Here is a 95,075-nt window from a genome sequence, read left to right as displayed (position 1 = left end):
TCCCTCTCCACCCCCTCGGGCAAAGAGACAATCCGCCGGAAATCCTCCGCCGTATCAGGAGCGTCATCATGCGGACGACGGGCACGCGAAGTGCGCATCGATACAGAAGTCATGTGCTTGGCCTACTTCCCCTCGGTGTACTGCATCTGCGGACACCGCGGGAGACAAGACACAACCGGGACGGACCGAACAAACGGTCACGCGCAAAGACCGGGCTCTCGAACGAGCCCCGCTCCCGCGGATGTGCCTTCTTGCCGAAGCACTGACCTCCGCGTGCCCCCCACCCCCGACAGCAAACGTCAACACCCGCCCCGCAGACGTGGCCTCGCACACCGTCCGGCCGCACCCCGCACACGACAAGACCGGGCGGAGGAGTCCCTGAGGGCGTTGCGGCGTACGGCGGTTCGGACGAGGGCGTCGGGAAAGAAGTCACCGGCCGGACGGGGTCCGGTGACGGTGCCGCCGCGTGCCGGGTCCGGTGCCGGACAGCACGTGTCCGACGCAGTCGATTACCCCGGGCAATCCTGATCCGGCCCGCCCGGAAAGCATCCGCCGCGAGTGGGAGCACTTCGGAGCAGAAGTCGCGGCGTCTCGGTCAGTGCTTTTGCAGCTTCCTGCCGAGTCTGTTCTTTCCGGACAATGGCTCAACGATCCGGAAATCACGAACAGGTATTTCCGGGAGCCGTTCCGATGCGGGCGTCCCTGTTCTCGGCGACGCGACGGAAGGGGTTCAACGAGGGTGAACTGGCCCAGCCCGTACGGGAGTTGACGTGACGTTCATCACGTGCCGAGCCATCGACACCCCCCACGCCCATGTGGTTGAAGCCGAGCCAAACGGGCATTCCACGGACCGGTGTGCCCGCATTGATTCACTGAAGTGCGATACGTTCCCGCGTTCGTATTGCGGATACGCCGCCGCCTGGTCCCGCCGGGGGGTAGCCATTCCTCACCGCACTGCATCAGATTGTCACTGCGGAAGCATTAGCGTCTCCCCGCGCCATTTCGCATGTGCGACAACCTCTGGCCGGACACAGGAGGGCGCCGACCATGAACCGCAGGACGCTCACGCCGCTCGCCCTTGTCGGGCTGCTCGCCTCCACCCTCGTCGCCTGCAGCGGCGCGGTGGACGGAAGAGGCGACCAGAGAAAGCCCATCGTGGTCGGTACGACGGCGAAAGTCGCGGTGACCGAGGACACCCCCGCGCCCTTCGACCCGGCAGCCTCCTACGACATCGGCTCCTGGAACATCATGCGCAACACGTTCCAGACGCTGTTGCGGCCGCCCCGCTCGGGCACCGAACCGGTGACGGACGCGGCCGAGAAGTGCCGGTTCGCCGGCGGGCGCAACGACCAGTACAGCTGCACCCTGCGGGACGGGCTGACCTTCTCCAACGGCAACAAGCTGACCGCCGAGGACGTCGAATTCTCCATCGAGCGCCTGCTCCGCCTCAACGTCCAGGGCGGCCCGGCCTCACTGCTCGGCAACGTCGCCAAGGTCGAGTCCGAAGGCGCCGACAAGGTCGTCTTCCACCTGAAGAAGCCCGACGCCACCTTCCCGTACAAGCTGGCCACCCCGGCGGCCTCGATCGTCGACAGCCGGACCTATCCGGCCGACCGCCTCGCCAAGGGCTTCAAGCGGACCGGTTCGGGGCCGTACGTGCTCGACGACTTCGACTCCAAGGGGCGCAAGGTGCTCCTCACCAGGAACTCGGACTACCGGGGCGGCTCCGAGGCGAAGAACGACAAGATCGAACTGCGCTTCTTCCGCTCCTCCGAAGCGCTTCAGAAGGCCCTCGAATCCGGCCGCATCGACATGATGAACCGCGGCATCACCTCCCGGTTCGTCCAGCAGCTGGAGGCGGACCGGGACAAGGGCATCAGGCTCGTCGAGCAGCCGGGACAGGGAGTGCGCTACCTCGTCTTCGACACGGAGGACAAGACGGTGGGCCGGCGTGCGGTGCGGCAGGCGTTCGCCCAGGTCATCGACCGCAAGCAACTGGTCGGCGACGTCTACTCACGCACCGCCGAGCCGCTGTACTCCATCGTCCCCGGCGGCCTGCTGGGACACACGAACTCCTTCTTCAACGAGTACGGCGAACCGGACGTCGAGGCCGCAAAGCGCACCCTGCGCGAGGCCGATGTGAAGACCCCGGTGAAGCTCTCCCTCCACTACCCGCGTACGAGCCGGGGCAGCTCCGCGGCCAGCGAGTTCGCCGTGCTCGGGAAGCAGCTCAACGAGAGCGGGGTCTTCGACGCGACCCTCGAGAGCGAGCCCCCGGACTCCTACAGCTCCGCCGCCCTGGAAGGGAAGTACCAGGTCTACGGCTTCGGCTGGCTCCCGGACTTCCCGGACGCGGACAACTTCATCGCGCCCTTCCTCGAGAAGGACAACGTGCTCAACTCCCCGTACTCCAACAAGGAGATCCGTGAGGAGCTGATCCCGCAGACCCGGCGTGAGCCCGACCGCGCGGACGCCACGAGGAAGTTCACCCGCGCCCAGAACATCGTCGCCCGCGACGTGCCGGTGCTGCCGCTGTGGCAGGGCAAGCAGTACGTCGCGGCCCACGACGACATCACAGGCGTGGAGTGGGCGCTCAACTCCTCTTCCCTGCTTCAGCTCTGGGAGCTCGACCGCGGGGTGGACGGCTGACGCGGGCCGCGGGCCGGCAGGTGACCGGCCGGCGGCGGGCGAGGCCGGTCGCCGCTGCGGCCGCCGGCCCGCTCAGCGCAGTTCCTGGATGCGGATCATGTTGCCGGCCGGATCACGGAAGGCGCAGTCGCGGACGCCGTAGGGCTGCTCGGCCGGTTCCTGGACGACCTCGGCGTCGCCGGCCTGCACCTGCGCGAAAGTGCCGTCGAGGTCGGAGGTGGCCAGCAGGATCCATCCGTAGGTGCCCTTGGCCATCATCTCCGCGATGGTGCGGCGCTCGTCGTCGGTGATGCCCGGGTCTGCGGCCGGAGGCGCCAGGAGGATGGATGTGCCGGGCTGGCCGGCGGGGCCGACCGTAATCCAGCGCATCTTGCCCTTGCCGACGTCGTTGCGGACCTCGAAGCCGAGGGTGTCGCGGAAGAAGGCCAGGGAGGCTTCCGGGTCGTCGTGCGGGAGAACGCTCGTGTGAATGGTGATGTCCATGCAGTCACGCTAGCCACGGCGCGGTGACCGCGCTTCTCGATTCCTGACCGGTTCGGCCTGCCTCTTCCGGCGCACACCCGGGGTCGCCCTCCCTCTCTTTTCACGGCCCCCGGGCTGTGCCGTCCTTCTGTCTCCACAGCCCGCTGCGGCCCGCCGGGGGCGCCGCCGCGGACGGTCGTGCTCGTCATGCTCCGTCCGTGTGACGACTGGGACGCCCGCCAACTGACGTACGGAAGCAAGAGGTTGACACCGAGACCGCCGCCCACCACCCTTTCACTACTTGATTAGTGAAAGGGTGGTGGAGGTGAGTGCTCACTTTCCGGATCGACCGGCGCAGCGGCGTCGCCACGTACCTCCAGATCGTCCAGCAGACCAGGCAGGCGCTGCGGCTCGGACTGCTGGAACCGGGCGACCGGCTGCCCACCGCCCGCGAGGTCGTTGAGGCGACCGCCGTCAACCCGAACACGGTGCTCAAGGCGTACCGCGAGCTGGAACGCGAGGGGCTCGTCGAGGCGCGCCGCGGCCTGGGCACGTTCGTACGGAAATCGCTGGACGGCGCGTCCGCCGGCTCCCCGTTCGGCACGGAGCTGGCCGACTGGCTGAAACGCGCACATGAGGCGGGACTTGACCGCGAGGTCGTCACGGCGCTGTTCAATTCCGCACTTGACCAGGAGTTTCCCGAGGGGGATCGATGACTGAGGCCGAAGACGCCGAGGAGAACGGGAGCAGGGAGGCCCGGACGCCCGCCCGACACGCCGTCGCCGTCGGGGGCCTCGGGGACGCCGGTAACGGCCCGAGCGGCGGGAGCGGCCCGAGCACCGGGAGCGCCCCGAGCACCGGAACCGGCGAGGAGAGCACCGGGAGCGGCGAGGAGGGCAACGCCGCACTCGAAGCGCTCGGCCTCGGCATGGGTTACGCGCGCAGCCGTCAACACGTGCTGCGTGACTGCACCTTCCGGCTGCCCGCGGGCCGCATCTGCGGACTCGTCGGGCCCAACGGCGCCGGCAAGTCCACCCTTCTCGCCATAGCGGCCGGGCTGATGCGGCCGACCGAGGGGACCGTACGGCTGCTGGGGACGACCCCGGCGGCGGCCCGTGAACGCATCGCGTACGTCGCCCAGCACAAGCCGCTCTACCCGCAGTTGACCGTCGAGGCGACGCTTCGGCTCGGCGCCGAACTCAACCCCCGCCGCTGGGACCAGGACGCCGCCGAGCGCATCGCATACGGAGGAGACGGGATCGCACCCCGTTCGAAGGTCCGGACGCTCTCGGGCGGCCTGCGCACCCGCGTCTCGCTCGCCCTCGCCTTCGGCAAGAGCCCCGAACTGCTGCTGCTGGACGAGCCGATGGCCGACATCGACCCGCTCGCACGGCACGAACTGACCGGGGCCCTGATGGCCGACGCGGCCGGGCGCGGCACCACCATCGTGATGTCCTCGCACGTCGTCGCGGACCTGGAGGGCGCCTGCGACTACCTGCTGCTGCTCGGCTCCGGCCGGATACGGCTGGCCGGCGATCAGGACGGCCTGATGGACGCCCACCGTGTTCTCACCGGACTGCGCGAGGACTTCGGCCCGCACCAGGTCGTCGAGGAGTACGACGCGGGGCGCGGCCGCACGGCGCTGGTCCGCACGGCCGGCGGACTCGACGCCCCGGCCGGTACGGGTCACGCGGACGACGAGCAGACCCTCGGGCCGGACGAGGGGGACGCAGAGCCGGACGAGGGTGCCGAGGGGTCAGAAGGGCCTGAGGAGTCAGAGGGGTCAAAGGAGTCAGGGGCATCCCGGGGGGCCGAATGGGCCGTGGAGGAGCCCACGTTGGAGGAGTTGCTTCTCGGCTATCTCCGCAACCCGGACGTGCCGGACCTGCTGCTCGCCGATGCGGTACCGGCCGGCGCCGTACCCGCCGACGGCCCGCCCTCCGGACCTGTGCCCACCGGCACGGTGTCCGCCGGCGCCGTGTCCGCAGCCCGTCAGGAGGCCGACGCATGAGCACGCCGAACGTCACCTCGACCGAAGCCTCACCGGAACCGGTCGCCCGCCTCCGGCCGCGCGGCACGGTCTGGACGGTGCTGCGCGTGCACCGCGTCGCGCTGTGGGTGTGGATCACGTTCGTGGTCCTCGTCGTCGCCGGTGCCGTCTGGCTCCACTTCGAGGGCTTGGACATCCGCGAAGCGAAGAGGCTGTGCACGGAGCTGAAAGCCGAGGCCTTCTGCACCGAGGGGTCAGCCGTCGTCCCGGGCTGGGACCACCGGAGTCTGATGGACCTGACGGCCTTCCTCATCGCGGGCGTGCCGTTCGCCGTCGCCGCCTACGCCGGCGGTGTGTACATCGGAGGCGACTTCGAGGCGGGCACGGTCGACCTCCTGTGGACCCAGTCGGTCAGCCCCCTTCGCTGGCTCGCCGTCAAGCTCGGCCTCGCGGCGCTGCTGATCGCGGCCGGCACGGCAGCGATGGCGCTCGCCTTCCGCCTCGCGTGGCTCTCGGGCGAGGAGAACCTCCTCGACCCCTGGTACGCGTCCGGCATGTTCAACGCCATGGGGCCGGCCGTTCTCGCCTACGCACTCCTCGCCCTGGCCCTCGGCACGCTCGTCGCGCTGCTGACGGGGAGAGCGATGCCGGCTCTCGGCGCGGCGTTCGGCCTCACCCTCCTCGTGCGGCTGCTCGGCGACATCTTCCGCTCCGAGCTGTGGCCGAAGGACCGCTGGGACTGGCGGGGCCGGATGCCCGACGACGCCCAGGAGTTCCGGTACGAGGTCCCGGACGCGCGGTCGACGGGCGCCGACCAAGCCACACGCGAGATCATGCAGATCCATCCCGCTTCGCACTTCTGGCCCATCCAGCTCGTCGAGACCCTTCTCCTCCTCGGCATGGCCGGGCTCGCGGTGGCCGTCACCTTCTGGGCACTGCGGGGCCGCCTGCCGTGAACGACCGGCCGCCCGCGGGCCGTCGGCAGCGCGGGGGCGGGCGGCGGTACGCGGGCCGGCGGCAGTGCAGCGCGGGCGGCAGTAGGCAAGCCCTCGGCAGTGCGGTACCGGCGGCGGTACGCGCGCCCCCGGCAGCGCGGCACGGGCGGCAGCGCGGTATCGACGGCGGTACGCGCGCCCCCGGCAACTGCCCGCGCACCCACCGAGGTCGGCCCGTTCGGCCGCCGCGCGCTCGGCGCGCAGGAGCGGGTGTCGTTTCTCAGGGCGCGCCGTGGAGGCGGCGGTGCAAGTCGTGGACGGCCTCGGCGAGTTCGGGAACCGGGCCTTCCACCACGACTGCGGGGGCGACCTCCTGGATGGGGAGCGTCCGCACGGGAGGCGCTGGAACCCCCAATTCCGCGAGCCAGCCCGACAGTTGCTCGGAGGAGCTCACGTAGACGATGCGGCCCAGACCCACCCAGCCGTGCGCGGCGGCGCACATCGGGCAGTGCTCGCCCGACGTGTAGACGGTCGCCGTCGCCCGCTCGGCAGGGGTCATGTTCGCCGCGGCCCAGCGTGCCAGCTCGAACTCCGGGTGGCGGGTGCGGTCGCCGAGGGCCACGCGGTTGCGGTCCTCGGCCAGGGGCGTGCCGTCCGCGGCGGCGAGCACGGAGCCGAACGGCTCGTCGCCCGCCTCCAGGGCCTCGGTCGCCAGTTCAACGCAGCGGCGCAGGTGCCGCATTTCGACATCGTCCATCGTCATGCCCCCAGGGTGCGGTCGTCAGCGGATGCTAAGTCCTCGCTCCTCCGGGCGCACCCGGATCGGGGCCTGCGCGAGAACCGGCCGCTTTGGCTCCCGCAGGAGTCCGCCGAACCCAACTGGGGCATGTACACGCCAACATCAGAGCTCTGTCCCCCACCAGGAGGCCGATGTGTCTGTCCGTAATGTCACCAGAGCAGCCCTCGCCGGGTCGCTGACGGTCGTCGCCCTGCTCGGCGGCCAGGCAGCCGCCGCACCGGCGGAATCACCCCGGAGCGCCGCCGAACCGAAGGTCCTCACCTACGACTCCAGCGGATCGGCCGAGTTCGCCGAGGCGGTCGACAGCGGCGTGAAGGTGTGGAACGACAGCGTCACGGCCGTCCGCCTCGAGAAGGCGGCGGACGGCGCGCAGGCCAACGTGCGCATCGTCGCCGACGACGGCTGGCCCCGCGCCGTCACCACCAGCCTCGGCAACGGCACCGTCTACATGGGCCGCGAGGCGGTGCAGCAGGGCTACCACACCACCCGCATCGCCTCGCACGAACTGGGCCACATCCTCGGCCTGCCCGACATGAAGCCCGGCCCGTGCTCCAGCCTGATGTCCGGGTCCAGCGCCGGGGTCTCCTGCACCAACGCCGACCCCGACGCGTCGGAGAAGGCCGAGGTCGAGGAGAACTTCACCCAGGGCGCCGCCGGTTCGGCCGCCCCTCAGCGCACGCTGGTCTTCCAGGACTGAGATCCGCAGGAGCATCCGGACGCGCACCGGCTGCCCGGGGCCGCGGTGGCCCGCACCCGACTCGCGGATCACCGCGGCCTCCCACCGCGGTCCTCGCACGGCTGTGCGTCCCGGCGAAGCCCGAACAGCCGCAGGCTCTCGAGGTTCATGAGCGGCGGAGCCGGCCTGCGCCTTCGTCTGCGAGGGGGCGTTGTCCGACCCGACGGAGAGCGCACCCGGTCCCGGAATACCAGATCAGCGGGGTCTGTCGGTTCCGCCCCGCGAGCGGTTATCCCTGAACCGGCGCCCGTGGACCTGGGCGTTCCCTGCCGGAAGGAGACCTGTCGTGGACAGCTGGTACGTGGACGACCGCTGCACCAACTGCGATGCAGCCCGTCAGTTCGCGCCCGGACTCATCGGTGAAAGAGGAGGAAGGTCCCAGATCCTGCGCCCGCCGCGCGACGAAGAAGACATGCGGCGCCTGCACGCCGCCGTCTTCGCCTGCCCCACGCGTTCGATCCGTCCGGTCTCCGGCAGGCCCGACGAAACGCTCGACCCGTTCCCGATGGCACTCGACGACAGGGTGTTCGTCTGCGGGCACAACTCACGCCGGACGGCGGGAGCCAACTCGTACCTGCTCGTGCGGGCGTCCGGCACGCTGATGATGATCGACACCCCGCGCTGGAGCCGTGAACTGGCCGAACGCTACGAGGAGTCGGGCCGCGTCACCGATGTGCTGCTGACCCACCGCGACCACGCCGCGCACGGCCGCCGCTACGCCGACCACTTCGGCGCCCGGCTGTGGATCCACGAGGGAGACCTCGACGCGGCGCCGGACGCGGACCGGGTGATCCGCGGACTCGGGCCCACGGAGATCGGCGAGGGGGTCACCGCCCTGCCGGTGCCCGGCCATACGGAGGGCAGCGTGCTTTACCTCGCGGACGACCGGTACGGCTTCAGCGGCGACAGTGTCTACTGGTCGCGCTCCACCGGCGATCTGGAGGTGGCGGAGAGCGTGACCTGGTACTCCATCGAGGAGTTGGCCGCCTCACTGGCCAGAGCGGCCGCGCAGGTGCGCTTCGAGTGGATCCTCCCGGGCCACGGCGACCGGCGGCTGCTCCCCGCCGGTGAGATGTCCGCCAGACTGCGGGCCCTCGCGGAACGGACCGGTCAACTGCGCCCCCGCCCGGTCGACTTCACCGCCGTGAGGTGGTGAACGAGCCGCAGGCGGTCCCGGTGCCGGTGCCGGTGCCGGTGCCGCGCCGGTCGGACGAATGGCCGCGCCGGTCGAACGCGGGGCCGGGGCGCCTGGACGAGCGAAGACACCTGTGCCCGTCCCGGCGAGCGGCGCGGGCCCGGCGTCCCGCCCGGCACCCTCACCGGGCGGGACACGCTCCGGCACGTGCAGGGGGCGGGAAGCCACCCGTCCGAACCATCACTGCCGCCGGCGACCCCGGCGGGCGTGCGACGGCGCCGGACGTCGAGCGGGACGCAAAAGGCCAGGCCAGAGGCCACTTGGAGGCCGAGACGAGCCCGCGCGCGCCGCCGTCCGCCGTGCTGTACTGGCCGGGTGAAGCGCAAGCACGCATCGGCGTCGTCCTCGCGCGGCGGGCGTTCCGGCAAGGCGGCTTCCCAGGCCGTCCGGGTCCGTGCGGCCGAGGAGCAGCGCCGCCGGGTCGGGCTCATGATCGAGCTCACCGCTCGGGCGGGCGCGTACCGGAAGGGCCTCTTGGCGGCGGTCCGCCGCCTCAGCCCGGAGGAAGCGTCGATCCTCGCCGATCTGGAGCGCAAGGGACTGCAGGTGCCGCAGCTGCACGACGTGCTGTGCGGCGGCCATGTGCTGGTCGACGATCCGCGGCTCTACGAGGACTGGCGGTCCGCCAGAGGCAGCCGGCCGCGGCTGTCCAGCCACCACCGCGACATCGACAAGGCACGCTATCCCGACATCGGGATGCACGGCCAGGTCGTACGGGAGAAGCTGCACGGCCGGACGGCGCAGGGCACCTGGGTGCAGCTGGAGAAGACCCCGGCCGCCTTCGGCAAGGGCAGGCTGCCCGGCCTGAACGACGTGCGGCATCTCGTGGACTACGTCGTCTACCGGGTCACCCGCAGCAACGTCGGGCCCTGGGGCCTGTCACGGATGACGGAGCGGTACCCGATGTACCTGTCGCCGGTCCTGGCGGTTCCCACGTCCCTGACTCCTCCGGTCGCACGGTCACTGACCCGGGCGCTGCGCCGGATCGAGACGGACGACGATGTGACCGCCGTGTCCCAGGACCTGGCGTCCCGCTTTCCCCCTCCCGACCGGGAGGACCTGGCCGCGGAGCTGGGCCGGTCGCTGTCCGGCAGGGCCGGCCGGGGCCTCTTCGGCAGTTCCGAGGTGTGGGTCACCGAGACGCCCTCGCCCAGCGCAGCCGAGGTCGTGCGGGAGCAGCCCCGGCCGCCCAGGACGGCACGCGCCTGGCTGGAGGGGGCCGCCTCGCCGGACGGACGAGAAGGGCCGGACGAATCGCACAGGCCCGGGGAACCGCAGAGCCCCGGGGAACCGCAGAGCCCCGGGGAACCGCAGAGCCCCGGGGAACCGCAGAGGCCCGAGGGACCGGAAAGAGGGGCAGCATGAGCGACGCGGAGCGCGACGGGCCTGCACCGGAACCTGGGCCGGGCCGTGAGCCGAGGCCGGAAGCGGAAGCGGAGATCGGCGACGCGTCCGTCCCGGAGGGCCTGGTCCCGGCCGTGCTGCATCTCGTGGACACGGGGCCGGTGCTGCTCGGTGCGTACACGGTCGCCGAGCTCACAGCCGTGGACGCGATCGTGGACTTCCTGGAGGCGCGGCCGTCGGACGAGGTGCTCGCCGAGGCCGTCCGCTCGCTGGCGGCGCGCCAGCTGCTGCTTGCGGGCTCCGACGGCGAGCAGGTGCAGGTCCGGGGCGACCTGGGCATCATCGTGGCCTTCCAGCGTCGGGCACGTTCGGTGCTCGACGCCCGTACGACCGGTACGGGTCCGGGGGAGCCGTGGCGGATCCTGGTGCTTCCCCAGCCCGAGGACATCTGCCTGATGGTCCGCATCGACGCGCTCGGCGTCCACCAGATCGGCCTGCACAAGCTCGACGAGGCGCTCCGCGTCCTCATCGACTGGTTGCCGCGGGGGCACCTGGCGGACCCCGACGAGGCGATCGACACCGATGCCGTGCTCGCCGCGTCGGAACGTTCCGCGCTGGTGACCGTCACCCACTTCACCGCACAGGGATCGGCGGAGGTCGCGACCGGCAGTACCGATCTGATCCTCGCGCGCGACGACGGGCGGCTGCACGTCCTCGCGCGGGATCCGCGCGACCTGAAGCAGCTGGTGCCGGACCGGGTGGACGGCCGGGACGGCGTCCGCGACAGGCTCGTCGGGCTGCTGACGTGACGGGCCGCGGCTGAACGACTGACGTAACGGGCCGCGAGAGGCTCGCCCGGCCTGCTGACACCGCCGCGGCGGTCGGGAGACCTCGCTCCGCCCGACGCGGTGCCGCAGCGGCAGGAGTCCGGTCGCGTACCCGCCCCGGCTCCTCCCGGCAGCGTCCTCCCTCCCCGGGGACAGCCACCCGGCGGCAGCGCGAGGCCCCGGCCTGGGCCCGGCGGGGCAGGCGCCGACCGGCGCTTTGGACCTGCCGGGCCATGGCCGGGGGTGGTGCCGAGGGGCACTGTGGGCGTGGAGAGCACTTCACCGGAACCACCTCAGCGGGAGGGCCGGCATGGCTTCCACCTCCACGCTCCACCGCAAGGAGTGGCGGTCCGCACTCGACGCATTCGACGCCGAGCATCAGGGAGAACGCGTCAGCATCGAGGTGCTGGACCCGTCGATCGGCCACCAGTACGAGGCCGAGCGGCTGCCGTTCTCCTCGCTCTCGTACGACCCGAAGGACGACGTGGTGATCGTCGCCGTCGGCGGTGAGCCGCCGCGCTACCCGGTTGTGATGCGGCACATGGTGGCGCACCCGAAGCAGGTCCAGGTCACCGGCGAAGACGTACCGGAACCTGCCGTCCGGCTCGTCGCCCCGGACGGGAGCGTCACCTTGATCACCTTCTACCCGCCGTAAGCGGGAGCGGACTGAACCCGGGCCGGCTGAACCTGACTGAACCCGGACTCACTGAGCGCGGGCCGGACCGGCGGCCTCCCTGGCCGCGGGACGTCCCCGGCCCGGCTGACGCATGCCGGCAGCACGGGGAGTCCTGGTCCGGCACGGCCACGGCGGAGACGCGGTGCAGTGCATCCGCGGTGCGGATCCGCACGGCGGGGAAGCACCCGGCATCCGGTGAGAAGCGCCCGGTCCGACCGCGGGGTCCGACCGCCCTGTCCGACCGGCACCGGACGGCCTGTGTGAGCGCCGTCCGACGCCTTGTCCGACCGCGATCAGGAGTACAGCGTGTGACCGGGCAGCTGCCCGAACGCGTCCCGGTACGTGTCGGAGAACTTCGAGGGGTTCGGGAAGCCCCAGCGGGCGGCGACGGAGCCGACCGACGCACCCATGGCGGGGTCGGTGAACTGCAGGTCGCGATGTGCGCGTTCGAGGCGGATGCGACGCAGGTAACCCATCGGGCTCGTCCCGTACTGAAGGAGGAACCCTTGGTGCAGCGAGCGCGGGGAGACGGACACCGCCGCGGCGACGTCGGTCAGGGTGAGGGGCCGCTCGGCGTTCATCTCCATGAAGGCGGCCGCTCGGCGCAGCAGCGCCGGCGCCATCTGACCGGGACCGGGCTGGTAGTCGGACGTCATCGTGCTGTTCGGGAACGCCTTGACTGCCGCCGTACCGAGCAGCTTGAGAGCCCGCGAGTAGACCAGTGGCTCGGCCAGCGGACTGTCGGAGGACTCCAGCTGACTGGCGACGAATCCGACCGTGGAACGCCAGAACCTGTCCATCGCCGGTGAGACGGGTGTCGTTCCGACGAAGTCGAATCCGCCCTCGGCCCCGTACTCGGCTGCCGCCTCCTCGGCTGCCTGGAACGGAACCGAGATGACTTCCTTGCTGAGGCGGTCCCAGCTGATCGTCAGGGGAACCCCGGGGGGCCAGACCGCGGTGTCCCCGGTACGCAGCCTCGTCTCGATGTCGCCGGAGGTCACGGTGACCGTGCCGTCCCTGACGACGACGAACATCAAGTAGTCCAGAGGGGCGCATTCGATGCTCATGGCCGAGTGCGTGAGATGGTCCAGGCTCATCTCCCCGGCGGTCGTACGACGCCCGTCGAATATGAACTCGTCAGTCGAGCCGTACCTCGGCCGGAAGGCGCCGTACATCTCGGCGCTCATGACTTCCGCGGCTCCCGGGTCCGTCGTACGGAACTCGGACCGCTCGACCGGCAGCCTCTCGACTTCCATTGACATGGTCGCCTCCAGCTCAGCGGCTGTACCTGCAGAAGCTCCCTCTTTCGACCGTACTCCCCACCGTTCCGGCGGCGGGCATCGAAGACCCCGGTTCCCCCGCCGCCCGTCAGGAAGCTCGCGGACCCGGCTCCGCGGGCGCCCGTGTCCGCCGCACCGAACAGCAGTGAGCGGTGCCGACAGCGGTCAGCGGGCTGTACGTACTCGGATGACTCCGGCACCGCAGCACCGCAGCACCGCAGCGAGGTGCCGGAGCTGTCGTCGCGGGCCCGCGGAGATCCGAGCGACAGGTCCCAGGTGTGCTGCTCGGCCACGGAAGGGGCGTCCCGTACGGCGGAAGAGGCGCGCCCGGTACGCGTCGCCGCGCGGTACGGCGCGGGCGGCGCGCGAGCATGTCGGGACCTTGAACTCCTCCCGCGCCGAGGCGAACTGATGTCCCAGCACGACAGGCCCCTTCCGCCGTACGCCGCCGCGGTGCTCACGTGGGTCCGGCGGCACCCGCCGGACGAGCGTGCACTGTTCGGGGGCACGTACGGGCTCGTACTGGCCAGCGCGCTCGTCGCAGCGCTGGAGAGTCCGGAGGAGAAGCCGGATCCGGCGGCGGACCTGCTGTGGGTGCTGCTCGCCGCTGTGGCGACGGCGGCCGCCCACGGCTACGCGCACGCGGTCGCCCACCGCGCCGCCGACAGCCGCAACGCAACGACCAGCGCCGTGCGGAGGGTACTCGCGGAGTGGCCGCTGGTCGCCGCCGCGCTGCCCACGGCCGTGCTGCTCTGCTTCGCGGTCGCCGGTTGGCTGCGGGAGGCCGACGCCGTGGAGGCGGCGCTGTGGTTCAACACCGTCGCGCTGTTCGCCTGGGGCAGCTGGGCCGCGCGTCTCGCGGGACGCGGATGGCCCGGGTCGTTCCGTTCGGGCGGCGTGGACCTCGCGATCGGGCTGGTCGTCATCTTCGCCAACTCCTGGATCCACTAGCGCCTGTCCGGCGGACAGGTCCTGAGGGATCCGGCGGACAGCCCCTGAGGAATCGACTCACCTGAGGAAATTGACTTCAACGGAGGTTCAAGTTGAAGACTCGCGCCATGGAGACCACAACCGGAACAGCAGCGGGCGCGACCACCGTCCTGATGCACAACACCATGAAGATCACAGAGGGACATCTGGAGGGCTTCAGGGAGGCGGTCCGGCGTGCCGTCGACTTCGCAGAGGAGCACGGCCCGCAGCTCATGGTCGAGGTGTTCGTCGACGAGTCCGAACTGCGCGCCCACAGCTTCCAGTTGTATGCGGACTCCGAGGCGGTCCGCACCCACTGGAGACTGTCCGACCCCTACATCGCCGGGGTGATGGAGCACTGCGCCGTCGAGCGGCTCGACGTCTACGGCGCCCCGGACGAGGAGGTACGGGCCGCGCTGGCACCGGGGCCGGCCGTCCCGTTCCCGGTGAGCATCACTCCGTTCATCACGGGGTTCCACCGCCTGGCGTCGGACGGCGCGGACCGCGGCGCCCGCTGAGCGGCACCCGCTGACCCGCGTCGGACCCGCCTCCCGCGGGGACCGGACTCCCCCGGCGGACCGGCCTCCCGCGGGGGAGTAGTGATTACTCATGCGTACGGCCCGCCTTCCGTTCAAGAATCCTGCCTGCCGCACGGACGCCGTGCGGCAGCCCCCTCGCGTGACCGGCGGGGGGCGCTTCTTCCGTGACCGCCGCCCGCGGCTCCCCCATTGCCGCGGGCGGAGGTCCGAGCAGGGATGGGGATGGGCCGGGTGCCGCTTTCACGTCGCAGGATGCTGACCTTCGCCGCGGCAGGTGTGGCCGCCGCGGCCATCGACGCGGGCGGCAAGGGCCGTGCCGCGCTTGCCGTCTCGAAGCTGTTCTCCCCGGGCGCCCCGCTGCCCGGGAAGGGAGCCGGAACCACCCTGAGCAGGACGGTCCTCCCGGGTCCGCCGGACGGCAAGGGCTTCAGGAAGCTCGTCGAGGGCGAGGGCGAGAAGCATCTGCTGCGCACGGACATCACCTCCGTACGGGCGGAGAAGCTGAAGCCGCTCGCCGCGTTCGGGCACCTGAGCGATCTGCACATCGTCGACGACCAGTCGCCGTCCCGCGTGGAGTTCCTGGACCGCTACAACGACGAACCCGACTCGGGCTGGCCCTTCTCGGCGGGCTACCGCGCACACGAATTCCTCTCGCTGCATCTCGTCGACGCGATGTGCCGTTCGCTCAGGCAGCTCGGCGAGGGTCCGAGAACGGGGCTGCCGCTCGCCTTCACGGTCGTGACGGGTGACGCAGTCGACAACGCCCAGCTGAACGAGACCCGTTGGTACATCGACCTCCTCGACGGCGGCAAGACCGTCCAGGCGGACTCCGGTTCGCTCACACGGGACGAGAGCGTCGCCAACGGCACCTTCGGCCGCAACGAGCACTACTGGCGCCCCGAGGATCCGGCGGACCCCGCGAACCGCTACGGCAGACGCGGATTCCCCCAGATCCAGGGCCTGTTGGGCGCCGCGCGCAAGCCCTTCACCGGGGGCGGTCTCGGCATGCCGTGGTACGCCGTGTACGGCAACCACGACGTGATGGCGCAGGGGAACCTGCGCATCGACACCGACCTGCCGTTCTTCCACTCGCTCCAGTACCACACCGTGCACGGCTCCAAGTGGACAGAGGGCCCCGAACTCCCCGCCGACATGGACGACTTGGACCTCGTCGACGTGATCAGGGCCGTGTTCGACGGCGTCGAGTCGGAGGACGTCACGGCCGACCCGGCCAGACGGCTGCTCAGCCCCGCCGAGTTCGTCGAGGAGCACCACCGCACGAGCGGACTGCCGCAGGGGCACGGGTTCGAAGCCGGAAGCGACAAGGCCTACTACGCGATACCGGCCGGCGAGAACGACCCGGTCCAGTACATAAGCCTGGACTCCACCAACCCCTGCGGCCTGACCAACATCGCGCGCAACGCGAACGGCGGGATCGACGAGGACCAGTTCCGCTGGCTGGAGGAGCGGTTGAAGGAGTCCAGCAGCACCTACTTCGACGAGTCGGGCAACGCCGTGACGCAGCAGGGCGTACGGGACAGACTCGTCGTCGTCTTCTGCCACCACCCGATTCACACGATGACGAACACCGAGAACGACCACCGCTCCGGCGAGGAAGTCGAAGCCCTGCTGCTGCGCTTCCCCAACGTCGTCCTGATGGCGAACGGCCACACGCACCGCAACGAGATCAGGCCGCACGCGCGCCCCGCGGACCACGCCAGGCCGGGCGGCTTCTGGGAGGTCTCGGCGGCGGCACACATCGACTGGCCCGTCCAGAGCCGCGTCATCGAGATCGCCGCAGGACGGGACAGCGCGGGCCGCGAGTCGATCTCCGTCTTCACCACCGTGCTCGACATCGAGGCGCCGCTGTCCAACGACGGCGACCTGAGCAGTCCGCGCGCACTCGCGTCCCTGGCACGGGAGTTGGCCGTCAACGACCTCCAGGTCGACGAGAGCCACCGCGGTGGCGAGAAGGACCGCAACGCCGAACTCCTGCTGCCCGCCCCGTTCCCCGTGTCCGGAATGAAGGCGCCGCGCCCGGGCGCAGCCACGCGTCCCTCCGCAGCACGCGAGGAGCCCGCACGGACCGGCTGAAGCGGGCACTCCTCTGCGTAGAGTTGCGGCATGGAGGACTCTCGTGTGCCGGCGTCGGTGGCGGGATGGCCCCTGTACGGGCGGGACGGGGAGCTGAGCAAACTCACGGGCGCGCTCACCGGGAGCGGGTACTCCGGGCTCATCGTCTTCGGCCGGGCCGGCGTGGGCAAGTCGCGCCTGGCCGAGGAGTGTCTGGCCGTGGCGTCGCGGGCCGGTTTCCGCACCGGGCGGGCCGTGGCGAGCAACGCGGCCGCGGCCGTCCCTCTCGGCGCGATCGCGCACCTTCTGCCGACGGGGGTGGACCTCTCCGACCCGGTGCGGGGGTTCGCCGCGGTGGCGGAGGCGATCCGGGGCGGCCGCGATCCGCGGGAGCGGCACGCGGTGTTCGTCGACGACATCCATCTGCTCGACGCGACGTCAGCGATGCTGCTGCGCCAGCTGATGGACGCCGGCGTCATCACGCTCATCGCGACGATCCGCACCGGGGAGCACGCCACCGAGGCCGTGCAGGCGCTGACGTCGGGGGAGACGATCCTCCACGTCGGGCTGGACGCGTTCGACCTCCGGCGCACCGAAGGACTGCTCCAGCAGGTGCTCGGCGGGCCTGTCGCCCGCAGCACGGTGCGGGACCTGCACGAAGTGTCCGGCGGGAACGTGCTCTTCCTGCGCGAACTGGTACGGGGAGCACTGGAGAACGAAACCCTCACCAGCGACGGCGAGGTGTGGGAGGCCGTCCCCCGCGCCGACTGGACGACGCTGCGCCTGGCCGAGCTGATCCGGGTGAAGGTCGACGCCGTCGACGGCCCCGGCCGTGACGCGCTCGAACTCCTCGCCTGCTGCGGCTCGCTGCCCCTGGCGGCTCTGGAGCCGGACGCACCGCAGCACGTGCTGACGGAACTCGAACGCAAGGGCCTCATCCGGTTCGGCACCGACGGGCGCCGCACGCGCGTCTCACTGGCGCACCCGCTCTACGAGGAGGTCCTGCGCACCGGTGTGCCGGCGCTGCGGCACAGGGCCATCCAGCTCGAACAGGCCGACAGGATCGAGGCTTTCGGCGCGCGAAGACGCGGCGACGCGCTGCGCATCGCGACATGGCGGCTCGACGCCACCGGCAAGGCCGATCCGGCTCTGCTGCTGCGGGCCGCCCGTCTCGCGCACTACGCGCACGACCACCCGCGGACCCTCGCCTTCCTCAACGCGCTGCCGGAGTCGCACCACGACACCGGGACGCGGCTCATGCTGGGCGAGGCGTACTTCATCACGGGCAGCTGGGATCTCGCCGACGCCGTACTCGCGCAGGCGGCCGAGTCCGCGAGCGACGAGGCGGAACGCATCGCGATCACCGTGACGAGGACGACGAACCTGCTGGTGAGCAACACGCCTCTCGCCGAGATCCTCGAGGTCAACGAGGCCGCGCGCAGCGCCGCGTCCAGCGGTCTGCTGCGCGGACCGCTGCTCGTCAACGAGGGGTTCATCAGGCTGGCCAGCGGTGAGCCCGTCACCGGGCTGGAGCTGCTGGACCGGCTCGAACCCCACGCCGACCAGGCGCTCGACCGACGGATGTGGCTGTGCGGAGCGGCGGTGAGAACCCTCGGGCTCGCCTTCGTGGGACGGGTCAAGGAGGCCGTCGACTGGGCCGAACGCGCCCACGCCGCACACGTGCTGACGGACGAGGAGGCACGCCCCGCGCATCCGGCCGTGCAGCAGGGGACCATGGTCCTCGCGCTCGCGGAGGACGGACGGCTGGAGGAGGCCGGGGCGCTCTGCGAGAGCGTCAGCGCCGATCTCGCCCTGCACAGCCCGCTGTTGAGGATCTTCCCGGCGCTGCTGAGCGCACGTACGCAGTGGCTCGCCGGACATCCCGCGACAGCACGTCGCATGTACGCCGAACTGGCCGCGCTCGCCCGCCGCGAACACCAGGTGAAGCTGCTGCGCTTCGCACTGAGCGGCCTCGCCGCCTGCGCGGCCGTGCTCGGCGACACCGAGGCGGCGGGGAACGCCCTCACGGAGCTGGACGGTCTGTCGGGCGGGGCCCCCGGCTACTTCTCCGTCGGGGAGGAACAACTCGGTCAGGCTTGGCTGCTGGCGGCCGGAGGCCACTTCAGCAGGGCACGGGATGTGCTGATGAACGCGGCGGACGCGGCGCGCGCGACCGGTCACGTCGCCTCCGAGGGGCTGCTGCTGACGGACGTAGCGCGCCTGGGCGGCGCGGACGCGGTGGCCGCACGCCTGAGCGGGATCACGGCGCGGTGCGACGGCGAACTCGCGGCGGTGCGGGCGCGGCTGGCCGCATCGCTCGCCGCGGGCGACCCGAATGAACTCCTGTCGGTGTCGGAGGAGTTGGAGGCACTCGGTGCTCATCTTCCGGCGGCCGAGGCCGCAGCCGCCGCCGCGGGCGTCTGGCGGCGGCGCGGTGAGAGACGCCAGGCGACGGCCGCCTCGGTGCGCTCGGGCTCCATCGCACAGGCGCACTGCGAGGGGGCGCGGACGTTCCTGCTCGACACGGTGCGGGCCGCGGCTCCCCTGACCGACAGGGAACGGGAGATCGCGGCCCTGGCGGCGGCGGGTGAGCCGAGCAAGGAGATAGCGGCGGCGCTGACCCTCTCCGTGCGTACCGTCGACAACCATCTGCAGAAGGCCTACGCGAAGCTCGGCATCGCCACCCGCCGCGAACTGGCCGCGCACCTGGGCCAATTCGGGCCCTCCGGGCCCTCCGGGTCCTCCGGGTCCTCCGGGTCCTGAGTGGCCTCGCCGCGGGATGCAGGAGGGGCCGCCGCGACGGGGACTCGGCCTGGGACGACGTTCGGTCTCGGCCGGGGCTGACCTTCCCCCCGCGCCCCGACCGGGGGCGACGGGCGGGCGCGGACACCCGGTCCTCCCGCCCCGGCCCTCCCGCCCGGTCGTCCCGTTGGGCGTGAGCCGAGCGCGTCCTACGGCGTCCCCGGCAGCGCCTGCTCCGTCCAGATGACCTTGCCGTCCTTGGTGTAGCGGGTGCCCCACCTGTCGGCGAACTGGGCGACGAGGAAGAGACCCCGTCCGCCCTCGTCCGTCGTGGCGGCGTAACGCAGATGGGGCGAGGTGCTGCTGTGGTCGGACACCTCGCAGATGAGGGCCCGGTCGCGCAGCAGCCGCACCCTGACCGGTCCCGAGGCGTACCGGATGGAGTTGGTGATCAGTTCGCTGAGGATCAGCTCGGTGGTGAAGCCCTGTTCCTCCAGGCCCCATTCGGCGAGCCGGGAGGAGACGGCGGTGCGCACGCCGGAGACGGCCGAAGGGTCCGACTCCACCTCCCACTCGGCGACCCGGCCGGGGTCCAGCACCTTGGTGCGGGCGACGAGCAGCGCGATGTCGTCGCCCTGGCGGTCGGGGAGGAGGGCGTCGAGCACCGCGTCGCAGCTCTCCTCGGGCGTCTGGTCCGCGTGCGCCACGGCGTCGCGAATGAGCCGGAACCCGACGTCGATGTCCTTGTCGCGGCGCTCGACGAGGCCGTCGGTGAAGAGGACGAGCCTGCTGCCCTCCGGCAGCCGCAACTCGGCCGTCTCGAAGGGCAGTCCGCCGATGCCGAGGGGCAGTCCGGGCGGTATGTCGGGGAACTCGACGGTGCCGTCGGGAAGTGCCAGCGCGGGCGTCGGATGGCCCGCCCTGGCCATCACGCAGGTGCGGGCGACCGGGTCGTAGACCGCGTACAGGCAGGTCGCGCCGGTTATCGCCGTCTCGTCGCCCGCCTCGATCGCGTCCTGATCGATGCGGGACGCCAACTCGTCCAGGTGGCCGAGGATTTCGTCGGGCGGCAGGTCGAGGGCGGAGAAGTTGTGCACGGCGGTGCGCAGCCGCCCCATGGTCGCGGCCGCGTGCAGGCCGTGCCCGACGACGTCCCCGACGGCGAGCGCGACGCGGGCGCCCGGCAGCGGGATGACGTCGAACCAGTCGCCGCCGACCCCGGCCTGCGCCGGCAGATACCGGGAGGCGACCTCGACGGCGCTGTGCTCCGGAAGGGCGCGCGGCAGCAGACTCCGCTGGAGCGCGACGGCCATGCCGTGCTCACGGGTGTAGCGGCGCGCGTTGTCGATGGACACCGCGGCGCGGGCGGCCAGTTCGGCTGCGAGGGAGAGGTCGTCGACCTCGAAGGGCTCGGGCTTCTCCGAGCGCCAGAAGTTGACCACGCCCAGCAGCACCCCGCGGGCGCTGAGCGGCGCCGCGATGAGCGAGTGGATGCCGTACTCGAGGACCTTCTCGGTGCGTTCGGGGTCGTGCTCGCGCCAGCCGGCCGCCTCGCTCAGCCGGGGCTCGATCACCGCCTGCCCGCTCTCGAAGCAGCGGCCCTGCGGCGAGACCGGGTCGAAGGTGATCAGTTCCTTGAGCGGATAGAGGGGCTGGTCGTCGCGGATGCCGTGGACGGCGGTGCGCCGCATCGACGGGCGGCCGCCGCCCGGTTCGTCGCCGCGCAGCACGTCCTCGGCCAGGTCCACCGTGACGAAGTCCGCGAAGCGCGGGACGGCGACCTGCGCCAACTCCTCGGCGGTGCGCCGCAGATCGAGGGTGGTGCCGATGCCGCCACTCGCGTCGTAGAGCAACTGGAGGCGTTTGCGGGCCACTTCGACCCTGCTGGAGAGGAGCCGCAGCTCGGTGGTGTCACGAAGGGTGGCGACCCAGCCGGGAGGCCCTCCGTGGCGGTCGGTGGAACGATTGTTCACGGCGAGAAGCCGGTCGCCCGCGCGCAGCACCTCGTCCGTGGCCACGCGCCCCGGGTGGAGCAGTTCGCTCATGGGGGCCTCGAGGCCGAGCTCGTGCACTTCGCGTCCCTGGGCGTCGTCCGGAAGTCCCAGCAGCCGGCTCGCCTCGTCGTTGGCGAGCAGCAGTCTGCCCTCGCTGCTGACGATCAGCACGCCCTCGTGGACGGAATGCAGCACGGCGTCGTGGTGCTCGTACATGCGCGTCATCTCGAGCGTGCCGAGGCCATGGGTCTGCCTGCGCAGCCGGCGGCTGACCAGGGCGGTGCCGCCGGTGGCGAGCGCGAGCGCGGCGGCCGCGGCGAACAGAAGGATCGGCAGCTGCCGGTTCACCACGCCGCTGACCTTGTCGATCTTGATCCCCGCGGAGACGAGGCCGACGACCTCGCCGTCGTGTCCGGTCACCGGCACCACGACCTGCACGATGCGGCCGATGGTGCCCTCGATGGTCTCCTCCTGCACGCGTCCGGCGAGCGCCGGCCCGATCGTGCCGACGAACCTCTTCCCGATCCTGTCCCGGATGGGGTGCGTGTAGCGGATGCCCTGCTTGTTCATCACGACGACGAAGTCGACGCCGGTACGTTTCCGTGCAGCCTCGGCGGGCCGCTGGAGCTGTGCGCTCGGATCGGACGAGCGGAGCGCACTGACCGTGCCCGGGGAGTTCGCGAGGGTCTCGGCGACGGCGAGCGACCTGTCACGGGCGGCCTGCGTACCGTCGCGCCGCACCTGGAGCACCAGCGCCGCGACGGCCGCGACGACGAGCAGCAGAACAACGACGACCTGCAGGACGAAGACCTGCCCCGCGACGCTGCCCTCGCCCAGCAGCGGCCGCCGCCGGCGCCTGCCGGGGACCGGCGTGGCCGCCAGGGCCCGGAGACGTGTCAGCGGTCCTGCCATTGCCCCTGTTTACACTGCTCTTCCCCGCCAGTCGACAGGCGGTCGCCTCGCTCGAAGGTGCGCTCAGGCACACGCCGGGCGGCCCGCACGCCCCGTACGGGCTCCGCGCGCGCTCCCCCGGAACTCCTCACGATCTCCACACCATCAGGCTTCGGTCTTCTCCGCGTCGCTCTTCCCGCTCTTCCCGGTCGTGTCGGCCGTGCCGGCTTCCGCGAGCGCGGTGCCGGGCTCGGCCGTGCCGCGGGGCATGAGGATCAGGGCGCCCATGGCGAGCACGCAGCAGGCGACGATGTACCAGCTGATGCCGATGCTGGAGTCGGTCCGCTCGAGGATCGCCGCGGCGATGAGCGGCGCCGGGCCGCCCGCGATCACAGACGCGAGCTGGTAGCCGAGGCCGGCGCCGCTGTAGCGGACGTTCGCCCCGAAGCTCTCGGCGATCAGCGCGGCCTGCGGCCCGTACTGGATGTCGTGGAAGAACAACGACAGCACGATGGCGGCCATCACGAGTCCCGAGCTGCCGGTGTTGAGCATCGCGAAGTACGGGAACGCGAAGACCCCGACGCAGGCGATGCCGATTCCGTACGTCAGCCGCCGCCCGATGATGTCGGAGACGTACCCCCACAGCGGGACGCTCACCAGGCCCAGGGCCGCGGCGATGAGGGTGTCGTTGAGCAGTTCCTCCTTGGAGAGGCCGACCTTCTGCGTGCCGTAGGTGAGGACGAAGGTGATGAAGAGGTAGAAGGGCGCCTGCTCGGACAGGCGCACGAAGGCGGACGTGATGACCTCGCGGGGCTGGTCGCGCAGCACCCTCAGCACGGGCATGCGCACGACCTCCCGTTCCTCCTTCACCTCCCGGAAGGCGGGGCTCTCCAGCACGCGCAGCCGCACGTACATGCCGATACCGATCAGCGCGAAGCTGGCCAGGAACGGCACGCGCCAGCCCCAGCTCTCGAAGCCGTCACCCGAGGCGGAACTCATCAGCTGAACCATGGCGGTCGACGCGAGCAGCCCCAGCGGTACGCCGAGCTGCGGCCAGCTCGCCATCAGCCCGCGGCGCTTCCTGGAGCCCCACTCCATCGACATCAGGACCGAGCCGCCCCACTCGCCGCCGACGCCTATGCCCTGGATGATGCGGAGGAAGACGAGGAGCACCGGCGCGGCGAAGCCGATCGACGCGTACGTGGGCAGCAGTCCGATGAGGAAGGTGCTGACGCCCATCAGCATGAGCGTCATCACCAGCGTCGACTTGCGGCCGACACGGTCTCCGAAGTGGCCGAATATCGCGGCACCGATGGGGCGCGCGGCGAAGCCCACGAACTGCGTGCCGAAGGAGGCCAGCACGCCGACGTAGGTGGAGTGGCCGGGGAAGAAGAGCTGCGGGAAGACCAGCGCGGCCGCGGTGCCGTACAGGAAGAAGTCGTACCACTCGATGGCGGTGCCGACGGTGCTGGCGACCACTGCGCGACGTCGCTGGGTGCGTACCGTCTCTGGCGCGCCTGCCGGTGTGGACGTGGTCATGGCGGCTCCTCCGGATGGACTGGCCAGTGACCCACTGAACGAGAGTTGCCGGAAGGTTCGAGCCAACAGGGCCCGCTGTCAAGGGAGTACACCGCGCGGGCCGCGCACGGCGCCGCGACCCGTGGAGAAGGGCGGGAAGGGGGACGGGTCCTGTGACGAAGCGGGCGGATGGTGTGCCGCCCTCGCGCGGCGGGGACGTCTCCGGCCGCCGGGCGCGGAGCGCGCGTTCCGGCCGAACTCGCGCGGCGGGGAGCGAGCGTTCCGGCCGGGCGCGGAGCGAGCGTTTCGGCCGGGCGCGGAGCGCGAGTTCCGGCCGAACTCGCGCGGCGGGGAGCGAGCGTTCCGGCCCTCCCCGGCGCAGACGTCGGCGGGTGGGCGCCGGAGGGTCGGTGCCGGAGGGGCTGCATCGGGCGGGTCGGCAGCGACCGCCGGGGAGCGCAGCTCGTGCCGGACCGGACGGGGGCGGCGCCCGGCCCCCGGCCCTCACTCCCCCGTGGCGCCGCCCTGCGGGCTCCGGCGGCCGATGCGCTCCCGGATCGGCGCATAGTGCCTGACGATCGCCTCGCGCAGCAGCGCGCTGTCAGCGGCGCCGATGGCGTCGAGGACGGCGACGTGCCCGGAGGCCGTCTGGGCAAGGTCGGTCGCGCCGGGCAGCGAGCCGAGGGCGATGGCGTGGACGTCCCAGAAGGCGCCGGTGAGCTGGACGGCGAGCGCGTTCCCGGTCGCCTGCATCAGCAGCAGGTGGAACTCCCGGTCCTCCGCGGGGAATTCCTCGCCGCGCGCGGCCTTCTCGTGCATCGTCCCGGTCAACTGCCGCATCGCAGCCATTACTTCGGGTGTCGTCCGCTCGACGACGACCTCGGCGAGGCTCGTCTCGATCAGCTCGCGCACGTCGATCAGGTCGGCCATGACGTCCTGGTCGTCCTGTGCGTCGAGCATCCCCCGGAAGGCCAGTGACTCGACCATGGCCGTGAGTCCGAGCCGGCCGACGTAGGTGCCGTGGCCGTGCCGCACCTCCACGATGTCGAGGGCGGAGAGCGTCTTCATCGCCTCGCGGACGCGCGACCTGCTCACGGCGAGCTGCTCGCCCAGCTCGTGCTCGGTAGGCATCGGGTCGCCCGGGGCGAGCCGGTTGAGGAGGATGTACTCCTTGATGCGGTCCACCACGGACGGCTCGGCGGGGCGGGCGCCGCGCGGGTCGTGGCCGCGGAGGACGCGCCGGTCGCGCGGACCGCCCGGCTCGCGCGGACCGCCGGGTTCCCGGGAGACGCGGTGGCGGCCGTGGTCGCCGGGACCGTGCTCCGCAGGCAGCTTCTTCGCCGGCATCCGAGGGCGGACCTCCGAGGTCAGGAGCGGCCCTCGCGGCCGCCCGGAGAGCGTGCGTCCCGACATCGGACATCCTATGGGCCCCCCACGGATCCGGTTCCGGGCAGAGACCGGGGCGGCCCCGGCAGTGACCGGGCTGGAGCACGGACCCGGCAGGGCCACCGACCCGGCAGAGACCCGGCAGAGAGCCGGCAGAGAGCCGGCAGAAACCCGGAAGAGGCACGGACCCGGCACGGACCGGGGCGGTCTTGCCGGGCCCGCAGCGGGTCTCTAACGTCAGGACATCAGACATCTGATGTCCTGCGTCGGACGGGGGCTGCCATGACCGGCAGGAGCGAGGGCGGGGAACAACGGACGGCCTGGTACCGGGAGTTGTCCGGCACGCAGTGGCGGTCCTTCACCGCCGCCTGGCTCGGATATCTGCTCGACGGCTTCGACTTCGTGATCATCACCCTCGTACTGACCGAGGTGACCGACGAGTTCCGCCTGTCGTCCGTGACCGCCGCCGCGCTGGTCTCCGCCGCGTTCGTCTCCCGGTGGTTCGGCGGCCTCGCCCTCGGGGCCCTCGCCGACCGCTTCGGACGCAGGAACGCGATGGTCGTGAGCATCGTGCTGTTCTCCGCCGGTTCGGCGCTGTGCGCGGTCGCCCCCGCCTACTGGGTGCTCTTCGCGGCACGGCTGCTGATCGGCCTCGGGATGGCCGGTGAGTACGGGTCGAGTTCGACGTACGTCATCGAGTCGTGGCCGGAGCACTTGCGCAACAAGGCCTCCGGCTTCCTGATCAGCGGGTTCGCCATCGGGGCGGCGCTGTGCGCCCAGGTCTACCGGTTCGTGGTGCCCGAGTGGGGGTGGCGGGCCCTGTTCGCCGTCGGCCTCCTGCCGATCGTCGTCGCGCTGTGGCTGCGCCGCTCGCTGCCCGAGTCCGGCGACTGGCAGCGAGCACGTGACGCACACAGGGCCGGAGCGCGGGGGACGCCCGACATGTTCCGCACCCTCTACCGGGGCAAGCGTGCACGGAGCAACGCAGCGAACATCGCGCTCACGCTCGTCGCCTTCGTCGCGCTGCTGCTCGTCTTCGCCGGCCTCGTCCGCGGCGCGCTGCCGGTCACGGGACTCGCCGTGGTGATCACCGCGGTCTTCGTCTGCTTCATGGTCCAGTTCTCGGGACGCAGATGGCCCACGGGAGTCACGCTGATGTTCGTCGTGTTCACGGCGTTCCTGTACTCGTGGCCGATCCAGGCCCTGCTGCCGACATACCTCAAGACGGACCTCGGGCTCGCGGCAGGGAACGTCGCCGACCTGCTGTTCTTCTCGGGCTTCGGCGCCGCCGCCGGCTGCGTGCTCGGCGGCTTCCTCGGAGACCGTTTCGGGACGCGCAGGGCGTACTGGACGAGCCTCGTCGTCTCGCAGGTGCTCGTCTTCCCGGTCTTCCTCGCCGGGAGCGGGTCGCTGCTGCTGCTCGGTACGCTTCTCTTCCTCCAGCAGGCCTTCGGGCAGGGCATCTCGGGGCTGCTGCCGAAGTGGATCGGCGGCTACTTCGCGGTGGAACAGCGGGCTGCGGGCCTCGGCTTCGCATACAACGCGGGGGCGCTGGGCGGCGCGGTGGCACCCGTGCTCGGCGCGGGGCTGGCGCGGACGATGCCGCTGGGGACGGCGCTCGCGGTGCTTTCCTTCGGCCTGACGGCGGTGGTGATCGTCCTCGTGGCGGTGAACGCACCGCTCCGCGCGCAGCGCGCACTCGCGCCCGCGCACGTGTGGGAGACGGACGCCCTCGACATCGTCCCGCGCGCTCCGGCGCCGGCCGCGCCTGCCGGCTCCGGCCGGGAAGGCATGACGTCATGACACCCTCCGCGAACTCCCGCACAGCCGGCACAGGTACCGCGGCAGGTACCGCGCCCGGCACCGCGCCGGGCACCGCAGCAGATGCCACGGCAGATCCCGCGGCCCCGCGCGGGCCGCTCACCGGTGGCGTCGTGCCCCCTCTCGTCACGCCGCTGACCGAGGACCGCGCGCTCGACGTCCCCTCGTTCGAGCGGCTGATCGGACGGCTCCTCGAAGCCGGGGTCGACGGGCTGTTCGTGCTCGGCTCGACGGGCGAAGCGGCGTTCTGCACCGACGAGTTGCGTGCCCAGGTCATCAGCGAGGCCGTCCGTGTCACGGCGGGCCGCGTCCCGGTCCTCGCGGGCGTCATCGACACCCAGACGGGCCGGGTCCTGCGTCAGCTCGAAGCCGCTCGGCAAGCCGGTGCCGAGGGAGTGGTGGCGACCGCGCCCTTCTACGCCGCCACCCACGCACCGCAGGTCAGGCGCCACTTCGAGATCCTCGGCGAGCGCGCGGACGTCCCCGTCTACGCGTACGACATCCCGGCGTGCGTGCACACCAAGCTCGACCCGGACATGCTCGTCGAGCTCGGGCTGAGCGGGGCGATCGCCGGGGTGAAGGACTCCTCCGGCGACGACGTCGCCTTCCGGCGGCTGGCGCTGCGCAACCGCGACGAAGGCGGCCCGCTGACCCTCTTCACCGGGCACGAGGCCGTCGTCGACGGCGCGTATCTCGCGGGCGCCGACGGTGTCGTGCCGGGCCTGGCGAACGTCGACCCGGACGGATACGTCCGCATGCACGCGGCCTTCCGCCGGGGCGACTGGACGGCGGTGCGCGGCGAACAGGACCGGCTCGCGGCCCTCATGGAGATCACCCGCGTCGCGACGTCGGTCACGGGGTGGGGCGCGGGCGTCGGCGCCTTCAAGACCGCCCTGATGCTGCAGGGGGTCATCGCGCACAACCAACTGCCCCAACCCTTCGAGGCGTTCGGCGGCGACGACGCGGAGGCCGTCAGGGCGGTCCTCGGCACGGCGGGGCTGCTGCCGCCGTCCCCCGCGCCCCTGCGTCCTCCGCTCCCATGACCGTGCGAACACGGCTCTGTACGACTCGTGTCGTTCTCTATCGGGCTGGCAAAACCCCGCCACCAGGGCACCCTCCGCGTCGTACGCTTCCGGCGCGGCCGGTCCGTGATCACTGGTCCGCCGTGACACCACCGCGCCAGGCACGGAAGGACCCCCGGGTTGTCGCTCTTCACACGTTCGCTTCGGCAGCAGCGGAACAAGGACAAGGACGGTACGGAGAAGGGCGTGAGCCCCGAGCCCGGAACCGACCCGTCCGCGGCCGCGACCACCGACGACACGGATGACACGGACGACACGGACGGGACAGACGGCACGGACGGGACCGACGGGACGGACAGCACGGAAGGGACCGACGGCTCGGCGGACAAGGGCTCCGCGGACGAAGGCGTCAGCGACGACGAGGCCGTCGGCGACGACAACGGCGACAACGGCGAGAGCAGCAGCGGTTGGCGAGGGCGGTACCCCTCCGCAGCCCGTACCGCCTCGGTCACGACCACCGTCCTCGCGACGGCTCTCGTACTCACCGCGCTCCTCCTGCCCAACGCCCTCATCCGGCTCACGCCCAGCGCGTTCCTCCGCATACCCGTCGAGGGCATATTCGGCGCGGTCGTGCTGCTGATCCTGCCGCCCCGCTTCAGGCGCTGGGCGGCCCTCCTCGCCGGGTGCCTGCTCGGCCTGGTGACCATCCTGAAGTTCATCGACATGGGCTTCTACGAGGTACTGGCCCGCCCCTTCGACCTCGTCCTCGACTGGATCCTCCTCGACGACGCGCACCAGTTCCTCAAGGACACCGTCGGCCGGAACGGCGCCGTACTGGCGTTCGTGGGCATCGTGATCCTGGCGCTCTCGATCGTGGTCTTCATGGCGCTGGCGGTGCGCCGGCTGAGCCGCATCATGTCCCGGCACAGCGTGGTGACGGGCCGCGCCGCCCTCGCGCTCGGGACCGCGTGGATCGTCTGCGCCGTCTTCGGCATCGAGACGGGCAACAACGTCGACGTCGCCTCCAGGAACACGGCCCTCCTCGTCCAGAACCGGGTGAAGGCGGTCAGGGCGGGGATCAAGGACGAGAAGGCGTTCGCCAAGGAAGCCCGCGTCGACCGCTTCGACGAAACCCCCGGCAGCAAGCTCGTGCCGGACCTGCGCGGCAAGAACGTCATCGTCGCCTTCGTCGAGAGCTACGGCCGCATCGCGCTCGAGGACCCCGAGATCGCTCCCGGCGTCAACTCCGTGCTCGCCGACCGCACGAAGGCGCTCGAGGACGCCGGCTTCTCCTCCAAGAGCGGCTGGCTCACCTCGCCGATCTCCGGGGCGGGCAGCTGGATGGGCCACTCCACCCTGATGTCGGGCCTGTGGATCGCGAACCAGCAGCGCTACCGCAGCGTCACCTCGAACGACCGCCTGACCATCACCAGGGCTTTCCGCAAGACGGGCGACTACCGGATGGTCGGCATCATGCCGGGCGTGCGGCGGTCCTGGCCCGAGGCGAAGTTCTACGGCATGGACCACGTCTACGACTCGCGTGAACTGGGCTACGAGGGCCCGTACTTCAGCTGGTCGCCGGTGCCCGACCAGTTCAGCCTGAAGGCGTTCGAGCGGCTGGAGCACAGCAAGGCGGACCACAAGCCGATGATGGCGACGATCATCCTCGCCACCAGCCACAACCCGTGGTCGCCGCTGCCGAAGATGCTGCCCTGGGACGAGCTCGGCGACGGCTCGGTCTACAAGCCCATCCACGACGCGGGCGCCCGGCCCACCGAGGTGTGGAAGGACCCGCACCGGGTGCGCGAGCAGTACGGGAAGGCCATCGAGTACTCGCTGCAGAGCCTCACCGAGTACATGGAGAAGTACGCCGACGAGGACACGGTGCTCGTCTTCCTGGGCGACCACCAGCCCGTGCCGACCGTGACGGGCGGCAGCAAGAACAAGGACGTGCCGATCTCCATCGTCGCCAAGGACGAGAAGGTGATGGACAACGTCTCCGGCTGGGGCTGGGACGAGGGCCTCAGGCCGGGCGACGAGGCGCCCGTCTGGCGGATGGACAAGTTCCGTGACCGATTCCTGACGGCGTACGGGTCGGAGCCGGAGGCCGGGTCCGAGGGGGGATCCAAGCCGGGGTCCGAGCGGGGGTCCGAGTAGGGGTCCGGGCCGGGGTCCGAGTAGGGCTCGATGTCGGGGTCCGAAGCGGGGGTCCGAGTCCGGCTCGAAGTCCGGGTCCGGGCAGATGCGCTGAGGACCGGGCCCGCACGGCCCGTTGACCCGCCCCGAACCCTTCGTCCACAGTGGCGGGCACTCCGGCCGGGCGGCCCGTCGACCTGCCGTCCGGGCGGGCGGCTTCGTGCGCGAGGAGGACGTGGACGTGACCCCGACGGCCCGCCGCCACCGCCCGATCCCGGAGGCCGCCGGACGTCCGGCCCCGCGGCACCCTCACACCCGCGCGTCCCGCCACGGACCCGACAGCCCTTTCGACGCCGCGGCCCCCTCCGGCGCCGCCGGTCCCGTGCACGAGACGGCCGCAGGATGAGCGGCTACGCGGAGCGGCCGTGGCTCGGCCTGTACAACGAGGGCACGCCGGCCGGCATCGTCCCCGAACACGGCACGCTGCTGGAGATGTTCCGCGCGTCCGTCGAACGCTCCCCCGGCACCGAGGCGATCCGCTACTTCGACGGCGTGCTCACGCTGGCCGACGTGGACGCGGCCTCCGACGCGCTCGCCGCCGCTCTCCAGGACCGCGGCTTCGCGCGGGGCGACCGGCTCGCGGTGTACGTGCAGAACAACCCGGCGTTCGTCGTCGGGCTCATCGCGGCGTGGAAGGCGGGTGGCAGCGCCGTCGCCGTCAACCCGATGAACAAGGCGCGCGAAGTGACGTACCTGCTGGCGGACTCCGGTGCGACGGCGCTGCTCTGCCTGGACGAGCTCCACGAGGCCGTGGCCGCCGAGGTGGTCGCCTCCGGGGAGACGCGCGTCGGCACCGTCGTCACATGCTCGGCACGGGACTGGCAGACCCGCGACGATCCGCGGCTCTTCACGCCCCCGGACTCACGCGGCGCAGCGCAGGCGCAACCGGGCACGGCCCGGGACGCGGGAACGGCCCGGGACGCGGGCACGGCCCGCGACGCGGGCACGCTCGATCTGCTCACCCTCGTCGAGGAGTACGCGGGACGCGCGCCGCGGCCGCACACGCCCGAGCCGGACGACATCGCCGTGCTCACCTACACCTCCGGGACGACGGGCGTGCCCAAGGGCGCCATGAACACCCACGCCGGGATGCTCTTCAACACCTGCACCTACCGGGAGTGGATGGGCCTGACCCCGGCCGACAGCGTGCTCGGCCTCGCCCCGCTCTTCCACATCACCGGCCTGATCGGTCATCTCACGCTCTCGCTGCTGCTGCCCTGTCCGCTGGTGCTGGCCCACCGCTTCCATCCGGAGGTGATGCTCGACGCGCTGCGCGAGCACCGGCCGGCGTTCACCGTCGGCGCGATCACCGCGTTCGTCAGCCTCTCCGCGGCGCCAGGCGCGCGGCGCGAGGACTTCTCGTCGCTGCGCGTCGTGTACTCGGGAGGCGCGCCCGTCGCGCCCGCCGTCACCGCACGGCTGCGGGAGAGCACCGGCATGTGCGTCCACAACTGCTACGGGCTGACCGAGACCAACTCCCCCTCCCACGCGGTCCCGTTGCACGCGAAGGCGCCCGTCGACCCGGCGTCCGGTGCGCTGTCGGTGGGGGTGCCCGTCTTTGACACCGTCGTGCGCATACTCGACGACGACGGTGAGGAGGTGCCGGTCGGGGAGACGGGCGAGATCGCCACGTCGGGCCCGCAGGTCGTGCCCGGCTACTGGGGCAGACCGGAGGCGACCGCCGAGTCCCTGCCCGGCGGCGAACTCCGCACCGGCGACGTGGGGTTCATGGACGGGCAGGGCTGGTTCTACCTCGTCGACCGCAAGAAGGACATGATCAACGCTGCCGGCTACAAGGTGTGGCCGCGCGAGGTGGAGGACGTCCTCTACGGGCACCCCGCGGTGCGCGAGGCGGCGGTCGTCGGCGTCCCGGACGCCTACCGGGGCGAGACGGTGAAGGCGTTCGTGTCCCTCAACTCCTCCGCAGCACAGGGCCCGGAGACGGACGGGGAAGGGCGACCCGTCACGGAGGCCGCCCTGATCGCCTACTGCAGGGAGCGGATGGCGGCGTACAAGTACCCCCGGTCGGTCGTCTTCCTGGACGACCTGCCGAAGACGTCGACCGGCAAGATCCTCCGGCGCCGGCTGCGCGCCGGCGCCGGGGACCGCTGATCCCGGGGACCGCTGAACCCGGGGACCGCTGAACCCGGGCGGGGGTCCGGCTCCCGTCCGCTCAGTGGGAGCCGTTGTGCATGCCACGGGTGTAGATGCGGCGGGCGTGCTCCACGAGGGCGATCAGCACCTCCTTCGCCGATTCCCGCTGCCGTGCGTCACACAGCACGACAGGGGTCTCCGGGTCCAGGTCGAGGGCGACCCGTACGTCCTCGGAGGCGTAAGTGTGGGCTCCCGCGAAGCAGTTGACGGCGACCACGAAGGGAACGCCACGGCGTTCGAAGTAGTCGACGGCCGGGAAGCTGTCCTGAAGGCGCCGCGTGTCGGCGAGGACGGCCGCTCCGAGCGCCCCGTTGGCCAGCTCGTCCCACAGGAACCAGAACCGGTCCTGACCGGGCGTGCCGAACAGATACAGCGACAGTGTGTCCTCGAACGTGATGCGCCCGAAGTCCATGGCGACCGTTGTCGTCGTCTTCTTCTCGACGCCGCCGAGGTCGTCGACGGGCCGTCCGGCCTCGGTGAGGCGTTCCTCGGTGCGCAGCGGACGGATCTCGCTCACCGCCCCGACGAAGGTCGTCTTGCCCGCGCCGAAGCCGCCGGCCACGAGGATCTTCAGCGACACGTGGGAGCCGCCGACCCGGCCGGGCCGCCGCTCGTCAGAGTGCACGGAGTCCATCGATCACTTCCCTGAGAACGTTTTCGTCCGGCAGCCGGGCAGGTGCCGGCGGCCGTCCGACGGTGATGTGACCGGCGTCCAGGAGGTCGCCGAGGAGTACGCGCACCACACCGACCGGCAGGTCGGAGTCTGCGGCGATGTCGGCCACGGAGCGCGAGGCGACGCGGCACAGCGACAGGATCGCGGCGTGCTCGGGCCCCGGAGGCGGCGGCGCCTCCTCCGGGGCCTCCGCGGCGTGGATGAGCGCGATCAGGTCGAACGACTCGCTGGTGGGCCGGGCCCGGCCCGCCGTCATCGCGAACAGGCGGACCAGCGGCCCGGCTTCGTCGTCGAACCACTCCGGGTGCTCGGGAGGTGCCTCCGGCTGCGGTCCGCTCGGCGCGGCGCCGCGCGAACCGTCGTCGAACCAGCTCCTGTTGGACTCGGTCATGACGTTCCGGTCACTCCTGCGCCGCCGAGGCGGGCAGCGATCCGCCGGAACGGACCGGCACCCCGAGGTGTTCGGCCACGCGCCTCACCAGCCGTGCCATCTCGTAGGCGACCAGGCCCACATCGGCGTCGGCTTCCGTGAACAGGGAGAGGCACGAGCCTTCGCCCGCCGCGGCGACGAAGAGGAACCCGCCTTCCAGCTCGACCATCGTCTGCACGACGTGACCTGCCTGGAAGTGCCGGCCCACGCCCTTCGCCAGGCTGTGGAAGCCGGACGCGATGGCGGCGAAGCGCTCGCCGTCGTCCCGTGAGAGACCGGCGGACGCCCCGATGGCCAGTCCGTCCCCGGAGAGCACGACCGCGGATCTGACCTGCGGCACCTGGGAGACCAACTCGTCCAGCAGCCAGTTGAGTTCGCCGGTTGTTTCCATCGTCCCGGACATCAGGCGTCGTCTCCTTGTGAGGGTGTCTCGGCTGTCTCCCCCGTGTCGCGTCCGGCGGCGCTGCCGCCGGAGTCGCGCCGCGGAACGGACGGCGGCCGCTCCTCCGCGGACTCGTCCCCGGCCGTGTGTCCGGCCCCGGGTCTCCCTCCGTCTCCGTCCGCTTCTCCGGGCGCGGGTCCGCGCGCGTGTTCGTCGGCGCCGCCCCCGCTGAGCCACCCGCTGCGGAGGGCGGCCATGGTGGCGCGGGCCCGGTCCGGCGTCCGCTGTGCGGCGGGGGCCGACGGCGTCGCGGGCCCGCTGCCGTACGGAGCGGTGCCCGTCGGGGAGTCGGGTTCGTCGCGCAACTGCGGCGCGAGGCTCGCCTGTCGCACCCGGCGCGGCAGCGGCGCGGGCTCACCGGGCCCGGCCGGTGCCTGCGACGGGTGATCGGCCGGCGCCTGCGGCCCGGACCCGGACGGCGCCTGCGGCGGGGACCCGGACGGAACGTGCGGCGCGGGCGCGGTCCCGGCAGGCCCCTGCGGCGCGGGCGCGGTCCCGGACTGCTCCTGCGGCGGGGAGGACCGCTCCGGTTCGGCGATGGGCAGCGGCCCCGGAGGCGCCTGCATGCCCGGCTCCGGGACACCGTGCGCGGCGACGGCACCGCCGGCACCGTGGCCCGCGCCGGCCGGGCGGGTGATGTGCCCCGCGCCCACCCGCTCGCGGGTCCTGTGCGCCGCGGTCCGCCGGGCCTGCAGTACGGGCGACTCCCCCGGCTGCGGCTGGTGTTCGGGCGGTCTTCCGTCCGCCGCGCCGGGCTGACCCGCCGGCGCGTCCCGCTCCAGCAGCTCCTCGGGGACGAGCACCACGGCCGTGACGCCGCCGTACGCGGAGCGCTGCAACGAGACCTGGATGTCGCGGCGGTGGGCGAGCCGGTTGACGACGAACAGACCGAGGCGGTCCGTGTCGAGCAGGTCCACCTGCGAGGCGTCCGCGATCTTGCGGTTCGCGTCCTCCAGGGACTCGCGGCTCATTCCGAGACCGCGGTCCTCGATCTCCAGCGCGAGGCCCGTGCCCACGCGTTCGCCGCGCACCCGCACCTTGGTGTGGGGCGGGGAGAACACCACGGCGTTCTCGACGAGTTCGGCCACGAGGTGCGTGAGGTCGGCGACGGCCGCCCCGGAGACGCGGACCGACTCGGCGACCCGGACCTCGACGCGGGTGAAGTCCTCGACCTCCGCCACCGCCGCCCGCACCACGTCGAGCATCGGCACCGGCCTGCGCCAGCCGCGCACCGGCGCGGCGCCGGAGAGGATGATCAGGCTCTCGGCGTGACGGCGCATCCGCGTGGTGAGGTGGTCGAGCCGGAAGAGGTCCTCCAGCTCGGCGGGATCGTCGACGCGGCGCTCCATGCTGTCGAGCAGGCTGAGCTGCCGGTGCAGCAGCACCTGGCTGCGGCGGGCCAGCTTCACGTACACCCCGGAGATGCCGCTGAGCACTTCGGCGCGCTCCGCGGCGGCCTTGATGGCGGCGCGGTGCACCGCGTTCAGCGCGGAGCCGACCTGGCCGATCTCGTCGTCGCCGCGCCGCTGGACCGGGGCTTCGGCATCGATGTCGACCTCCTCGCCGGAGTGCAGCCGGCGCAGCGACTGGGGAAGCTTGTGTCCCGCCATCTCCAGGGCCGAGTTGCGCATGCCGACGAGTTCGACGACGAGCCCGCGGCCGATCTGCATCGAGATCAGCAGCGAGAGCAGCACGCCCGCCAGGCCGAGGACCACCGCCACGCCGGAGCTGCCGATGACGTCGAAGGAGAACGGCTCGGCCTTGCCTGCTGCGGTGGTGCTCGCCTTGCGCTCCGCTGCCCGCAGGTCCCGCAGGACGGACCCGGCGGCCTCGTCCCAAGAGACGGCGGAGACGCCGGATGCGACCTTGCCCGGCCCGGCGTCCTCCAACGCCTTTTCCATGGAGGCGAGTTGTCTGTACTGGTCGCTGCCGGCGGCCGCGCGGTAGGCGGGTCGGTCGGCCGGCCGCAGGTCGTCGACGGCGGGCTTCAGCAGCGTCCGGTGGGCGGAGACGGAACCGGTGAAGAGACGGAACCCCTCCCGGGTCATCTGCTTCCCGGCGAGCGCGGCACCGACCACGGCGTCCTCGCGGGCGATCATCTCCCTGGCCCGGGAGAGCTCCTGGACGACGCGTGCCTCGGAGGCGACGGCCTCGTCCTGGTCGTGTCCCGGTCCTGAGGGGGCCACGCCGGTCAGCGCACCGCCCACGGCGAATCCGAGTTCGATCGTCTCCGTGTACGCGGTGTAGGCGTCCTCCCAGCCGGTCTTCTCCGCGGTCACGCCCTTGCGCAGGGCCGGCAGCCGCTTCGAGGCGTCCGTCAACCGGTCGGTCCTGGCGGGCAGTTCGGACTGGAGCGCGGCGGTGTCGGTGCTGCTGGCGTCGATGCCGCGCCGGAGGCTCGCGGCGGCCGAGTCCGTGGACTTGGCGCGGGTGTTGAGCACGCCGAGCCGCGCGGCGTCCGGATTCGCCAGATAGCGCGCCGCCGCGCTCCGCTCGTTCTGGAGCGCGGTGATGTAGTCGCTCGTGGGGGCGAGGAGGTTGGCGCTGACCTCCTTGAACCGGGAGATGTCGGAGACGCTCTGGGCGGTTGTGACCGTCGCGAAGCCCCACAGCGCCATCAGCGAGACGACGGGCACCATCAGCAGCGAAACGATCTTCGCCCGGACGGACTTGGGACGCAGCCGCGCCGGCACCGGTGACCACGGGCGCCCGGAACGCGGAGCCTGCGGCTCACGGAACGCGTGTTTGGGCCCGCTCTGCGGAGCGGGTGGCAGGGACGGCGGGCTCTCGTCGTCGTGTCGGCCCTCGACCTGGACCGGCGCGCGGCTTGGACGCATGACTTCCTCGATGGGGGAGTGACGGATGGGCGCCTGGTCAGGGCGTTGATGTCTCGGTGCGGCGGGAGCGGACTCCGGCGGCGCGGTGCGGGCCGGGGGCGTCAGGGCGCCGGGATCTCGACTCCGTGCCGCTCGACCTCGTGGAGGCGCCGTTCGGCCGACTCGGATTCCCGGCGCTGCTGCGCGGTGGGCGACAGTGCGACGAATGCGGAGGTGAGGAAGAGGAAGGAGCCGAGGACCACCGTGAGCGGGAAGATGAACTCCGTTGCGGTGGCGCCCGGGAGGACCGTCCGGCCCGGCGAGAGCTGGATGCTCACGGCGGCCATGCCGGTGTAGTGCATGCTGCTGACGGCCAGTCCCATGACGAGGGAGGCGACGGTGGCGCCGGCCGCGCCGTGCACCGTGAGCGCCGCCCACAGGCCGGCGGTCGCGGCGGCCACGGCGATCACCACCGACAGGCCCACCAGCACCGGGTCGTAGCCGACGTCCCCGTGGAGCCGCAGCGCGGCCATGCCGATGTAGTGCATGGCGGCGACCCCGATCCCGGTGCCGAGCCCGCCCAGCAGCAGGGAGCGGATGCGTGAACGGCCCTGCCCGACCGTGAAGACGCCGGCGCCCACGACGAGGACGGCGACGAGGAGGCTGAGCACGGTGAGCGGTACGTCGTAGCGGATCGCCGAGCCCGAGACGCCGAAGCCGAGCATGGCGACGAAGTGCATGGTCCAGATGCCCGAGCCGATCGCCAGGGCGGCGGTAAGCAGCCAGTTGCGGCGTGACTTGGCGGACGAAGCGGCGAGCGCGCGGACGGTGCAACGCAGTCCGAGCCCCGAGCCGACGCACGCCATCACATAAGAGATCACGGGCGTCAGCCACCCGTAAGTGAAGTGATGCATCTGGCCCACAGGAGTCCCCTTTGTGACGGCTGATCCGGGGCGTCGGACGCTAACACAGGAAATTCACACCTGGCAGAAGTCATTCCGCATTCTGCAGGGCACAGGCACGCGTACTCCCCGGTATACCTCTGGTAACGATCCGCACGTCAGAGCCGGTACCGAAGCCGGACGAATGGCATCCGAATCTCAACTCCCGTATTCCGGCGGCGTGTTGGAATTGTGTGGCTCGTGAGGCAGCACACCGGCGCCACGAACGGAAAGGAATGACGGAGGGTCAGGAAATCGTTGGAATCCCGGTGGCCGACAACGGGATTCACAGCCGGGAAATACATTTACGGAAGCCTTGAAACACCCGAGTCCTTCACCAACGGGCATAACGTGACAATGAATTCATTCAGGGAAACCGGGTCAAGGCAGTCCGAACCCGGCGCGTCGTTCGCGCGCAGAACGGCACGGCACACAACGACCCGGCGGCCCTTGGCGCTTCGGCCCGAACGGACCTCGGCCTGCTGTAACCCCGCCCGAGCGGACCGCGTACTCAGCCGGACGGCGCGAGCGCCACCCACACCTGGCCGCGCGCGAAAGCCAGCCGCTTCCCGTCCGCATCGGTGAACGTCGTGCCGCCCGTCGCCGACGGACGCTCCCAGCGGGCCTCGTACTCCTTGCCGTCCCGCAGCACCAGCGCCCGCCCCTCGCCCACCGACTCGGTGAACGGGGTGATGTTGCCGCCCCTGTCACCGAGCTCGGAGTCGCGGATCTTCACGTACTGCACCACAACTGTGGCCGCCTCCAGCCGTCCGGCGTCGGTCGTACGGGCCGGGGAGCCGTCCATGGAGACCAGCCAACGTCCCCTGTCCGCCGACCAGTCGAAGGAGAAGCGCGCGGACGGGAAGCGGACACTGCGCCCCGGCGTCTTCCGGCCCCCGTCCGGCGCGGCACCGAATCGGAACCCGATGTCGCGGGGCGCCCCCACGTCGGCGGCCGCGTCCGAGGCGAGAGCACGGCCGGGACGCAGATAGAGATTGTGCGGTGCGGGCCGGTCGCCTTTGCGTACGTACGCCTCGCGCACACGCCCCGGGAAGAGCGCGGCCAACGGCGCCGATTCGATCCTGGAACGCAGCTTGGACTGGACGCCGGAGTAGGCGAGACCGGGGTGGTCGAACTGGCGCAGCAGCTCCAGGTCGGACTCGCGGGCGCTGCGCACGGGCCCGACGAGCGACGGGAGCCGGGAGGCGAAGACAGCCATTATCCGGGTGAGGCCGGCCTCGACCTGCTCGATGTAGACGATGTCGGCCTTGCCCAGACCGGTGTGCGGCCTGGCTGCCTCAACGTTGTCGATCTTGACCGCCAGCACCTTGTCGCCGGCGCCCTTCCGGCCGGTGAACGGCGAACGCTCCCCGTCGTCGCCACCCCCGCCTCCGCCGCCGTCACCGGAGTCGCAGGCCGCTCCCAGCAGCGACAGCCCCGCCGTCAGCAGCACCGCCCGCCGCGTCCCCGTCCATTCCATGGCGACCGCCTCCTCCGCGTCTGAGGGGAGCGTTCCCCGTGGGCGGGCACCGACGGCACGAGGCGGCCGAGAAATGTCCGTATGGCCGCCGGAGCGGCTCGGGAACGAAGCTGCCGTCGCGGGCCGGGGGCGGACGGCGGCGGCGAAGGACGGCGGCGGACCGGTGGCGGCGGACCGGCGGCGGCAGCCCTCCGCGGACCGCCGCCGTCGCGTCGTCCGGCCGTCGCGCTCATGGGTCAATTGCCGTACCGCGCGCCCCCGTTGACCTGCACGATCTGGCCGGTGACATGCTGCGCGCCCGGCGACGCCAGCCAGTGAACGGTCTCCGCCACGTCGGCGGGCGTGCCGACGCGGCCGGTGACCGTCTGCCCGATCAGCATCCGGCGGCGTTCCTCCGTCATGCGGCCGCCGAAGAAATCCGTCTGCTCGATGTAGCCGGGAGCCACGGCGTTGACCGTCGCTCCGTGCGGACCGAGCCGGCCCGCCATGTCGTACGCGAACGGATGCAGCGCCGCCTTCGCCGCCGCGTACGAACCCGTACCGGAACCGCGGTACGCCGCGATGGAGCTGACCAGCACGACACGGCGGCCGGGCTCCTGAAGGAGGTCGCCGAGCGCCTCGGTGAGGAGAACCGCCGTGAGCACGTTGGCGTCGAAGTTCGACCTCCACTGCCGTGCGACACCGGCGAGGCCGCCGGGCACCTTCCCTTCGTCGGAGGACAGTTCGGCGTTGCCGCCCGCGTTGTTGACCAGCACATCGACGCGCCCGTAGCGCCTGCCGGTCTCGTCGCGCACGCGCTGCGCCTCCTCCGGCACGGTGAGGTCGGCGGCGAGGGTCCTAATCTCCCCGCACACGTCGCCGTCCGCCGCCAGCGCCTCCGCGGCCTCCCGCAACACCGCCTCCCGGCGCCCCACGAGCAGCACGCGGTCACCGTCGGCCGCGAACCTGCGGGCGACGGCGCGCCCGATCCCCGTACCCCCGCCGCTGACGACCACGACCCTTGCCATCCCGGACCCTCTCTCATCCCGTCCTCACCGGGCGGGAGTCACCCCGCGACGCCCGGCCTGCCGCAGCAGGTTACGCGGGACCGGCTGGGTACCCGCGACGCAGGACGCCGCGGGGGCGTGGGGGTGCCGGGATGCGGGTCGCGGGGATGCGGGGGCGCGTCACCTGTGCTCGGGGTTGTCGTGGTCGTGGCGGCAGCCCGCGTCCCAGGACGTGCGCTGGTTGCCGTACGCGGGCACGCCCCCGGCGTCCTTCAGCATCCGCGCCAAGTGCATCAGGTTCCACGTCATGAAGGAGACGTTGCGATTGGTGAAGCTGTTCTCCGGGCCGCCGGAACCCGGGTCGAGGTACGAGGGCCCCGGCCCGGCCTCGCCGATCCAGCCGGCGTCGGCCTGCGGAGGAATGGTGTAGCCGAGGTGCTGGAGGCTGTAGAGCACGTTCATCGCGCAGTGCTTGACGCCGTCCTCGTTCCCCGTGATGAGGCAGCCGCCGACCCGCCCGTAGTACGAGTACTGTCCACGGTCGTTGAGGAGGCTGGAGCAGGCATAGAGGCGCTCGATGACGCGCTTGGTCACGGAGCTGTTGTCGCCGAGCCAGATCGGGCCGGCCAGCACGAGGATGTCGGAGTCCAGGACCTGCTGGTACAGCTCGGGCCAGGCGTCGCTCTCCCAGCCGTGCTCCGTCATGTCGGGCCAGACGCCGGTGGCGATGTCGCGGTCGACGGCTCTGACCACGTCGACCCGCACGCCCTGCCCGGTCATGATCGCGGCGCAGCGGTCGATGAGTCCCCGGGTGTTGCTCGTCTCCGGTGACCGCTTGAGCGTGCAGTTGAAGATCAGCGCGCGCAGGTCGTCGTAGCGCGCGGGCGGCGGTCCCGGCTCTTGCCGGTCCTGCTGTGACTCACCGGGAGTGGGGGACGCGTTCACATGCGCTCCTTCACGAGGCCGACGACGGCCGGCAACGGGTCGACGGGCGGCGGCAGGGGTCGGATGCGTACATCGTGCGGAGGCGGACGGGCGGTGTGCTCGCACCGCTGCCGAACGGCGTCCTCGGCGTCATGGGAACCACCCCGTCGGCCCAGCCGCCCGACCTCCGGGCCCACCCGGGAGAGCGCGCCACGGCTCGGGCTGTCCTCCCGTGCGGGCCCGGAGGCAAGTGCCGTTCGGGCGCCGGGAGTTGAATGCCTCCGGGTGCCCAGGGATGACTCCGGATCACTCCGGATGACTCCCGTCCGACGGGCCGGGGCAGCCCTCCGGCTGGTGACGCGGGGGTGCGGCGGCCCCGCCGGCGGCGCGGGTCACGGCGTTGCGGGCCAGGCACAGCGGGGCAGGGCATCGGCGGGAGACGACGTTGCGGGGCAGGGCATCGGCGGGGCACGGCGTTGCCCCCGTCAGGCCGTGACCCGCAACGCCGTGACCCGCTCGTCGGTGTCCCGTCGGCGCGTCCTCGACCCGTCCCGTCAGCGCTTGACCCGGACTGCCGCGGTGTCCGTGGCGGGCTTGTGGGCGTCGGTCCCGGAGAAGGACGCGCGGTAGCCGTCGCGGACCAGGTCGCGGAGGAGACGGCCGACCTGCGCCCGGCTGCCGCGGATCGTGGCCTCGCACCGGGCGAGGCCCTTCTTGCCGGTGACCGCCCGGCACAGCTGCTTGCTCCGCGAGGCGTTGCTGAACTCGACCGTCCGGCCGGCGAGCGGCCTGCCGTGCGCACCGGTCAGTTTCGCGGAAAGGCCCCTCACCTTCAGCAGCGGAGGACCGGTCCCGCGTTCGGCGGTCGCCGGGCGTGCCTCGAGCCGGGTGCCCGCGGGCTCCTTCCGGACCGCGAGGCCGACGGGAGTGGTCAGCCCCACCAGGGGCACAGTGGTCTGCCCGCCGCCGCCCGAAGGCACCCGGACGACCCGGTCGTTCCCGAAGTCCGCGACGTACAGCGCGCGTTCACGGTCGAGCGCCAGTCCCTGCGGGCTCGCCAGGCCGCTGGTGGGCACCGTCGTCTGCCCGGACCCGGCCGTCCGCACCTTCACCACCCGGTTGTTGCCGGAGTCCGAGATGTAGAGCCGGTCGCCGCGCGGGCCGAGCGCCAGGCCGGTCGGCTGGGAGAGACCGCTCGTGGGGACGGTGGTCTGCGCGCCTCCGCCCGTCGGCACCTTCACCACACGGTCGTTGACGAAGTCGGAGATGTAGAGCTCGTTCCGCTTCTCGTCGAGCGCCAGGCCGTCCGGGTGGAGAAGGCCCTCAGTGGGGACGGTCGTCTGCCCGCCTCCCGCGGCCACCTTCACCACACGGTCGTTGAAGCTGTCGGCGATGTAGAGGTCTCCGGCCTTGCTGAGCGCCAGCCCGAGGGGACGCAGCAGGCCCTCGGTGGGGACGGTCGTCTGTTCGCCTGCCGCAGTGACCTTCACGATCCGGCTGTTGACGGTGTCGGAGATGTACAGGGCGCCGCCACGGTCGAACGCCAGATAGGTCGGACGGGACAGTCCCGTGGTGGGAACCGCGCTCTGCGGGCCTTCCGGGAGGAGGAACTTCTGGACGTCGTTCGAGGCGAAGTCGCTGACGTACAGGGCCTCGCCGCCCCCGCCCGGCGGCTTGCCGCCGCCCGGCGCAGGTGCGGCCGGGGCGGCGCCCAGCCCGGCCGTGCACAGGACGGCGACCGCCGTCATGGCCGTCGCGCGGCGGCGCCACGAACGGCCGTGCGGGAGAAGGCGTTTCCACCACGGCTGTCGTCGCGCGCGTGGTGCACGTGACGGTTCCCGGGAGTCCGGGTCGCCGGAGTGGTCGCGGAGTGGAGAGGGGCTCATCGACACCCACCTGTTCTGGGCCGCGGGGCTGTGCCGTTGGACCCGGGGGACGGCGGGCGCCCCCGTGGGTCTCGCAGAAGGAGCGAAGGGAGCGCCGTTGACATGACGGGCCGTCATCACGACCGAGCACCCCGAGCGGGGCCGGCAGCGCACCGCGGAGCGGTCCGTCAGCGGCGACACTAGGAAGCCGCTCACGCGGCGCGGACTCACCACGCCAGCCGGTGCCGTCGTCCACCCGAAGGCGGGCGGGCTGGACAAGGCGCGTGCAGATGGTGTGTAGTCCGTATACAGCCTGTATGCAAGAAGCGTGTGCAGGACGACGGACGCGGGGCCGCAGCCGGGCCGGCCGGCGCGCCCCCTGGGCAGGCCGGGCGCGGACGACGCCGGCGGGGAGGCTCGCTTTGACATCAGGACGCGAGAAGGCGTACCGGTTTCTCAAGGAGACCGTGCTGACCGATCCCGCGATGCAGGGGGAGTTCCTCTCCGAGCAGATGATCGCCGACCGCGTCGGCATCTCCCGCACCCCCATCCGCGAGGCGCTGCTGCTGCTCGCCGCCGAGGAACTGGTCAGCCTCGTCCCGAAAAGGGGTGCCTACATCGCGCCGCTCTCCGGCCGTGAGATCAGCGAACTGATGGAGATGCGCGCCCTGCTGGAGCGGTACGCCGCCCGCCGTACGGTCGAGACGGGCACGGCGCCCGTCGCCGAGATGGACAGGATCCTCGAGGAACAGACCGCGCTGCGCGGCAGCGAGAAGGCCAAGGAGTTCATCGAGGCCGACCACCGCTTCCACGCGACGCTCATCGCCGCCGCCGGCAACAAGCTGATGGCCAAGCAGTACGAGGCACTGCGCAGCCGCCAGGTCAGGGCCGGTGTCAGCGCCCTCTACCGCTCTCCGGGGCGGCAGAACGAGGTCTGCGCCGAACACCGCCACATCGTCACGGCGCTGGCGGCCGAACGCGCGGACGTCGCGTGCGCGGCGATCGACGACCACATCGCGGCCACGCGGCGCATCCTCACCGAGGGCTGACCGGTCGCTCACAGGGGTGCCGGCCGCGGCCCGCCACGAGGGGCCCGGCCCCGCTGGGCGCCCCCACGGGAGCGGCCGTCGGGCCGCGGTCCGCTGTCCCGCCCGGCCGAAGCGCGGGCCGTGCCCACGGCCCGGCGCCTGCGGTCGACGGGTCCGGACCCTGCGGTCCTCGGGTTCGAAGCCTTCGGTCGTACGGGCCAGAGCCTGCAGTCGCCGGGGTCGGATCCTGCGGTCGTACGGCCCAGAGCATGAGGTCGTCGGTTCTGGCCCCGCGGTCGTCCGGCTCAGAGCCTGCGGTTGTCCAGGACCGCCACCGCCCGGCGCACCTTGGCCACTTCGTCCGCGTCCACGTCGGCCACGATCAGCTCGGTCGCCTCCCCGGCCTCTTCGCGCACCTGGCCGTCAGGTCCCACGAGGAGGCTGTGCCCGACACCGGTCGGCGCCTTCGTCGGCTGCCGGATGTCCCCGTCGGGGCCGGGCGGCGCCTGGCCGACTGCGGCCACCCACAGCGTCGCGTCCAGTGCCCGCGCCCTGGTGAGCAGCCGCCAGTGGTCGAGCTTCAAGGGGCCGGCGCCCCACGACGCGGGCAGCACGGAGAGCACGGCGCCCTCGTCGGCGTGCGCGCGGAAGAGCTCCGGGAACCGTACGTCGTAGCAGGTCGCCAGGCCGACGCGCACACCCGCGACGTCGATGGTGACGACCTTCTCGCCGGGGGCGACCGTGTCCGACTCGGAGAAGCCGAACGCGTCGTACAGATGAATCTTGTCGTAGGCGGCGTCCACGTCCGGGCCGGTGGCGATCAGGGTGTTGGTGACACGGCCGTCGGACGACGGCGTGAACATCCCCGCCACCACGGTGAGTCCGTGCAGGCGGGCGATCCCGCGCACGCCCTCCGCCCACGGCCCGTCCAGCGGCTGCGCCACCGGTCCGAGCGGGATACCGAAGCGGGCCATCGCCGCTTCCGGGAAGACGGCCAGCTGTGCGCCCTCCCGGGCCGCCTGCGCGGCCATGACGTCGATGGTGCGCAGATTCTCCTCGGGGTCGGTGGCCGCGGTGAACTGGCACAGCGCTGTGCGGAGCGTCGTCACTGGCTGTCTCCTTTCCGCAAGGTCGAGCGATTCGGGTCGAAGGGGCCGGCTTGCAGCGGCCGGACTTCGAACGGTCGGGCTTCGGGCGGGCGGGCTCCGGGCGGGCGGGCTCCGGGCGCCGGCCGGGCCGGGCCGCGGTCACCGCGGCCCGGCCCGGCCGCGGTCACCGCGACTTCACGGCATAGGACGAGGAGGGAGTCCGCTCCGGACCACCCGCCCCGCTGCCGTCGCCGTTGCCGCCGACCAGCCTTGTGTACTCCTCGTCCTCCGCGTGGTCGGCGTCCCGGCCGAGCAGCACACCCGTCACCGTAAGCACGGCGGTCAGCACGATGTACCCCGCGAGCGGCAGCCAGGTGCCGAACTTGCCGAGCAGCGCGGTGAACACGAGCGGAGCGACAGCACCGCCGATGACCCCCGCCAGCGTGTACGCGAGCGAGGAACCGGTGTAGCGCAGCCGCGGGCTGAACTGCTCGGCGACGAAGGCCGCCTGCGGCCCGTAGAGCATCGAGTGGATGACGAGCGCGCCGATGACTCCCAGCACGATCAGCAGCCACGAACGCGTCTCCGCCAGCGGGAAGAAGACGAACGGCCAGACGCCCGCGGCGACGGCCGCCCCCAGATACAGGCGACGGCGGTTCCAGTGGTCGGAGAGCGCTCCCGCGAGCGGGATGAGGAAGATCTGCAGCCCGGAGCCGATGAGCACCGCGGTGAGAGCCTGGCCCCTGGGCATGCCGAGCTCCTCCGTCACGTAGGTCAGCACGAAGACGGTGAACATCGCGTAGAGGACGTCGGGCGCGACCCGGGAGAGGATCGCGGCGACCAGCGGCCTGCGCTGCTGGGCGAACACCTCCCGGACCGGGGCCTCGGGACGTTCGCCGCCCGCTTCGACCGCCTTGAAGACCGGCGTCTCCTCCAGGTGCGTGCGGACCCACAGCCCGAAGACGACCAGCACGCCGGAGAGCAGGAACGCGATGCGCCAGCCGAAGGAGAGGAACTGCTCCTCGGTCAGGATCGCCCCGAGCGCAGCGAGGGCGCCGTTGGCCATGAGGTTGCCGACGGGCGGCCCGACCTGGGCCGCGGAGGCCCAGAATCCGCGTCGCCGTGTATCGCCGAACTCACTGGAGAGCAGCACGGCGCCGCCCCATTCGCCGCCGACGCCCACACCTTGGGCGAAGCGCAGCAGGACCAGCAGCGCGGGAGCGACCGGCCCGGCCACGGCGTGTGTCGGGAGGCAGCCGATCAGGAAGGTGGCGACGCCGACGAGGACGAGCGTGGCGACGAGGACGCGCTTGCGCCCGATCACGTCGCCGAGCCGTCCGAAGACGAAGCCCCCGAGCGGGCGGGAGACGTAGCCGACCGCGTACGTGGAGAACGCGAGCAGCGTGCCCGTGAGGTGATCGCCGGAGGGGAAGAAGAGCTTCCCGAAGACGAGCGCGGACGCGGCCGAGTAGACGGCGAAGTCGTACCACTCCAGCGAGGTGCCGGTGAGGCTGGCGGTGAACGCCTTCGTCAGGTCCTTGCGGCGTGCGCGGCTCATGCCGGCGTCCTCGCCCGGACCGGCCGGAGCTGCCGGATCGCCGGGAGCTGCCGGATCGCCCGCGCCGCTGTGCGGACGAGGCTCCTCCGCTGCCGCCTTGTGCGACGTGTTGTGGTCCACGGGAGCTTCCTCACGGTCGGGTTCCTTCGGGACACGGGGCATACTTGCTGTATACAGCTCGTATGCGCAACCCTCGGGGCGCGGAATTTACCGCTGCGAAACCGAGACCGACCTGGAGGAATCCCATGACCGGCCTGACTTTCACGCTCCCCGACGGCACCCGGCGCACCGTGACCGTGCAGCGTCTGCTCAACGCCGGCTACGCGGGCCGCAGTCAGGACGACGTGGCCGCGCACGTGGCTGAGCTGGCCGAACTGGGAGTGCCCGCCCCCTCCACGACTCCGGCGCTCTACCCCGTCTCGCCCTACCTCGCGCAGCAGACCGGAAGGGTTCTCGCGCAGCACGGGAAGACCTCCGGCGAGGCCGAGTGGGCGCTCGTCGTCGACGACACCGGGGACCTGCTGCTGACGGCGGCGTGCGACCACACCGACCGCGAGCTGGAGACGTACGGCGTGGCCTGGAGCAAGAACGCCGCCCCGGACGTGCTCGCCACGAGCGCGTGGCGGCTCGACGACGTCGCCGACCGCATCGACGGTCTCACCCTTCGCGCCTGGGTGAGCGGCGCCGCCGGGGCCGACGGCCCCGCTGACACCGGCGACGAGCCCGGCACGGAGCCCACCGGCACCGACTCCGGCACCGAGCCCACCGGCACCGACTCCGACCCCCGCACCGGCGCGGGAGGCGGCCCCACGGAGCAGCTGATCCAGGACGGCACCGGCGCCGACCTGCTCCCCCCGCAGCACTGGGCGGAGGTGCTGCGCGAGCGGGGCGAACTGGAGCCGGGCACGGTGCTGATCTCCGGAACGATCCCGATGCTGCACGGCGAGGACCAGTTCGCGGGACGCTGGCGCGTCCAGCTCGGCGACCCGGCGACGGGCCGCGAGATCTCGCTGGCCTACGACGTGGTGCCCATGCCGGAGCCCATCGGCTGAGTGCTTCACGCGCCCCGGGCGCCCTGGGCGTCCCGGTCTCCGCCGGAGCCCAGGCGCTGCGCGTAGGCGGTGACGATCTGTTTGCGGGAGTCCTCCAGGTACTCCCGCAGCATCGTCTCCGCCCTCGCCGCGTCGCCCGAGCGGAGGGTGCGGAGGATCTCCCGGTTGCGTGCGAGGTAGGGCTCGTGGAGGCGGCGCGGGCTGTCCATGACGTGGAGGGCCAGCCGCAGTTCGGCCAGCACGCTGCTCATGACCTCGTCCGTGCGGGGACTTCGCGCCAGGGCGACCACCTCGCGGTGGAAGTGGATGTTCGCCGTCGCCAGGTCCCTCCATCGCCACTCCCGGGTGGCGGCCTGGCCGTCGGCGACGGTGGCGGCGAGTGCGTCGAGGCCGAACGGCGGCCCTGCCTCGGCCAGTTGGTTCACGACCCCGCATTCGATGAGTTTCCGCACGCGGTAGATGTCGAGGACGTCGTCGACGCTCAGTACGCGGACGAAGACGCCCCTGTTGAGCCGGTGTTCCAGCAGCCGTTCGTGGGTGAGCAGCCGGAACGATTCCCGCAGCGTGTTGCGGGAGATGCCGAGCACGCCGCCGACGTCGCCCTCCGACAGCCGGACCCCGGGCGGGAAGAACCCCTCGGCGATGCGGCTGCGCAGCACGTCCGCCACGCGTTCCGCCGTGCTGGTACGGCTCAACAGTGCGCGGTCGCCCGCCAGTTCGTTGTGATGCGCGGGCATCGCGGACCTCAACGCGGGCTCGTCGGGGGGCGGCAGGGCTGACGGCACCGCGCGTTGTACGGCTGGGAGCCGCGCAGGCTCCGGATCGGTCGTCTCCAACTCACGCCCCCTTCTTGCTCCCCGGCTCCCCTGGCGTCCATGCCCCGCATACAGCGCTACGAACCCCTTGAAGGATCGTTCAACGATCCTCTACGTTATCCCGGACATCGAGCAGGCACCACAGGCTCGCCCACATCCAAGACGGCGCCCTTCTCCCTCTGCGAGGTGCACATGAAAAGCAACCCGATACCGAATGCCCCCGAGGAGGGCGCAGGGTCCGAGCACGCCTCCGTACGCGATCCCGGCAGCGAACCCGTCAGCGACCCCGGCAGCGAACCCGGCTCGGGGCCGGGCGAGGGCTCCGGCGGGCCGTTCGGCTGGTTCAAGGAGCTCGGCGCCTCCGGGCGCCGCGCCTTCGCGGGCTCGTTCGGCGGCTACGCGCTGGACTCCTACGACTTCTTCACGCTGCCGCTCGGCATGGTCGCCATCGGCGCGTACTTCAGCCTCGACCCGGGCCAGACCGGCCTGCTCACCACCGTCACCCTCGTCGTCTCCGCCCTCGGCGGCGCGCTCGCGGGCATCCTCGCCGACCGCATCGGACGCGTCAGGACGCTGATCCTCACCGTCGTCACCTACGCCCTGTTCACCCTGCTGTGCGGCTTCGCCCCCAACTACGAGACGCTGCTGGTCTTCCGCGGCCTGCAGGGCCTCGGCTTCGGCGGCGAGTGGGCCGTCGGCGCGATCCTCGTCGCCGAGTACGCCACGGCGAAGAACCGGGGGCGCACCCTCGGCGTCATCCAGAGCTCGTGGGCCGTGGGCTGGGCGCTTGCGGTCATCGTCTACACGGCCGTCTTCCAGCTCTTCGACGAGTCGGTCGCCTGGCGCATCCTGTTCTGGACCGGTGCCCTTCCCGCACTGCTGATCATCTACGTGCGCCGCAACGTCACGGACGCGCCGCAGGCCGCCGAACAGCGCCTGAACAGCCGCGAACGGGGCTCCTTCTCCGCGATCTTCGAGCCCGGACTGCGGCGTATCACGCTCTTCGGCGTGCTGCTCTCCACCGGTGTGCAGGGCGGGTACTACACGCTGGCCACCTGGGTGCCCAGCTACCTCAAGACGGACCGGGGGCTGACCGTCGTGGGCACCGGCGGCTTCCTCACGTTCCTGATCTCCGGTGCCTTCATCGGCTACCTCACCGGTGGTTACCTCACCGACAAGCTGGGGCGGAAGCGCAACGTCGCGGTCTTCGCCGTGCTCTCCGCGCTCGCCGTCCTCGCCTACACCAACGTGCCGACAGGCTCCAACACCCTCGTGCTGCTGCTGGGTTTCCCGCTCGGCTTCTGCATGTCGGCCATCTTCAGCGGCTTCGGCTCCTTCCTCAGCGAGCTCTACCCGACGGCCGTACGCGGCACCGGGCAGGGCTTCGTCTACAACACGGGCCGCGCAGTCGGCGCCTTCTTCCCCACGCTGGTCGGCTTCCTCGCCAACAGCTGGGGGGTCAGCGGGGCCCTCGTCTTCGGGGCCGCCGGCTACGGAGTCGCCCTCATCGCCCTGCTGGGGCTGCCCGAGACCCGGGGCCGGGCGCTGGTCTGACCCGCCCGGCGCACCGCGTGGCCGGGCCGGTCGACTCCGGCCCGGCCACGCCGGTCGTCACAAGTGCCGCTCGCCCGACCGACGGAGGTCACACGCCATGCCCCCAGCGACACCCGCCACGACGCACGGCACACCGGCTCCCCGGCCGGCGCAGGCGACCGCGGCCGCCCGCGCCGCCGAGGCGCGGGCGCTGATCCGCGACGGCGACGCCGGCCCCACGCCCGGCCGTGCCCCCGGATACACGCAGGCCAACCTCATCTCCGTACCGCGCGACTGGGCCTACGACGTGCTGCTCTTCTGCCAGCGCAACCCCAAGCCCTGCCCGCTGCTCGACGTGACGGACCCGGGAGAGACCTCCACCGTGCTCGCCCCCGGCGCGGACCTGCGCACCGACCTGCCCGCGTACCGGGTGTGGGAGCACGGCGAACTCGTCGAGGAGCCCGCCGAAGTGACCGGCCGGTGGCGGAAGGACCTGGTGACCTTCCTCATCGGCTGCAGCTTCACCTTCGAATGGGCGCTCGCGGAGGCCGGGGTTCCGCTGCGCCACATCGAGCAGGGACGCAACGTCGCCATGTACGTCACGGACCACCCATGCCGTCCCGCGGGCGCGATGCACGGGCCGATGGTCGTCTCGATGAGGCCCGTGCCGGAGGAGTCCGTGGCCACCGCGGTCCGCGTGACGGGCCGCATGCCCGCGGTCCACGGCGCGCCCGTCCACACCGGCGACCCCGCGCTGCTCGGCATAGCGGACGTCGACGAGCCGGACTTCGGCGACCGCACCGAGCTGCACCCCGGCGACGTGCCCGTCTTCTGGGCCTGCGGCGTGACCCCGCAGGCTGCCGTGATGGCGTCCCGCCCGCCCTTCGCGATCACCCACGCACCCGGCCGGATGTTCATCACGGACGTACGGGACGAGGAGTACCTGGTCACGTGAGCCCCCTTATGATCGCGGCCATCGCCTCGTTCCACGGTCTGCCTCTCTTCACGCGGAACGCCGACGACTTCAAGGGGCTGGACAGCGCCGTGACCGTCGTGCCGGTCTGAGGACGGAGGCGGTGCGGCGCCGCACAAGGGTGGAAAAGAGGCCGGGCGTCCGGTAAGCCCCTGGAGGTGCGGGAAGGGAAGGGCGCCGCCCCGACCGCACGGAAGCCGGAGCCCGTCCGGAGCACGACGTCGAGAGAGGCACCCGACATGAACGCTCGTCCGCCACTGCCGCCGTTCACCCTGGAGACCGCACGTCAGAAGGTCCAGGCAGCCGAGGACGCGTGGAACACGCGCGACCCGCACAAGGTCTCGCTCGCCTACACGGAGGACTCGGTGTGGCGCAACCGCGACGCCTTCGTCACCGGCCGGGCGGAGATCGTCGAACTGCTGACGAAGAAGTGGGAGCGCGAACTGGAGTACGCGCTGCGCAAGGACCTGTGGACCTTCGAAGGCAACCGCATCGCCGTGCGCTTCCAGTACGAGTGCCACGACGCGGACGGCCAGTGGTGGCGCTCGTACGGCAACGAGCTGTGGGAGTTCGACCCGCAGGGCCTGATGGCGCGCCGCGAGGCCAGCATCAACGACGTGCGCATCGACGAGAGCGACCGCCGCATCTTCGGTCCGCGCCCGGAGTCCGAGCGCGGCGCCGGCATTCCGCTGCGCTGAGCGACGGCCCGCGGTGCCGGCGGCGGGCGGACGTCCCGCCGCCGGCACCGCGGGCACGCGCGTCCGCGCGCGAGGCAGGTGCCGAGGCTCAGGCCTCCTCGTGGAGGCTCAGGCCTCCTCGTAGACGAGCCATACGTTGCCGCGGTCGAAGGGCATCCGCTCACCGGTCGGCAGGGTGAAGCTCGTGCCCGACTCGGCGGTCGGGCGCTCCCACTTCGTCTCGTACGCCTTGCCGTCGCGCAGCACCGTCGCATCGCCGCTGCCGACGGTCTTCTCGTACGGCGTACCGCCGTCGTCCGGCGGCATCTCCACCTTCTGCACGATCACGGTCTTGCCGCCCAGCCGCGCCCCGCCGGTGCCCGTCGCCGGAGCACCGTCGAACGAAGTGAGCCAACGATCCTCCTTCTCCGACCAGTTGAAGGTGGTCTCGGCCGAGCCGTAGTCGACCGAGCGCTCCTTCGTGGGCTCGCCGCCCTCCGGAGCGTCGTCCGCGAAGCGGAAACCTATGTCGGCGCTCTCGCTGGCCTCCGGCGCGGTCTCGAGGAGCTCGTCCGGGTGCACGTAGAGGTTGTGCGGAGCCTCGTTGTCGCCGCCGCGGAAATAGGGCTCGGGGTACTTGTCGTGGGAGCGGGCGTGGAGCGGCGACTTCTCTATCAGGTCCTCGACTCCCGCGCGGGCACCCGAGTAGGAGAGCGCGGGACGGTCGAACATCCGCAGCTGCTCCACGTTGTACGCACGGGCACTGCGAACGGGGCCGAGCGAGTCGGGCAGCTTGCTGGAGTAGATGCCGAGCAGCCGGCTCAGCCCGCCCTCGACCTTCTCCACGACGGTGATGTCGGCGTCCTCGACCGCGGTGTGAGGGCGTGCGTCCTTGTGGTTGTCGATCTTCACTGCCAGGACGGGTGCCGGATCGGCGGGAAGCCCCGTGAAGGGGGACGTGCCCTCGCGCGCCTCGCCGGTCCCGCCCTTGCCCGGGTGCTGCGCACCGTCCGTCCGCTTCACCGTGCCCTGTGCGCCCTTCGCGCCACGGGCGTCCTTCGCGCCATGGGCGTCCTGGGCGGACGAGTAACCCGTGCCGCTCCCCGCGGCCAGAGCCACCACTGTCAGTGTGGCGAGGATGCGTGCGGTTCTGCGTATGCCTCCCGGGCCGCCGCCGGGGGACGGCGAGCCCGTGGTCATGCCCTGCATGTGAACTGCCTTCCGTCTGTGGGGGGTTGAACAGCCACCTCACCGGCGCGGGGGCGCGCCGTCAATAGCACGCGTGGCGCTTCGCAGACGGCGGGCCACGGGCGGGCGTCACCCGGGCCGGGAGCCGCATCGGACGCTCGGGACCCCGGCCCGTCCCCGGCCCGTCCCCGGCCCGGTTCCCGTTCCCCCCGTTCCCGTCCCCCCGGCAGACGTCAGTTCTCAGCAGGCACGGACGAGTCCTCGAGCGAGACCCGGATCTTGGACTGCTTGTGCGGAAGCTTCTCCCAGTCGTCCATGAAGCGGGCGGCCAGACCGTGCTTCCGCGCGAGCGCGGCCAGCGTCTCCGTCCGGTAGTAGAAGTCCTCACGCAGCACCTGGTGTTCTGCGCCTTCCGTACGGTCGAAGGTGAAGTCGAAGAAGCCGCCGGGGGCCAGGACCCGACCGACGTTGGACAGGCACTCGTCGATGACCTCGATCGGCGAGTGGGAGAAGACGCTGTGCGCATGCACGACGTCGAAGTGACCGCTCGGCAGGAAGTCGAGCTTCAGGTCGTGCGTGAGCGTCAAGTGGGGCAGTTTCTCCTGCAGTTCGTACCGGGTGAGGGTCTCCTTCGCGGAGATGAGGATGTCGGGGGAGATGTCGATGCCGTAGTAGTTGCCGGCGTCGAGGTACTGGATGAACCGCCAGCCCGCACGCAGGTTTCCGCAGCCGATGTCGAGCATGCGGTGCTGGGGCCGAAGCCCGTGCTCCTTGAGGAAGTCGAACTGCATCCGCCCCAGCGCGAGCCACCTCTCGTGGCTGCCGCTCCCGACCGCGGCCTCGGGGTTGTTCGCGGTGTCCGAGGCCATCACGGCCCGGTAGTAGCCGACATGGTCCGGGTGCCTGAACCGCAGCCAGGCGTCCCGGAGGGCACGACGCACGTACGGGGCGACCCGCCCCGGGTTGCGCAGGGCATAGGAGGCCTTGTGCGACAGCCTCGAACGGTTGGCGGTCAGTGACCGTGCGGTCCTCTTGGGCATGGCGATGTACTCCTCGGGTGTTCTGTGCCGCCCCTGACGGCCTCGATACCTTCCGGAACGAGTCACCGTCCATACCGGACACGTGCCGGACCCGTGCCGGAACGCTTTTCAAGTGCGGGACCGGTTCGGTGTCATGACGGTGCCGTGCGGGAGAGCGGCCGCCGACGCGCTGCGTACGGTCCGGCGCGCACGGCGGCGCACGGCACGCCCCGGGCCCGGCCGGTGTCCGGGCGTCCGGCGTCCGGCGTCCGGCGTCCGGGGGCGTCCGCGCATCCGCGCGTCCCAGGTCACATCGGGGACCGCGTCCGCCCCAGGACTACGCGGAAGCGCGCGAAGGACTTAAGGTCCACGTCAGGGGCAGTTCGCCCGTGATCCCCGCACGTCTTCCGCGACCCGGACGCCATGGCCCGGGGCCGGACGACAGCGAGCCCCAGACGGCACCGCGGTCCAGGGGGACCCGGGGCCCAGTGATCCCGTACGAAAGGAACGACCGTGCGCGTCGCCGTCCTCGACGACTACCAGCAGGCCGCCCACCACTTCGCCGACTGGCAGAGTCTGGACGCCGAAGTCACCTTCTTCCACGAGCACATCGCCGGCACCGACGGACTCGCCGAGGCACTGCGCGGTTACGAGGTCGTCGTCGCGATGCGCGAGCGCACCCCGTTCACCGCCGAACGGTTCGAGCGCCTCCCCGACCTGCGTCTGCTCGTCACGACCGGAATGGCCAACCCCTCGATCGACCTGGCCGCCGCCGAACGCCACGGCGTGACCGTCTGCGGCACGCAGAGCCCCGCCACCGCGACACCCGAGCTCACCTGGGGGCTCATCCTCTCCCTGCTGCGCCACATCCCCGCCGAGTCGACCGGGGTCCGCGAAGGGCAGTGGCAGCACTCCATAGGCGGTGACCTGTACGGACGCACTCTCGGCATCGTCGGGCTCGGACGGCTCGGGTCGCGAGTGGCCACCGTGGGGCGGGCGTTCGGCATGCGCGTGCTGGCCTGGAGCAGCAACCTCGAACCGTCGACCGCCCGCGAGCGCGGCGCCGAGCCGGTCAGCAAGCAGACCCTCTTCGCCGAGTCCGACATCGTGACCGTCCACTACAAGCTCAGCGAACGCAGCAGGGGGCTGATCGGCAGGGAGGAGCTGTCGTGGATGAAGCCCACCGCTTACCTCGTCAACACCTCACGCGGTCCGCTGATCGACACCGACGCACTCGTCGACGCCCTGATCGAGGGGCGTCTCGCAGGTGCCGGCCTGGACGTCTACGACGTCGAGCCGCTGCCGGCCGACGCCCCGCTGCGCACCGCGCCCCGCACCGTCCTGACCCCGCACATCGGATACGTCACCGAGGAGACGTACCGGATCTTCTACGGGGAGGCCTTGGAGGACATCGCCGCCTGGGCGGCGGGAGAGCCGGTGCGCACGCTCGCGCCGTGACGGCGGGGTGCCGGGCGGACCCAGGTCCCCCGGTCTCTCCCGGGTCCGGGCGACTCCCGGTCCCCCGGACCGCCCCGCCCGCGCCCGGGCTGTCTGCGCCCGTGCGGCTTCCGGCCGCCGCGCGTGCCGGGCCGCCCGGTGCGACCCTGGCGGGTGACGGACACCCGAACGAAGGGACCGCGGCATGGCGAAGCGTGTGGTGGCCGACTCGTACGGCGGCCCGGAAGTCCTCTCCCTGATCGAGTCCGACGTCCCCGCCCCGGGCCCCGGCGAGGTCACGGTGCGGGCCATGGCCATCGGGGTCAATCCCGTCGACTACAAGCTCTACAGCGGCGCCATGGGCGCCGATCCGGCCGCGCTGCCGATGCCTGTCGGCCTGGAGCTGTCCGGCGTGGTGACCGCCGTCGGCCGGGACGCCGAGGGCCCTGCCGGGCCTCTGTCGGTCGGGGACGAGGTGATGGTCCACCCGGCTCCCGGCGCCTACGCGACCGAATTGACGGTGCCCGCGTCGAGCGTCGCGCCGAAACCGCCGGAACTGTCCTGGGAGGAAGCCGCCGGGCTGCGGCTCGCCGGTTCGACGGCCGTGCACGCCCTCACCGTGACCGGTGTCTCCGAGGGCGAGACGCTGCTGATCCACGGGGCGTCGGGCGGCGTGGGCCTGCTCGCGGTGCAGATCGCGGTGGCGGACGGCGTGAGAGTCATCGGCACGGCGGGCGAAAGCCATCTCGACTCCGTCGAACGCTACGGAGCGACCGCCGTGCGGTACGGCGAAGGCCTGCGTGAACGTGTACGCGAGGCGGCACCCGGCGGAGTGGACGCGGTCATCGACGCCTCCGGCACGCGGGAGGCGATCGACCTTTCCCTCGAACTCGTGCCCGACCCCGGCCGCATCGTCTCCATCATCGCCTTCGACCGGGCCGACACCGGGATCAAGCTGATCGGCGGCGGCCCGAACGCCGACCCAGGCACAGAGATCAGAGCCGGCTCGTGGCGGAAGCTGGCCGAGCTCGCACACCAGGGGGAGATCGAGGTCGTCGTCGCCCGTACGTACTCCCTCGCGGAGGCGGCCGACGCGCACCGCTTCCTCGCGGACGGCCATCCCGGCGGCAAGGTCGTGCTGCTGCCCTGAGCGGAGCCCCGCGGCCCGTCCCCCTTCCCGCGGCTCGTCCTCCTGCCGCGGCTGCGACGCAAGTTCAGCGGGGGGCCGGGGGGTTCGGGCCGGGACGCGCGCGAGTCGAGCGGTCCGGGCCGGGAGGCGGGCGAGAGGAAGGGTCTGACCCGGGGGATGCGCGAGCGGCGGACGGCGCGGCGGCACAGGCCTGGTCGCCGCTCCTCCTCCGGCGCCCAGGCCTGTGTCGCCGGCCGGCCGGCATCAGGGCCGGCACCGTCCTGCGGCACGACGGCAGCGTCCGGTGGCGCGCCGCAGCGTCCGCCGCCGCGCTCAGAGCCGCTCCCCGAGAAAGGCGAGGGTGCGCTCCCAGGCGAGCCGCGTCGCCTCCGGGTCGTAAGTGCCCAGGTGGTTCTCCTCGTTGGCGAAGGCGTGACCCGCCGCGTAGCGCTCGATGGTCACCTTCGCCCCGGACTCGCTGCGGATGCGCGCGGCGATCTCCTCGGCGCGCTGCGGGGTGGCGTTCTCGTCCAACTCGCCGTAGTGGCCGAGGACATCGGCCCTCAGGTTCGTGAAGTCGACCTCGTCGTCACTGACGACGCCGTAGAACGGGACGGCCGCGGCGATCTTCTCCCCCGCCTCGGCGGCGAGCGCAAGGACGAAGCCGCCGCCCATGCAGAAGCCCACGGCGCCCACGGCGTCTCCCCGGACGGCCTCGTGGCCGCGCAAGTAGTCGACGGCGCCCACGAGTTCGCGCACGGCGGTGCCCATGGGCAGCTCGGAGGCGAGGCGGGCGGCGTCGTCGCTGTCGTGGGTGGTGCGGCCGCCGTAGAGGTCGGGGGCGAGTGCCACGTAGCCGGCGGCGGCGAACTGGTCCGTCACCTCGGCGATCTGGTCGGTCAGCCCCCACCACTCCTGGATGACGATGACTCCGGGGCCGGTGCCGCTCTCCGGGAGCGCCAGATAGCCGTAGATCTCGACGCCGTCCGCGTCGAAGCGCAGGTTCTGGCGCAGCGGTGGTGCAGACACGAGGGGTCCAGCCTTTCTGCTCGGGATCGTCCATACGGACACGTTTGGTGACGGACCGTTCGGTTGCCCGCCGAACCCGGAGAGTGCCCTCACGCGCCGCCGGTAACCCGCTGCGGCGGAATCACACACGTACGGCACGAGACCTGCTCATCCGGCACGCGGCCGCGGTACCGGAGGCGTCGCGGCACGCGGCCGTGGCCCGGAGCGCCGCGAGGACGCGGGAGGCGGCCCGGCCCGGGCCCGGGGCCGCGGTGCCTCAGTGCATCGGTGCGCCGGCGCCGCGGTGCGTCAGTGCATCGGTGCCTCGGTCCGTCAGTGCCCGGCCCTCCCGGTTCAGTGCAGGAGCTTGAGCCCCACCACTCCGGCGACGATCAGCAGCAGACACAGCACACGTGCCGCCGTGACCGGGTCGCCGAGCACCGCCATGCCGTAGGCGGCGGTGCCGATGGCTCCGATGCCCACCCAGACGCCGTATGCGGTGCCCAGCGGGATGTGCGTCACCGCGTACGACAGCCCGGCCATGCTGGCCGCGAGCGCGCCGAGGAAGAGCAGCGAAGGCCACAGCCTGTGGAAATTGCCGGACGCCTCCAGGGCACTCGCCCATACGGTCTCCAGCACCCCCGAGACGATGAGGACCACCCAGGCCAGAGTCATCCGACGCCCTCCGCTCCGCTCGCTCGCCGCACGCGCGCACACCGGCGTGCCGTCTGCCGGCTGCCCGTTGCGGGCTGCCGCTCAGCAGTCGATCACACGCGCACGGCGGGCGGAGCGGAGGCGTCCGTCAGACCCCGATGTCGCCGCCGTCCTTGCGCCAGACGCTGACGACCGAGGGGCGTACGTATGCGTCCGGCCCGTCGGGCCACTGGGAGGCGGGCTTCTCGACGCTCGCGCCGTCCTCCTCGCCCGGGTGCTGGACGGCGACCAGGACGCGCCTGTCCTGCACGATCGGCCCGCAGGTCTCGGCGGCGTTGGGCATGGTCAGGAACTGCCGGACCTCGCCGCGCCGCGGCCCCGCGGTGGCCACCCCGAACAGGCCGTCCTGGAAGCCGAGTTCGGCGCCGTCCGTGGAGATCCACAGGTTGCCGAAGTCGTCGAACGTGACGTTGTCGGGGCAGGAGATGGGGCTGACCTGGTCCTTGGGGAAGCCGCCGAAGTAGGTGTCCGGGTCCTCGGGGTCGCCGCACACCAGGAACAGCCGCCAGGTGAAGCGGCGCGCGGCCGGGTCGTTCCCCCGCTCGGTGAACTCCAGCACGTGGCCGTGCTTGTTGCCCTTGCGCGGGTTGGCCTCGTCGGGGCCGGCCTTGCCCGCGGCGCCGCGGTCGGAGTTGTTGGTGAGGGCGGCGTAGACGCGTCCGGTGCGGGGGCTGGGTTCGACGTCCTCGGGGCGGTCCATCTTGGTGGCGCCCACCTTGTCGCCGGCGATGCGTGTGAAGACGTACACCTCGTCCGCGGTCATGCCCTCCACATGCGACTCGTCGCCCGTGGCGAGGGGAATCCACTTGCCACGGCCGTCGAACTCCTGGTCGTCCGACGGCAGTTCGCCCGAACCGTCGATCTCGTCCTCCGGGCTGTCGCCCGTCAGCTTGGCGGCGTACAGCGTGCCGTGGTCCAGGAGCGTCATGTTGTGCTCGTGGTCGGCCCGGCTCCCGCCGCGCCGCATCCGCTTCGACGAGACGAACTTGTAGAGGTACTCGAAGCGTTCGTCGTCACCCATGTAGACGACGGCGCGGCCGTCGCTCGTCAGCCGCGGCTGGGCGCCCTCGTGCTTGAAGCGGCCGAGCGCGGTGCGCTTGCGGGGCCTGGAATCCGGGTCGTACGGGTCGAGTTCGACGACCCAGCCGAAGCGGTGCGGCTCGTACGGCTCCTTCGTGACGTCGAAGCGGTCGTCGAACCGCTCCCACTTGCGCTCCGTGTCGGTGCCCTTGAGGGCGTAGCGCTCCAGCCGCTTGCGGTGCTCGTCGTCCTCGACCTTCTCGGTGTTGGCGAAGTACTGGTCGACGTTCTCCTCACCGTGCAGGGTCGTGCCCCACGGAGTGGTGCCGCCCGCACAGTTGTTGAGGGTTCCGAGCACCGTGGTGCCGTCCGGGTCGGCGGACGTGCGGAGCCACTTGCTGCCGGCGGCCGGGCCGGTCACCTCGAAGGGCGTGGTCGCTGTGACACGGCGGTTGAGGCGGTGGCGCGGCACGGCCCGCAGGGCGCCGGAGTCCTTCTCGCCCTCGACGACCACGACGGAGAGGCCGTGCGCGGCCCAGCCGATCTCGGCCTGCTCGCGAGTGGGGTCGTCGGGGTCGTAGCCCGCGAACATCAGGACCTCGTCGGTGTATTCGTGGTTGGCGACGAGCAACTGCCGCCTGCTGCCGCCCTCCTGCTTGCTCAGCGGCAGCAGCGACAGGAAGTCGTTGTTGTAACCGAACTGCCCCTTCTGCGCCTTCGCGGACTGCTTCTCGGGATCGAAGTCGGGGGCCCCGCGCAGGATCGGTTCGCCCCAGCGGATCACGATGTTCTGCTCGTAACCGTCCGGGACGGTCACCTTGTCGTCGGTGTTCGGCTCGACGGGCGTGAAGCGCAGCCCCTTGGCCGGCTTGCCCTTCGCCTCGGCGTCCGCGGCCGACACCGCACCGGCGGAGTCCGAGCTGCAGGCACCCGTTCCGGCGGCGGCCACCACCCCCGCGACGGCCCCGGCACGCAGCACCGAACGGCGGGAGAGCGCCCGGGCGATGACGTCACCGGCGTACTCGTTGCCGCTGGTGTTGGGCGCTTCGTGGAAGCAGGCGTCACCGCACCGGTAGCGGCAGGTCATCGCGGACCTTCCGCCCGGGTGCGAGCCGAGCACCGTCAGCAGCTTGCGCATGGTCCCCTCCGGATCTCCGTGCATACGGCAGCAGGACGACGCTATGGGCGCAGTTCCGCGGGGAGTCGACCTGACGATGAACCCCGGGTGAATCCCGGCCCGCCCTCGGGAAGCGGAGCCGGGGACCGCCGGTGGGGCTCTCCGCCCGTACGCCGGCGCCGCGGCCGGTCCGACAGCCCGGGGCCGCGGGGACGCCGGGCGCGGGGCGCGCGCATGAGCCCGGCGGTTCGGCGGCGCGGGCGGGAGGACGGGCTCGGGCCGGTCAGAGCGGTCCGAGCCGGTCGACGCGGTGCTCCAGCCAGACCCCGCAGGCCCAGGACAGCAGCAGCAGCGTCAGGGCCACGACGGCGGCCGCGACGACCGCCCGTGTGCCGCGTCGGCCCCGTCCACGGAAGACGGCGCGGGTGAGGGACCAGGTGAGCACCGCGATCAGCGGGAAGCCTGCCACCATGCCCGGGAGTTCGATGTACAGCAGGCTCCAGTCGCGTCGTCCCTCGAAGCCGCCGGCCACACCGGAGCGCGCGAAGACGAACCACACCGCGAACCCGGTGGCCGCCGCGGCAGCCGCGACGAGACATCCGGCAGCGGCTGCGGCAGCCGTCCCCTGCCGCCCGTCACGGCCCTCACGCGATTCCATGCCAGCACGGACGCCCGGTTCGGCGCGCCAGTTCCCGCGCGCACGCCCCCCGTGGGCCAACTCACGAACAGCGAGGCGGGATTCGGCATCCCGGCACTGCCCCGGGGGCGCCGCGCGGGCTCCGGGCGAGGACACGACACCCCTGCCCGTCATCGCGCTTGACGACGCCGTCCGGCCGGCGCGGGCGCCGGCGGCGGCGCCGGTTCCGCGGGAGTTCTGGCCCGCACCATCAGCGTGCCGACGTTGTCCGGGTCGGGGGCGGGCAGGATGCAGGCGTCGATGCCCGTGAAGCCGTTGCGCTCCAGCAGGTCCGCCCACATCCCGGTGGAGTACGACCAGCGCAGCACCGGCAGCCTGCGTCCGCTGAGGCCGTTGCCGTACATCGCCTGGGGACCGTAGAAGCCCTCGATCGGCTCGGCCTGCGAAAGGGCCAGCACACCACCGGGGTTGAGCCGGCGGGCGACCAGCGGCACCAGCCGCTCCGGGTCGGTGAACCACACGGCGCCCCACCGGGAGAAGACCGCGTCGAACTTGGCGGTCGTCTCCGCGAGATACTCGCAGGCCTCCGCGGTGACGAAGGAGAGCCCGGGGGTTCCCTCCCACCACAGCCGCGCGCGTGCGGTCTGCGCGGGCGAGAAGTCGAGCGCCGTCACCTCGACTCCCGTACGGGCGAGGAAGACCGCCTCCTTCCCCTCCGCGGAGCCCAGCTCCAAGGCCGTGCGGGGCCGTCCGATGAAGCCGGCTCCGGGGCCGTGCCCGGGGTACTGCGTCCACTCGAACGAGTCGACCTCGGGGGCGGACGGCGTCCCGTCGCCCTTGTGCGGCTTGTAGGTGTCCCAGTACTCGGGGAGGCTCTTCGACGTGAGAGGCATGCGTTTTCCTCGCAGGATGCGGGCGATGATGTCACCTGCCCCGTCACCGTAGGGTCCGCCTCCGCGGCCCGTGCCGGGTCGGCGGTGCTTCACCCGAACGTGCAGAGGTCGTACGGGCGGCCCCACCCGAGACCGTCGGCCCGGCGACGGCGCAACGACCCCGCAGGAAGCCGGCGAGAGCCTGTGACCACCCTTCGACTCCCCCGTCCCACGGGTTCCATCCGGCCGTGCCCGTCGACGACTTGGACGCCGCACGCCGCTTCTACGGTGACGTCCTCGGCGTCGGGGAGGACCGAGCTCCACGGTGTGGACGGACTGGATTCTCCACGGGCACCAGTTCGTCTGACGGGACAGCCTGCCTGACACGCGGAGCTGAGCACGATCCGAAGGCCCCTTGTCCGGCTGATGCCGGGCAGGGGGCCTTGTTCCGTTCTCCGGGTGGGGCTCTCAGCCGCCACGGGCACGCGCCGCAGGCCCGTGCCCGTGCGGAACGAGAAAGTCCCGACCGGTCCGGGGCCGCTGGTGGTGCTTTGGAGGGGCAGTGGGTTCTGCCGGCGCGGCAGGTTGCTGATGCGCGCGGGACCGTTCGGATGACGCCCCGTCGTGTCTCTTGGGCGCCGATTCTGAATTTTGTATCACTGCAGCACAGATCAGGAAGCACCGGGACCTTCCGGTCCTCGCTGGCCGTCGCCTGTACCGCCGATCGGCAGCGCCCCTTCGGCGGCCTGCCCACCGCAGAAAAGAGACCCGATGAAGCCCACCCGCGTCCTCCTCACCGCCGCCGGCGCTGCTCTGGCCGCAGGCACCCTCACTGCCCCCGCCGCCCACGCCGCCACCACCGTGCCCTGCTCCCCGACCGCTCTCATCGACGCCGTCAACGACGCCAACGCCAACGGCGGCGACACCCTCATCCTCGCCACCGGATGCACCTACACCCTCACCGCCGCCGACAACGACGAAAACGGCCTCCCCGTCATCACCACACCCATCAGCATCGTCGGCAACAACGCCACCATCGCCCGCAGCGCCGCAGCCACCGACCAGTTCCGCATCTTCGAAGTCGGCAACGACGGACGCCTCAGCCTCCAAAGACTCACCATCCGGGGCGGGGACACCACCGGAAATGGCGGAGGCATCCTCACCTCTGCCGGCGGGGACCTCCGCCTCATCACCGGCGTCACCGTCACCGACAACACCGCCGACGGCGACGGCGGCGGAGCCTTCATCGCCCAGAATGCCGCCTCGACCATCCTCAACAGCGCCCTCAACGACAACAACGCGGGCAATGAAGGCGGAGGTTTCAGCAACGAGGGCAACAGCACACTCGACACCATCGCCCTCAACGACAACCACGCGGGCTCCTACGGCGGCGGACTCGACAGCGACGCGGGAACGCTGACCGCCACCAGAACAACCGTCCGCAACAACGAAACCGAGGACGGCAGCGCCGTCGACTCCGACGGCGGCACCATCACCCTCAACAGCAGCACCATCACCGGCAACACGGCCACCGAAGAGGATGCTCTGGGCGCCGGCATCTACAACGATTCGGACTCCCTGACCCTCAACAGCACCACCGTCAGTAACAACACCGCCAACGGCGACGACACCGAAGGGGCCGGCATCATCAACTTCAGCCCCCTGACGCTGCGCAGCTCCGTCGTCAGCGGCAACACCATCGCCGGAGCCGACGGATATGGCGGCGGCATCTACAACGAGGACGAGCTGAGTCTGATCAGCAGCCGAGTCAGCGGCAACCGCATCACCGGAGCCAACGGACAAGCCGGCGGCATCTACAACGACGACGGAGACCTGTCCCTGACCAACAGCAGAGTCACCGGCAACTCCTCCACCATTGCACCCGGCGGCCTCTTCACCGACACCCCCATCACCTTCATCTCCTCCGCCATCACCAGCAACACGCCCACCAATTGCGCGGGCAGCCCCGTCATCCCCCCCGGCTGCAACAACTGACCCACCCACCACAACGCCACGCCGGTCCGCACAGCCCACGCCAACAGTGCGGACCGGCTCCCCACACGCACTCCCCGCCCCGCATCACTGCCCACCTATCCCGTCGGCGGACCGCCGGCGTCGGCTCTTCGCCGTACCGGGACCGCCGGATCGCGGCACCGCGGGAAAGCCCCGGAGCTCAGGGCGTTCGGGTGCGACGCGCAGGGCGTCGCGACCGGCTGACGCACCCGCCGCGGCAGTTCGGCGCCAGGGCACCGCCGGACCCGGCAGCCCAAGGGCCCCGGTACGCACAACTCACGTGCGCAGCGGGGCCCTTGGCACCGGGCGTTGCCGGTGGTGGTACTCGGAGCCGGTCAGCCGACGATGCCGGAGGCACCCTCGACGGCGGGGACGCCCGCGTTCAGGGTGCCGCTGATGCCGCCCAGGCCGGGGACGTTGGCGCTCACGCTGGCGGCGGCGCCACCCGGGCCGGGGGTCACGTCGACGCCGGCGAGGCCTCCGGGGAGGGAGGCGCCCACACCGCCGGACACGTTGTCGAGCTCGGCGTCGGAGAGCTCGGCGGTCTCGATCGTGTTGCGCATTCAAGTTCCAATCGATGAGCGGGAGAACGTCACTCCGGTGACACCGGAGGTGAGGGATCAGAACATCTCAGCGACCCCGGCTGCCACTCGTCACACCCGTCTCCCTCAATCGTCACGTGATCTTCTGATTCGTCACGGGCCCGGGATCGCTTCTTGCCCGCAACTGCCGGGCCGGGCACCGCAGTTGCCCGGAATGCCCGGCCACAGCCAGGGGCCCCGGCACACATGCTTCACACGCGTGCCGGGGCCCCTGAAAGCGAAGGCGCTCAGCCAACCAGGCCGGTCACGGTGCCGACGCCGGGGACGGAGCCGGCAACGCCGGAGGCCGCGCTGGTGACGCCGCCCGCGAGGCCGTCGACGCCGTCGACGGAGCCGGCAACGCTGCCGGCCACGCCGTCCAGGCCGGCGGCGACGTTGCCGCCGACCGACGCGGCGACGCCGCCGGAGACGTTGTCGAGGTCGGCGTCGGAGAGCTCGGCGGTGGCGATCTGAGGAGTCATGTCACGCATCAAAAGTTCCAATCACGAGCGGGGGGAACGTCGCTCCGGAAAGAACCGGAGGTCCGGAGATCAGAACATCTGCGGAGCGCTGGCTTCCACTCACAGAAACCTTCTTCATATGATCCTCACGCGATCTCTAGGTATGCAACGAAGAGTTGACCGAACGGCGCGCAAAACCCACAGAACCGTTTCCGCGAACTCCCCCTCCACGACCGGGACCTTGCCCGGAGTCCCCGGCCCCGGCCCGAGTCAGCGCCGCGACGTCTTCGGGAGGTCGAGGCGGGCCCACAGCTGCTTGTGATCGGAGTGCTCCGAGTGGCTCAGGCCGCTCGAGCGCACCCGCACCGACGGCGAGACGAACACGTAGTCGATCTTTCCCTTGCTGTGGCTGGGCTGCCCGGAGCGGCAGGGTGCGTACCTGGCACGCGGCAGCTGCGCCGCCCGGCGCTCGGGCTTCATCGCGTCGCCGCAGGGGCTCGTCGCCTCCTTGAACGCCCCGCGGGCCCCCTGCCCGTAGTCGCGGTGGTAGAGGCGGTCCAGGACACCGGAGAGAGGAAGGTCGTTGATGTCACCGCCGAGCAGCACCGTGTAGCCCTCGTACCGCGAGGTCAGGATCCGCTGGACCGTGGCGACCTCGCGCTTCCGGCCGGAGAGGTACTCGCCCCCGCCCGGCGTGAGGTGTGCGGAGCAGACGACGAGCTTCCGCGGCTTCGAGCGCACACAGACCATCTCGCGGTACTCGTCGCCCGAGGTGGAGCCGAGCTGGTGGACGTCCGCATCGTCCTTGTCGAAGCCGAGCCCGTCCCGGTAGACGATCGTGTTGCCGAAGTCGGTGGGGTGATGGCAGCGTGCGGGCGTTCCCGGATTTCTGGCGAGGTTGTCGACGGGGCTGAACAGCACCGTGTAGCCCGGCAGGCGGTCCTCGAGCCGTTCGCCCCAGTCCCGGCAGGTCTCCTGCATCGTGAGGAAGTCCGCCTTGCGGTCCTTGACGTCGGCGGCGAGCGCGTCGGGCGCGGGATTGCCCTTGCCGCCGTGCTCGGTCGTCCCGCCGGCCATGTTGAACTGACCGATCACGAAGGTGCCCCGCTCCGGCCCGGCCGGCGCCCCCGAATCCCGGCCGCCCAGCAGCACGAGTGCGGCGACGAGGCCCGCCACCACCGCGACGGAGAGCGGAACGATCACGCGACGGATGGCGCCCTCCATGATCCGGTCCCCGTGTGTGAAGTTCGGTGTGTGGTTCGGTACGCGCGCAAGCATGCAGAGGCGCGCGGGGCCCGTCAACAGACCGGCCCCGGACGTTGCCGCGCGGCGGTACCCGCCCCGCACGACCTCCGGCTGGTGGTCACACAGGGTTACGGGAGAGAAACCGGTGCCCCCGGACAGTTAGGATTTCGACCATGGCGGCCACTGGAACAGAGCAGACGGGATCGAAGGCGTACTACGTCACGACCCCCATTTACTACGTCAATGACGCTCCCCACCTGGGCCACGCCTACACGACCGTCGCGGGCGACGTGCTCACGCGCTGGCACCGCCAGCGCGGCGAGAAGGTGTGGTACCTCACCGGCACGGACGAGCACGGTCAGAAGATCATGCGCACCGCCGAGGCGAACGGGGTCTCCCCGCAGGACTGGTGCGACCGGCTCGTCGAGGACGCGTGGAAGCCCCTCTGGGAACATCTGGAGATCGGCAACGACGACTTCATCCGTACGACGGAGAAGCGGCACACCGAACGCGTCCGCGAGTTCGTGCAGGACCTCTACGACAAGGGCGAGATCTACCAGGGCGGGTACGAGGGCCCGTACTGCGTGGGCTGCGAGGAGTACAAGAGCTACGGCGAACTGCTGGAGGGGGAGGGAGAGTTCGCGGGGCAGAAGCTGTGCCCCATCCACCGCACGCCGGTCGAGATGCTCCAGGAGGAGAACTACTTCTTCAAGCTCTCCGAGTACGGTCCGAAGCTGCTGGAGCACTACGAGCGGCACCCGGAGTTCATCCAGCCCGAGTCCGCGCGGAACGAGATCGTGAACTTCGTGCGGCAGGGCCTGGACGACCTGTCGATCTCCCGCTCGACCTTCGACTGGGGCGTCAAGGTGCCCTGGGACGACAAGCACGTCATCTACGTCTGGATCGACGCCCTGCTCAACTACGCCACGGCGGTGGGCTACGGAGCGGACCAGGAGCGCTTCGAGGGGATCTTCCCCGCGGACGTGCACCTCGTGGGCAAGGACATCCTCCGCTTCCACACGGTGATCTGGCCCGCGATGCTGATGGCCAACGGGCTGCCGCTGCCCGGCAAGATCGTCGCCAACGGCTGGCTGATGGTCGGCGGCGAGAAGATGTCCAAGTCGAACCTGACGGGCATCTCCCCGCGGCAGCTCACCGAGCACTTCGGAGTCGACGCCTACCGCTGGTACTTCATGCGGGCCATCGCCTTCGGGCAGGACGGCTCGTTCTCCTGGGAGGACTTCTCGGCCCGCTACACCAGCGAACTGGCCAACGACTACGGCAACCTCGCCTCCCGCGTCGCCGCCATGGTCGGCAAGTACTTCGGCGGCACGCTGCCGGAGGCGACGGCGCACGGCGACGCCGAGCAGGCCGTCGTGGACGGGCTCGCCGAGGCGGTCGCCTCCGCGGACGAACGCATCGGTGACGAGCTGGACTTCGCCGGCGGCATCGCGGCGGTCTTCGACTTCATCAAGCAGGTCAACGGCTATCTCACGGAGCAGGCGCCCTGGAAGGTCGCCAAGGACGAATCCCCCGAGGCCCGGGCCCGGCTCGCGACGATCCTCTACACCGCCGCCGAGTCGCTGCGCGCATGCGCGGTGCTGCTGAACCCGGTCATGCCGGAGTCCTCGCAGAAGCTGTGGGAGTCCCTGGGCGCCGAGCCGCACCTGGGGCGGCTGGCCGCTCAGGACGTCCGCGACACAGCCCGCTGGGGTCAACTCCCCGAAGGCGCGACGGTCACGAAGGGCGCGGCGCTCTTCCCGCGGCTGGAGGAGACGAAGTAGCGCACGCACTGCGTACGGTATGAGGCCCGGAACCTGCTGGTTCCGGGCCCTCGCCGTTCCAGAGCCGCGCCGCTCCGGGCCAGGGTCCCGCCCGGGCCGGAGATGGGGCGCGGAGCCCCCGGGGCGGGAGTTACGGTGCAGCTGGTCTCCTACAGCGTCGTGGATCTGGGGTCGACGTGACCGCGAGCGGCGCCGAGCAGCTCCTCGACGGACTGCCGCCGTGCCTCCTGCTCCAGCGTGACCCTCAGATACTCCTGCAACGACCGGCCGGATTCGGCCGCGCGCCGCTGCAGTGTGGCGTAGGCGTTGTCGTCGAGGTTCCTGATCTGCACGGTAGCCATGCATACAGTCAAGCGCTGATCCAACGCTGCTTCCAATGCGCGGCCTACCGCTCCGCAGGGCTGACGGCGTCTCCGTACAGCGGCAGGCACGAGGTGTCGACCGGGCGCGTGAAGGGCGAGGGCAGCAGCAACTCGTCGCCGTACCTTCCGTGGAGCACCCCCTGGTAGCTGCCGTCCCGGGGATGCGTGTACAGCGCCCAGTCACCCCCGCGCGGATCGACGACGAGCAGCGTGCGCACCCCGGCCGCGGCATACCAACCGTTCTTGGCGGTGACGTCCTTCGCCTTCTCCGACTGGGAGATGACCTCGACCGCCAGCTCTGCGTCCCCGGGATCGGCAAGCCATTCGTCGTCCTCCTCCCACTCGGTCGGCAGGACGACCAGGTCCGGCGTGCAGTAGTCGTCGGGGTCGTCCGGGAGGGCGATGGACGACATCTCGTATGCGTCGAGCCCTTCCGGAAGCTGGGGTGAGAGCTGCCGTAGCAGCCTCTTGACCGTTCCCGCGTGCTTTCCGCGCGGGGTCGGAGACATCACCAGGCTTCCTCCCAGGATTTCCACGCGCAGCCCGGTCGCCCGCTCGATCTCCTCCGCGATCTCACGCAGGTTGCCGGGGCGGGGGCTCATGGCGGGCACAGTCATGATCGTTCGCCTCCACTCGGCGGCCGGGCGGGACTGCGTACGGCTCCACGTTACCGGCGGCGGCGGAGTCGATCCTTCTTGCCGGTCAGCGGGTGGGCCGGCAGACCCGGAACCACGACGGCTCACCCCAGGGGCCGTGCGGCGCGGAGCCTCAGGGGCGGGAGTTACGGTGGTGAAACCACCCTAGGGAACCTGGAGAGTACCGATGCCTGAGACCCCCGCCCGGCAGATCGCCGACGACCTCCGCGCGAGGATCCAGTCCGGCGACCTCGCACCCGGCACGCGCCTGCCCGGTGAACCGGCCCTCGTCCAGCGTTACGGCGTCGCCAAGCAGACCGCAGCCAACGCCCTCAAGTTGCTGATCTCGGAGGGGCTTGCCTCCGCGAGGCCCGGATCGGGCACGTACGTACGGGAGTTCAGGCTGATCCGGCGCAGTGCGACCCGGCGCCTCTCGCGCACACTTTGGGCCTCCGGCAATTCAGTCTGGGCGGCCGACGTCGAGGACCGCCCGCTGGAGGTCGACCGTGTCCACGTGCGCGAAGCACCTTCGCCGTCATGGGTGGCCGAGGCACTGAGCCTCCCCGAGAAGGAGCCGGTGATCGTGCGCAGCCGCCGTTACGTCGTGGACGGCGAGCCCGTTCAGCTCGCCACCTCCTACCTTCCGGGCTCGCTGGCACGGGGCACGCGCATGGCCGAGCCGGACACCGGCCCCGGCGGCACCTATGCCCGGCTCGCCGAACTCGGCGCAGAACCCGTCGACTTCGTTGAGGAAGTCCGCGCCAGGATGCCGGACAGGGACGAGGCGGAAACACTGTCCCTGGCCCCGGGCACTCCCGTCATCGAGATCCTGCGGGTCGCGTTCACCGTCGAGGACAAGCCGGTCGAGGTGAACCGCATGCTCCTGGACGCGGGTTCGTACGTCCTCGACTACCGGTTCAGCGGCTGACTGGCTTCGTCCCCGGCATCAACTCAGCATGGACATCGGCGGTGTCGTGGCTTGTGATGAGCGTTGCGCCATTGCGGCGCAACGCTGCTACTGCCGCCGTGTTCTGAATTGTGGTGTCCGCGACTACGGCCCGTGCACTGGTCCTGGCGGCTTCGTGGAGGAGCATCCGGAGTGCGGCGGTGCCTATTCCTCTGCCGCGTTGGGAACGGGCAAGCCACATGCCGGTTTCGAGGACTTCGTGGCCGTCGCGGACAGCCAGGCGGGCTGAGCCCACGATTTTCCGATCGTGGGTGATCGCAAAAGTGGACTCTTGGAGTGGGCCGGCAAGTCCAGGGCGTCGAACGCGGTGCCAGGTCCGGAAGGCTTCCTGCCGTTCAGGCGTCCACCCTGGTGGACCGGCCACGGGAGGCATGACCTCCTCGGGCGCTGCATCGTCGACGGCCACGGCGAGGAGTGCTTCAAGGCGTTCCTCGTCCACCTGCTGCAATTCCACCCGACCGACCATGTTGGTTCCTCTCCGCTGGGCGTCGGACGCCCGGTGTCGATCCTGACGTTCTGCTTCGTGTTGAGCGAGGGGTTTTCAGCAGGGCCGGCCGGCGTCTGGAGTCGACGTGGTCAGCGAGAAGCCAGGCTGACGGAAGGTCGAAGGAAATGCGACACCCAAAAGAGCGAATTGACCTCCCTAGGGAACATTGCTTCCATCTCCCTAGGGAGGTAGCCGCCTTCCGTCGGTACTCTTTTGGGAGTTCTCGTGCCGCCGAGCCCTTCGGCTGTCCCGCCCGTCAGCTCATCTCGACTCCCGGGCGTGGTCCCGTACATCACGGCCTGGTCTTCCGAACGCCCGTCCGCCCAGCCGGTCGTCCACAGAGGCACGGGCATCGGTTTCGCCGACGAAGCCCCGTACGACCGCGACAAGGACGGCGTCCTGTGGACTCGTACGGGACACAGCCCAGGGGCCGGGCGCCCCGAATTCGGCCAGGTTCACGCACTTCGGCAACGCAGGGCCATGCGCAGGCTGTTGTGCCAGGTCTGCGGGCGGCAGGCCAGCCGGAATCGGGAGGGGGTCCTGTGGGTGATCGGCGAGGAGGCCACGAGTTCCGGCAGTTGGCCGGACGACCTCACCACCTCGCATCCGCCGCTCTGCGAGCCGTGCGCCGTGCGATCGATGCAGATGTGCCCTCATCTCCGGCGCCGCTCTGTGGCGTTGCGCGTACGAGTGCACACGCCTGTGGGCGTACACGGTGCGCTGTACCAGCCAGGAGGGCCTCGCCCCACGATGTGGACGGTCGCCGGAGTGACCTACGACGACGTTCGCATCCGCTGGACCCGTGCGGGACAGCTCGTCGTGCGGCTGGACTCGTACACGGTCGTGAGGCTGGACCGGCCGTGAGTCGGCCGACAGGGGAACAGGTGAACGCCCTGGACAGCACCCGGGGGTTCACCTGTTCCGTGGGAGGGGCCGCCGCCGGCGGCGGCTACAGCTTCGGCTTGCGCACCGACAGGTGGAGTTCCTTCAAGCGGGCCTCGTCGACCTCGCTGGGCGCGCCCATCATCAGGTCCTGCGCATTGCCGTTGAGCGGGAACGCGATCGTCTCGCGGATGTTGGGCTCGTCGGCGAGCAGCATCACGATGCGGTCGATGCCCGGGGCGATGCCGCCGTGCGGAGGTGCGCCGAAGCGGAAGGCGCGCAGCATGCCGCCGAACTCGCGCTCGACGTCTTCCTTCGAGTAGCCCGCGATCTCGAACGCCTTGAACATGATCTCCGGTTCGTGGTTCCGGATGGCGCCGGAGGAGAGCTCCACGCCGTTGCAGACGATGTCGTACTGCCACGCCAGAATCGACAGCGGGTCCTGCGTCCGGAGCGCTTCCAGCCCGCCCTGCGGCATGGAGAAGGGGTTGTGGGAGAACTCGACCGCGCCGGTCTCCTCGTCCTTCTCGTACATGGGGAAGTCGACGATCCAGCAGAAGCGGAAGACGCCCTCCTCGAAGTGCCCCGCGCGCTTGGCGGCTTCGACGCGGACCGCGCCCATGATCTTCGAGACCTCGTCGAACTCGCCCGCCCCGAAGAAGACCGCCGTGCCCGGCTCGGCCTTCAGCGCGGTCAGCAGCTGCGTGACGTCGTTCTCGTCGAGGAACTTGGCGATCGGCCCGGTGAGGGTGCGGTCCTCGCCCACGCGGACCCACGCCAGGCCCTTCGCGCCCTGCTCGACGGCGAACTCGCCCATCTGGTCGAAGAACTTGCGCGGCTGGTCCGCGGTGTCCGGAACGGCGAGCGCCCGCACGTGCTTGCCGGCGAAGGCCTTGAAGCCCGAGGACTTGAAGATGTCGGAGACGTCCACCAGCTCCAGCTGTGCGCGCAGATCCGGCTTGTCCGAGCCGTACTTGAGCATCGCCTCGCGGAACGGGACGCGCGGGAACGGCGACGTGCACTCGCGGCCGCCGCCCAGCTCCCGGAAGAGGTCGGTCATCACCTTCTCGATGACGCCGAAGACGTCCTCCTGCTCGACGAAGCTCATCTCCATGTCGAGCTGGTAGAACTCGCCCGGTGAACGGTCGGCGCGGGCGTCCTCGTCGCGGAAGCAGGGCGCGATCTGGAAGTAGCGGTCGAAGCCCGCGATCATCAGCAGCTGCTTGAACTGCTGCGGCGCCTGCGGCAGCGCGTAGAACTTCCCCGCGTGCAGCCTGGAGGGCACCAGGAAGTCCCGCGCACCCTCGGGCGAGGTGGCCGAGAGGATCGGCGTGGCCAGCTCGTTGAAACCCTCGGCGACCATCTTTTCGCGGATCTTCGCGATGACCTGCGAGCGCAGCACGATGTTGCGGTGCATGCGTTCGCGGCGCAGGTCGAGGAAGCGGTATTCGAGGCGCTTCTCCTCGTTGACACCGTCCTCGGCGTTGATCGTGAAGGGGATCTGCTCGGAGGCGCCGAGCACCTCCACCTCGCCGACCTCCACCTCGATCTCGCCCGTCGGCAGCTCCGGGTTGACGTTGTCGGCGCCCCGCGCGCTGACCTTGCCGTCGACGCGTACGACGGACTCCTTCGACAGCGAGCTGAGGTGGTCGTGGACCTCCGTCTGCTCGGGCCGTACGACGAGCTGCACGATGCCGTAGTGGTCACGGAGGTCGATGAAGAGGATGCCGCCCAGGTTCCGCCGGTTGTGCAGCCATCCGCTGAGGCGGACGTCGGTGCCGACGTCCGGAGCACGGAGCTCGCCGCAGGTGTGGGAACGGTACCGGTGCATCAGTCATCCACTCGTAGGGTCGGAAGGCTCTGGGTCAGTTACCTGGGGGCACCCCCATGCCGGAGGCTGTGGGGGAGTCGGCCCTTCAGACTACCGCCCTGGCTCAGCCCCACTCGCCCCGCTTTCCTGAACGCACATAAAGTGGGGCAATGCACACCGAGGACGTGCTGAGGGCCACCCGGACCGGGCTGTGGCGCTGGGACAGCGAGACCGGTGCCTCCACGGTAGACGTCCTCACCGCGGAGCTCCTCGGCGTTCCCGTCAGGCGGGGCCACGTGGCGGAGAGCGAACGCTCAGCCTCCGTCGCCGGGCCGGGCTCGGAAGCACCCGCGGAGGAAGCGGAGGAAGCGGGACCGGAACAGACCGGACCGGAAGAGGCCGGACCGGGTGCCCGGGAGGGCCCCGCGGAGAACGGCACCCTCACGCTCGCCGAGCCCTCCACCCGCTCCCGCATCCACTTCGCCGACTACCTGGAGCTGACCGAGTCCGCCACGCTCGCCATCGCCGAGTGGACCCTCGTCGAGTCGGTGCTGCGCGTCGTCGACGAGGAGGGCAGGGTGGTCCGCAGGGTGCGGACCCGGATGATGCCCGTCGAAGAGGACGGGAAGCTCTCGCTCATCGGGACCATCTCCGAGGTGCCCGAGCCGGGCGCCGCCGAGCCCGCAGCCGGCGAAGACGTGCGGCCGCGCGCCGCGGAGAGCGACCTCCACCGCAGCCGCGACGCCTTCCTGCTGCACACGAGCCTCGCGCTCGCGGAGGCCCGCACCACCGCCGAGGTGCTGCGGATCGCGGGCTCCCTGGTCATCCCCGGCCTCAAGCCCCGCGCCCTCGCGGTCTTCAGCCTCGAGAGGGGCAGGCTGATCCTTGTCGGGCCGCCCGGCCAGCGGCCGGTGCCGCAGCATCTGCTTCCCTTCCTCGAGATGTCGGTCGAGGCCGACCATCCGGCCGCCGCCGTCGTACGGTCCGGGCGGCCGGTCTACCTGCCTGCCCCCGAGGACTACCGGCGGGAGTACCCGGCCGCGTGGCCGCAGGTGGAGCCGATCGGCAACCGGGGGTGGGCGTTCCTGCCGCTCACCGTCTCCAAGCGCACGCTGGGCGCGTGGATGGTGGCCTTCCCGGAGCCCGTCGAGTTCACCCGGGAGGACCGGTCGCTGCTGGCCAACGTGGCCCGCGTCCTCGCTCAGGCGATCTCCCGCACGTCCATGCACGAGACCGAGCTCCAGCTCTCCTCCGGTCTTCAGCGCACGCTCCGTCCCACGCGCAGGCCCGGCATCGAGGGCATGAAGCTGGCCGCCCGGTACATGCCCTCGGGCGGCGGTCTGGAGGTCGGCGGCGACTGGTACGACGTGATCCCGCTGCCTTCGGGCCGTACGGGACTGGTCATCGGCGACGTGCAGGGACACGACGTGCGCGCGGCCGGCGTCATGGCGCAGCTGCGCATCGCGATGCGGGCGTACGCGGCGGAGGGCCACCGCCCGGACGCGTTGCTGGCACGTGCCTCGCGGTACCTGGCGGGGATCGGGCGGCCCGAGGCGCTGACGGGCTACCCGGAAGAGGTCCGGGGCGGGACACCGCCGTCGGGCGCAGCTCCGCCGGTGGCCGGGACCTCGGGCGGGCTCCTGGGTGACGAGCGCTTCGCCACCTGCCTGTACATGGAGGCCGACCCCGTCACCGGCACCCTCGACATCGCGCGAGCCGGCCACCCCGATCCGGCGATCTGGCTGGCGGACGGAACGATGCTGATCCGGGCCACCGCGGGCGGGTTGCCGCTGGGGGTGGAGCCGGGCACCGAGTACCCGATGACGCGGCTCGTGCTGGAACCGGGCGAGACGCTGCTGGTGTGCACGGACGGACTGATCGAGGTCGGCGGGCACACCATGGACACCGGCTGGCGGCGCATCCAGGCCGTCTTCAGGGAGGTCTCGGAGAGGCACACGGGCACACCCGCCGATCTGGAGCAGCTCGCGGACGCCCTCATCGACTCGACCCAGCAGCCGCTCACCGGGGAGGGCGCGGGGCCGCTGGCCGACCGCCGCGAGGACGACATCGCGCTGCTGCTGCTCACCCTCGACCCCGCCTTCGCCGCCGAGCGTGCGGCGGCGGTCGCCGGCGTCGCACGCCGTACGACGTTCACGGTCGCGCAGGCGGAGCCGGACCGCATCGGCGAGGCCCGGCATCAGCTCCAGGGGATGCTCTTCGACTGGGAGAGCGAGGACCAGATCGACGGCGCCGTGCTGATGCTCTCCGAGATGCTCACGAACGTGCTGGTCCACACCGAGGGCGACGCCATGATGGTCGCGGAGTGCAGCGGAAAGCGGGGGAACCGGCTGCTGCGCGTGGAGGTCGCCGACACCAGCGACGCGCTGCCGCACCGCCGCACGCCGGGCGAACTGGCCTCGTCCGGCCGGGGGTTGATGATGATGGAGATGCTGGCGGGCTCTTGGGGCGTGGACCCGCGCGGCGAGGGCAAGAGCATCTGGTTCGAGATGCGCGAGAACGTCTCGTCGCCGGCCTGGGCCTGACGTGCGCCGTGCGGCGTGGTCCGCCCCGCAGCCGGGAGGACGGGCGGAGGGGGCCGATCTGCCGGGAGGACGGGCAGCGTTGCCGAACTGCCGGGCGCTCAGCCGTACATGCGGCGCATCGCGAAGTCGACCATCTCCTCGACTGCCTTCGCGTCGAAGACGACGCGGTGGTCGCCCTCCATGTCCAGCACGAAGCCGTAGCCCGAGGGCAGCAGGTCCAGAACCTCGGCGCCCGTGATCACGAAGTAGCGGGACTCCTTGCCCGCGTAGCGGCGCAGTTCCTTCAGCGTCGTGAACATGGGGATCACCGGCTGCTGGGTGTTGTGCAGCGCGAGGAAGCCGGGGGTCTCACCGCGCGGGCAGTACACCTTCGACGTCGAGAAGATCGACTGGAAGTCCTCCGAGGTGAGGGTGCCGTTGGTGAACGCGCGCACGGTCTCGCGGAGCGACGGCGGTGACGACGGCTCCGGGTACAGCGGCTGCCCGTTGCCGGGCTGACCCTGCTGCCCGTAGGGGGGCGGTGGCGCCTGCTGGGTCGTGTACTGCTGATGGCCGGCCTGCTGCTGGTGGCCGTACTGCTGCCCGGCGTGTGGGTAGCCCTGCCCCGCTGAGGCGGTCTGGTCGTAGCCGTACATAGGAGAAAGAGTAACGAGTCACAGATGGGCGGTTAGGGGTTGCTTCTTATTACTGACCGGTAGCATCATGGTCCGTAGACACAGCTGACTACCTGTCCGTCTAGCGAAACCACACGGAGCCGTTGCCATGGGGCACTACAAGTCGAATCTCCGCGACATCGAGTTCAACCTCTTCGAGGTGCTCGGCCGCGACACGGTGTACGGCACCGGACCGTTCGCGGAGATGGACGTCGACACCGCGAAGAGCGTGCTGAGCGAGATCGCGCGTCTCTCCGAGAACGAACTGGCCGAGTCCTACGAGGACGCCGACCGCAACCCGCCGGTCTTCGACCCTGAGACCGGCACCGCCCCCCTGCCCGAGTCGTTCAAGAAGAGCTACAAGGCCTACATGGACGCCGAGTGGTGGCGCCTGGGCACCCCGGAGCAGATCGGCGGCACCACCGCACCGCGCTCGCTGCTCTGGAGCTTCGCCGAGACCGTGCTGGGCTCCAACCCGGCGGTGTGGATGTACGCATCCGGGCCTGCCTTCGCGGGTGTCATCCACGAGGAGGGCACCGAAGAGCAGCTGAAGATCGCCCAGTTGATGGTGGACAAGCAGTGGGGCTCCACGATGGTGCTGACCGAGCCGGACGCCGGCTCGGACGTCGGCGCGGGCCGCGCGAAGGCCACCCGGCAGGACGACGGCAGCTGGCACATCGAGGGCGTCAAGCGCTTCATCACCTCCGGTGAGCACGACCTCTCCGACAACATCGTGCACTTCGTGCTCGCCCGCCCCGAGGGCCACGGCCCCGGAACCAAGGGCCTCTCGCTCTTCCTCGTCCCGAAGTACGACTTCGACTGGGAGACCGGCGAACTCGGAGACCGCAACGGCGTCTACGCCACCAACGTCGAGCACAAGATGGGCCTGAGGGTCTCCAACACCTGCGAGCTGACCTTCGGCGCCAACGCCCCGGCCAAGGGCTGGCTGCTCGGCGAGAAGCACGACGGCATCCGCCAGATGTTCAAGGTCATCGAGTTCGCGCGGATGATGGTCGGCACGAAGGCCATCGCGACGCTCTCCACCGGCTACCTCAACGCCCTCGAGTACGCCAAGGAGCGCGTGCAGGGCGCCGACCTGGCGCAGTTCACCGACAAGACCGCGCCCCGCGTCACCATCACGCACCACCCCGACGTGCGCCGTTCGCTGCTCACGCAGAAGGCGTACGCGGAGGGCATGCGCGCGCTCGTCCTCTACACCGCGTCCGTGCAGGACGAGATCATGGTCAAGGAGTACCGCGGCGAGGACGCCTCCGCGGCGGTGCGACTGAACGACCTGCTCCTGCCGATCGTGAAGGGCTACGGCTCGGAGAAGTCCTACGAGCAGCTCGCCCAGTCGCTCCAGACGCTCGGCGGCTCCGGCTACCTGCAGGAGTACCCGATCGAGCAGTACATCCGGGACGCCAAGATCGACACCCTCTACGAGGGCACCACCGCGATCCAGGGCCAGGACTACTTCTTCCGCAAGGTCGTCCGCGACCAGGGCCAGTCGCTCACGACGCTCTCGGAGGAGATCAAGAAGTTCCTCGCCGAGGCGAAGGGCGGCGAGGAACTGGCCGGCGCCCGCGAGGAACTCTCGCGCGCAGCGGTGGAGCTGGAGGGCATGGTCGGCGCCATGCTGACCGACCTCGCGGCCACGGAGAAGGACGTGAAGTCGATCTACAAGGTCGGCCTGAACACCACGCGCTTCCTCCTCTCCTCCGGCGACGTCGTCATCGGCTACCTGCTGCTGCGCGGCGCGACGGTCGCCGCGGAGAAGCTGGCCGACGCCTCCCTGACGCTCTCCGCGAAGGACAAGGCGTTCTACGAGGGGAAGGTCGCCGCTGCGAAGTTCTTCGCAGCGAACGTGCTTCCCTCCGTGGCCGTCGAGCGCACCCTGGCCGAAAAGGTCGACTCGTCCGTGATGGAGCTCGACGAAGCGGCGTTCTGATCTCCCCCAGGGCCTAGGGCCTTCGGCCTGGGAGGTGCCCCCGCCGGAGCCTCCGGGCCCGGGTCCGGCGGGGGCATCACCCGGAGCGCTCGCACGGGCCGCCACATCCCCCCATGCGGAACGTCCTTCTCCTCCCGGCAGGGCAGGAGAAGGACGTTTCGCCTTCGTATGCTGAGCATATGACCCCACGCTCCCAGAGCCCCGCGCCGCCGCAGCATGCCGGCCGGGCCCACAGCGACGGCCTCATCGGCTTCCTCTCGGACTCACCCACGCCGTACCACGCGGTGCGCAGCGCCGCGGAGTTGCTGGAGAAAGCGGGCTTCCGCCAGCTCGACGAGACGGAAGCCTGGGACGCGGCCGGCGGCGGCACGAGCGGCCGCGGCCACTACGTCGTACGCGGCGGCGCCCTGATCGCCTGGTACGTGCCCGCGGGCGCCGGCCCGGCCACGCCGTACCGCATCGTCGGCGCCCACACCGACTCCCCGAACCTGCGCGTCAAGCCGGTGCCCGACACCGGCAGCAGCGGCTGGCGGCAGATCGGCATGGAGATCTACGGCGGCACGCTGCTCAACACCTGGCTCGACAGGGACCTGGGCCTGGCCGGACGTCTCTCGCTGCGCGACGGCTCGACGCGGCTGGTGAACGTCGACCGCCCGCTGCTGCGCGTGCCGCAGCTCGCCATCCACCTCGACCGGCAGGTCAACGACGGGCTGAAGCTGGACCGTCAGCGCCACATGACACCCGTGTGGGGCCTCGGCACGCCACGGGAGGGCGAGCTGATCGGCTTCGTCGCCCAGGAGGCCGGCGTCCCCTCCGAGGAGATCACCGGCTGGGACCTGATGGCGCACAGCGTGGAGCCGCCCGCGTACCTCGGACGCGACGAGGAACTGCTGGCCGGCCCGCGCATGGACAACCTCCTCTCCGTGCACGCCGGTGCCGTCGCGCTGGCGGAGGCGGCCGCGCACGAGGAGCTTCCCGCGATTCCCGTGCTGGCGGCCTTCGACCACGAGGAGAACGGCAGCCAGTCGGACACCGGCGCGGAGGGACCGCTCCTCGGCTCGGTACTGGAACGCTCCGTCTTCGCCCGCGGCGGCACCTACGAGGACCGCGCGCGGGCGTACGCGGGGAGCGTGTGCCTCTCGTCCGACACCGGCCACGCCGTGCACCCCAACTACGCGGAGCGGCACGACCCGGGGCACCTGCCGATGCCCAACGGCGGGCCGATCCTGAAGGTCAACGTCAACCAGCGCTACGCGACGGACGGTTCGGGGCGGGCGGTCTTCACGGCGGCGTGCGAGCGTGCCGGGGTTCCCTGGCAGACGTTCGTGTCGAACAACTCGATGCCGTGCGGGACGACCATCGGGCCCATCACCGCGGCCAGACACGGCATTTCGACCGTCGACATCGGAGTGGCGATCCTCTCGATGCACTCCGCGCGCGAGCTGTGCGGTGTGGACGACCCGCATCTGCTGGCCCGTTGCATGAGCGGATTCCTCACGGGCTGAGCCGCCGGGAGGCGGAGGGCGGGCGCTTGCGCGGGTTCCGGCTCCCGCGACCAGTCTCCCCGTCCGGCGCCCCCCTTCGCCTTCCTGCTCCGGCGCCCGCGTCCCGCCTCCCGTGGGCGCACAGCCGCCCTGCGCGCCCAATTGCCCCTGATTGACGTGCGTTTCGGGGGGCACCCGTACCGCGTACGAAAGCCGTACAGCAGGACAACCGCCAATCGGAGGCAAGGATCCATGGGCATCGTCTTCTGCATCGGCATGCTGGCAGTGGGGGCCATCCTGACCTTGGCCGTCGACGTGAACACCGACGTGGTCAACCTCGATGTGGTGGGTCTCGTCCTGATGGCCGCCGGGCTGATCGGCCTCGCCGTCTACGTCAGCATCTTCAAGCGCCGCAAGACGCAGCCGCCGCACCCGGCGGCACCGGTGGTCGTCGAGGAGGAGCGCCACCACCTGGGGTGAGCTGAACCGGTTGCGCCGCCCGGAACGCAGCGTGCGGACCGCGAGGCGAGCGTACGACAGGCGCAGCAGCGGCCCGTGGTCCCCGCCCGAAGGGAGACGACGGGCCGCGTCTTTGCCTGGAGGCCCGAGGGAGAGAAGTCCACATCCGAAGGCCGGTGAAGAACGCCACAGCGCCACCGCGGCAGCCGGTTCCTCATCCCGCCGGTGTGCCGCGCTTCTGCCGGACGGGGCGCACCGTCGGCCGAGGGCCGGCGAACCGAGCCGCCACGGGCCCGGCCACGGCCAGGATCAGAACGTAGGCTGCAGCCAGGGGCCCCAGCCTGTCGTCCTGGACGCCCACGAGAGCGATGATGACGATGGAGAACTCACCGCGTGCGATGAGCGCCGTCCCGGCCCGCAGCCTGCCCCTCTCTCCCGCCCCGTCCCTGGAAGCGGCATACCACCCGACCGCCACCTTCGTCGCCGCCGTGACCGCTGCCAGCGCAACCGCCACGGGAAGCATCGGCAGCAGAGCGCCGGGACTGACGGACAGTCCGATGGCCAGAAAGAACAAGGCGGCGAACAGGTCGCGCAGCGGACCGAGCACCGCGCGGGCCCGGTCCGCCGCCTCTCCCGTGAGGGTGAGCCCCACCAGGAAGGCGCCGATCGCGGCTGAGACCTGGACGGTCTCCGCCAACGCCGCCACGATCAGCGTGAGACCCAGCACTCGCAGCAGAACCTGTTCCGCATCCGGGTGCGAGACCAACCGGCCCAGATGGCGGCCCCACCAGTACGAAACGGCGAAGGCGGCGGATACCGCACCCACGGCGGCCAGCACCCCCAGCAGCGCCTGCCGCCAGGAGCCGCCGGAGACGATGACTGCCAGGACGGGCAGGTAGGCCGCCATCGCGAAGTCCTCCAGCACCAGCACGGAAAGGACCGCCGGGGTCTCCCGGTTGCCCAGCCTTCGCAGGTCGCCCAGGAGCCGGGAGATGATGCCCGAGGAGGAAATGTAGGTGACGCCCGCGAGTGCCAGAACGCCTCCCGCGTCCAGACCGAGCAGCCACCCTGTCAGGGCACCCGGCAACGCGTTCAGCACGAGATCGGCACCCGCCGACGGCAGGTGACGGTGCAGGCTGACGGTCAGCTCGGAAATGGTGAACTCCAGCCCCAGAGCCAGCAGCAGCAGAACGACCCCGATGCCCGCACCGATCTCCACGAACTCACCGGCAGCCGGGACAGGGGCGACGCCGCCCTCGCCCAGAGCGAGTCCCGCCAGAAGGTAGAGCGGCACGGGGGACAGACCCAGGCGCCGCGCCAGGGCGCACAGCAGGCTCAGCGCGGCCAGGATGATGCCGAGCTCCAGCAGCAGCCCAGTCGGCGTATGCACGGGCTCAGCTTCGGACAATCTGTTCCACACCCGCGATCCCGTCATGGGTGCCGATCACGATCAGCACGTCCCCGGGACGCAGCACCTCATCGGGCCCTGGAGAAGCGACCACGTCGCCGTCCCGGACGATCGCCACGACCGACGCACCGGTCCGGGTCCGTGCCCTGGTCTCGCCCAGGGGAGAACCTGCGAACCGCGTACCCGCCCGCACCTCGACCTGCCCGGCGCTGAGCCCGGGCACCTCCCTGGTGAGATCGGCGAACCGCTCGGCGATCCGCGGTGCCCCCAGGATCTCGGCGAGGGTGTCGGCCTCCTCGCCTGTCAGACGCAGCATGGGGCCGGCCTGGTCGGGGCTGTCGTCCGCGTACACCACCAGTTCGAAATCGCGGGAGCGGCGGGCGACGACACCGATCCGGTCGCCGTCCTGGTTCGTGAACTCGTAGAGCATCCCCACACCGGGGAGAAGCACCTCGTTCACGTCCATGTGGCCATCATCGCGGCACGCCGGTCGCTGAACCTGTGTGCCGGGCCGGGCAGTCGGGGGCTTTCGCCGAGCGGACAGTCCGACCGGCCGTCACCGTCCTCGCCCGGTCGGCCGACCGGGGCGTCCGCACGCGGCGTCACTCACGTACCCCGGCCGGAACAGAGGCCCGCCTGGCGCGGGCGCACGGTCACACCGAGCGATCCGCTTCCGCTCCCGCGTCAGGGGGGTCGTCCATGCCCGCGAGCACGAGCGGCAGCCTGGACGTGCCGGAGCCCGTCACACGCACCGGGACTCCCCAGTCCTGCTGGTGCACATGGCACGCCGGGAACTCCACCGGCTCCGCCGCTCCCTCGGGGTCGTCGCACGAGGCTGCCATCGCCGAGACGTGCAGCACGCCCTCCGTCACGCCGTCCGCGAGGCGCAGGCGGCGGCGCAGATCCGTGCCCGCACCGGCTCCCTCCGCCAGCAGCTCCTCCGGCGTCGAGCCGACCAGCAGCCGGGTCGCGGGCCCGTACCGGTCGTCGGGCTTCTGGCCGCCCGGCGCCTGGAAGACGACCTCCAACAGCAGCTCTCCGGGGGCCACTTCGGTCGCCGCACGCTGCGTGCGGTGCGCCACCGGGTCGACCCGCACCGCCTCCTCCGGCAGCCGCAGCCTGGTCAGCCGGTGACGGGCCGACTCGACGACCACGATCTCGCTCCCCCGCCCCGGCCCGGCCGTTGCGGCCGGGTCGCGCGGATCGCCCGGGCCGTCTGCGAGGAAGGCGTCCGAAGGCTCCCGCAAGTCGGTGGCCAGGGTGGTCACTTGACCGCTTCCGGGGTCGTAGCAGCGCAGCGCGTTGTTGTACGTGTCACTCACGGCCACCCTCCCGCCGGGCAGCGCCGTGACGCCCAACGGGTGCTGGAGGAGGGCCTGTCCGGCGTCGCCGTCCCGGTGCCCGAAGTCGAAGAGGCCGGTGCCCACCGCGGTACGCACCTCGAGCGCCCCGTCCGCCCCGGTCCGCCCGATCCAGCGCAGGGCGCTCGTCTCCGAGTCGGCGACCCACAGCCGCTCGCCGTCCTCCGAGGACGACAGACCGGAGGGCTGGGCGAACCAGGCCTCCGCCGCCGGCCCGTCGACGAGACCCTCGTTGGTCGTACCCGCCTCGGCCCGCACGCTTCCCTTCCCCCAGCTACCGCTGGGCGGGGCCCCCAGCTCGCCCTCGGCCGGCGGCGTCCACGTCCACAGCTGGTGCACGCCCGCCATGGCGATCCACAGCCGCCCGTCGAACCACTCCACGTCCCACGGCGAGGAGAGGGCCACCTCGCGCGCCGGCCCCTCCGTGGCGGCGCCCTGCCACCACTGCTCGCCGGTGCCCGCGAGCGTGCCCACCTCACCGCTTGCCGGATCGTAGCTGCGCAGCGCGTGGTTGACGGTGTCCGCGACGACGACGGTCCTGCCGTCCGGCAGCAGCGCGAGCCCCTGGGGCTCGCTGAAGCACGCCTCACCGGGGCCGCCGTCCACCAGACCGCGCTCGCCGCTGCCCACGCGGCGCAGCACGGTCTCGCCGTCGGGAGCCAGCTCGACGAGCTGGTGCCGGGCGGTGTCGGTGACGAGGATGTTCCCTTCCCCGGACCCTGCCGCCCGGGAGGCCCCGCCCGGCAGCCGCAGCGCCTTGCCCGGGAAGCGCAGAGCGGTCGGCTCCGGCTCCGGCCGCACCGACGGGCCGTCGCCGCGCCGCAGCGTGCCCTTCGCCTCGTGCTCGCGCTCCAGCTCCTCGACGAGCGCCGCGATGGCGTGTGCGTGGCCCTCGCCCGCGTGCTGGGCGACGACGTAACCCTCGGGGTCGATCACCAACAGCGTGGGCCAGGCCCGTACCGCGTACTGCTTCCACGTCGCCAGCCCGGGATCGTCCAGGACGGGGTGCTCGACCTGGTAGCGCTCCACCGCGTCCACGACCGCTTCGTGGTCGGCCTCGTGCGCGAACTTCGGCGAGTGCACCCCCACGACCACGAGGGTGTCGCGGTGCCGCTCCTCGAGCTCGCGCAGCTCGTCGAGCACGTGCAGGCAGTTGACGCAGCAGAAGGTCCAGAAGTCGAGCAGGACGATGCGCCCCCGCAGGCCGGCGAGGGTGAGGTCCCTGCCGCCGGTGTTCAGCCAGCCGCCCTCTCCCCGCAGCTCGGGCGCCCGTACTCGTGCGTGAGAAGCCATGGCCGGAGCAACAACCGCCTCCGGGTGAGCATTCCGACGCCGTGCGGGGAAGTCGTGTGCCATGAGATATCTCGTACGCGAACGGATCTTCGGCATCGGCGACGACTACTGGATCGACGACGAGCAGGGCGAGCACGCCTTCCTCGTCGACGGCAAGGCGCTGCGGGTGAGGCAGACGTTCCAGCTCAAGGACGTGCAGGGAGAGGTCGTCGCCGTCATCCGGCGGAAGATGGTCAGCCTGTGGGAGACGATGGAGATCGAGCGGGGCGGCGCGAAGCTGGCGACGGTGCGCAAGAAGCGGTTCACGCCGCTGCGGCACCGCTTCAAGGCGCAGCTCGCGGACGGCGGGACGCTCGCGGTGCACGGGAACGTGCTCGACAAGGAGTACGACATCGAACTCGGCGGCGGACGGCTGGCACGCGTCTCGCGCAAGTGGTTCCGGGTGCGGGACACCTACGCGGTGGACATCGAACAGCCCGGCGCGGACGTGCCGTTGCTGCTGTCGCTGGCGGTGTGCATCGACGCGCTGACGGGCGACGACTGAAAGGCACCCAACAACCCACCGGGCAGGGGTGGTTGGGTGTGGTCCGGTGCGCACGGCCCGGCGCGTGCGGCAGCCGAAACGACCGGTTCGCCCGGATGACTCCGCATACGTTCCGAACGGCCGTGCACCGTACCACCGCCGGTGCACAAAAGGGGTGCGAATGGGCCTAGCATCGTGGTCCGAAAGCACTGCCGCGTCGGCCTCGCGCAGCGTAACTTGAGAGCACCGCACGCACCGAAACCACGAACGTCCGTACCGCCCGAGGGGTCTCGTGACCGACCACCCAAGCCTTCAGCCATACGTCGATGCCTGGACCGAGTCCATCGAAGCGATATCCGAACTGGTGAGGCCGCTCGCTGAGGGCGAGTGGAACCGGCGCACCGGATGCCCGGGGTGGTCGGTCCGGGACGTGGTCTCCCACATCATCGGCATGGAGTGTGAACTCCTCGGCGACCCGAGGCCGATCCACACCCTTCCGCGCGACCTGTACCACGTCGTGGACGAGCCCAGCCGTCACATGGAGATCCAGGTCGACGTACGGCGGCACCACACCGGGCTGGAGATGACGAGCGAGCTGGAGTACACCGTCATCCGCCGCTCCCGTCAGCTGCGCAACGAGAAGCGGGGGCCCGAGGCCGAGGTCCGGGACATCATGCCGGGCGGTTCGAAGATCACCCTCGAGAACCAGCTGCGGCTGCGGGCGTTCGACGTGTGGGTCCACGAGCAGGATCTGCGCCGGGCGCTGGGCAAGCCGGGCAGTCTCGACTCGGCGGGCGCGACGGTGGCGCGGGACGTGATGGTGGAGGGCCTGCCGTGGGTGGTCGCCAAGAAGGCCGGCGCCCCGCCGAACACCGCGGTGGTCTTCGACGTGAGCGGTCCGGTGGAGTTCATGCGCACCGTACGGGTGGGCCCGGACGGCCGCGGCGCCGTCGACGGCAGCCCCTCCCTGGGGCCCGCGGTCACGCTGTCGCTGGACTGGGAGACCTATGTGCGGCTCGCGGCCGGGCGGGTGCGTGCCGATGTCGTCGCGGACCAGGTGAAGGTCGAGGGTGACGCGAAGCTGGCGAAGGCGATCCTGGAGAACTTCTCCGTCACGCCCTGACGGTACGCCCTGACGGTACGACCCCTGACGAACCGCCGTGCCGGGGGCGGGCGTCCCCCGTGAGGTGGCCTCCCGTGACGGGAGGTCCCGTGACGGGGAGTCCCGTGACGGGCGGCAGGCGGCGGGCGGCAGGCGGCAGGCGGCGGGCGGCAGGCGGCAGGCGGCGGGCGGCAGGCGGCAGGCAACGAAGGCGCCGCGAGTGCGCCGCCGCGTGCCCGTCCCCGCAGGCACCGCGGCACCCGTTCGCGCAGGCACCGCGGCGCCCGTTCGCGGGCGCCCGCGCACCTTTCCCCGTATCAGGAGACCGGGACGTGCACCGCCTCCACACGGCTGGCGACCACGCGCTCACGCTCACGGCGGTGCGCACGCCTGCGGAGCCTCAGGATCTGCGCGACGCCCAGCGCCTCCAGCACGAAAATGCTCGCGAAGCCGGCCCGGAAGCTGCCGCCGGTGAGGTCCAGCAGGATGCCGACGGCCAGCAGGGTCGTCATCGAGGCGGTGAATCCGCCCATGTTGACGATGCCCGAGGCCGTGCCCTGACGCTCCGGAGGGTTGGCCGGGCGGGCGAAGTCGAAACCGATCATGGACGCCGGTCCGCACGCGCCGAGAACCGTGCACAGCACCACCAGCAGCCACATCGGGGCATGGCCGGGCCAGAGCAGGACCGTCGCCCACACCGTGGCGGTCGCCGCCACCGTGCCGAGCGCGAGCGGGGCACGTACCGCGTGATGGCGGGAGATCAGCTGCCCGTAGACCAGGCCGACGACCATGTTCGACAGCACGATGAGCGTGAGCAGTTCACCCGCCGTGGCCCGTCCGAGGCCCTGCCCCTCCACGAGGAAGGGCATCCCCCACAGCAGCAGGAAGACCATGCCGGGGAACTGCGTCGTGAAGTGCACCCACATGCCGAGGCGGGTGCCGGGCTCCCGCCAGGCGCGCACGATCTGACGCCGGATGTAACCGCCGCCCAGGTGCGGCACCGGCACCGGCGGGTACGACTTCGGGTGGTCCCTGAGGAACGCCACGACGAGCACGAGCAGCAGCACGCCGCCCACCGCGCTGCCCGCGAACGTGGCCGTCCACCCGAAGGCGTCGAGCACGCGGGCCAGCACCAGCGTCGTGACCAGGTTGCCCGCCATTCCGATGAGACCGGCGATCTGGGCGATCACGGGACCGCGTTTGGCCGGGAACCAGCGTGATCCGAGCCGCAGCACACTGATGAACGTCATGGCGTCGCCGCAGCCCAGCAGGGCGCGGCAGGCCAGCGCCGCGGCATAGGAGCCGGAGAAGGCGAAGCCGAACTGCCCCGCGGTGAAGAGCACCACGCCGAGCGTCAGCACCTTCTTCGTGCCCAGCCTGTCCACCAGCAGTCCGACCGGTATCTGCATCCCGGCGTAGACGAGCAGTTGGAGGATGGAGAAGGTGGACAGGGCGGAGGCGCTGATGTCGAAGCGCTCGGCGGCGTCCAGCGCGGCCACGCCGAGGCTCGTGCGGTAGGTGATGGCGACGAAGTAGACGGTGACGCCCAGGCCCCAGACCGCGACCGCGCGGGAGCCGCCGGGCGGGTCGCTGTGGACCGGGAAGCCCGCCGAGGTGGGTGCGCTCACCGCACATCACCGTGCACCAGGCCCCGCACCCACGTGACATGGCGGCGTACGGCGTCCGCGGCGGCGTCCGCGTCGCCCGCGCGCACCGCCTCCATGATCTCGGCGTGCTCGGCGATGCTCTTGGCGATCCTGTCCGGCTGCGCGTGCATCATGGCCACGCCCATCCGCAGCTGCCTGTCGCGGAGTTGGTCGTACAGGCGGGTGAGGATCTCGTTGCCGGTGCTCCTGACGATCTCCGCGTGGAAGCAGCGGTCGCTGACCGCGAACGCCGTCAGATCACCGGCGTCGGCGTGCGCGCGCTGCTCTTCCAGCAGTTCCTCGAGGCGCTCGATCAGCCCCGCGCGCACCGGGTCCGAGGACTTGCGCACGGCGTGCTGCTCGACGAGGAGCCGCGTCTCGACGACATCGGTGATCTCCTGCGCCGACACGGGCAGTACGAGGGCGCCCTTCTTCGGGTAGAGCTTGATCAGCCCTTCGACCTCGAGGCGGAGCAGCCCTTCCCGTACGGGCGTGCGCGAGACGCCCACGGCCTCGGCGAGTTCGCCCTCCGTGAGCAGCATTCCGCCCTCGTAACGGCGGTCCAGTACGGCCTGTTTGACGTGCGCGTACACGCGCTCGGCGGCGGCCGGACGGCGTGCGGGGGCGGGGGTCGCGAGGTCGGTGGAAACGGACATGTGCACAGCTTAGATACAACACAGATGCGTGCGCTCCCGCGTCCGCGATATGGACGCGTCCGCGGCGAGCCCCCGGCGACTTCCGGCGTCCTGCCGTCAACTCCCCTTCCAGGGCCCGGTTTTCGAGGAGCCGGTGTCCGAGGGCGCGGTTTCCAAAGGGCACGGTTTCCAGAGGGCACAGCTTCCAAAGGCCCGAGGCAGAAGCCCGACGAACAGAGGCCCGACGAACAGAGTCCGGACATGCCGGTGCCGGGCCCCTCACGGGGACCCGGCACCGGGCACTCGTCACCGCGGGACCATCAGGTCCAGGTCATCAGGCGCTTGGGATGTTCCAGCACCGCGGCGACATCCGCGAGCACCTTCGAGCCCAGCTCACCGTCGATCAGACGGTGGTCGAAGGCGAGCGCGAGCGTGGTGACGTCACGCGCCTTGACCTTGCCCTTGTGCACCCACGGCTGCTGCCGGACCTGCCCGAAGGCCAGGATCGCCGACTCGCCGGGGTTCAGGATGGGCGTCCCCGTGTCCACGCCGAAGACGCCGACGTTGGTGATGGTCACCGTGCCGCCCTGCATCGCCGCCGGGCTCGTCTTCCCCTCGCGTGCCGTGGTCACCAACTCGCCCAGCGCCTCCGCCAGTTCGGGCAGCGTCTTGGCGTGGGCGTCCTTGACGTTGGGGACGACCAGCCCGCGCGGCGTGGCCGCGGCGATGCCCAGGTTGACGTAGTGCTTCTGGACGATCTCCTGATTCGCCTCGTCCCAGGCGGCGTTGGCCTCCGGGTGACGGCGCAGTGCGACCAGGAAAGCCTTGGCGACCAGCAGCAGCGGGTTGACCCGCAGCCCCTGCATGTCCGGGTCCTGCTTCAGCTCCCGCACGAGCTTCATCGTGCGCGTCACGTCGACGGTGACGAACTCCGTGACCTGCGGCGCGGTGAAGGCGCTGTCCACCATGGCCTGAGCCGTGGCCTTCCGTACGCCGCGCACCGGGATCCGCGTCTCGCGCGCCGCCGCCCCGGCATCCTGGGCCTCGGCCCGCGGCGCTGCGGCGGCGGGAGCCGCGGACGGCGCCGGAGCCGCCGGGGCGGGGACGCGGGCGCCCACGGAGGCCGCAGCAGCGTGCACGTCCTCACGCGTGATGACGCCGTCCGGCCCGGTCGGCACGACCGTCGTGAGGTCGATGCCGAGGTCCTTGGCGAGCTTGCGCACCGGCGGCTTGGCCAGCGGACGGCCCGTGGCTGACGGCACGTCCGCCACCGCGCCCGCGCCGGAGACGGCCGCGCCCTCACGGTGACCGTTCAACTCGCCCTGGACGGCCTCCTGCACGGAATCCCGTACGGACTCCGGCGCGCCGTTCCCGTTCCGCCATGTGTCCGCCGCCGGCTGCTGCTTGCGCGGGCGGCGCTTCGTCGGGGACTCCGCGACGCCGTAGCCGACGAGCACCGGCTTGCGGCCCTCGCGCTCACCCGCGCCCTCGCCTTCGTCCGCGGCGGGCCCGGCCGGCGCCGCTCCCGCGGCGGACTCCGCGGGCGCCGTACCCTCCGGCGGCCCGGCCGACGGGTCGGTGTCCACCGCGATGATCGCGGTGCCGACGTCCACGGTCGTGCCCTCGGTGAAACGCAGCTCGTGCACGGCACCGTTGAAGGGGATGGGCAGTTCGACAGCCGCCTTGGCCGTCTCGACCTCGCAGACCACCTGGCCGTCCGTGACCGTGTCACCGGGCTGGACGTACCACTTGAGGATCTCCGCCTCCGTGAGACCCTCGCCCACATCGGGCATCTTGAACTCGCGGATGCGGGTCGCGCTCTCAGTCATCGTCACGACTCTCCTCAGTACGCCAGCACGCGGTCGACGGCATCGAGCACCCGGTCGAGCCCCGGAAGGTACTCGTCCTCCAACCGGGCCGGCGGATACGGCGCGTGGAAGCCTCCCACGCGCAGCACCGGAGCCTCCAGGTGGTAGAAGCACCGCTCCGTGATCCTGGCTGCCACCTCCGACCCTGTTCCCAGGAATACGGGTGCCTCGTGCACCACCACAAGCCTCCCGGTCCTCTCGACCGACTTCTGGATGGTGTCGAAGTCGATCGGCGACATCGAACGCATGTCGACCACTTCGAGGGAGTGTCCCTCCTCCTGCGCCGCGGCCGCCACCTCCAGGCACGTCTTCACCATCGGTCCGTAGGCGGCCAGCGTGACGTCGGTGCCCCGGCGTGCCACGCGCGCCGCGTGCAGCGGCGCCGGGATGGCGGTGACGTCGACCTCGCCCTTGTCCCAGTAGCGGCGCTTGGGCTCGAAGAAGACGACGGGGTCGTCGCTCTCGACGGCCTGACGCATCATCCAGTAGGCGTCCGAAGCGTTCGACGGCGAGACGCACTTGAGGCCGGCGACGTGCGCGAACAGCGCCTCCGGGGATTCGCTGTGGTGCTCGACGGCGCCGATGCCGCCCGCGTACGGGATGCGGATGACGACGGGCAGCTTGATCTTGCCCAGTGCGCGGGCGTGCATCTTCGCGAGCTGCGTGACGATCTGGTCGTACGCGGGGAAGACGAAACCGTCGAACTGGATCTCCACGACGGGGCGGTAGCCGCGCAGCGCCAGCCCGATGGCGGTGCCGACGATGCCCGACTCCGCGAGCGGGGTGTCGATGACCCGCTGCTCGCCGAAGTCCTTCTGAAGGCCGTCCGTGATGCGGAAGACGCCGCCGAGCTTGCCGACGTCCTCCCCCATGACCAGGACCTTCGGGTCGTTCTCCATCGCGGTGCGCAGGGATTCGTTGAGCGCCTTGGCGATCGGCATCTTCCGCACGTCCGGGGTGGCGGACGCGGCCGGGCTGGAGGCGTTCGAAGCGGTCGAAGTAGCGGCAGCGGCCATGTCAGCGGCCCTCCCCTGCGGAATCGGCTGAGTCGACTGGGTCCGCGAACGACGCGAGGTACTCGGCGAACTGGGCGCGCTCCTCGTCGACCAGCGCGTGACCGTCCGCGTAGACGTTCTCGAAAATCGCCATGGTGTCCGGATCGGGCATGGTGCGGATCGCCTCGCGCACGTGCTTGCCCATGGCGTCGCTCTCCTCCTCGATGGAGGCGAAGAACGCGTCGTCAGCCTGCCCGGACCGCTCCAGGTACGCGCGCAGACGCGCGATCGGGTCCTTGGCCTCCCACTCCACACGCTCCTCGTCCCGGCGGTAGCGGGTCGGGTCGTCGGAGGTGGTGTGGGCGCCCATCCGGTAGGTGAACGCCTCGACCAGCATGGGCCCCTGCCCGCTCCGCGCTCGCTCGACGGCGGCGCGGGTCACGGCGAGGCAGGCCAGCACGTCGTTGCCGTCGACGCGGACGCCGGGGAAGCCGAAGCCGGCCGCGCGCTGGTAGAGAGGCACGCGGGACTGGCGCTCGGCGGGCTCGGAGATCGCCCACTGGTTGTTCTGGCAGAAGAAGACGACCGGAGCGTTGTAGACGGCGGCGAAGGTGAACGCCTCGGCCACGTCGCCCTGCGAGGAGGCCCCGTCGCCGAAGTAGGCGATGACCGCGGAGTCGGCACTGTCCAGGTTGACGCCCATCGCGTAACCGGTGGCGTGCAGGGTCTGGGAGCCGATGACGATCGTGTAGAGGTGGAAGTTGTTGGACGCCGGGTCCCAGCCGCCGTTGTTCACGCCGCGGAACATGCCGAGCAGCTTCGTCGGGTCGACGCCGCGGCACCATGCGACGCCGTGCTCGCGGTAGGTCGGGAAGACGTAGTCGTCGTCACGCAGCGCGCGCCCGGAGCCGATCTGCGCCGCTTCCTGACCCAACAGGGAGGCCCACAGGCCGAGTTCGCCCTGGCGCTGAAGGGACGTCGCCTCGCTGTCGAAGCGCCGGGTGAGGACCATGTCGCGGTACAGACCGCGCAGTTCCTCGGCGGTCAGGTCGACGTCGTAGTCGGGGTGTCCGACGCGTTCGCCCTCGGGGGTCAGCAGCTGTACGAGTTCGGTGCCGGCGGATCCGTTCGCGGCAGGGCCCCCGGCGCGGGGCTTGGCGGACTTGGCCGCCTTCGCCGTCCCGGCCGTCCTGGCGGGCTTCGAACGCTTCGCAGTCTTCGCCGTCTTTGCCGGCTTCGACGCCTTCGCCGCCGTCCCGGTCGTGCTCTCGGCGTCGCCCGGCGCGGAAGCCGTCCTCTTCGCGTCGCGCTTGCCTCCGGCGCCGCTGCGGCGCGGCGTGCTGCGCGCGGCAGTGCTCTCCACGGTCACGTGTGCTCCTCTTCTGTCCGGCCCCGGGGTCGCCGGTGGCCTGGGGTTCCCCCGCCCGGGGCGGAGGGAGGCTCGCCCGGTCCCGTACGGCGCACGGGGTGGGTGCGGCACGGACGGCAACCGGACGGTGAAGATGTCCAGGCTGAGGCCCGCTGAAGCAGTTCCCAGAACTCCATACATGCATGAAGCCGCCCTGACCTGCAACTTTGTTCGGATTTCCAAGTAAACGAACCGGAAGTCCGACCCAGCTGAAGGATCAGTGACGTCACTGGTCACAGCCTCGCGGGCCTCGTGGACCCTTCCCTGCGCCTTCGGCGCGGGGAAGTCCCAAGCACGGTATCCCGCGGCTCCAGAGTGCGGGAAGGGCGGAGCGGAGACCAGTGTGTGAGACTGAAAAAATGGAAGAAAGCACGCAAATCACTGTCTTCCTGCTCGATGACCACGAGATGATCCGCCGGGGTGTGCACGAGATGCTCTCGGCGGAATCCGGCATCGAGGTCATCGGCGAGGCCGACAACGCGGCCGACGCGCTGAAACGCATCCCGGACGCCCGTCCCGACGTCGCGCTGCTCGACGTGCGCCTCCCGGACGGCAGCGGCATCGAGGTCTGCCGTGAACTGCGCTCCCGCGCCCCGGACATCGCGTGCCTGATCCTCACCTCTTTCACGGACGAGGAGGCTCTCGTGCATGCCGTGCTCGCCGGGGCCTCCGGCTACGTGCTGAAGGGAATCCGCGGCAGTGAACTCCAGTCGGCCGTACGGGACGCCGCCGCCGGAAAGGCGCTGATCGGCCCGGACGCCGCCCGCCGGGTCGTGGAACGGCTGCGCCGGGGTGCGGGCCGCGCGGATGTGGACGGCGACGGCAGACTGGCCTCGCTCAGCGGCCAGGAGCGCATCATCCTGGACCTGATCGGCGCGGGCATGACCAACAGGGCCATCGGCGACAAGCTGAACCTGCCGAGAAAACGATCAAGAACTATGTCTCGCAGCTGCTCTCGAAGCTCGGCATGGAACGCAGGTCCCAGGCGGCCGCGTACGTCGCCCGCATCCGGGCGGGAGGCGGCGGGGGAGCCGACCCGGGCTCCTGAGCCGCACCGGTGGGCCGGGTGGGCCGGCAGGGTGACCCGGGGCTGCCGGACCGGACCGGCGGACTGCTGAACCGGACTGCGGACCCCGGACCGCCGAACGCGAACCGCCGAAACCGGACCTCAGAACCGGACCGGCTGCTGAGCCGCACCCGACGCGGACGCGGAGCCCTGCCGGTCGCAGCGGAGCCTGCCGGTCGCGCGCGCCCGCTCCGGAACCGCCGCGACGGCCCCGGCGGAACAGGCCGGCAGGGCCGGCCCGTCCGGTCAGGTCACTGCTCGGCGCCTCCGGTGCCGGTGTCGCCGCCCTCGTCGGCACCGCCGGTGTCCTCGGACGGAGTGTCGGAGGGCGTGCTGGTCGGGCCGCCCGAGCCGCCGCCGCTGCCGGAGTTGCCGCCGCTGCCGGAGTCCGTCTCGCTCGGGGTTCCGGTCGGCTCGTCGGAGGGCGAGCTCTCGGTCTCGCTCGGCGTCGTCTGCGACGGCGTCTGGGAGGGCGTCTGCTCGCCGGTGTCGCCCGTGGTGGTGCCCGGCTCCTCCTCGGTCTCCGTCGGCGTCGGGGTCGGCTCGTCCTTGGTCTTCTTGTCCTTCGGCTCCGTCGTCGACGAGCCCGGGTTGGTCTTGTTGCCGCCCTCGCCGTCGTTGAAGAGCGTCGCGAAGTAGATGCCCGCCGCGGCCACGATCACGGCGACGAGAGCGATGAACGCGTTCCGCACGCCCTTGCCGCGTCCCGCGTCACGCCGGGGTCCGCCCTCGAAGCCTCCGTCGTCCCGGCCCGGCGCGCCCATCAGCATCGGCGGGCCCAGCTGCGAGGTGTCGCCGTGCGCCGGGTGCTGCCTGGCGTCGGCGCCGGGGACGCCCATCGCCGGAGTCGAAGCGCCGGCGTGTGCGACAGGGCCGGTGTTCCACGCCCCGCCGGTGTGGCTGCCCTGCTCGTTCAGCATCTGGAGCGCGAACTGGGCGAGGCCGCGCATCTCCTCGGCGCTCTGGAACCGGTCGTCCGGGTCCTTCGCCAGAGCGCGCATGACGAGGCCGTCCAGCTCGGGAGGGACGGTCTCGGAGGCTTCGGACGGCGGCGCCGCCTCGTCCTGGACGTGCTGGTAGACGACCGACAGCGGCGTCTCACCCGTGAACGGCGGTCTGAGCGTGAGCAGTTCGTAGAGGAGACAGCCGGTGGCGTACAGGTCGGAGCGGATGTCGACCGTCTTGCCGAGGGCCTGCTCGGGAGAGAGGTACTGAGGCGTGCCCATCACCATGCCGGTCTGCGTCATGGTGTTGGAGGCGCCGTGCAGCGCCCGCGCGATGCCGAAGTCCATCACCTTGACCGCGCCGGTGTTGGTGATGATGACGTTGGCCGGCTTGATGTCGCGGTGCACGATGCCGTGCTGGTGGCTGTAGGACAGGGCTTCCAGGACGCCGGAGACGATGATCAGCGCCTGGTCGGGCGGCGGCGCCTCGGCGTTCATCAGCAGATCGCGGATCGTACGGCCCTCGACCAGCTCCATCACGATGTACGGCGTGACGTTGCCGCCGATCGTCTCCTCGCCGGAGTCGTACACCGCGACGACGGCATGGTGGTTGAGGCCCGCGACGGACTGTGCCTCCCGCGTGAACCGGGCCTTGGAGACCGGGTCCTCGGCAAGGTCGGAGCGCAGCAGCTTCACCGCGACCGTACGGCCCAGGCGCAGGTCCTCGGCGGCGAAGACCTCCGCCATGCCACCGCGCCCGAGGCGGTGCGTGAGGCGGTAGCGGCCGTCACCGACAAGGCCGTTGTTCCCCCACAGCTCCGGCGATTCGGCCATCGAGCCGCCCATGGCGTCGGGGTCCGAAGGACCCCCGCCGGCCTGCGTCTGTGCCATC

Annotated in this window: 75 protein-coding genes and 3 pseudogenes; 36 read left to right on the top strand and 42 right to left on the bottom strand. The window is 71.3% G+C overall.

The window, feature by feature from the left end:
• Window positions 1-1,047: 1,047 nt before the first annotated feature.
• On the top strand, window positions 1,048-2,649 hold the full coding sequence (locus H180DRAFT_RS05950; RefSeq protein ID WP_055484877.1) for an ABC transporter substrate-binding protein: 1,602 nt from the start codon (window positions 1,048-1,050) through the stop codon (window positions 2,647-2,649).
• A 72-nt stretch (window positions 2,650-2,721) separates the two neighbouring features.
• Here H180DRAFT_RS05950 and H180DRAFT_RS05945 read toward each other — a convergent pair whose 3' ends face one another.
• Entirely contained in the window at window positions 2,722-3,132 is a 411-nt protein-coding gene (locus H180DRAFT_RS05945; protein ID WP_055484876.1) for a VOC family protein, read from the bottom strand.
• Window positions 3,133-3,440: 308 nt separating this feature from the next.
• Here H180DRAFT_RS05945 and H180DRAFT_RS05940 point away from each other — a divergent pair, with 308 nt between their 5' ends.
• The 3 genes and pseudogenes from H180DRAFT_RS05940 (at window position 3,441) to H180DRAFT_RS05930 (ending at window position 6,057) form a co-directional block, all read left to right on the top strand.
• Window positions 3,441-3,827: a GntR family transcriptional regulator gene (locus H180DRAFT_RS05940; RefSeq protein ID WP_055484875.1), complete on the top strand. Its 387-nt coding sequence runs from the start codon at window positions 3,441-3,443 to the stop codon at window positions 3,825-3,827.
• A gap of 212 nt (window positions 3,828-4,039) precedes the next feature.
• Window positions 4,040-4,780 (top strand): annotated as a pseudogene (locus H180DRAFT_RS05935) (ABC transporter ATP-binding protein); the annotation flags it as partial.
• Between the two features lie 338 nt (window positions 4,781-5,118).
• A complete protein-coding gene (locus H180DRAFT_RS05930) occupies window positions 5,119-6,057 on the top strand; it encodes a hypothetical protein (protein WP_055484874.1) in 939 nt (312 codons plus the stop codon).
• 259 nt (window positions 6,058-6,316) lie between these two features.
• Here the strand turns inward: H180DRAFT_RS05930 and H180DRAFT_RS05925 are convergent, their stop codons facing one another.
• Complete coding sequence (locus H180DRAFT_RS05925; protein WP_175437719.1) at window positions 6,317-6,799, bottom strand: nucleoside deaminase; 483 nt, start codon at window positions 6,797-6,799, stop codon at window positions 6,317-6,319.
• Window positions 6,800-6,968: 169 nt separating this feature from the next.
• Here H180DRAFT_RS05925 and H180DRAFT_RS05920 point away from each other — a divergent pair, with 169 nt between their 5' ends.
• The 5 genes from H180DRAFT_RS05920 (at window position 6,969) to H180DRAFT_RS05900 (ending at window position 11,592) form a co-directional block, all read left to right on the top strand.
• On the top strand, window positions 6,969-7,532 hold the full coding sequence (locus H180DRAFT_RS05920) for a snapalysin family zinc-dependent metalloprotease (protein ID WP_055484873.1): 564 nt from the start codon (window positions 6,969-6,971) through the stop codon (window positions 7,530-7,532).
• A gap of 325 nt (window positions 7,533-7,857) precedes the next feature.
• Window positions 7,858-8,727, top strand: coding sequence for a 4Fe-4S domain-containing protein (locus tag H180DRAFT_RS05915; protein WP_055484872.1), 870 nt, complete (start codon window positions 7,858-7,860; stop codon window positions 8,725-8,727).
• A 354-nt stretch (window positions 8,728-9,081) separates the two neighbouring features.
• Complete coding sequence (locus H180DRAFT_RS05910) at window positions 9,082-10,131, top strand: hypothetical protein (protein WP_055484871.1); 1,050 nt, start codon at window positions 9,082-9,084, stop codon at window positions 10,129-10,131.
• On the top strand, window positions 10,128-10,919 hold the full coding sequence (locus H180DRAFT_RS05905; protein ID WP_055484870.1) for a hypothetical protein: 792 nt from the start codon (window positions 10,128-10,130) through the stop codon (window positions 10,917-10,919). Before H180DRAFT_RS05910 ends, H180DRAFT_RS05905 begins: the two co-directional genes overlap by 4 nt.
• 328 nt (window positions 10,920-11,247) lie before the next feature.
• On the top strand, window positions 11,248-11,592 hold the full coding sequence (locus tag H180DRAFT_RS05900) for a DUF5335 family protein (protein ID WP_055484869.1): 345 nt from the start codon (window positions 11,248-11,250) through the stop codon (window positions 11,590-11,592).
• A gap of 314 nt (window positions 11,593-11,906) precedes the next feature.
• On the opposite strand, the gene H180DRAFT_RS05895 is transcribed toward H180DRAFT_RS05900, so the two are convergent.
• Entirely contained in the window at window positions 11,907-12,875 is a 969-nt protein-coding gene (locus tag H180DRAFT_RS05895; protein WP_079099868.1) for an AraC family transcriptional regulator, read from the bottom strand.
• 429 nt (window positions 12,876-13,304) lie between these two features.
• Here H180DRAFT_RS05895 and H180DRAFT_RS05890 point away from each other — a divergent pair, with 429 nt between their 5' ends.
• The 4 genes from H180DRAFT_RS05890 (at window position 13,305) to H180DRAFT_RS05875 (ending at window position 19,237) form a co-directional block, all read left to right on the top strand.
• On the top strand, window positions 13,305-13,844 hold the full coding sequence (locus H180DRAFT_RS05890) for a hypothetical protein (protein WP_055484867.1): 540 nt from the start codon (window positions 13,305-13,307) through the stop codon (window positions 13,842-13,844).
• 107 nt (window positions 13,845-13,951) lie between these two features.
• Window positions 13,952-14,380, top strand: a complete 429-nt coding sequence (locus tag H180DRAFT_RS05885; RefSeq protein WP_055484866.1) for a hypothetical protein — start codon at window positions 13,952-13,954, stop codon at window positions 14,378-14,380.
• 273 nt (window positions 14,381-14,653) lie between these two features.
• Window positions 14,654-16,495, top strand: a complete 1,842-nt coding sequence (locus H180DRAFT_RS05880; RefSeq protein ID WP_055484865.1) for a TIGR03767 family metallophosphoesterase — start codon at window positions 14,654-14,656, stop codon at window positions 16,493-16,495.
• A 30-nt stretch (window positions 16,496-16,525) separates the two neighbouring features.
• Window positions 16,526-19,237 (top strand): helix-turn-helix transcriptional regulator, encoded by a 2,712-nt coding sequence (locus H180DRAFT_RS05875; RefSeq protein ID WP_074466640.1) that lies wholly within the window; start codon window positions 16,526-16,528, stop codon window positions 19,235-19,237.
• Window positions 19,238-19,425: 188 nt separating this feature from the next.
• On the opposite strand, the gene H180DRAFT_RS05870 is transcribed toward H180DRAFT_RS05875, so the two are convergent.
• The 3 genes from H180DRAFT_RS05870 to H180DRAFT_RS05860 all read right to left on the bottom strand — a co-directional run bounded on the left by H180DRAFT_RS05870 (window position 19,426) and on the right by H180DRAFT_RS05860 (window position 24,966).
• Window positions 19,426-22,122: a SpoIIE family protein phosphatase gene (locus tag H180DRAFT_RS05870; RefSeq protein WP_074466639.1), complete on the bottom strand. Its 2,697-nt coding sequence runs from the start codon at window positions 22,120-22,122 to the stop codon at window positions 19,426-19,428.
• Window positions 22,123-22,266: 144 nt separating this feature from the next.
• Window positions 22,267-23,640, bottom strand: a complete 1,374-nt coding sequence (locus H180DRAFT_RS05865) for an MFS transporter (protein ID WP_079099866.1) — start codon at window positions 23,638-23,640, stop codon at window positions 22,267-22,269.
• A 483-nt stretch (window positions 23,641-24,123) separates the two neighbouring features.
• The gene (locus H180DRAFT_RS05860; protein WP_079099865.1) at window positions 24,124-24,966 is read right to left on the bottom strand and encodes a FadR/GntR family transcriptional regulator; all 843 of its coding nucleotides are present in this window, start codon (window positions 24,964-24,966) and stop codon (window positions 24,124-24,126) included.
• 321 nt (window positions 24,967-25,287) lie between these two features.
• On the opposite strand from H180DRAFT_RS05860, the gene H180DRAFT_RS05855 reads away from it, so the two are divergent.
• From H180DRAFT_RS05855 to H180DRAFT_RS05835, 4 genes are all read left to right on the top strand, one after another.
• Window positions 25,288-26,808, top strand: coding sequence for an MFS transporter (locus tag H180DRAFT_RS05855; protein WP_055484864.1), 1,521 nt, complete (start codon window positions 25,288-25,290; stop codon window positions 26,806-26,808).
• Entirely contained in the window at window positions 26,805-27,869 is a 1,065-nt protein-coding gene (locus tag H180DRAFT_RS05850) for a dihydrodipicolinate synthase family protein (protein WP_079099864.1), read from the top strand. The genes H180DRAFT_RS05855 and H180DRAFT_RS05850 overlap by 4 nt, the downstream gene beginning before the upstream one ends.
• A 159-nt stretch (window positions 27,870-28,028) precedes the next feature.
• Window positions 28,029-30,005, top strand: a complete 1,977-nt coding sequence (locus H180DRAFT_RS05845; protein ID WP_055484863.1) for an LTA synthase family protein — start codon at window positions 28,029-28,031, stop codon at window positions 30,003-30,005.
• A gap of 381 nt (window positions 30,006-30,386) precedes the next feature.
• A complete protein-coding gene (locus tag H180DRAFT_RS05835; protein WP_055484861.1) occupies window positions 30,387-32,156 on the top strand; it encodes an AMP-binding protein in 1,770 nt (589 codons plus the stop codon).
• 61 nt (window positions 32,157-32,217) lie between these two features.
• Here H180DRAFT_RS05835 and H180DRAFT_RS05830 read toward each other — a convergent pair whose 3' ends face one another.
• The 9 genes from H180DRAFT_RS05830 to H180DRAFT_RS05785 all read right to left on the bottom strand — a co-directional run bounded on the left by H180DRAFT_RS05830 (window position 32,218) and on the right by H180DRAFT_RS05785 (window position 42,776).
• The gene (locus H180DRAFT_RS05830; RefSeq protein ID WP_055484860.1) at window positions 32,218-32,832 is read right to left on the bottom strand and encodes a GTP-binding protein; all 615 of its coding nucleotides are present in this window, start codon (window positions 32,830-32,832) and stop codon (window positions 32,218-32,220) included.
• Complete coding sequence (locus H180DRAFT_RS05825; RefSeq protein ID WP_055484950.1) at window positions 32,813-33,127, bottom strand: DUF742 domain-containing protein; 315 nt, start codon at window positions 33,125-33,127, stop codon at window positions 32,813-32,815. The genes H180DRAFT_RS05830 and H180DRAFT_RS05825 overlap by 20 nt, the downstream gene beginning before the upstream one ends.
• A gap of 145 nt (window positions 33,128-33,272) precedes the next feature.
• On the bottom strand, window positions 33,273-33,704 hold the full coding sequence (locus H180DRAFT_RS05820; protein ID WP_055484859.1) for a roadblock/LC7 domain-containing protein: 432 nt from the start codon (window positions 33,702-33,704) through the stop codon (window positions 33,273-33,275).
• Window positions 33,704-36,580, bottom strand: coding sequence for a sensor histidine kinase (locus H180DRAFT_RS05815; RefSeq protein ID WP_254665894.1), 2,877 nt, complete (start codon window positions 36,578-36,580; stop codon window positions 33,704-33,706). Before H180DRAFT_RS05815 ends, H180DRAFT_RS05820 begins: the two co-directional genes overlap by 1 nt.
• Window positions 36,581-36,681: 101 nt before the next feature.
• The gene (locus tag H180DRAFT_RS05810) at window positions 36,682-37,482 is read right to left on the bottom strand and encodes an MHYT domain-containing protein (protein WP_055484857.1); all 801 of its coding nucleotides are present in this window, start codon (window positions 37,480-37,482) and stop codon (window positions 36,682-36,684) included.
• A 529-nt stretch (window positions 37,483-38,011) separates the two neighbouring features.
• Window positions 38,012-38,980: a DUF3048 domain-containing protein gene (locus H180DRAFT_RS05805; protein WP_055484856.1), complete on the bottom strand. Its 969-nt coding sequence runs from the start codon at window positions 38,978-38,980 to the stop codon at window positions 38,012-38,014.
• 236 nt (window positions 38,981-39,216) lie between these two features.
• Window positions 39,217-39,987 carry an SDR family NAD(P)-dependent oxidoreductase gene (locus H180DRAFT_RS05800; RefSeq protein WP_055484855.1) on the bottom strand — a complete coding sequence of 257 codons (771 nt, stop codon included), beginning with the start codon at window positions 39,985-39,987 and terminating at the stop codon, window positions 39,217-39,219.
• Window positions 39,988-40,146: 159 nt separating this feature from the next.
• Window positions 40,147-40,833 carry a flavodoxin family protein gene (locus tag H180DRAFT_RS05795; RefSeq protein WP_055484949.1) on the bottom strand — a complete coding sequence of 229 codons (687 nt, stop codon included), beginning with the start codon at window positions 40,831-40,833 and terminating at the stop codon, window positions 40,147-40,149.
• A gap of 611 nt (window positions 40,834-41,444) precedes the next feature.
• Window positions 41,445-42,776 (bottom strand): SMP-30/gluconolactonase/LRE family protein, encoded by a 1,332-nt coding sequence (locus tag H180DRAFT_RS05785; protein ID WP_254665893.1) that lies wholly within the window; start codon window positions 42,774-42,776, stop codon window positions 41,445-41,447.
• A 401-nt stretch (window positions 42,777-43,177) separates the two neighbouring features.
• Between H180DRAFT_RS05785 and H180DRAFT_RS05780 the strand changes: the two genes are divergently transcribed.
• Window positions 43,178-43,804 (top strand): GntR family transcriptional regulator, encoded by a 627-nt coding sequence (locus H180DRAFT_RS05780; protein ID WP_055484853.1) that lies wholly within the window; start codon window positions 43,178-43,180, stop codon window positions 43,802-43,804.
• A gap of 284 nt (window positions 43,805-44,088) precedes the next feature.
• Here H180DRAFT_RS05780 and H180DRAFT_RS05775 read toward each other — a convergent pair whose 3' ends face one another.
• Complete coding sequence (locus H180DRAFT_RS05775) at window positions 44,089-44,892, bottom strand: carbon-nitrogen hydrolase family protein (RefSeq protein ID WP_055484852.1); 804 nt, start codon at window positions 44,890-44,892, stop codon at window positions 44,089-44,091.
• A 163-nt stretch (window positions 44,893-45,055) separates the two neighbouring features.
• The gene (locus H180DRAFT_RS05770; protein WP_055484948.1) at window positions 45,056-46,429 is read right to left on the bottom strand and encodes an MFS transporter; all 1,374 of its coding nucleotides are present in this window, start codon (window positions 46,427-46,429) and stop codon (window positions 45,056-45,058) included.
• A gap of 245 nt (window positions 46,430-46,674) precedes the next feature.
• Here H180DRAFT_RS05770 and H180DRAFT_RS30295 point away from each other — a divergent pair, with 245 nt between their 5' ends.
• Complete coding sequence (locus H180DRAFT_RS30295; protein WP_055484851.1) at window positions 46,675-47,481, top strand: DUF2848 domain-containing protein; 807 nt, start codon at window positions 46,675-46,677, stop codon at window positions 47,479-47,481.
• A gap of 5 nt (window positions 47,482-47,486) precedes the next feature.
• On the opposite strand, the gene H180DRAFT_RS05755 is transcribed toward H180DRAFT_RS30295, so the two are convergent.
• The gene (locus H180DRAFT_RS05755; RefSeq protein ID WP_055484850.1) at window positions 47,487-48,218 is read right to left on the bottom strand and encodes a GntR family transcriptional regulator; all 732 of its coding nucleotides are present in this window, start codon (window positions 48,216-48,218) and stop codon (window positions 47,487-47,489) included.
• Window positions 48,219-48,488: 270 nt separating this feature from the next.
• Here H180DRAFT_RS05755 and H180DRAFT_RS05750 point away from each other — a divergent pair, with 270 nt between their 5' ends.
• The 4 genes and pseudogenes from H180DRAFT_RS05750 to H180DRAFT_RS05740 all read left to right on the top strand — a co-directional run bounded on the left by H180DRAFT_RS05750 (window position 48,489) and on the right by H180DRAFT_RS05740 (window position 51,500).
• Window positions 48,489-49,850: an MFS transporter gene (locus H180DRAFT_RS05750; RefSeq protein WP_079099860.1), complete on the top strand. Its 1,362-nt coding sequence runs from the start codon at window positions 48,489-48,491 to the stop codon at window positions 49,848-49,850.
• Window positions 49,851-49,947: 97 nt separating this feature from the next.
• Window positions 49,948-50,784, top strand: a complete 837-nt coding sequence (locus H180DRAFT_RS05745; RefSeq protein WP_055484849.1) for a putative hydro-lyase — start codon at window positions 49,948-49,950, stop codon at window positions 50,782-50,784.
• A gap of 5 nt (window positions 50,785-50,789) precedes the next feature.
• Window positions 50,790-50,894: pseudogene (locus H180DRAFT_RS28465) on the top strand (type II toxin-antitoxin system VapC family toxin); the annotation flags it as partial.
• Window positions 50,895-51,041: 147 nt separating this feature from the next.
• Window positions 51,042-51,500: a nuclear transport factor 2 family protein gene (locus H180DRAFT_RS05740; protein WP_055484946.1), complete on the top strand. Its 459-nt coding sequence runs from the start codon at window positions 51,042-51,044 to the stop codon at window positions 51,498-51,500.
• A gap of 108 nt (window positions 51,501-51,608) precedes the next feature.
• On the opposite strand, the gene H180DRAFT_RS05735 is transcribed toward H180DRAFT_RS05740, so the two are convergent.
• On the bottom strand, window positions 51,609-52,679 hold the full coding sequence (locus H180DRAFT_RS05735) for a DUF3048 domain-containing protein (RefSeq protein ID WP_079099885.1): 1,071 nt from the start codon (window positions 52,677-52,679) through the stop codon (window positions 51,609-51,611).
• 221 nt (window positions 52,680-52,900) lie between these two features.
• The gene (locus H180DRAFT_RS05730; RefSeq protein ID WP_055484848.1) at window positions 52,901-53,707 is read right to left on the bottom strand and encodes a class I SAM-dependent methyltransferase; all 807 of its coding nucleotides are present in this window, start codon (window positions 53,705-53,707) and stop codon (window positions 52,901-52,903) included.
• 492 nt (window positions 53,708-54,199) lie between these two features.
• Here H180DRAFT_RS05730 and H180DRAFT_RS05725 point away from each other — a divergent pair, with 492 nt between their 5' ends.
• Together H180DRAFT_RS05725 and H180DRAFT_RS05720 are read left to right on the top strand one after the other, a co-directional pair.
• Complete coding sequence (locus H180DRAFT_RS05725; protein WP_055484847.1) at window positions 54,200-55,144, top strand: D-2-hydroxyacid dehydrogenase family protein; 945 nt, start codon at window positions 54,200-54,202, stop codon at window positions 55,142-55,144.
• A 184-nt stretch (window positions 55,145-55,328) separates the two neighbouring features.
• Complete coding sequence (locus H180DRAFT_RS05720) at window positions 55,329-56,273, top strand: quinone oxidoreductase family protein (RefSeq protein WP_175437718.1); 945 nt, start codon at window positions 55,329-55,331, stop codon at window positions 56,271-56,273.
• Between the two features lie 312 nt (window positions 56,274-56,585).
• On the opposite strand, the gene H180DRAFT_RS05715 is transcribed toward H180DRAFT_RS05720, so the two are convergent.
• From H180DRAFT_RS05715 to H180DRAFT_RS05695, 5 genes are all read right to left on the bottom strand, one after another.
• The gene (locus H180DRAFT_RS05715; protein WP_055484846.1) at window positions 56,586-57,281 is read right to left on the bottom strand and encodes a dienelactone hydrolase family protein; all 696 of its coding nucleotides are present in this window, start codon (window positions 57,279-57,281) and stop codon (window positions 56,586-56,588) included.
• A 333-nt stretch (window positions 57,282-57,614) separates the two neighbouring features.
• The gene (locus H180DRAFT_RS05710) at window positions 57,615-57,935 is read right to left on the bottom strand and encodes a DMT family transporter (RefSeq protein ID WP_302622427.1); all 321 of its coding nucleotides are present in this window, start codon (window positions 57,933-57,935) and stop codon (window positions 57,615-57,617) included.
• Window positions 57,936-58,062: 127 nt separating this feature from the next.
• Entirely contained in the window at window positions 58,063-60,132 is a 2,070-nt protein-coding gene (locus H180DRAFT_RS05705) for a PhoX family protein (protein WP_055484942.1), read from the bottom strand.
• 262 nt (window positions 60,133-60,394) lie between these two features.
• Entirely contained in the window at window positions 60,395-60,769 is a 375-nt protein-coding gene (locus H180DRAFT_RS05700; protein ID WP_055484845.1) for a hypothetical protein, read from the bottom strand.
• A gap of 149 nt (window positions 60,770-60,918) precedes the next feature.
• A complete protein-coding gene (locus H180DRAFT_RS05695; protein WP_055484844.1) occupies window positions 60,919-61,641 on the bottom strand; it encodes a class I SAM-dependent methyltransferase in 723 nt (240 codons plus the stop codon).
• A 750-nt stretch (window positions 61,642-62,391) separates the two neighbouring features.
• Between H180DRAFT_RS05695 and H180DRAFT_RS05690 the strand changes: the two genes are divergently transcribed.
• Entirely contained in the window at window positions 62,392-63,615 is a 1,224-nt protein-coding gene (locus H180DRAFT_RS05690) for a hypothetical protein (protein ID WP_055484843.1), read from the top strand.
• Window positions 63,616-63,968: 353 nt separating this feature from the next.
• Here H180DRAFT_RS05690 and H180DRAFT_RS05685 read toward each other — a convergent pair whose 3' ends face one another.
• From H180DRAFT_RS05685 to H180DRAFT_RS05675, 3 genes are all read right to left on the bottom strand, one after another.
• Window positions 63,969-64,196 carry a hypothetical protein gene (locus H180DRAFT_RS05685; RefSeq protein ID WP_055484842.1) on the bottom strand — a complete coding sequence of 76 codons (228 nt, stop codon included), beginning with the start codon at window positions 64,194-64,196 and terminating at the stop codon, window positions 63,969-63,971.
• A 266-nt stretch (window positions 64,197-64,462) separates the two neighbouring features.
• Entirely contained in the window at window positions 64,463-64,696 is a 234-nt protein-coding gene (locus tag H180DRAFT_RS05680; RefSeq protein ID WP_254665892.1) for a type A2 lantipeptide, read from the bottom strand.
• 249 nt (window positions 64,697-64,945) lie between these two features.
• Complete coding sequence (locus H180DRAFT_RS05675) at window positions 64,946-65,899, bottom strand: endonuclease/exonuclease/phosphatase family protein (RefSeq protein WP_159033561.1); 954 nt, start codon at window positions 65,897-65,899, stop codon at window positions 64,946-64,948.
• A 194-nt stretch (window positions 65,900-66,093) separates the two neighbouring features.
• On the opposite strand from H180DRAFT_RS05675, the gene metG reads away from it, so the two are divergent.
• Window positions 66,094-67,704 carry a methionine--tRNA ligase gene (metG, locus tag H180DRAFT_RS05670; RefSeq protein ID WP_055484839.1) on the top strand — a complete coding sequence of 537 codons (1,611 nt, stop codon included), beginning with the start codon at window positions 66,094-66,096 and terminating at the stop codon, window positions 67,702-67,704.
• Between the two features lie 149 nt (window positions 67,705-67,853).
• Here metG and H180DRAFT_RS05665 read toward each other — a convergent pair whose 3' ends face one another.
• Together H180DRAFT_RS05665 and H180DRAFT_RS05660 are read right to left on the bottom strand one after the other, a co-directional pair.
• Entirely contained in the window at window positions 67,854-68,045 is a 192-nt protein-coding gene (locus tag H180DRAFT_RS05665) for a FitA-like ribbon-helix-helix domain-containing protein (protein ID WP_055484838.1), read from the bottom strand.
• Between the two features lie 44 nt (window positions 68,046-68,089).
• A complete protein-coding gene (locus H180DRAFT_RS05660; RefSeq protein ID WP_055484837.1) occupies window positions 68,090-68,683 on the bottom strand; it encodes a Uma2 family endonuclease in 594 nt (197 codons plus the stop codon).
• A gap of 205 nt (window positions 68,684-68,888) precedes the next feature.
• Between H180DRAFT_RS05660 and H180DRAFT_RS05655 the strand changes: the two genes are divergently transcribed.
• The gene (locus tag H180DRAFT_RS05655; protein ID WP_055484836.1) at window positions 68,889-69,629 is read left to right on the top strand and encodes a GntR family transcriptional regulator; all 741 of its coding nucleotides are present in this window, start codon (window positions 68,889-68,891) and stop codon (window positions 69,627-69,629) included.
• Here the strand turns inward: H180DRAFT_RS05655 and H180DRAFT_RS05650 are convergent.
• Window positions 69,619-70,122 (bottom strand): GNAT family N-acetyltransferase, encoded by a 504-nt coding sequence (locus H180DRAFT_RS05650; protein ID WP_254665891.1) that lies wholly within the window; start codon window positions 70,120-70,122, stop codon window positions 69,619-69,621. The genes H180DRAFT_RS05655 and H180DRAFT_RS05650 overlap by 11 nt on opposite strands.
• Before the next feature lie 312 nt (window positions 70,123-70,434).
• Here H180DRAFT_RS05650 and H180DRAFT_RS05645 point away from each other — a divergent pair, with 312 nt between their 5' ends.
• A complete protein-coding gene (locus H180DRAFT_RS05645) occupies window positions 70,435-71,019 on the top strand; it encodes a hypothetical protein (RefSeq protein ID WP_175437717.1) in 585 nt (194 codons plus the stop codon).
• A gap of 85 nt (window positions 71,020-71,104) precedes the next feature.
• Here H180DRAFT_RS05645 and aspS read toward each other — a convergent pair whose 3' ends face one another.
• On the bottom strand, window positions 71,105-72,868 hold the full coding sequence (aspS, locus tag H180DRAFT_RS05640; protein WP_055484835.1) for an aspartate--tRNA ligase: 1,764 nt from the start codon (window positions 72,866-72,868) through the stop codon (window positions 71,105-71,107).
• Between the two features lie 149 nt (window positions 72,869-73,017).
• Between aspS and H180DRAFT_RS05635 the strand changes: the two genes are divergently transcribed.
• Window positions 73,018-75,390: an ATP-binding SpoIIE family protein phosphatase gene (locus H180DRAFT_RS05635; protein WP_055484834.1), complete on the top strand. Its 2,373-nt coding sequence runs from the start codon at window positions 73,018-73,020 to the stop codon at window positions 75,388-75,390.
• Between the two features lie 98 nt (window positions 75,391-75,488).
• On the opposite strand, the gene H180DRAFT_RS05630 is transcribed toward H180DRAFT_RS05635, so the two are convergent.
• Complete coding sequence (locus H180DRAFT_RS05630) at window positions 75,489-76,025, bottom strand: SseB family protein (RefSeq protein ID WP_055484833.1); 537 nt, start codon at window positions 76,023-76,025, stop codon at window positions 75,489-75,491.
• Between the two features lie 127 nt (window positions 76,026-76,152).
• Here H180DRAFT_RS05630 and H180DRAFT_RS05625 point away from each other — a divergent pair, with 127 nt between their 5' ends.
• The 3 genes from H180DRAFT_RS05625 to H180DRAFT_RS05615 all read left to right on the top strand — a co-directional run bounded on the left by H180DRAFT_RS05625 (window position 76,153) and on the right by H180DRAFT_RS05615 (window position 79,955).
• A complete protein-coding gene (locus H180DRAFT_RS05625) occupies window positions 76,153-77,991 on the top strand; it encodes an acyl-CoA dehydrogenase (protein ID WP_055484832.1) in 1,839 nt (612 codons plus the stop codon).
• A 179-nt stretch (window positions 77,992-78,170) separates the two neighbouring features.
• Window positions 78,171-79,496: a M18 family aminopeptidase gene (locus H180DRAFT_RS05620; RefSeq protein WP_055484831.1), complete on the top strand. Its 1,326-nt coding sequence runs from the start codon at window positions 78,171-78,173 to the stop codon at window positions 79,494-79,496.
• A gap of 231 nt (window positions 79,497-79,727) precedes the next feature.
• Entirely contained in the window at window positions 79,728-79,955 is a 228-nt protein-coding gene (locus tag H180DRAFT_RS05615; RefSeq protein ID WP_055484830.1) for a hypothetical protein, read from the top strand.
• A gap of 193 nt (window positions 79,956-80,148) precedes the next feature.
• On the opposite strand, the gene H180DRAFT_RS05610 is transcribed toward H180DRAFT_RS05615, so the two are convergent.
• From H180DRAFT_RS05610 to H180DRAFT_RS05600, 3 genes are all read right to left on the bottom strand, one after another.
• Complete coding sequence (locus H180DRAFT_RS05610) at window positions 80,149-81,324, bottom strand: cation:proton antiporter (RefSeq protein ID WP_055484829.1); 1,176 nt, start codon at window positions 81,322-81,324, stop codon at window positions 80,149-80,151.
• A gap of 4 nt (window positions 81,325-81,328) precedes the next feature.
• Complete coding sequence (locus H180DRAFT_RS05605) at window positions 81,329-81,808, bottom strand: cation:proton antiporter regulatory subunit (RefSeq protein WP_055484828.1); 480 nt, start codon at window positions 81,806-81,808, stop codon at window positions 81,329-81,331.
• 187 nt (window positions 81,809-81,995) lie between these two features.
• Entirely contained in the window at window positions 81,996-83,996 is a 2,001-nt protein-coding gene (locus H180DRAFT_RS05600; protein ID WP_055484827.1) for an NHL domain-containing thioredoxin family protein, read from the bottom strand.
• Between the two features lie 61 nt (window positions 83,997-84,057).
• Here H180DRAFT_RS05600 and H180DRAFT_RS05595 point away from each other — a divergent pair, with 61 nt between their 5' ends.
• On the top strand, window positions 84,058-84,540 hold the full coding sequence (locus tag H180DRAFT_RS05595; RefSeq protein ID WP_055484826.1) for an LURP-one-related/scramblase family protein: 483 nt from the start codon (window positions 84,058-84,060) through the stop codon (window positions 84,538-84,540).
• 271 nt (window positions 84,541-84,811) lie between these two features.
• Window positions 84,812-85,642, top strand: coding sequence for a maleylpyruvate isomerase family mycothiol-dependent enzyme (locus H180DRAFT_RS05590; protein WP_055484825.1), 831 nt, complete (start codon window positions 84,812-84,814; stop codon window positions 85,640-85,642).
• Between the two features lie 296 nt (window positions 85,643-85,938).
• Here H180DRAFT_RS05590 and H180DRAFT_RS05580 read toward each other — a convergent pair whose 3' ends face one another.
• From H180DRAFT_RS05580 to pdhA, 5 genes are all read right to left on the bottom strand, one after another.
• Window positions 85,939-87,249, bottom strand: a complete 1,311-nt coding sequence (locus tag H180DRAFT_RS05580) for an MFS transporter (RefSeq protein WP_055484824.1) — start codon at window positions 87,247-87,249, stop codon at window positions 85,939-85,941.
• Window positions 87,246-87,923: a GntR family transcriptional regulator gene (locus H180DRAFT_RS05575; protein ID WP_079099858.1), complete on the bottom strand. Its 678-nt coding sequence runs from the start codon at window positions 87,921-87,923 to the stop codon at window positions 87,246-87,248. The genes H180DRAFT_RS05580 and H180DRAFT_RS05575 overlap by 4 nt, the downstream gene beginning before the upstream one ends.
• A gap of 299 nt (window positions 87,924-88,222) precedes the next feature.
• Complete coding sequence (locus H180DRAFT_RS05570) at window positions 88,223-89,731, bottom strand: dihydrolipoamide acetyltransferase family protein (protein ID WP_055484940.1); 1,509 nt, start codon at window positions 89,729-89,731, stop codon at window positions 88,223-88,225.
• Window positions 89,732-89,745: 14 nt separating this feature from the next.
• Window positions 89,746-90,711, bottom strand: a complete 966-nt coding sequence (locus H180DRAFT_RS05565) for an alpha-ketoacid dehydrogenase subunit beta (protein WP_055484939.1) — start codon at window positions 90,709-90,711, stop codon at window positions 89,746-89,748.
• 76 nt (window positions 90,712-90,787) lie between these two features.
• Entirely contained in the window at window positions 90,788-92,134 is a 1,347-nt protein-coding gene (gene pdhA / locus H180DRAFT_RS05560) for a pyruvate dehydrogenase (acetyl-transferring) E1 component subunit alpha (RefSeq protein WP_055484822.1), read from the bottom strand.
• Window positions 92,135-92,532: 398 nt separating this feature from the next.
• Between pdhA and H180DRAFT_RS05555 the strand changes: the two are divergent.
• Window positions 92,533-93,221 (top strand): annotated as a pseudogene (locus H180DRAFT_RS05555) (response regulator).
• 269 nt (window positions 93,222-93,490) lie between these two features.
• On the opposite strand, the gene H180DRAFT_RS05550 reads toward H180DRAFT_RS05555, so the two are convergent.
• Window positions 93,491-95,074 carry a protein kinase domain-containing protein gene (locus H180DRAFT_RS05550; RefSeq protein ID WP_055484821.1) on the bottom strand — a complete coding sequence of 528 codons (1,584 nt, stop codon included), beginning with the start codon at window positions 95,072-95,074 and terminating at the stop codon, window positions 93,491-93,493.
• Between the last annotated feature and the right edge of the window lies 1 nt (window position 95,075).

Source organism: Streptomyces sp. WMMB 322, from assembly GCF_900090145.1.
GTDB lineage: Bacteria > Actinomycetota > Actinomycetes > Streptomycetales > Streptomycetaceae > Streptomyces.
Note: the sequence above shows the minus strand (reverse complement) of the source record. Positions and strands in the feature narration are given on the sequence as shown.

What these genes read in the sequence shown, in the direction of transcription:
- H180DRAFT_RS05950 (WP_055484877.1), top strand. Translation starts at nt 1,048, where the DNA reads ATGAACCGCAGGACGCTCACGCCGCTCGCCCTTGTCGGGCTGCTCGCC.
- H180DRAFT_RS05945 (WP_055484876.1), bottom strand. Translation starts at nt 3,132, where the DNA reads ATGGACATCACCATTCACACGAGCGTTCTCCCGCACGACGACCCGGAA.
- H180DRAFT_RS05930 (WP_055484874.1), top strand. Translation starts at nt 5,119, where the DNA reads ATGAGCACGCCGAACGTCACCTCGACCGAAGCCTCACCGGAACCGGTC.
- H180DRAFT_RS05925 (WP_175437719.1), bottom strand. Translation starts at nt 6,799, where the DNA reads ATGACGATGGACGATGTCGAAATGCGGCACCTGCGCCGCTGCGTTGAA.
- H180DRAFT_RS05905 (WP_055484870.1), top strand. Translation starts at nt 10,128, where the DNA reads ATGAGCGACGCGGAGCGCGACGGGCCTGCACCGGAACCTGGGCCGGGC.
- H180DRAFT_RS05900 (WP_055484869.1), top strand. Translation starts at nt 11,248, where the DNA reads ATGGCTTCCACCTCCACGCTCCACCGCAAGGAGTGGCGGTCCGCACTC.
- H180DRAFT_RS05895 (WP_079099868.1), bottom strand. Translation starts at nt 12,875, where the DNA reads ATGTCAATGGAAGTCGAGAGGCTGCCGGTCGAGCGGTCCGAGTTCCGT.
- H180DRAFT_RS05890 (WP_055484867.1), top strand. Translation starts at nt 13,305, where the DNA reads ATGTCCCAGCACGACAGGCCCCTTCCGCCGTACGCCGCCGCGGTGCTC.
- H180DRAFT_RS05885 (WP_055484866.1), top strand. Translation starts at nt 13,952, where the DNA reads ATGGAGACCACAACCGGAACAGCAGCGGGCGCGACCACCGTCCTGATG.
- H180DRAFT_RS05880 (WP_055484865.1), top strand. Translation starts at nt 14,654, where the DNA reads ATGCTGACCTTCGCCGCGGCAGGTGTGGCCGCCGCGGCCATCGACGCG.
- H180DRAFT_RS05875 (WP_074466640.1), top strand. Translation starts at nt 16,526, where the DNA reads ATGGAGGACTCTCGTGTGCCGGCGTCGGTGGCGGGATGGCCCCTGTAC.
- H180DRAFT_RS05870 (WP_074466639.1), bottom strand. Translation starts at nt 22,122, where the DNA reads ATGGCAGGACCGCTGACACGTCTCCGGGCCCTGGCGGCCACGCCGGTC.
- H180DRAFT_RS05865 (WP_079099866.1), bottom strand. Translation starts at nt 23,640, where the DNA reads ATGACCACGTCCACACCGGCAGGCGCGCCAGAGACGGTACGCACCCAG.
- H180DRAFT_RS05860 (WP_079099865.1), bottom strand. Translation starts at nt 24,966, where the DNA reads ATGCCGGCGAAGAAGCTGCCTGCGGAGCACGGTCCCGGCGACCACGGC.
- H180DRAFT_RS05855 (WP_055484864.1), top strand. Translation starts at nt 25,288, where the DNA reads ATGACCGGCAGGAGCGAGGGCGGGGAACAACGGACGGCCTGGTACCGG.
- H180DRAFT_RS05850 (WP_079099864.1), top strand. Translation starts at nt 26,805, where the DNA reads ATGACACCCTCCGCGAACTCCCGCACAGCCGGCACAGGTACCGCGGCA.
- H180DRAFT_RS05835 (WP_055484861.1), top strand. Translation starts at nt 30,387, where the DNA reads ATGAGCGGCTACGCGGAGCGGCCGTGGCTCGGCCTGTACAACGAGGGC.
- H180DRAFT_RS05830 (WP_055484860.1), bottom strand. Translation starts at nt 32,832, where the DNA reads ATGGACTCCGTGCACTCTGACGAGCGGCGGCCCGGCCGGGTCGGCGGC.
- H180DRAFT_RS05825 (WP_055484950.1), bottom strand. Translation starts at nt 33,127, where the DNA reads ATGACGGCGGGCCGGGCCCGGCCCACCAGCGAGTCGTTCGACCTGATC.
- H180DRAFT_RS05820 (WP_055484859.1), bottom strand. Translation starts at nt 33,704, where the DNA reads ATGTCCGGGACGATGGAAACAACCGGCGAACTCAACTGGCTGCTGGAC.
- H180DRAFT_RS05815 (WP_254665894.1), bottom strand. Translation starts at nt 36,580, where the DNA reads ATGCGTCCAAGCCGCGCGCCGGTCCAGGTCGAGGGCCGACACGACGAC.
- H180DRAFT_RS05805 (WP_055484856.1), bottom strand. Translation starts at nt 38,980, where the DNA reads ATGGAATGGACGGGGACGCGGCGGGCGGTGCTGCTGACGGCGGGGCTG.
- H180DRAFT_RS05800 (WP_055484855.1), bottom strand. Translation starts at nt 39,987, where the DNA reads ATGGCAAGGGTCGTGGTCGTCAGCGGCGGGGGTACGGGGATCGGGCGC.
- H180DRAFT_RS05785 (WP_254665893.1), bottom strand. Translation starts at nt 42,776, where the DNA reads ATGAGCCCCTCTCCACTCCGCGACCACTCCGGCGACCCGGACTCCCGG.
- H180DRAFT_RS05770 (WP_055484948.1), bottom strand. Translation starts at nt 46,429, where the DNA reads ATGAGCCGCGCACGCCGCAAGGACCTGACGAAGGCGTTCACCGCCAGC.
- H180DRAFT_RS30295 (WP_055484851.1), top strand. Translation starts at nt 46,675, where the DNA reads ATGACCGGCCTGACTTTCACGCTCCCCGACGGCACCCGGCGCACCGTG.
- H180DRAFT_RS05755 (WP_055484850.1), bottom strand. Translation starts at nt 48,218, where the DNA reads ATGCCCGCGCATCACAACGAACTGGCGGGCGACCGCGCACTGTTGAGC.
- H180DRAFT_RS05750 (WP_079099860.1), top strand. Translation starts at nt 48,489, where the DNA reads ATGAAAAGCAACCCGATACCGAATGCCCCCGAGGAGGGCGCAGGGTCC.
- H180DRAFT_RS05745 (WP_055484849.1), top strand. Translation starts at nt 49,948, where the DNA reads ATGCCCCCAGCGACACCCGCCACGACGCACGGCACACCGGCTCCCCGG.
- H180DRAFT_RS05740 (WP_055484946.1), top strand. Translation starts at nt 51,042, where the DNA reads ATGAACGCTCGTCCGCCACTGCCGCCGTTCACCCTGGAGACCGCACGT.
- H180DRAFT_RS05735 (WP_079099885.1), bottom strand. Translation starts at nt 52,679, where the DNA reads ATGACCACGGGCTCGCCGTCCCCCGGCGGCGGCCCGGGAGGCATACGC.
- H180DRAFT_RS05730 (WP_055484848.1), bottom strand. Translation starts at nt 53,707, where the DNA reads ATGCCCAAGAGGACCGCACGGTCACTGACCGCCAACCGTTCGAGGCTG.
- H180DRAFT_RS05720 (WP_175437718.1), top strand. Translation starts at nt 55,329, where the DNA reads ATGGCGAAGCGTGTGGTGGCCGACTCGTACGGCGGCCCGGAAGTCCTC.
- H180DRAFT_RS05710 (WP_302622427.1), bottom strand. Translation starts at nt 57,935, where the DNA reads ATGACTCTGGCCTGGGTGGTCCTCATCGTCTCGGGGGTGCTGGAGACC.
- H180DRAFT_RS05705 (WP_055484942.1), bottom strand. Translation starts at nt 60,132, where the DNA reads ATGCGCAAGCTGCTGACGGTGCTCGGCTCGCACCCGGGCGGAAGGTCC.
- H180DRAFT_RS05700 (WP_055484845.1), bottom strand. Translation starts at nt 60,769, where the DNA reads ATGGAATCGCGTGAGGGCCGTGACGGGCGGCAGGGGACGGCTGCCGCA.
- H180DRAFT_RS05695 (WP_055484844.1), bottom strand. Translation starts at nt 61,641, where the DNA reads ATGCCTCTCACGTCGAAGAGCCTCCCCGAGTACTGGGACACCTACAAG.
- H180DRAFT_RS05690 (WP_055484843.1), top strand. Translation starts at nt 62,392, where the DNA reads ATGAAGCCCACCCGCGTCCTCCTCACCGCCGCCGGCGCTGCTCTGGCC.
- H180DRAFT_RS05685 (WP_055484842.1), bottom strand. Translation starts at nt 64,196, where the DNA reads ATGCGCAACACGATCGAGACCGCCGAGCTCTCCGACGCCGAGCTCGAC.
- H180DRAFT_RS05680 (WP_254665892.1), bottom strand. Translation starts at nt 64,696, where the DNA reads ATGACTCCTCAGATCGCCACCGCCGAGCTCTCCGACGCCGACCTCGAC.
- H180DRAFT_RS05675 (WP_159033561.1), bottom strand. Translation starts at nt 65,899, where the DNA reads ATGGAGGGCGCCATCCGTCGCGTGATCGTTCCGCTCTCCGTCGCGGTG.
- metG (WP_055484839.1), top strand. Translation starts at nt 66,094, where the DNA reads ATGGCGGCCACTGGAACAGAGCAGACGGGATCGAAGGCGTACTACGTC.
- H180DRAFT_RS05665 (WP_055484838.1), bottom strand. Translation starts at nt 68,045, where the DNA reads ATGGCTACCGTGCAGATCAGGAACCTCGACGACAACGCCTACGCCACA.
- H180DRAFT_RS05660 (WP_055484837.1), bottom strand. Translation starts at nt 68,683, where the DNA reads ATGACTGTGCCCGCCATGAGCCCCCGCCCCGGCAACCTGCGTGAGATC.
- H180DRAFT_RS05655 (WP_055484836.1), top strand. Translation starts at nt 68,889, where the DNA reads ATGCCTGAGACCCCCGCCCGGCAGATCGCCGACGACCTCCGCGCGAGG.
- aspS (WP_055484835.1), bottom strand. Translation starts at nt 72,868, where the DNA reads ATGCACCGGTACCGTTCCCACACCTGCGGCGAGCTCCGTGCTCCGGAC.
- H180DRAFT_RS05635 (WP_055484834.1), top strand. Translation starts at nt 73,018, where the DNA reads ATGCACACCGAGGACGTGCTGAGGGCCACCCGGACCGGGCTGTGGCGC.
- H180DRAFT_RS05630 (WP_055484833.1), bottom strand. Translation starts at nt 76,025, where the DNA reads ATGTACGGCTACGACCAGACCGCCTCAGCGGGGCAGGGCTACCCACAC.
- H180DRAFT_RS05625 (WP_055484832.1), top strand. Translation starts at nt 76,153, where the DNA reads ATGGGGCACTACAAGTCGAATCTCCGCGACATCGAGTTCAACCTCTTC.
- H180DRAFT_RS05620 (WP_055484831.1), top strand. Translation starts at nt 78,171, where the DNA reads ATGACCCCACGCTCCCAGAGCCCCGCGCCGCCGCAGCATGCCGGCCGG.
- H180DRAFT_RS05615 (WP_055484830.1), top strand. Translation starts at nt 79,728, where the DNA reads ATGGGCATCGTCTTCTGCATCGGCATGCTGGCAGTGGGGGCCATCCTG.
- H180DRAFT_RS05605 (WP_055484828.1), bottom strand. Translation starts at nt 81,808, where the DNA reads ATGGACGTGAACGAGGTGCTTCTCCCCGGTGTGGGGATGCTCTACGAG.
- H180DRAFT_RS05600 (WP_055484827.1), bottom strand. Translation starts at nt 83,996, where the DNA reads ATGGCTTCTCACGCACGAGTACGGGCGCCCGAGCTGCGGGGAGAGGGC.
- H180DRAFT_RS05595 (WP_055484826.1), top strand. Translation starts at nt 84,058, where the DNA reads ATGAGATATCTCGTACGCGAACGGATCTTCGGCATCGGCGACGACTAC.
- H180DRAFT_RS05575 (WP_079099858.1), bottom strand. Translation starts at nt 87,923, where the DNA reads ATGTCCGTTTCCACCGACCTCGCGACCCCCGCCCCCGCACGCCGTCCG.
- H180DRAFT_RS05570 (WP_055484940.1), bottom strand. Translation starts at nt 89,731, where the DNA reads ATGACTGAGAGCGCGACCCGCATCCGCGAGTTCAAGATGCCCGATGTG.
- H180DRAFT_RS05565 (WP_055484939.1), bottom strand. Translation starts at nt 90,711, where the DNA reads ATGCCGATCGCCAAGGCGCTCAACGAATCCCTGCGCACCGCGATGGAG.
- H180DRAFT_RS05550 (WP_055484821.1), bottom strand. Translation starts at nt 95,074, where the DNA reads ATGGCACAGACGCAGGCCGGCGGGGGTCCTTCGGACCCCGACGCCATG.